99 protein-coding genes and 3 tRNA genes (1 of these 102 running past the window's edge) are annotated in these 114,034 nt (G+C 66.9%); 66 read left to right on the top strand and 36 right to left on the bottom strand.

The window, feature by feature from the left end; translation table 11 throughout:
- A protein-coding gene (locus AAN986_RS06380; RefSeq protein WP_016445761.1) for a hypothetical protein crosses the window boundary here: on the bottom strand, positions 1-195 show its 5' portion. The gene continues 174 nt to the left of window position 1, outside the view; only the first 195 of its 369 coding nucleotides appear in the window; its start codon is at positions 193-195; the stop codon falls past the left edge of the window.
- Positions 196-406: 211 nt separating this feature from the next.
- On the opposite strand from AAN986_RS06380, the gene AAN986_RS06385 reads away from it, so the two are divergent.
- Positions 407-1,891, top strand: a complete 1,485-nt coding sequence (locus AAN986_RS06385) for a PLP-dependent aminotransferase family protein (RefSeq protein WP_016451100.1) — start codon at positions 407-409, stop codon at positions 1,889-1,891.
- A 66-nt stretch (positions 1,892-1,957) separates the two neighbouring features.
- On the opposite strand, the gene rpmG is transcribed toward AAN986_RS06385, so the two are convergent.
- The 3 genes from rpmG to trxB all read right to left on the bottom strand — a co-directional run bounded on the left by rpmG (position 1,958) and on the right by trxB (position 3,604).
- Positions 1,958-2,128, bottom strand: coding sequence for a 50S ribosomal protein L33 (rpmG, locus tag AAN986_RS06390; RefSeq protein WP_012207164.1), 171 nt, complete (start codon positions 2,126-2,128; stop codon positions 1,958-1,960).
- Between the two features lie 20 nt (positions 2,129-2,148).
- Positions 2,149-2,382, bottom strand: coding sequence for a 50S ribosomal protein L28 (rpmB, locus tag AAN986_RS06395; protein ID WP_012207163.1), 234 nt, complete (start codon positions 2,380-2,382; stop codon positions 2,149-2,151).
- 268 nt (positions 2,383-2,650) lie between these two features.
- Positions 2,651-3,604, bottom strand: a complete 954-nt coding sequence (trxB, locus tag AAN986_RS06400; RefSeq protein WP_016445763.1) for a thioredoxin-disulfide reductase — start codon at positions 3,602-3,604, stop codon at positions 2,651-2,653.
- Between the two features lie 260 nt (positions 3,605-3,864).
- Here trxB and AAN986_RS06405 point away from each other — a divergent pair, with 260 nt between their 5' ends.
- From AAN986_RS06405 to AAN986_RS06415, 3 genes are all read left to right on the top strand, one after another.
- On the top strand, positions 3,865-6,228 hold the full coding sequence (locus AAN986_RS06405) for a DNA translocase FtsK (protein ID WP_016445764.1): 2,364 nt from the start codon (positions 3,865-3,867) through the stop codon (positions 6,226-6,228).
- 28 nt (positions 6,229-6,256) lie between these two features.
- Positions 6,257-6,892, top strand: coding sequence for an outer membrane lipoprotein chaperone LolA (gene lolA, locus AAN986_RS06410; RefSeq protein ID WP_047217411.1), 636 nt, complete (start codon positions 6,257-6,259; stop codon positions 6,890-6,892).
- A gap of 167 nt (positions 6,893-7,059) precedes the next feature.
- Positions 7,060-8,586, top strand: a complete 1,527-nt coding sequence (locus AAN986_RS06415) for a methyl-accepting chemotaxis protein (protein WP_349335601.1) — start codon at positions 7,060-7,062, stop codon at positions 8,584-8,586.
- Here the strand turns inward: AAN986_RS06415 and brnQ are convergent.
- Positions 8,573-9,886 carry a branched-chain amino acid transport system II carrier protein gene (brnQ, locus tag AAN986_RS06420; protein WP_016451105.1) on the bottom strand — a complete coding sequence of 438 codons (1,314 nt, stop codon included), beginning with the start codon at positions 9,884-9,886 and terminating at the stop codon, positions 8,573-8,575. The two genes, AAN986_RS06415 and brnQ, sit on opposite strands and share 14 nt — an antisense overlap.
- Positions 9,887-10,328: 442 nt before the next feature.
- Between brnQ and AAN986_RS06425 the strand changes: the two genes are divergently transcribed.
- A complete protein-coding gene (locus AAN986_RS06425; RefSeq protein ID WP_016445768.1) occupies positions 10,329-11,639 on the top strand; it encodes a replication-associated recombination protein A in 1,311 nt (436 codons plus the stop codon).
- Positions 11,640-11,677: 38 nt separating this feature from the next.
- Here the strand turns inward: AAN986_RS06425 and AAN986_RS06430 are convergent, their stop codons facing one another.
- Positions 11,678-12,127: a helix-turn-helix domain-containing protein gene (locus AAN986_RS06430; RefSeq protein WP_016445769.1), complete on the bottom strand. Its 450-nt coding sequence runs from the start codon at positions 12,125-12,127 to the stop codon at positions 11,678-11,680.
- A gap of 91 nt (positions 12,128-12,218) precedes the next feature.
- On the opposite strand from AAN986_RS06430, the gene AAN986_RS06435 reads away from it, so the two are divergent.
- Positions 12,219-12,947 (top strand): SDR family oxidoreductase, encoded by a 729-nt coding sequence (locus tag AAN986_RS06435; RefSeq protein ID WP_016445770.1) that lies wholly within the window; start codon positions 12,219-12,221, stop codon positions 12,945-12,947.
- A gap of 52 nt (positions 12,948-12,999) precedes the next feature.
- Positions 13,000-13,605: a 2-hydroxychromene-2-carboxylate isomerase gene (locus tag AAN986_RS06440; RefSeq protein WP_016445771.1), complete on the top strand. Its 606-nt coding sequence runs from the start codon at positions 13,000-13,002 to the stop codon at positions 13,603-13,605.
- 8 nt (positions 13,606-13,613) lie between these two features.
- Here AAN986_RS06440 and AAN986_RS06445 read toward each other — a convergent pair whose 3' ends face one another.
- A complete protein-coding gene (locus AAN986_RS06445; protein WP_016445772.1) occupies positions 13,614-13,961 on the bottom strand; it encodes a GFA family protein in 348 nt (115 codons plus the stop codon).
- Between the two features lie 305 nt (positions 13,962-14,266).
- Between AAN986_RS06445 and AAN986_RS06450 the strand changes: the two genes are divergently transcribed.
- From AAN986_RS06450 to AAN986_RS06480, 7 genes are all read left to right on the top strand, one after another.
- Entirely contained in the window at positions 14,267-15,196 is a 930-nt protein-coding gene (locus tag AAN986_RS06450) for a branched-chain amino acid ABC transporter permease (protein ID WP_016445773.1), read from the top strand.
- Positions 15,197-15,206: 10 nt separating this feature from the next.
- The gene (locus AAN986_RS06455; RefSeq protein WP_016445774.1) at positions 15,207-16,286 is read left to right on the top strand and encodes a branched-chain amino acid ABC transporter permease; all 1,080 of its coding nucleotides are present in this window, start codon (positions 15,207-15,209) and stop codon (positions 16,284-16,286) included.
- A 17-nt stretch (positions 16,287-16,303) separates the two neighbouring features.
- Positions 16,304-17,098: an ABC transporter ATP-binding protein gene (locus tag AAN986_RS06460; protein WP_016445775.1), complete on the top strand. Its 795-nt coding sequence runs from the start codon at positions 16,304-16,306 to the stop codon at positions 17,096-17,098.
- Positions 17,099-17,101: 3 nt separating this feature from the next.
- Positions 17,102-17,848 carry an ABC transporter ATP-binding protein gene (locus AAN986_RS06465; RefSeq protein WP_016445776.1) on the top strand — a complete coding sequence of 249 codons (747 nt, stop codon included), beginning with the start codon at positions 17,102-17,104 and terminating at the stop codon, positions 17,846-17,848.
- 252 nt (positions 17,849-18,100) lie between these two features.
- Positions 18,101-18,463: a DMT family protein gene (locus AAN986_RS06470; protein WP_016445777.1), complete on the top strand. Its 363-nt coding sequence runs from the start codon at positions 18,101-18,103 to the stop codon at positions 18,461-18,463.
- Positions 18,464-18,606: 143 nt separating this feature from the next.
- Complete coding sequence (locus tag AAN986_RS06475; protein ID WP_016445778.1) at positions 18,607-19,254, top strand: DUF47 domain-containing protein; 648 nt, start codon at positions 18,607-18,609, stop codon at positions 19,252-19,254.
- A gap of 22 nt (positions 19,255-19,276) precedes the next feature.
- Positions 19,277-20,287: an inorganic phosphate transporter gene (locus AAN986_RS06480; RefSeq protein WP_016445779.1), complete on the top strand. Its 1,011-nt coding sequence runs from the start codon at positions 19,277-19,279 to the stop codon at positions 20,285-20,287.
- 76 nt (positions 20,288-20,363) lie between these two features.
- Here the strand turns inward: AAN986_RS06480 and AAN986_RS06485 are convergent, their stop codons facing one another.
- Both AAN986_RS06485 and AAN986_RS06490 read right to left on the bottom strand, forming a co-directional pair.
- Positions 20,364-20,867 carry a TM2 domain-containing protein gene (locus AAN986_RS06485; RefSeq protein WP_047217410.1) on the bottom strand — a complete coding sequence of 168 codons (504 nt, stop codon included), beginning with the start codon at positions 20,865-20,867 and terminating at the stop codon, positions 20,364-20,366.
- A 7-nt stretch (positions 20,868-20,874) separates the two neighbouring features.
- Entirely contained in the window at positions 20,875-21,399 is a 525-nt protein-coding gene (locus AAN986_RS06490; protein ID WP_047217409.1) for a GNAT family N-acetyltransferase, read from the bottom strand.
- 145 nt (positions 21,400-21,544) lie between these two features.
- Here AAN986_RS06490 and rpsP point away from each other — a divergent pair, with 145 nt between their 5' ends.
- The 6 genes from rpsP (at position 21,545) to AAN986_RS06520 (ending at position 25,640) form a co-directional block, all read left to right on the top strand.
- Entirely contained in the window at positions 21,545-21,799 is a 255-nt protein-coding gene (rpsP, locus tag AAN986_RS06495; protein WP_012207143.1) for a 30S ribosomal protein S16, read from the top strand.
- Between the two features lie 123 nt (positions 21,800-21,922).
- Positions 21,923-22,492, top strand: a complete 570-nt coding sequence (rimM, locus tag AAN986_RS06500; protein WP_016445782.1) for a ribosome maturation factor RimM — start codon at positions 21,923-21,925, stop codon at positions 22,490-22,492.
- A gap of 12 nt (positions 22,493-22,504) precedes the next feature.
- Entirely contained in the window at positions 22,505-23,275 is a 771-nt protein-coding gene (trmD, locus tag AAN986_RS06505; RefSeq protein WP_047217407.1) for a tRNA (guanosine(37)-N1)-methyltransferase TrmD, read from the top strand.
- 110 nt (positions 23,276-23,385) lie between these two features.
- Positions 23,386-23,766, top strand: coding sequence for a 50S ribosomal protein L19 (gene rplS / locus AAN986_RS06510; protein ID WP_016445784.1), 381 nt, complete (start codon positions 23,386-23,388; stop codon positions 23,764-23,766).
- 87 nt (positions 23,767-23,853) lie between these two features.
- A complete protein-coding gene (locus tag AAN986_RS06515) occupies positions 23,854-24,582 on the top strand; it encodes a CoA pyrophosphatase (RefSeq protein WP_016445785.1) in 729 nt (242 codons plus the stop codon).
- Between the two features lie 68 nt (positions 24,583-24,650).
- Complete coding sequence (locus tag AAN986_RS06520) at positions 24,651-25,640, top strand: CobD/CbiB family protein (protein WP_026062341.1); 990 nt, start codon at positions 24,651-24,653, stop codon at positions 25,638-25,640.
- A gap of 91 nt (positions 25,641-25,731) precedes the next feature.
- Here the strand turns inward: AAN986_RS06520 and rsgA are convergent, their stop codons facing one another.
- Genes rsgA through AAN986_RS06535 form a run of 3 tightly spaced genes read right to left on the bottom strand, consistent with a single transcriptional unit; the run spans position 25,732 to position 28,369 of the window.
- Entirely contained in the window at positions 25,732-26,700 is a 969-nt protein-coding gene (gene rsgA / locus AAN986_RS06525; protein ID WP_016445787.1) for a ribosome small subunit-dependent GTPase A, read from the bottom strand.
- 18 nt (positions 26,701-26,718) lie between these two features.
- Positions 26,719-27,051, bottom strand: a complete 333-nt coding sequence (locus tag AAN986_RS06530; RefSeq protein ID WP_016445788.1) for a 4a-hydroxytetrahydrobiopterin dehydratase — start codon at positions 27,049-27,051, stop codon at positions 26,719-26,721.
- A 16-nt stretch (positions 27,052-27,067) separates the two neighbouring features.
- Positions 27,068-28,369, bottom strand: coding sequence for a M48 family metallopeptidase (locus AAN986_RS06535; protein ID WP_016445789.1), 1,302 nt, complete (start codon positions 28,367-28,369; stop codon positions 27,068-27,070).
- A 30-nt stretch (positions 28,370-28,399) separates the two neighbouring features.
- Here AAN986_RS06535 and orn point away from each other — a divergent pair, with 30 nt between their 5' ends.
- From orn to AAN986_RS06550, 3 genes are all read left to right on the top strand, one after another.
- Positions 28,400-29,005 carry an oligoribonuclease gene (orn, locus tag AAN986_RS06540; protein ID WP_016445790.1) on the top strand — a complete coding sequence of 202 codons (606 nt, stop codon included), beginning with the start codon at positions 28,400-28,402 and terminating at the stop codon, positions 29,003-29,005.
- Positions 29,006-29,336: 331 nt separating this feature from the next.
- Positions 29,337-31,388 carry a DEAD/DEAH box helicase gene (locus tag AAN986_RS06545; protein WP_047217406.1) on the top strand — a complete coding sequence of 684 codons (2,052 nt, stop codon included), beginning with the start codon at positions 29,337-29,339 and terminating at the stop codon, positions 31,386-31,388.
- A gap of 151 nt (positions 31,389-31,539) precedes the next feature.
- Complete coding sequence (locus AAN986_RS06550; protein ID WP_016451114.1) at positions 31,540-33,009, top strand: diguanylate cyclase; 1,470 nt, start codon at positions 31,540-31,542, stop codon at positions 33,007-33,009.
- 28 nt (positions 33,010-33,037) lie between these two features.
- Here the strand turns inward: AAN986_RS06550 and AAN986_RS06555 are convergent, their stop codons facing one another.
- Positions 33,038-34,270, bottom strand: a complete 1,233-nt coding sequence (locus AAN986_RS06555) for a multidrug effflux MFS transporter (protein WP_047217405.1) — start codon at positions 34,268-34,270, stop codon at positions 33,038-33,040.
- Between the two features lie 267 nt (positions 34,271-34,537).
- Between AAN986_RS06555 and AAN986_RS06560 the strand changes: the two genes are divergently transcribed.
- Entirely contained in the window at positions 34,538-35,536 is a 999-nt protein-coding gene (locus AAN986_RS06560; RefSeq protein ID WP_016451115.1) for a TRAP transporter substrate-binding protein DctP, read from the top strand.
- A gap of 36 nt (positions 35,537-35,572) precedes the next feature.
- Here AAN986_RS06560 and AAN986_RS06565 read toward each other — a convergent pair.
- From AAN986_RS06565 to AAN986_RS06580, 4 genes are all read right to left on the bottom strand, one after another.
- Positions 35,573-35,648: transfer RNA gene (locus tag AAN986_RS06565), tRNA-Lys, on the bottom strand.
- Between the two features lie 47 nt (positions 35,649-35,695).
- Positions 35,696-35,771 (bottom strand) — tRNA-Lys (locus AAN986_RS06570).
- Positions 35,772-35,826: 55 nt separating this feature from the next.
- Positions 35,827-35,902 (bottom strand) — tRNA-Lys (locus AAN986_RS06575).
- Between the two features lie 178 nt (positions 35,903-36,080).
- Positions 36,081-37,058, bottom strand: coding sequence for a GMP reductase (locus AAN986_RS06580; protein ID WP_016445795.1), 978 nt, complete (start codon positions 37,056-37,058; stop codon positions 36,081-36,083).
- Positions 37,059-37,376: 318 nt separating this feature from the next.
- Here AAN986_RS06580 and AAN986_RS06585 point away from each other — a divergent pair, with 318 nt between their 5' ends.
- Positions 37,377-39,845: a UvrD-helicase domain-containing protein gene (locus tag AAN986_RS06585; protein ID WP_017407381.1), complete on the top strand. Its 2,469-nt coding sequence runs from the start codon at positions 37,377-37,379 to the stop codon at positions 39,843-39,845.
- Positions 39,846-39,869: 24 nt separating this feature from the next.
- On the opposite strand, the gene AAN986_RS06590 is transcribed toward AAN986_RS06585, so the two are convergent.
- From AAN986_RS06590 to AAN986_RS06610, 5 genes are all read right to left on the bottom strand, one after another.
- The gene (locus AAN986_RS06590; RefSeq protein WP_047217404.1) at positions 39,870-40,505 is read right to left on the bottom strand and encodes a hypothetical protein; all 636 of its coding nucleotides are present in this window, start codon (positions 40,503-40,505) and stop codon (positions 39,870-39,872) included.
- Between the two features lie 259 nt (positions 40,506-40,764).
- The gene (locus tag AAN986_RS06595) at positions 40,765-42,717 is read right to left on the bottom strand and encodes an alkaline phosphatase PhoX (RefSeq protein ID WP_016445798.1); all 1,953 of its coding nucleotides are present in this window, start codon (positions 42,715-42,717) and stop codon (positions 40,765-40,767) included.
- Positions 42,718-42,963: 246 nt separating this feature from the next.
- Positions 42,964-43,797: a BPSS1780 family membrane protein gene (locus AAN986_RS06600; protein WP_016445799.1), complete on the bottom strand. Its 834-nt coding sequence runs from the start codon at positions 43,795-43,797 to the stop codon at positions 42,964-42,966.
- 146 nt (positions 43,798-43,943) lie between these two features.
- The gene (locus AAN986_RS06605) at positions 43,944-44,900 is read right to left on the bottom strand and encodes a homoserine kinase (protein ID WP_016445800.1); all 957 of its coding nucleotides are present in this window, start codon (positions 44,898-44,900) and stop codon (positions 43,944-43,946) included.
- A 126-nt stretch (positions 44,901-45,026) separates the two neighbouring features.
- Complete coding sequence (locus tag AAN986_RS06610; protein WP_016451118.1) at positions 45,027-45,401, bottom strand: hypothetical protein; 375 nt, start codon at positions 45,399-45,401, stop codon at positions 45,027-45,029.
- Positions 45,402-45,473: 72 nt separating this feature from the next.
- On the opposite strand from AAN986_RS06610, the gene polA reads away from it, so the two are divergent.
- The 3 genes from polA to AAN986_RS06625 all read left to right on the top strand — a co-directional run bounded on the left by polA (position 45,474) and on the right by AAN986_RS06625 (position 50,278).
- Positions 45,474-48,317, top strand: a complete 2,844-nt coding sequence (gene polA, locus AAN986_RS06615) for a DNA polymerase I (RefSeq protein ID WP_016451119.1) — start codon at positions 45,474-45,476, stop codon at positions 48,315-48,317.
- A 57-nt stretch (positions 48,318-48,374) separates the two neighbouring features.
- Positions 48,375-49,271: a dienelactone hydrolase family protein gene (locus tag AAN986_RS06620; RefSeq protein ID WP_047217403.1), complete on the top strand. Its 897-nt coding sequence runs from the start codon at positions 48,375-48,377 to the stop codon at positions 49,269-49,271.
- A gap of 173 nt (positions 49,272-49,444) precedes the next feature.
- A complete protein-coding gene (locus AAN986_RS06625; RefSeq protein WP_016445804.1) occupies positions 49,445-50,278 on the top strand; it encodes a ZIP family metal transporter in 834 nt (277 codons plus the stop codon).
- A gap of 17 nt (positions 50,279-50,295) precedes the next feature.
- On the opposite strand, the gene AAN986_RS06630 is transcribed toward AAN986_RS06625, so the two are convergent.
- On the bottom strand, positions 50,296-50,958 hold the full coding sequence (locus AAN986_RS06630; protein ID WP_047217402.1) for a response regulator transcription factor: 663 nt from the start codon (positions 50,956-50,958) through the stop codon (positions 50,296-50,298).
- Entirely contained in the window at positions 50,955-52,367 is a 1,413-nt protein-coding gene (locus tag AAN986_RS06635; RefSeq protein WP_016445806.1) for a cache domain-containing protein, read from the bottom strand. Before AAN986_RS06635 ends, AAN986_RS06630 begins: the two co-directional genes overlap by 4 nt.
- A gap of 638 nt (positions 52,368-53,005) precedes the next feature.
- Between AAN986_RS06635 and AAN986_RS06640 the strand changes: the two genes are divergently transcribed.
- Together AAN986_RS06640 and AAN986_RS06645 are read left to right on the top strand one after the other, a co-directional pair.
- Positions 53,006-53,476 (top strand): Rid family detoxifying hydrolase, encoded by a 471-nt coding sequence (locus tag AAN986_RS06640; protein WP_016445807.1) that lies wholly within the window; start codon positions 53,006-53,008, stop codon positions 53,474-53,476.
- 27 nt (positions 53,477-53,503) lie between these two features.
- Positions 53,504-54,991 (top strand): aminotransferase class V-fold PLP-dependent enzyme, encoded by a 1,488-nt coding sequence (locus AAN986_RS06645; protein ID WP_016451122.1) that lies wholly within the window; start codon positions 53,504-53,506, stop codon positions 54,989-54,991.
- 172 nt (positions 54,992-55,163) lie between these two features.
- Here AAN986_RS06645 and AAN986_RS06650 read toward each other — a convergent pair whose 3' ends face one another.
- Both AAN986_RS06650 and AAN986_RS06655 read right to left on the bottom strand, forming a co-directional pair.
- A complete protein-coding gene (locus AAN986_RS06650; RefSeq protein ID WP_047217424.1) occupies positions 55,164-55,925 on the bottom strand; it encodes a LytTR family DNA-binding domain-containing protein in 762 nt (253 codons plus the stop codon).
- On the bottom strand, positions 55,906-57,060 hold the full coding sequence (locus AAN986_RS06655; RefSeq protein ID WP_026062438.1) for a histidine kinase: 1,155 nt from the start codon (positions 57,058-57,060) through the stop codon (positions 55,906-55,908). Before AAN986_RS06655 ends, AAN986_RS06650 begins: the two co-directional genes overlap by 20 nt.
- A 191-nt stretch (positions 57,061-57,251) precedes the next feature.
- On the opposite strand from AAN986_RS06655, the gene argH reads away from it, so the two are divergent.
- From argH to pbpC, 15 genes are all read left to right on the top strand, one after another.
- Positions 57,252-58,733: an argininosuccinate lyase gene (gene argH, locus AAN986_RS06660; protein WP_016445811.1), complete on the top strand. Its 1,482-nt coding sequence runs from the start codon at positions 57,252-57,254 to the stop codon at positions 58,731-58,733.
- Between the two features lie 25 nt (positions 58,734-58,758).
- Entirely contained in the window at positions 58,759-59,757 is a 999-nt protein-coding gene (locus tag AAN986_RS06665; RefSeq protein ID WP_016451125.1) for a Bug family tripartite tricarboxylate transporter substrate binding protein, read from the top strand.
- Between the two features lie 450 nt (positions 59,758-60,207).
- Positions 60,208-66,270, top strand: a complete 6,063-nt coding sequence (locus AAN986_RS06670; protein WP_047217401.1) for an MG2 domain-containing protein — start codon at positions 60,208-60,210, stop codon at positions 66,268-66,270.
- 89 nt (positions 66,271-66,359) lie between these two features.
- On the top strand, positions 66,360-66,887 hold the full coding sequence (locus tag AAN986_RS06675) for a DUF2867 domain-containing protein (protein WP_047217423.1): 528 nt from the start codon (positions 66,360-66,362) through the stop codon (positions 66,885-66,887).
- A 206-nt stretch (positions 66,888-67,093) separates the two neighbouring features.
- Positions 67,094-69,181: a BCCT family transporter gene (locus AAN986_RS06680; RefSeq protein WP_047217400.1), complete on the top strand. Its 2,088-nt coding sequence runs from the start codon at positions 67,094-67,096 to the stop codon at positions 69,179-69,181.
- Between the two features lie 95 nt (positions 69,182-69,276).
- Complete coding sequence (locus AAN986_RS06685) at positions 69,277-70,221, top strand: helix-turn-helix domain-containing protein (protein ID WP_047217399.1); 945 nt, start codon at positions 69,277-69,279, stop codon at positions 70,219-70,221.
- Between the two features lie 131 nt (positions 70,222-70,352).
- Positions 70,353-71,753 (top strand): amidase, encoded by a 1,401-nt coding sequence (locus AAN986_RS06690; RefSeq protein ID WP_034396725.1) that lies wholly within the window; start codon positions 70,353-70,355, stop codon positions 71,751-71,753.
- 66 nt (positions 71,754-71,819) lie between these two features.
- Positions 71,820-72,887: an ABC transporter ATP-binding protein gene (locus AAN986_RS06695; protein ID WP_047217398.1), complete on the top strand. Its 1,068-nt coding sequence runs from the start codon at positions 71,820-71,822 to the stop codon at positions 72,885-72,887.
- Between the two features lie 91 nt (positions 72,888-72,978).
- Positions 72,979-74,274 (top strand): ABC transporter substrate-binding protein, encoded by a 1,296-nt coding sequence (locus tag AAN986_RS06700; RefSeq protein ID WP_047217397.1) that lies wholly within the window; start codon positions 72,979-72,981, stop codon positions 74,272-74,274.
- A 21-nt stretch (positions 74,275-74,295) separates the two neighbouring features.
- Positions 74,296-75,192, top strand: coding sequence for a sugar ABC transporter permease (locus tag AAN986_RS06705; RefSeq protein WP_047217396.1), 897 nt, complete (start codon positions 74,296-74,298; stop codon positions 75,190-75,192).
- A complete protein-coding gene (locus tag AAN986_RS06710) occupies positions 75,189-76,037 on the top strand; it encodes a carbohydrate ABC transporter permease (protein ID WP_016447843.1) in 849 nt (282 codons plus the stop codon). The genes AAN986_RS06705 and AAN986_RS06710 overlap by 4 nt, the downstream gene beginning before the upstream one ends.
- 48 nt (positions 76,038-76,085) lie before the next feature.
- On the top strand, positions 76,086-76,475 hold the full coding sequence (locus AAN986_RS06715; protein WP_047217395.1) for a glyoxalase/bleomycin resistance/dioxygenase family protein: 390 nt from the start codon (positions 76,086-76,088) through the stop codon (positions 76,473-76,475).
- Complete coding sequence (locus AAN986_RS06720) at positions 76,472-77,341, top strand: endonuclease/exonuclease/phosphatase family protein (protein WP_047217394.1); 870 nt, start codon at positions 76,472-76,474, stop codon at positions 77,339-77,341. Before AAN986_RS06715 ends, AAN986_RS06720 begins: the two co-directional genes overlap by 4 nt.
- 94 nt (positions 77,342-77,435) lie before the next feature.
- Positions 77,436-77,996, top strand: coding sequence for an HdeD family acid-resistance protein (locus AAN986_RS06725; RefSeq protein WP_012207099.1), 561 nt, complete (start codon positions 77,436-77,438; stop codon positions 77,994-77,996).
- Positions 77,997-78,059: 63 nt separating this feature from the next.
- Positions 78,060-80,354 carry a penicillin-binding protein 1C gene (pbpC, locus tag AAN986_RS06730; RefSeq protein WP_241150320.1) on the top strand — a complete coding sequence of 765 codons (2,295 nt, stop codon included), beginning with the start codon at positions 78,060-78,062 and terminating at the stop codon, positions 80,352-80,354.
- A 38-nt stretch (positions 80,355-80,392) separates the two neighbouring features.
- Here the strand turns inward: pbpC and AAN986_RS06735 are convergent, their stop codons facing one another.
- Both AAN986_RS06735 and AAN986_RS06740 read right to left on the bottom strand, forming a co-directional pair.
- Entirely contained in the window at positions 80,393-81,358 is a 966-nt protein-coding gene (locus AAN986_RS06735) for a bifunctional helix-turn-helix transcriptional regulator/GNAT family N-acetyltransferase (protein WP_047469248.1), read from the bottom strand.
- 155 nt (positions 81,359-81,513) lie between these two features.
- Positions 81,514-83,172, bottom strand: coding sequence for an L-lactate permease (locus AAN986_RS06740; RefSeq protein WP_047217391.1), 1,659 nt, complete (start codon positions 83,170-83,172; stop codon positions 81,514-81,516).
- 219 nt (positions 83,173-83,391) lie between these two features.
- On the opposite strand from AAN986_RS06740, the gene AAN986_RS06745 reads away from it, so the two are divergent.
- Entirely contained in the window at positions 83,392-84,567 is a 1,176-nt protein-coding gene (locus AAN986_RS06745) for an alpha-hydroxy acid oxidase (RefSeq protein WP_016447837.1), read from the top strand.
- Positions 84,568-84,631: 64 nt separating this feature from the next.
- On the opposite strand, the gene AAN986_RS06750 is transcribed toward AAN986_RS06745, so the two are convergent.
- The gene (locus AAN986_RS06750) at positions 84,632-86,332 is read right to left on the bottom strand and encodes a 2-isopropylmalate synthase (protein WP_047217390.1); all 1,701 of its coding nucleotides are present in this window, start codon (positions 86,330-86,332) and stop codon (positions 84,632-84,634) included.
- A 296-nt stretch (positions 86,333-86,628) separates the two neighbouring features.
- On the opposite strand from AAN986_RS06750, the gene AAN986_RS06755 reads away from it, so the two are divergent.
- The gene (locus AAN986_RS06755) at positions 86,629-87,486 is read left to right on the top strand and encodes a helix-turn-helix transcriptional regulator (RefSeq protein ID WP_034366348.1); all 858 of its coding nucleotides are present in this window, start codon (positions 86,629-86,631) and stop codon (positions 87,484-87,486) included.
- A gap of 19 nt (positions 87,487-87,505) precedes the next feature.
- On the opposite strand, the gene AAN986_RS06760 is transcribed toward AAN986_RS06755, so the two are convergent.
- Entirely contained in the window at positions 87,506-88,054 is a 549-nt protein-coding gene (locus AAN986_RS06760) for a DUF3455 domain-containing protein (RefSeq protein WP_016447834.1), read from the bottom strand.
- A gap of 304 nt (positions 88,055-88,358) precedes the next feature.
- On the opposite strand from AAN986_RS06760, the gene AAN986_RS06765 reads away from it, so the two are divergent.
- From AAN986_RS06765 to AAN986_RS06785, 5 genes are all read left to right on the top strand, one after another.
- A complete protein-coding gene (locus AAN986_RS06765) occupies positions 88,359-88,943 on the top strand; it encodes a sigma-70 family RNA polymerase sigma factor (protein ID WP_016447833.1) in 585 nt (194 codons plus the stop codon).
- Between the two features lie 37 nt (positions 88,944-88,980).
- Positions 88,981-89,808, top strand: coding sequence for an anti-sigma factor (locus tag AAN986_RS06770; RefSeq protein WP_016451141.1), 828 nt, complete (start codon positions 88,981-88,983; stop codon positions 89,806-89,808).
- Between the two features lie 232 nt (positions 89,809-90,040).
- Positions 90,041-90,979 (top strand): DMT family transporter, encoded by a 939-nt coding sequence (locus AAN986_RS06775; protein WP_017404187.1) that lies wholly within the window; start codon positions 90,041-90,043, stop codon positions 90,977-90,979.
- 42 nt (positions 90,980-91,021) lie between these two features.
- Complete coding sequence (locus tag AAN986_RS06780; RefSeq protein ID WP_016447830.1) at positions 91,022-92,335, top strand: DNA polymerase IV; 1,314 nt, start codon at positions 91,022-91,024, stop codon at positions 92,333-92,335.
- Between the two features lie 191 nt (positions 92,336-92,526).
- A complete protein-coding gene (locus tag AAN986_RS06785) occupies positions 92,527-94,086 on the top strand; it encodes a PAS domain-containing methyl-accepting chemotaxis protein (RefSeq protein ID WP_012207084.1) in 1,560 nt (519 codons plus the stop codon).
- 23 nt (positions 94,087-94,109) lie between these two features.
- Here the strand turns inward: AAN986_RS06785 and queF are convergent, their stop codons facing one another.
- The 4 genes from queF to AAN986_RS06805 form a co-directional block, all read right to left on the bottom strand.
- Positions 94,110-94,958 carry an NADPH-dependent 7-cyano-7-deazaguanine reductase QueF gene (gene queF / locus AAN986_RS06790; protein ID WP_043791423.1) on the bottom strand — a complete coding sequence of 283 codons (849 nt, stop codon included), beginning with the start codon at positions 94,956-94,958 and terminating at the stop codon, positions 94,110-94,112.
- Between the two features lie 156 nt (positions 94,959-95,114).
- Complete coding sequence (locus tag AAN986_RS06795) at positions 95,115-95,999, bottom strand: 2OG-Fe(II) oxygenase (protein ID WP_016447807.1); 885 nt, start codon at positions 95,997-95,999, stop codon at positions 95,115-95,117.
- Between the two features lie 78 nt (positions 96,000-96,077).
- Positions 96,078-96,863 (bottom strand): peroxide stress protein YaaA, encoded by a 786-nt coding sequence (yaaA, locus tag AAN986_RS06800; protein WP_016447806.1) that lies wholly within the window; start codon positions 96,861-96,863, stop codon positions 96,078-96,080.
- A gap of 107 nt (positions 96,864-96,970) precedes the next feature.
- Positions 96,971-100,093 (bottom strand): Rne/Rng family ribonuclease, encoded by a 3,123-nt coding sequence (locus AAN986_RS06805; RefSeq protein WP_047217389.1) that lies wholly within the window; start codon positions 100,091-100,093, stop codon positions 96,971-96,973.
- Between the two features lie 535 nt (positions 100,094-100,628).
- On the opposite strand from AAN986_RS06805, the gene AAN986_RS06810 reads away from it, so the two are divergent.
- Genes AAN986_RS06810 through AAN986_RS06825 form a run of 4 tightly spaced genes read left to right on the top strand, consistent with a single transcriptional unit; the run spans position 100,629 to position 103,867 of the window.
- Positions 100,629-101,690: an RluA family pseudouridine synthase gene (locus AAN986_RS06810; RefSeq protein ID WP_016447804.1), complete on the top strand. Its 1,062-nt coding sequence runs from the start codon at positions 100,629-100,631 to the stop codon at positions 101,688-101,690.
- A gap of 24 nt (positions 101,691-101,714) precedes the next feature.
- Positions 101,715-102,401: an HAD-IA family hydrolase gene (locus AAN986_RS06815; RefSeq protein ID WP_016451169.1), complete on the top strand. Its 687-nt coding sequence runs from the start codon at positions 101,715-101,717 to the stop codon at positions 102,399-102,401.
- 49 nt (positions 102,402-102,450) lie between these two features.
- Entirely contained in the window at positions 102,451-102,819 is a 369-nt protein-coding gene (locus tag AAN986_RS06820; protein ID WP_016451170.1) for a Rieske 2Fe-2S domain-containing protein, read from the top strand.
- Position 102,820: 1 nt separating this feature from the next.
- A complete protein-coding gene (locus tag AAN986_RS06825) occupies positions 102,821-103,867 on the top strand; it encodes a S49 family peptidase (RefSeq protein WP_016451171.1) in 1,047 nt (348 codons plus the stop codon).
- Positions 103,868-103,948: 81 nt separating this feature from the next.
- Here AAN986_RS06825 and AAN986_RS06830 read toward each other — a convergent pair whose 3' ends face one another.
- On the bottom strand, positions 103,949-104,740 hold the full coding sequence (locus tag AAN986_RS06830; RefSeq protein WP_047217388.1) for an SAM-dependent methyltransferase: 792 nt from the start codon (positions 104,738-104,740) through the stop codon (positions 103,949-103,951).
- Positions 104,737-105,357, bottom strand: a complete 621-nt coding sequence (locus AAN986_RS06835) for a Maf family nucleotide pyrophosphatase (RefSeq protein WP_047217387.1) — start codon at positions 105,355-105,357, stop codon at positions 104,737-104,739. Before AAN986_RS06835 ends, AAN986_RS06830 begins: the two co-directional genes overlap by 4 nt.
- Before the next feature lie 25 nt (positions 105,358-105,382).
- Here AAN986_RS06835 and AAN986_RS06840 point away from each other — a divergent pair, with 25 nt between their 5' ends.
- From AAN986_RS06840 to AAN986_RS06885, 10 genes are all read left to right on the top strand, one after another.
- Positions 105,383-105,940 (top strand): YceD family protein, encoded by a 558-nt coding sequence (locus tag AAN986_RS06840; RefSeq protein ID WP_047217386.1) that lies wholly within the window; start codon positions 105,383-105,385, stop codon positions 105,938-105,940.
- A gap of 137 nt (positions 105,941-106,077) precedes the next feature.
- On the top strand, positions 106,078-106,260 hold the full coding sequence (gene rpmF, locus AAN986_RS06845) for a 50S ribosomal protein L32 (RefSeq protein ID WP_012207072.1): 183 nt from the start codon (positions 106,078-106,080) through the stop codon (positions 106,258-106,260).
- Positions 106,261-106,373: 113 nt separating this feature from the next.
- The gene (gene plsX / locus AAN986_RS06850; protein WP_016451174.1) at positions 106,374-107,414 is read left to right on the top strand and encodes a phosphate acyltransferase PlsX; all 1,041 of its coding nucleotides are present in this window, start codon (positions 106,374-106,376) and stop codon (positions 107,412-107,414) included.
- A 5-nt stretch (positions 107,415-107,419) separates the two neighbouring features.
- Positions 107,420-108,397, top strand: a complete 978-nt coding sequence (locus AAN986_RS06855) for a beta-ketoacyl-ACP synthase III (protein WP_016447796.1) — start codon at positions 107,420-107,422, stop codon at positions 108,395-108,397.
- 57 nt (positions 108,398-108,454) lie between these two features.
- Positions 108,455-109,399 carry an ACP S-malonyltransferase gene (gene fabD / locus AAN986_RS06860; protein ID WP_026062373.1) on the top strand — a complete coding sequence of 315 codons (945 nt, stop codon included), beginning with the start codon at positions 108,455-108,457 and terminating at the stop codon, positions 109,397-109,399.
- The gene (gene fabG / locus AAN986_RS06865) at positions 109,396-110,142 is read left to right on the top strand and encodes a 3-oxoacyl-ACP reductase FabG (protein ID WP_016447794.1); all 747 of its coding nucleotides are present in this window, start codon (positions 109,396-109,398) and stop codon (positions 110,140-110,142) included. Before fabD ends, fabG begins: the two co-directional genes overlap by 4 nt.
- A gap of 149 nt (positions 110,143-110,291) precedes the next feature.
- The gene (gene acpP, locus AAN986_RS06870) at positions 110,292-110,531 is read left to right on the top strand and encodes an acyl carrier protein (protein ID WP_003058049.1); all 240 of its coding nucleotides are present in this window, start codon (positions 110,292-110,294) and stop codon (positions 110,529-110,531) included.
- Positions 110,532-110,570: 39 nt separating this feature from the next.
- Positions 110,571-111,815, top strand: a complete 1,245-nt coding sequence (fabF, locus tag AAN986_RS06875; RefSeq protein WP_016447793.1) for a beta-ketoacyl-ACP synthase II — start codon at positions 110,571-110,573, stop codon at positions 111,813-111,815.
- A 644-nt stretch (positions 111,816-112,459) separates the two neighbouring features.
- Positions 112,460-113,089, top strand: coding sequence for an RNA polymerase sigma factor RpoE (gene rpoE / locus AAN986_RS06880; RefSeq protein WP_016447792.1), 630 nt, complete (start codon positions 112,460-112,462; stop codon positions 113,087-113,089).
- Between the two features lie 73 nt (positions 113,090-113,162).
- Entirely contained in the window at positions 113,163-113,876 is a 714-nt protein-coding gene (locus tag AAN986_RS06885) for a sigma-E factor negative regulatory protein (RefSeq protein WP_016447791.1), read from the top strand.
- The last annotated feature ends 158 nt before the right edge of the window (positions 113,877-114,034 follow it).

A 114,034-nucleotide genomic window follows, 5' to 3' on the forward strand; every position in this document is an offset into this window, starting at 1 on the left:
TGCGCGCCAGCCCTGGCCCGGCTGCAGCCTGAGGGTCAGCCCCGGCGCTGCATCGGCCCAGGCCTGCTGCGGGACGCTGATTTCCAGGCTGCCCTGGCGGCAGAACAGCTCGCAGCCCTCCTGCATGGACAGATACAGGTCGTTTCCGGGGGCGAGATGGCGCAGTTCGAAAGAGCGGGTGTGGGCGTTGTGCATGGGTCGGTGTCCTGTAGTTCCAGGCCCCAAGCGTAGGCATTCGGCCCTCTTTGGCACAGGCACAGCCTATGGTTTGTTGCGCCGCAGCAGTGCAGGCAGTCCATGTTCTGTTCTGCTGCATGACCTGATGATCTGTATCTGTTGCGTAACAGCGCTTTGAGACAAGATCTCGGTCAAGCACTTCCATCCCCAGCCGTTTTCCATCCTGCCCATGACCGCCGCAAGCGCCGCCCCCACCCTGTACCGCCGCCTGGCGGCCGACTACAGCCTGGCCATGGAGATGGGCACGCTCAAGGCGGGCGAGCGCATGCCTTCCGTGCGCGAACTGATGCGCCGCCACGAGGTCAGCCTGTCCACGGCGCTGCAGACGCTGCGGCATCTGGAGGATCTGGGCCAGCTCGAGGCCCGCCCGCGCGTGGGCTACTTCGTGCGCGATGCCCGGCCTGCAGGGCTGGCGCCTGCCAGCGAACCGGATCTGAGCCAGCCCGTGCAGCCGTTGCCACAACAGCACTTTGCGGGCATCAATGAGCACATCTCGCTCATGCTGGAGCGCGGCCGCCAGGCCGATGTGCAGGTGGACCTGGGCGGTGCCACGCCGCCGCCGGAACTGTTCGATCGCGGCTACCTGAACCAGGCGGCTGCCCGGCTGCTGCGCGAGCAGCCCGATCTGCTGGTGCTGGGGCGTTCCATGATGGGCAGCCACCCTGATTTCCAGCGGGCCATGGCGCGGCGCGCGCTGGCGGCGGGCATCCATGTCGCACCGGCCGATGTGCTGGCGACCACGGGCAATTCCGAGGCCGTGAGCCTGGCGCTGGCCGCCGTGGCCTCGCCCGGCGATGTAGTGGCCGTGGAGTCGCCGACCTATTACGGCCTGCTGCAGGTGGTGGAGTCGCTGCAGATGCAGGCGCTGGAGATTCCCTGCAGCCCGCGCACCGGCCTGTCCCTCGAGGCACTGGAGCTGGCCCTGCAGACCCAGCCCCGGCTGAAGGCCGTGGTGGTCGTGCCCGAGCTGCAGATGCCGCTGGGCACGCGCATTCCCGATGAACACAAGGCCAGACTGGTCGAGCTGTGCGCCGCCCACGGCGTGGCGCTGATCGAGGACGACTCCTACGGCCTGTTCGTGGAAAGCAGCCAGCCCGTGCGCCCCATCAAGGCCTGGGACCGCCTGCCGGGACATGTGATCTATTGCGAGGCCTTCAACAAGAGCATGGCGCCAGGCCTGCGCCAGGGCTGGATGAACGCCGGCCAGTGGCATGGCCGTGTGCAGATGCTCAAGTTCGCGCGCAGCCGGGGGACCCAGACCCTGGCCCAGTTGCTGGCGGCCGCCTGCGTGGGCTCGCCCGCGCATCTGCGCAATCTGCAGCGCCTGAAGCAGCAGCTGCGGCGCCAGCGCGAGGGCATGGCGCAGCTGGTGGCGCGCTTTTTCCCGTTGGGAACGCGGCTGAGCCTGCCGCCCGGCGGGCTCAGCCTGTGGCTGGAGCTTCCGGCTGGCGTGTCCACGTCCGCGCTGTTCACGCAGGCGCTGGCGCGCGGCATACGCACGGCGCCGGGCAGCATGTTCTCCAACTCGGGCCGCTACGAGCACTGCATGCGCCTGGGCTGCACCCTGCCCGTGGATGGCGTGGTCGAGCAGGCCTGCCGCGATCTCGGCGCCATGGCCTGCGCGCAGCTGGGCCAGCCCGCGCGCCACGGGTGAGGGACGCAAAAAAACCGCCGGGCTTGCGCCGGGCGGTTTCTTTGTCGGTACCAGGGACAGGCTGAATTACTTCAGCTTGATTTCCTTGTACGTGACGTGCTTGCGAGCCTTGGGATCAAACTTCATGATCGCCATCTTCTCGGGCATTGTCTTCTTGTTCTTGGTCGTGGTGTAGAAGTGGCCGGTTCCTGCAGTGGATTCCAGCTTGATCTTTTCGCGTCCGCCTTTAGCAGCCATGGTGTTTCTCCTTGAGGGATTTAGGCTTGGCCACGGGCACGCAGGTCTGCGAGCACGGAGTCGATACCGTTCTTGTCGATCAGGCGCAGAGCAGCGCTGGAAACGCGCAGGCGCACCCAACGGTTTTCGCTCTCAACCCAGAAACGGCGGTATTGCAGGTTGGGCAGGAAACGACGCTTGGTCTTGTTGTTGGCGTGGGAAACGTTGTTTCCCACCATGGGCTTCTTGCCCGTTACTTCACATACGCGTGCCATGAGGACACTCCGATAGTTGTACAGCCGCCGACGCTGATGCCCTGCATTTGCTGCAGGGCCTGCCGGCAACCTCACCTCGCCATAAAGGGTGGCGGTAACCCCATCGCTGAAAGTGTCCTGGCCATGCAAGCAAGGCGCGCTTCAAATTCAGCAAAGCCACGGATTATAGCGTCTTCATGAGAAAAGCCCCTGGGCCAGCCAATCACGGCGGCAGCCAGGGGCTTTTGCCGCCCTGCACGAGGGCAGGGCGGGCGGGATGGCATCCCGCTTATTCCTGCTCGAGGAAGCGCTGGGCGTCCAGCGCGGCCATGCAGCCCGTGCCGGCGCTGGTGATGGCCTGGCGGTAGACATGGTCCTGCACGTCGCCGGCCGCGAACACGCCGGGCACGCTGGTCTGGGTGGCGAAGCCCTTGAGGCCGCCCTGGGTGATGATGTAGCCGGTCTCGTCCATCTCCAGGTGGCCCTTGAAGATCTCGGTGTTGGGCGCGTGGCCGATGGCGATGAAGCAGCCCTGCAGCTGGATGTCCTCGGCATGGCCATCCTGGGTGCTCTTGATGCGGATGCCGGTCACGCCGGACTGGTCGCCCAGCACCTCGTCGAGCACGAAGTGGGTCTTGAGTTCGATCTTGCCGGCACGGACCTTGTCCATGAGCTTGTCCACGAGGATGGGCTCGGCCTTGAACTTGTCGCGGCGGTGCACCAGGGTGACCTTGCTGGCGATGTTGGACAGGTACAGGGCTTCCTCGACGGCGGTGTTGCCGCCGCCGACCACGCACACGGGCTGCTCGCGGTAGAAGAAACCGTCGCAGGTGGCGCAGCCCGAGACGCCGCGGCCCATGAAGGCCTCTTCGGAGGGCAGGCCCAGGTACTTGGCCGAGGCGCCCGTGGCAATGATCAGGCTGTCGCAGGTGTAGGTGCCCGAGTCGCCGGTCAGCGTGAATGGACGCTTGGAGAAATCGACGCTGTGGATGTGGTCGAACACCACCTGGGTCTTGAAGCGCTCTGCGTGCTCCAAGAAGCGCTGCATCAGTTCGGGGCCCTGTACGCCGTTCACGTCCGCAGGCCAGTTGTCCACTTCCGTCGTCGTCATCAGCTGGCCACCCTGGGCCATGCCGGTCACCAGCAGCGGGTTGAGGTTGGCGCGCGCGGCGTAGATGGCGGCCGTGTAGCCGGCAGGGCCGGAGCCGAGGATCAGGACTTTGGCGTGTTGCGTAGAAGACATGGATGCAGTTCTTGAAAAAGGCGCACGCCGGCAGTCGGCGTGCAGAAAAAAGATACATCGGGCACAGCCATGGAGTATCGCTCCGCAGCCGGGTTCCCGTTGCCATGCGGATCAATGGCCCGGATTGTCAAAAATGATCGACATGGCGCCGTCATGCAGCGGCGTCATGTTCTGTTGCAAGTGCTTGCATTACGCTAGCAGGCCGTCCTGGCTGTTTTTGCGGCCAGCCCGAGGGGGCTGGGGTAAGCTCCCGCCTGCGTATGACCTACTCATTGAACGCTCTGAACGCTTCCACATCCGCCAAGGGCAAATCCAAGTCTGCGGCGCGCCCCGGCATGGTGGCGCGCTTCGGCCATGAAATGCTGCTGTTGGCGGGGCTGCTGGCCCTGGTGTTCTGGCTTGCCTCCATGCTCAGCTACTCGCCCCAGGATCCAGCGTGGTCCACCTCCGGGGCGGGACACGCGCGCCTGGTCGCCAACTGGATGGGCCGCGTCGGAGCCTGGCTGGCCGACGCCTGCTATTTCGGCTTCGGCATGTCGGTCTGGTGGCTGGTGCTGGCCTCGGTGCAGACCTGGATGTCTTCCTTCGCCCGCTGGCTGCGGGGCGGCGTGCCCCGCGATGGCGTGCAACTGCCGCCGCTGTGGCGCCGGCGCCTGCGTTTCTGGGGTGGCCTGCTGCTGCTGCTGGGCGCAAGCTGCGCGCTGGAATGGACGCGGCTGTACCGCTTCGAGAGCGTGCTGCCAGGCCCTGCCGGCGGCGTCTTTGGCTACATGCTGGGCTACCACAGCCTGCAATGGCTGGGCTTCATGGGTTCGGGCCTGATCGGCATCTGCGTGGCCGTGATCGGCCTGGCCATGGTGTTCCGCTTTTCCTGGGGGCATCTGGCCGAATCCATGGGCGCACGCCTGGATGGATGGGTGCATTTCCTCTTCGCGCGCCGCGAGAAGGCCCGGGACGAGGCCGCAGGCCGCCGTGCCGCGCGCGAGCGCGAAGAGGTGTTGCAGGAAGAGCGCACGGAAAGCGCCGTGCAGCACCCGCAGCCCGTGCAGATCATCGAGCCCGTGCTGCAGGAGGCGGCGGCCCCCAGCGTGCGCGTGGTCAAGGAGCGCCAGAAGCCGCTGTTCTCCGAATTGCCCGACAGTAAGCTGCCCCAGGTGGACCTGCTCGATGCGGCGCAGCAGCGCCAGGAAAGCGTCTCGCCCGAGACGCTGGAGATGACCAGCCGGCTGATCGAAAAGCGCCTCAAGGACTTTGGCGTGGAAGTGCATGTGGTGGCCGCCATGCCCGGCCCCGTGATCACGCGCTACGAGATCGAACCGGCCACGGGTGTCAAGGGTTCGCAGATCGTGAACCTGGCTAAGGATCTGGCGCGCTCGCTGTCCCTGGTGTCCATCCGCGTGATCGAGACGATCCCCGGCAAGAACTTCATGGCGCTGGAGCTGCCCAATGCCAAGCGCCAGTCCATCCGCCTGTCCGAGGTGCTGGGCTCGCAGGTCTACCACGATGCCAAGAGCATGCTGACCATGGGCCTGGGCAAGGACATCGTGGGCAACCCGGTGGTGGCCGATCTGGCCAAGATGCCGCACGTGCTGGTCGCCGGCACCACGGGCTCGGGCAAGTCGGTGGGGATCAACGCCATGATCCTGTCGCTGCTGTACAAGGCCGAGGCCCGCGATGTGCGCCTGCTGATGATCGACCCCAAGATGCTGGAAATGTCGGTCTACGAAGGCATTCCTCACCTGCTGTGCCCCGTGGTCACCGACATGAAGCAGGCCGCCAATGGCCTGAACTGGTGCGTGGCCGAGATGGAGCGCCGCTACAAGCTCATGAGCAAGCTGGGCGTGCGCAATCTGGCGGGCTACAACACCAAGATCGACGAGGCCAAGGCGCGTGAGGAATCGATTCCCAACCCCTTCAGCCTCACGCCCGAGGAGCCCGAGCCGCTGCAGCGCCTGCCGCACATCGTCATCGTCATCGACGAGCTGGCCGACCTGATGATGGTGGTCGGCAAGAAGATCGAGGAGCTGATCGCGCGCCTGGCCCAGAAGGCCCGCGCGGCCGGCATCCACCTGATCCTGGCCACCCAGCGCCCCAGCGTGGACGTGATCACCGGCCTGATCAAGGCCAACATTCCCACGCGCATCGCCTTCCAGGTCAGCAGCAAGATCGACAGCCGCACCGTGCTCGACCAGATGGGTGCCGAGTCCCTGCTGGGCATGGGCGACATGCTCTACATGGCCAGCGGCACGGGCCTGCCCGTGCGCGTGCACGGCGCCTTTGTGTCCGACGAGGAAGTGCACCGCGTCGTGGGCTACCTCAAGGAGCAGGGCGAGGCCGACTATATCGAGGGTGTGCTCGAAGGCGGCACGGCCGAGGGCGACAGCGAGTTCGGCGCGGAGTCCGGCGACGGCGGCAACGGCGAGAAGGATCCCATGTACGACCAGGCCGTGGAAGTGGTGCTCAAGGACCGCAAGGCCAGCATCTCGTATGTGCAGCGCAAGCTCAGGATTGGTTACAACCGCTCGGCCCGCCTGCTGGAAGATATGGAAAAGGCGGGCCTGGTCAGCGGTCTCACGGCCAGCGGGCAGCGCGAAGTGCTGGTGCCGGCGCGCGCCGGGGAATGAGCCCGCATTTCGCAATCATGGAGAAAGAATGAAACGTCTGTTGACTGCAGTTGTGATCGCGGCAAGCGCGACGGCCTCGTGGGCCGATGGCCTCAAGAGCCTGGAAGCCTTCATGAAGAATTCCCAGGCCGGCCGCGCCGAATTCACCCAGGCCGTCACGGCCCCGTCCAAGGATGGCCAGCCGCCGCGCACCAAGAACTCCAGCGGCCAATTCGAATTCCAGCGTCCCGGCAAGTTCAGGTTCGTCTACACCAAGCCGTTCGAGCAGACCATCGTGGCCGACGGCAAGACGCTGTGGCTCTATGACGCCGACCTCAACCAGGTCACGCAGCGCGCGCAGGCCCAGGCCCTGGGCAGCACGCCTGCCGCCATCCTGGCGTCGGCCAGCGATCTCAAGGCGTTGAGCGCCGACTTCGATCTGCAGTCCGCGCCCGAGCAGGATGGCCTGCAATGGGTCCAGGCCAGCCCCAAGGACAGGAACGGCCAGCTCAAGAGCGTGCGCGTGGGCTTTGCAGCCGATGGGCAGCTTTCGGCGCTGGACATCCTCGACAGCTTTGGCCAGCGTTCGCTGATCCGCTTCAGCAAGCTGCAGACCCAGGCATCCCTGCCGGCCTCGACCTTCGAGTTCAAGGTGCCTGCGGGCGCCGACGTGCTCAAGCAGTAATCCACCGCTGCACAGGGCGGCCCTTCAAGAACCTCACACGCTGCGGTGCGCAGTTTGTGAGGTTTTGTAATGGTTTTGCCTAATATCGCCGGGACAATAGCGGCCTGCGGCCAGCGACTGTTTCGACGTCCCTTCGAGGACATGCTGGCCGGCTCTCGCATGTCTTTATGAACCTCAGTCGCAAGTTGCCGCTCGCCATTGCCATGGCGCTGCTATTCACCCTGGCCGCCGGATTCTTCGGCCTCTGGTCGGCCCATCAATCCCTTGGCGTCTTTCACGGCGACGTACAGCGCCACATGGCCGCAGAGCGCCTTGCCGCAGAAGTGGAAGGTCACTTCAAGACCCAGGTCCAGGAATGGAAGAACGTGCTGCTGCGCGGCTCGGACAACGCGCTGCGCGAGCGGCACTGGAAGGGCTTTCTGTCCGATGAGCGCGCCGTGCAGGACAAGACCACCGCCTTGCTGGCCCTGGTGGAAGACGCCGCCCTGCGCGAGATGGCCCAGCGCTTTGTGGCACAGCACCGCAAGATGGCCGAGGGCTATCGCGTGGGCCTGGACAAGTTCGAGGCCACGGGCTTCGACCCCTCCGTGGGCGACATGGCCGTGCGCGGCGTGGACCGCGAGCCGGCCGAGCTGCTGTCCCAACTCAAGGCAGGCATCGCTGCCCAGAGCAAGTCCGTGGCCGACGATGCGTACAGCAGCGGCAGGCGCGCCACGGAATTGAGCCTGGCGCTGATGCTGGTGGCGGCCGTGGCCGGCGTGGCCATTGGCTGGCTCATCACCCGCGCCGTGGTGGCACCGCTGCGCAGCGCGGTCCGGCTGGCCGAGAACGTGGCCCGTGGCCATCTGACCAATGCCATAGCGAGCGGCGGCCGCGACGAGCTGGGCCAGCTGCTGCGGGCGCTGGGCGCCATGCAGGAACAGCTGCGCAGCATCGTCGTGGAAGTGCGCGGCAATGCGGAGCAGGTGGCATCCGCCAGCTCGCAGATCGCAGCGGGCAACAGCGACCTGGCCCAGCGCACCGAGCAGCAGGCGTCGGCCCTGCAGATGACGGCATCCTCCATGGACCAGCTCGACTCCACCGTGCGTGGCAATGCCGATCACGCAGAGAAGGCCAACCTGCTGGCTTCCTCCGCCAGCGACATTGCCACGCGCGGCGGCGATGCCATCTCGGCCGTCGTGGGCACCATGCGCAGCATCCAGGATGCGTCCGAACGCGTGGTCAGCATCATCGAGGTGATCGACGGCATTGCCTTCCAGACCAACATTCTTGCGCTCAACGCGGCCGTGGAGGCCGCACGGGCCGGCGAGCAGGGCCGGGGCTTTGCGGTGGTGGCCGCCGAGGTGCGCACGCTGGCCCAGCGCAGCTCGGGTGCGGCGCGGGAGATCCGCGACCTGATCCAGGCCAACGCCCAGCGCGTGGCCCTGGGCGCCCAGGAGGTGGACAGTGCGGGCGCGACCATGGCCTCGGTGCAGGAGGCGATTGCCAAGGTCTCGCGCATGATCGGCGCCATCAGCCATTCCAGCGGCGAACAGAGCGCGGGCGTGAGCCAAGTCAACAGCGCCATCGTCCGCATCGAGGAAGGCACCCAGCAGAACGCCGCGCTGGTGGAGCAGACCAGTTCGGCCGCCGAGAGCCTGCGCAAGCAGGCCCATCAGCTGGTCGAACTCATGTCGAGGTTCAGGACGGCTTGAACGCGGCGGCGGGCGCAGGGCGCAGCCGGTCGTGGAGGGCGGCCAGCACCAGGGTCGCGGCCACGGGCAGGGCCCAGCCCATGCCGTTGCCCGGCAGGCTGTTCAGGAACGCGGGCAGCCAGTCCTGCCAGCCGGCAGCCCTGGCTGCATCGATGAGACCAAACAACAGGGCCACGGCCAGCACCGGTGCGAACACCCGCTGCGCATTGCGCCACAGGCCAGACAGCAGGCTCAGCACCACCAGGGCTATGGCCAGCGGGTAGATGCCCACGAGCACGGGTCCGGATACGGCGATCAGCTGGGCCAGGCCCTGGTTGGACACCAGAATGCAGGCCAGGCCGATGGCCACCACCACTGCACGGTAGGGCAGGCGCAGCATTTGGCTGAAGTAGGCGCCGCAGGCACTGACCAGGCCCACGGCCGTGGTCAGGCAGGCCAGGGAGATCACCACGGCCAGCAGCAGGCTGCCGATGGGGCCGAAGGTGTGATCCACATAGCGCGTGAGGATGAGCACGCCGGTCTGTGCCTGCGGGGCGATGGACTGGCTGGTGGCGCCCAGATGGATCAGCGACAGATACACCATGCCCAGTCCGACGGCGGCGATCACGCCCGCGACGATGGCGTAGCGCGTCTGCAGGCCGGTATCGGAGATGCCGCGGTCACGGATGGCGTTGACGATGACGATGCCGAAGGCCAGCGCCCCCAGCGCGTCCATGGTCTGGTAGCCCTCCAGGAAACCTTCGGTCAGCGGCGACACCAGGTAGTCGCCACTGGCCCTGGTGGCCTCCCCGGCCGGCAGCAGCACGGCGGCGGCGCCCAGCACCACCAGCGCCAGGATCAACACGGGCGTGATCAGCTTGCCGATGTTGTCGATCAGCTTGCCCGGGAACAGGGACAGGCCCATGACCAGGGCGAAGTACACGGCAGAGTAGATGAACAGGGCTGTGCTGCTGTGGCCCATGAAGGGCGCAAAGCCCATCTCGAACGACACCGTCGCCGTGCGCGGCGTGGCGAACAGCGGCCCCAGGATGAGATAGATCAGCAGGCCCAGCACCATTCCGGCCTTGCGGCCCACGGGCGAGGTCAGTGCGTCCATGCCGCCGCCCACTCGCGCCAGTGCGACCACCGTGAGCAGGGGCAGGCCCACGCCCGTCAGCAGGAAGCCCGTGGCCGCGGCAGCCGCGTGTTCGCCGGCGCCCTGGCCGACCATGGGCGGAAAGATGATGTTGCCCGCGCCGAGGAACAGCGCAAAGGTCATGAAGCCTAGGGCGATCAGGTCCCTGGTCTTGAGTGTTTGCATGGATGCAGAAATGAAAAGGCCCCGCATTGCCGCATGGCAGGCGGTTCCGTAAACGGAGGGAGGCGCGGGGTTGGAAGGCTGCGATGACGCAGGCCCGAAGGTCGCGCGTGGATCGCGCGGCCGGCTCCGCAAAGGGCAGCATTTTAGGGCTGCGGCCCGAAGCAGGTGCGAAATGTCAGTGATTGCTCTTGATGGGGTGCATGCAAACAATCCATGTCGTTTCAGTGACATGCCTGGAGGCGATGGCCATATTCCCGTCTGAAGATCAGGAGTTTCAGTCCACGGCCGACATCAGGCATCAAGGCCTGGCGCACCTGCGCCAGCCATGGCGTGGACAATGGCGCCATGGTTCTGCAACTGCATCTGTTCCCTTTGGCGAAGAATCCGCAACACGGGCTGCCGCACCTCGCGTGCGGGGAGCGGCTTTCGAGAGAGCTGCCCCATGGCTGATCTGTTCACCCAGGAGCCCTCCGCACCACTGGCCGAAGCCCTGCGGCCCAAGACCCTGGACGAGGTCGTGGGCCAGTCCCACCTGCTGGGCGAAGGCAAGCCGCTGCGCCTGGCCTTCCAGTCGGGCAAGCCGCATTCCATGATCTTCTGGGGGCCACCCGGCGTGGGCAAGACCACGCTGGCCCGGCTCACGGCCACGGCCTTCAAGTGCGAGTTCATTGCGCTGTCGGCGGTGTTCTCCGGGGTCAAGGACATCCGCGCCGCCATGGAGCAGGCGCAGCAGAACCTGGCCATGGGCCGGCACACCATCCTGTTCGTGGACGAGATCCACCGCTTCAACAAATCCCAGCAGGATGCGCTGCTGCCCTATGCGGAAAGCGGCCTGGTGACCTTCATCGGCGCCACCACGGAGAATCCGTCCTTCGAGGTGAACTCGGCCCTGCTGTCGCGCGCACAGGTCTATGTGCTGCAGTCCCTGACCGACGAAGAGCTCAGGCAGCTGCTGCAGCGTGCGCAGGAAAAGGCCCTGGGCGGCCTGCAGTTCGACGACCTGGCGCGGGACACCATCATCGGCTATGCCGATGGCGACGCCCGGCGGTTCCTGAACCTGCTGGAGCAATGCCAGACTGCGGCGGGCGCTGCAGGCGTCACCCGGATCGATGCCGAATTCGTGCAGAACGCGCTGACCTTGAATGCCAGGCGCTTCGACAAGGGGGGCGACAACTTCTACGACCAGATCTCGGCCCTGCACAAGTCCGTGCGCGGCTCCCATCCCGATGCGGCGCTCTACTGGCTCACCCGAATGCTCGACGGCGGCGCCGATGCGCGCTACCTGTCGCGGCGCATCGTGCGCATGGCCTGGGAAGACATAGGCCTGGCCGATCCGCGCGCCATGCAGATCGCCAACGATGCGGCCCTGACCTACGAGCGCCTGGGCAGCCCCGAAGGCGAGCTGGCCCTGGGCCAGGCCGTCATCTATCTGGCCATGGCTCCCAAGAGCAACGCCGGCTACAACGCCTACAACAAGGCCCGGGCCTTCGTGAAGCAGGACAGGAGCCGCGAGGTGCCCGTGCACCTGCGCAACGCGCCCACCAAGCTCATGAAGGAGCTGGGCTACGGCCATGAATACCGCTACGCGCACGACGAGCCCAACGCCTACGCGGCCGGCGAGACCTATCTGCCCGAGGGCATTGCGGAGCCGGGCTGGTACCAGCCCGTGCCACGGGGCCTGGAGATCAAGATCGGCGAGAAGCTGGCCGTGCTGCGCAAGTGGGATGAAGAGGCTGGCGGCGGCGGCGCATAGCCGAATCCCGTGAGAGCAGGCCGGGGCTGGAGCCAGGGCTAGGCGCCCGGGCCGGGCTCCACCGTCACATCCCGCGCGTGCAAGGGAGCGTGGCAGTGCGAGCAGACGATCAGGGGATCGAACGTGTGGCCGCACACCGAATGCCGGTGCAGCAGGGGCCGGCCTTCCTCGCCGGACATGTGCACATCGCCCCAGTGCACGATGGCCATGACCACGGGATGCAGGTCCAGTCCCTTGGACGTGAGGCGGTACTCGTGCCGCACCGGCGCCTCCTGGTAGGCCACCTTCTTGAGCACGCCGGCCTCGACCAGCCTGGCCAGCCTGTCCGACAGCATAGGGCGTGAAATGCCCAGGCGCCCCAGGAATTCATCGAAGCGGCGCACTCCCAGAAAGCAGTCGCGCAGCACCAGCAGCGTCCAGCGGTCACCGATGACCGAGACCGTGCGTGCGATGGAGCAGCGCTCCTCTTCCAGTTCGTTCCATTTCATTGGGCAGTTCCCCGCTTGACGGGTTCAGATTTTAAACCTACCGTGCATAAAGTTCAAAAAATGAACTGACTTCTTCATCCACGGAGATTCCATGACCGACAAGAAAGCCATCCTCGTCATCGGTGCCGGTGACGCCACGGGCGGGGCGATTGCCCGGCGCTTTGCGCGCGAAGGCTATATCGCCTGCGTCACCCGCCGCGATGCCGACAAACTCCAGCCGCTGGTCGAGCAGATCCGCGCCGCAGGGGGTGAAGCCCATGGTTTTGGCAGCGACGCGCGCAAGGAAGAGGAAATGGTGGCCCTGGTGCAGAAGATCGAGGCCGAGATCGCACCCATCGAGGTCGCCGTCTTCAACATCGGCGCCAACGTGCGCTTCGGCATCACCGAAACCACGGCGCGCGTCTACTTCAAGGTCTGGGAGATGGCCTGCTTCGCCGGCTTTCTGATGGGGCGGGAGGCGGCCAGGGTGATGCTGCCGCGCGGCCGGGGCACCATCATCTTCACGGGCGCCACGGCCAGCCTGCGCGGGCGCGAGGGCTTTGCCGCGTTTGCCGGTGCCAAGCACGGCCTGCGCGCCCTGGCGCAGAGCATGGCGCGCGAACTCTGGCCCAAGGGCATCCATGTGGCCCATCCCGTGATCGACGGCGCCATAGACACCGAATTCATCCGCAGCAATTTCCCCGAGCGCTATGCCCTCAAGGAGCAGGGCGGCATCCTCAATCCCGAGCACATTGCCGACCTCTACTGGCAACTGCACCAGCAGCCGCGCGACGCCTGGACGCACGAGACCGAGATCCGTCCCTGGATGGAGCCGTGGTGAGCCGCCTTGCCTTATCGCATCGTCACTTCCTCCCACTCCCGCAGGCCACGCCATGAACACCAAGGTGCAATTTCTCTTCGACTTCGGCAGCCCCAACGCCTATCTCTGCCACCAGGTCATTCCCCGGATCGAGGCGCGCAGCGGCATCCGCTTCGAATATGTGCCTGTCCTGCTGGGAGGCCTGTTCAAGCTGGCCAACAACCGCTCCCCGGCCGAGGCCAATGCCGACATTCCCAACAAGCGCGCCTATGAGGCGCTGGAGCTGCAGCGCTTCGTGCACAGGCACAGCCTCACGCGCTTCCGGATGAATCCTCACTTTCCCGTGAACACCCTGCAGATCATGCGTGGGGCCGTGGCCGCCCAGGACATGGGCTGCTTCGAGCGCTATGTCGATGCGGTGTTCTCCAGCATGTGGGAGAAGGGCTGCAAGATGGACGATGCGCAGGTGATCGGCACCGAGCTGTCCGGGGCGGGTCTGGACGCCCCAGCCCTGATCGCCGCAAGCCAGACGCCCGAAGTCAAGGCCCGGCTGCTGGCAAATACCGAGCAGGCCTTCCACCGTGGCGCTTTCGGATCGCCCACCTTTTTTGTTGGCGACGAGATCTACTTCGGCAAGGACCGCCTGCGCGATGTGGAGGAAGAAGCGCTGCGGGCCTGAAGCCAGCCTCAGGCCGACCGTCCGTCGTAGCGCGTGATGCGCAAGGCTTCGGCATCCACGCCTTCCAGGCAGCGCACGTTGACGGCCGCCATGTGCCGGCCCTTGGGATCGGTGGCTTCGCCGAAAGGGTGGATGCCGCAGGTCGGGCAGAAGCGGTGCTGGATCAGATGCCGGTGGAAGGTGTAGGAGCGCATCTGCTCCTCGGGCGTGCTCAGCTGCAGCTGTTCGCGAGGCACGAACCACATGAGGGCGCCCTTGCGCGCGCAGATGGAGCAGTTGCAGGCCATGACCTGGGTGAGTTCGCCTTCCACATCGAAAGCGATGCCGCCGCAGTGGCAGCTGCCGTGGTATTTCATCGGGGTTCTCCGTGGCCGCCGCTTGCTGGCGGCACTGCCGTTGATGGTAGGAGTTCATGCTGGCTGCGGCAAATTGCTGCAGTGCTACATAAGAGCGCGTGGCTTGTAAAGCCTCGGGAAACCCCGCTGCAACAAGGCGTTGCAGGCCACCGGGGGGTGCCTAGAATCGCCCATCCCCTGCGGCTTCCTGATCACAAGCCGGGATGCGGCAGGAGAGCTTCCACCACCATGGCATTGCTGGCTCCGTTCGTTTGGATGCGAGGCACGCTGAATGTCTCCATCCTGAGCAAAAGGGGAGAGCGCATATGGACATACTGCTTCAGCAGGTCATCAACGGATTGGTCCTGGGCAGCATGTATGCCCTGATCGCCCTGGGCTACACCATGGTGTACGGCATCATCCAGCTCATCAACTTCGCCCATGGCGAGGTGCTCATGGTCGGGGCGCTGACCAGCTGGAGCTGCATAGGCCTGATGCAGGAGGCCATGCCGGGCGCACCGGGCTGGCTGATCCTGCTGCTGGCGACGGTGATCGCCTGCGTGGTGGCCGCCGCACTGAATTTCGTGATCGAGAAAGTGGCCTACCGGCGCCTGCGCAGCAGCCCGCGCCTGGCGCCCCTGATCACGGCCATCGGCGTCTCGCTGCTGCTGCAGACGCTGGCCATGATCATCTGGAAGCCCAACTACAAGGCCTATCCCACGCTGCTGCCGAGCACGCCCTTCGAGATCGGCACGGCGGTGATCACGCCCACCCAGATCCTGGTGCTGGTGGTCACGGCGATTGCGCTGGCTGCGCTGACCTACCTGGTCAACTACACCAAGCTCGGGCGCGCCATGCGGGCCACGGCCGAGAATCCGCGCGTGGCGGCCTTGATGGGCGTCAAGCCTGACATGGTGATCTCTGCCACCTTCATCATCGGCGCCGTGCTGGCGGCCATCGCGGGCATCATGTACGCCTCCAACTACGGCACGGCCCACCACACCATGGGCTTTCTGCCGGGGCTCAAGGCCTTCACGGCGGCCGTGTTCGGCGGCATCGGCAACCTGGCGGGCGCCGTGGTCGGCGCCATGCTGCTGGGGCTGATCGAGTCCATTGGCTCGGGCTACATCGGTGATCTCACGGGCGGCGTGCTGGGCAGCCACTACACCGACATCTTCGCCTTCATCGTGCTCATCATCATCCTGACGCTGCGCCCCTCGGGCCTGCTGGGTGAGCGTGTGGCCGACCGCGCCTGAGGAGAGACGCATGAACAGCAAGAAGACCGTGCAATGGATCCTGGGTGGCCTGGCGCTGCTGGTGCTGCCGCTGGTGCTGCAGTATTTCGGCAATGCCTGGGTGCGCATCGCCGACCTGGCGCTGCTCTATGTGCTGCTGGCATTGGGCCTGAACGTGGTGGTGGGCTACGCGGGCCTGCTGGACCTGGGCTATGTGGCGTTCTACGCCGTGGGCGCCTACATGTTCGCGCTGATGGCCTCGCCGCATCTGGCGGAGACCTTCGAGGGCTTTGCCGCCATGTTCCCGGACGGGCTGCATACCTCCATCTGGCTGGTGATACCGCTGGCGGCGCTGCTGGCGGCCATCACGGGGATTTTGCTGGGCATTCCGGTGCTCAAGCTGCGCGGGGACTACCTGGCCATCGTCACGCTGGGCTTCGGCGAGATCATCCGCATCTTCATGAACAACCTGGACCAGCCGGTCAACATCACCAATGGCCCCAAAGGCATAGGCCAGATCGACTCGGTCAAGATCCTGGGGCTGGACCTGGCCAAGCGCCAGGAGATCTTCGGCTACGACATCAGCTCGGTCACGCTGTACTACTACCTGTTCCTCTTCCTGGTGCTGGTCAGCATCGTGATCTGCTGGCGCCTGCAGGACTCGCGCATAGGCCGCGCCTGGATGGCCATCCGCGAGGATGAGATCGCCGCCAAGGCCATGGGCATCAACACGCGCAACATGAAGCTGCTGGCCTTCGGCATGGGCGCCTCTTTTGGCGGTGTCTCGGGCGCCATGTTCGCGGCCTTCCAGGGCTTCGTCTCTCCCGAGTCGTTCAGCCTCATGGAGTCCATCATGATCGTGGCCATGGTGGTGCTCGGCGGCCTGGGCCATCTGCCCGGCGTGATCCTGGGTGCGGTGCTGCTGTCGGCGTTGCCCGAGGTGCTGCGCTATGTGGCCGGTCCCCTGCAGCAGATGACCGATGGGCGGCTCGATGCCTCCATCCTGCGCCAGCTGCTGATCGCGCTGGCCATGATCGTCATCATGCTGATGCGTCCGCGCGGCCTGTGGCCGTCGCCCGAGCATGGCAAGAACCTGCCGCACCAGTCCTGAGCATGGAGAAACCGCAGATGGCGAATACGGCAGACAACAGCTCCAGCGCTCCGGTGCTCAGGGTTTCGGGCATTTCCAAACGCTTCGGCGGGCTGCAGGCGCTGTCCGATGTGGGCATGACCATTGGCCGGGGCCAGGTCTACGGACTGATCGGACCCAATGGCGCGGGCAAGACCACCTTCTTCAACGTGATCACGGGCCTGTACACGCCCGACAGCGGCAGTTTCGAGCTGGCCGGCAAGGCCTACGAGCCCACGGCCGTGCACAAGGTGGCCAAGGCCGGCATTGCGCGCACCTTCCAGAACATCCGGCTGTTTGCCGAGATGACGGCGCTGGAGAACGTGATGGTCGGGCGCCATGTGCGCACGCACTCGGGCCTGATCGGCGCGGTGCTGCGCACGCGCGGCTTCAAGGCCGAGGAGGCCGCCATCCGCGCGCGCGCCCGTGAATTGCTGGACTACGTGGGCATCTCCAAGTACGCGGACTTCAAGGCCCGCACGCTGAGCTACGGCGACCAGCGGCGCCTGGAAATCGCCCGCGCCCTGGCCACCGACCCGCAACTGATCGCGCTGGACGAGCCTGCCGCCGGCATGAATGCCACCGAGAAAGTGCAGCTGCGCGAGCTGATCGACCGCATCCGCCGCGACCAGCGCACCATCTTGCTGATCGAGCACGACGTGAAGCTGGTCATGGGCCTGTGCGACCGCGTCACCGTGCTCGACTATGGCAAGCCCATTGCCGAAGGCACGCCGGCCGAGGTGCAGAAGAACGACAAGGTGATCGAAGCCTATCTGGGCACGGGAGGACACTGAACCATGGGCGAGCAAGAGCAAGACAAGGGCGTGTCCCCTCCGGTGCTGCTGAAGGTCGAGGGCCTGAAGGTGGCCTATGGCGGCATTCAGGCCGTCAAGGGCGTGGACTTCGAGGTGCGCCAGGGCGAACTGGTCTCGCTGATCGGCTCCAACGGTGCCGGCAAGACCACCACCATGAAGGCCGTCACGCGCAGCCTGCAGATGGCGGACGGCGATGTCCACTACCTGGGCCGCAGCATCCGGGGCGTGGGCGCCTGGGATCTGGTGGCCCAGGGCCTGGTCATGGTGCCCGAAGGGCGCGGCGTGTTCGCGCGCATGACCATCACCGAGAACCTGCTCATGGGCGCCTACACGCGCAACGACAAGGCCGGCATTGCCGCCGACATCGAGCGCATGTTCGGCATCTTCCCGCGGCTGAAGGAGCGCCGCGACCAGCTGGCCGGCACCATGTCGGGTGGCGAGCAGCAGATGCTGGCCATGGCGCGCGCGCTGATGAGCCAGCCCAAGGTGCTGCTGCTGGACGAGCCCTCCATGGGCCTGTCGCCCATCATGGTGGACAAGATCTTCGAGGTGGTGAGCGACGTGCACGGCCTGGGCGTGACCCTTGTGCTGGTCGAGCAAAATGCCAGCCGTGCGCTGGCGCTGGCCGATCGCGGCTATGTGATGGAGTCCGGCCTGATCACCATGACGGGGCCCGGCCAGACCCTGCTCAGCGACCCGCGCGTGCGGGCTGCCTATCTGGGCGAGTGAGCGCCACGGCTGCCGTGAGCGCGGGGATGGATGGAATGCCCCGTGCCACTGACGGGATATGGCAAAAATATGACGATTTGATGAAGATTCATCAAGCGTCGATCGATGCGAAACTTTGCGTATTTGTGCGATGGAATGGGTTATTCGAGGAAATTCGCGCAAAAAGGCAATTTTTGGAAAGAAATCGAAAATCTGCCCTGCCCAGTGCCGGACGCGATAATTTGGGTTTCCCCGCGTCGGGCTGCACATCACATGAACTGGCTCCAACACATCCCCGTCGGGCTGCAGACCGTGGTCCTGCTGGCCATGAGCAATGTCTTCATGACCTTCGCCTGGTATGGCCACCTGAAGAACCACGCCTCGTCGCCCTGGTACGTGGCAGCCCTTGTCAGCTGGGGCATCGCGCTGTTCGAGTACCTGCTGCAGGTGCCCGCCAACCGCATAGGCCACACGCAGTTCAGCGTGGCGCAGCTCAAGATCATCCAGGAGGTGATCACGCTGGCGGTGTTCGCGCCCTTTGCCGTGCTCTACCTGAACCAGCCGCTCAAATGGGACTTCCTCTGGGCCGGGCTGTGCATGGTGGGCGCGGTGTACTTTATTTTTCGCAGCGGCTGACAGGGCGGCGCGCCGGCGCGCAAAAACGCGCCTGGGACTCAAGAGTACACTTCGCCCCGTTCAAGCCGGGAAGCCATGCCAAGCATCCGCAATGTGACGCAGTGAGTCGCCTGGTTCCCCCTGTTTCCCGGTAAGGAGCATTCATGCTTTTTGGCAAGTTATTGCCGCGCGAAGGCAATTTTTTCGAGATGTTCAACCAGCATGCCGATCGCATCGTCGAAGCCGCGCATGCCTTCTCGCAGCTTGTCGCCAACTACAACGATCCTCATCTTCGCGAGAAGTACAACGAGGACGTGAACAACGCCGAGCGTGCCGCAGACCGCGTGACGCACGACGTCACCAAGGCGCTGCACAAGACCTTCATCACGCCGCTGGACCGCGAGCACATCCACTCGCTGATCAACACCATGGACGACGTGGCCGACCTGATCCAGGACTCGGCCGAGACCATGGCGCTGTACGACGTGCGCCACATGACGGAAGAGATCACGCGCCTGACGGACCTGTGCGTGCGCTGCTGCGAGCGGCTGCGCGATGCGGTCAAGCTGCTGTCGCGCATCTCCGATCCCTCGGTGGTGGACGCGGCGATGAAGACCTGCGAGGAAATCGACCGTCTCGAATCGGACGCCGACCGCGTGATGCGCTCGGCCATGAGCAAGCTGTTCCGCGAAGAGCCCGATGTGCGCGAAGTCATCAAGCTCAAGGCCATCTACGAGCTGCTGGAGACGGTGACCGACCGCTGCGAGGACGTGGCCAACCTGATCGAGGGCATCGTCCTCGAAAATTCCTGAGCCCTCGCGGAGTCGTTTCTCTATGGAATCCGTACAAGCGGCCCTGTGGGTCGTGATCCTGCTGGTGGTGCTGGCCCTGCTGTTCGACTTCATGAACGGCTTCCACGATGCTGCCAACTCGATCGCCACCGTGGTCTCCACGGGCGTGCTCAAGCCCACGCAGGCCGTGGCCTTCGCGGCCTTCTTCAACGTGGTGGCGGTCTTTGTCTTTCACCTGAGCGTGGCAGCCACCGTGGGCAAGGGGATCGTGCAGCCCGGCATCGTCGACACGCATGTGGTCTTCGGTGCCCTGGTCGGTGCCATTGCCTGGAACGTGATCACCTGGCACTACGGCATCCCCAGCAGTTCCTCGCATGCGCTGATCGGCGGCATCGTGGGCGCGGTGATGGCCAAGGCCGGCGCAGGCGCGCTGATTGCCAGCGGCATCGGGAAGACCGTGGCCTTCATCTTCGTCTCGCCGCTGCTGGGCTACCTGCTGGGCTCGCTGATGATGGTGCTGGTGGCCTGGGTCTGCCGGCGCGCCGCGCCCAACAGGGTGGACCGCTGGTTCCGCAGGCTGCAGCTGGTCTCCGCCGGTGCCTATAGCCTGGGCCACGGCGGCAATGACGCGCAAAAGACCATCGGCATCATCTGGCTGCTGCTGATCGCCACCGGCTATGCCAATGCCGGCGACGCCGAGCCGCCGCTGTGGACCATCGTCAGCTGCTACCTGGCCATCGGCCTGGGAACCATGTTCGGCGGCTGGCGCATCGTCAAGACCATGGGCCAGAAGATCACCAAGCTCAAGCCCGTGGGCGGCTTCTGCGCCGAAAGCGGTGGTGCACTGACGCTGTTCTTTGCAACTTTCCTGGGCGTGCCGGTCTCGACCACGCACACCATCACCGGCGCCATCGTCGGCGTGGGCTCCACCCAGCGCGCCAGCGCCGTGCGCTGGGGAGTGGCAGGCAACATCGTCTGGGCCTGGGTGCTGACGATCCCTGCCAGCGCCTTCGTGGCATCGATTGCCTACTGGATCAGCCTGCAGCTGTATTGAGCCGGGGCTGCTGCCGCCAAAAAGAAAGACCGCCCATGGCGGTCTTTCTTTTTTCGGGGGAGGCGTTGGCTGCGCCTCACTGCGAAATCTTGCGCGCCTCCTCCACCTGGTGCTCGAAGTAGTGCTGGAAGCTGTAGGCAATGCTGGCCATGAGCACGGCGGCGCCCAGCATCAGCGACAGCGCAATGGCAAAGATGGCTGACCAGCCCGTGCGTCCGGCCTGCGCCTGCACGTCAATGCCGGGGTTGTGGCGCCGGTTCCAGGCTTCGGTATCGGTCAGCCCGTAGAGGATGGCGCGCAGCGCGCAGCCGGCGATGGTGAAGCCTAGCAGCGGAATCAGCAGCCAGCTGAGCTGGTCGTCCTGTCCCAGTTGCTGCACGCGTTCGATGCCGTACACGCCCAGCGCCGTGGGCACGGGCAGCAGCCAGCCCAGCCAGTCGCCGAGCCCATGCAGGTAAAAGCGATGCAGCCCCAGCGGCCCGCCCACAAAGGCCAGCCAGGCGGCCAGTGTCTTGTTCCTGGGGCGGGGAGCCCGGTCGGCGCCGGTGGTCTGGGGCAGGGGCGTGCTGGGTCGGTTCATGCGCCCATTATTCGGGCGAACTGCGGTCGCCGTCTCCCAGGGTCTTCTCCATGAGCACGATGTCCAGCCAGCGGCCGAACTTCCATCCCATGGAGCGCAGCGTGCCCGCAGGGGTGAAGCCTGCAGCGCGGTGCACCCCGATGGAGCCGGCATTGGCCGAGTCGCCGATCACCGCCAGCAGTTTGCGCACGCCGGCCGCCTCGCAGTCGTGCGACAGCGCATCGATCAACAGGCGGCCCACGCCCTGGCCGCGTACCGCGTCATGCACATAGATGGAATCCTCGGCAGAAAAACGATAGGCCGGGCGCGGCTTGAACCAGTTGGCGTAGGCAAAGCCCAGCACCTGGCCCTGTGCGTCCACGGCGACCAGATAGGGCAGGCCCTTGGCCAGCACATCCGCGCGGCGCGTGGCCATGTCGGCTTCGGAAGGGGGATCGGTCTCGAACGTTCCTGTGCCATGCAGCACGTGGTGGCGGTAGATGGCGGTGATGGCAGCGAGATCGCTGTCCTGGCTTGGGCGGATGGTAGGCATGAGAAAAGAAGTTCGATATAATCGCTGGTTTTACGGCGTGTCGCTGGCCGGGTGGCCATGTCGCGTGTCTCAAACGCCGCAAAACTCTGTGCAGCCATTTATTGTGTGTTAATTACGTGGTGGCTGCGCCACCCGAAGGAAAATCATGGTCGTCATTCGACTCTCTCGCGGCGGTTCCAAGGCCCGTCCGTTCTACAACATCGTTGCTGCTGACAAGCGCGTTCGCCGCGATGGTTCGTTCATCGAACGTCTGGGCTTCTACAACCCCAACGCCCGTGGTGGCGAAGAGGGTCTGCGCGTTGCTCTGGACCGCGTGAACTACTGGAAGGGCGTTGGCGCGCAGGCTTCCGAGACCGCAGAGCGCCTGATCAAGCAGGCCACCCAGAAGACTGCTGCCTAATTCAGCACCCCTTCTGAAATCGGGTTCCGTTGGCTTGTCTGACGGGGCCCGTTTTTGTTTTCCCCCTCCGGATCGCCTTGCACCGATCTGCATTGACCGTCCACCTACTGCCTACCGACTGCCATGAGCCACATGCCTGAACTCGAAGCCAGCGTCCTGCCTGCCGATGCCGTGGAGGTCGGGCGCATCGCCGATGCCTGGGGCATCAAGGGCTGGTTCAAGGTGGCGGCCTTCAGTTCCGACCCCGAGGCCCTGTTCACGGCCAAGCAGTGGTATCTGCAGCCCGCCGAAAAAGGCGCCCGGCAGTTCACCGGAACCGTGCTGCTGCCGGTCAAGCAGGCGCGCGTGCACTCCGACTCCGTCGTCGCCACCTCGCCCGCCGTGAACGACCGCAACGCTGCCGAGGCCCTGCGCGGTGCGCGCATCTTCGTGGCGCGCAGCGATTTTCCGCAGCCCGAGGATGGCGAGTATTACTGGGTCGACCTGCTGGGCCTGTCCGTGGTCAACCGCGAAGGCGTGGCCCTGGGCATCGTCCGAGACCTGCTGTCCACCGGCCCGCAGACCGTGCTGGTGCTGGCCTATGAAGAGGATGGCAAGGAGCGCGAGCGCATGATTCCCTTTGTCGACGCCTATGTGGACAAGGTGGATCTGCCGGGCAAGACCATCGTTGCCGACTGGCAGCCCGACTACTGATCGCCGACATCCATGCGCTTCGACATCCTCACGCTGTTTCCCGAGCTGTTCACGCCGTTTCTCGAAAGCGGCGTGACGCGCCGGGCCTATGCCTCGGGCCAGGTCGGCGTGCACCTGTGGAATCCGCGCGACCATGCCCAGGGCAACTACCGGCGCGTGGACGACCGGCCCTTCGGCGGCGGGCCGGGCATGGTGATGATGGCCGAGCCGCTGCAGCGCTGCCTGGAGGCGGCGCAGCAGGCCCGCCGCGACGCGGGCGAGACCGAGCCGGCGCCGGTGGTGCTGTTTTCGCCGATAGGCACGACGCTGCGCCACTGCGTGGTCGCCGACTGGGCGCAGGGGAAGGGTGCCATCTTGCTGTGCGGCCGCTACGAGGGGTTGGACCAGCGCTTCATCGATGCCCATGTCACGCACCAGCTGAGCCTGGGCGACTTCGTGCTCTCCGGCGGCGAGATTGCCGCCATGGCCTTGCTCGATGCCGTGGCCCGGTTGCAGCCCGGCGTGCTCAACGACGAGGGCAGCTTCCAGCAGGACAGCTTCAATCCCGCGCTCGACGGCCTGCTCGATTGCCCGCACTACACGCGCCCCGAAGTCTGGGAAGGGCGCGAAGTGCCGGCGCCGCTGTTGTCTGGGCACCACGCGCAGATCGAGCGCTGGCGCCGCGACCAGCGCCTGTCCATCACGGCCAGGCACCGGCCCGAGCTGATAGAGCAGGCGCGCGCCCAGGGCCTGCTCAATGCCAAGGACGAGGGGTTTTTGGCAAAAAACGCCGCCGGGCTATAATCCGCGATTCTTCGATCCTCTATCCGGCCGCTGCTACGAACAAAGCAGCCATGGCGCCAATCCCGGCGCTTGCCAATCCTGGCGCGGACAAGATCGATTGGATGTTGACCATGAATCTGATCCAGACCCTCGAGCAAGAGGAAATCGCCCGTCTGAACAAGACCATCCCCCAGTTCGCCCCCGGTGACACCGTCATCGTGAGCGTGAACGTGGTCGAAGGCAGCCGCAAGCGCGTGCAGGCCTACGAAGGCGTCGTGATCGCCAAGCGCAACCGTGGCCTGAACAGCGGCTTCACCGTGCGCAAGATCTCCAGTGGTGAAGGCGTGGAGCGTACGTTCCAGACCTACTCGCCCCTGATCGCCGGCATCGAAGTCAAGCGTCGCGGTGATGTGCGTCGTGCCAAGCTGTACTACCTGCGCGAGCGCAGCGGCAAGTCGGCCCGCATCAAGGAAAAGCTGCCGTCGCGTGTCAAGGTTTCTGCCGAAGCCTGAGCACCTGCGTTACAGCTGGAAAGCCGCTACAGTCGCCTGTAGCGGCTTTTTTGTTGCCCGCTCGTTTCTCACCACATTCCTTCATTCGTGTCCTCTCTGCCCGATACCGCCATACCCGTGCCGACCGGCGGCCCGACGCCAGCGGCCGTCGCCTCGGTCGCCGACCCGCGCATGGCGCAACTGGTGGGCAGGGACAGCCACCTGCCCGCCGTGCCTCTGGAGGCCCGCGCGCCGGATGCCCTGCGCCAGCGCTTTGCGCGGCCGCCCCGCTGGGCTCCCGAGGTGGTGCGCGAGAAACGCTTCAGTGATCGCCAGCCCACCGATGCCGCCGTGCTCGTGCCCATCGTGCTGCGCTCCGAGCCCACGGTGCTGCTGACCGAACGCACGGCCCATCTGTCCACCCATTCAGGCCAGGTGGCCTTTCCGGGTGGCAAGCGCGATCCTGAGGATGTGTCTGCCCAGGCCACGGCCCTGCGCGAGGCGCAGGAGGAAGTCGGGCTTGCTGCCGGCGATGTGGAAGTGTTGGGCACCCTGCCCATCTACACCACGGGCACGGCCTTTCTGATCACGCCGGTGGTGGCCCTGGTCGATCCCCGGGCGCGCCTGCATCCCAATCCCTACGAGGTGGCGGACGTGTTCGAGGTGCCGCTGTCCTTTTTGCTCGATCCTGCCAACCATGAGCGCCACGCCATGGTCTGGAACGGCGTGCCGCGCGAATGGTTTGCCATGCCCTACCAGGATGGAGACCGCCAGCGCTACATCTGGGGCGCCACGGCCGGCATGCTGCGCAATCTTTACCGATTCCTGTCGGCCTGATGCCCGGATGGGGTGCCGTGCCACCCCGGGGTCACGGGCCTGCCCGCATGCGCCAGTATGATGGCCGGATGAGTTTCTTTGCCATTCTGATCGCCTTGCTGATCGAGCAGGCGCGCCCCCTGACGCCGGCCAACCTGGTGCACACAGGCTACAGGGCCTGGACGGTTTCGGTGCGCCGCAACTTCGATGCCGGCCAGGCGCACCACGGCTGGCTGGCCTGGACCGTGGCGGTGGCGCTGCCCTGCGTGCTGGTGACAGGCATCTATCTGCTGCTGCTGTGGGGCGTGGGCTGGCCGCTGGCCATGGTTTGGAATGTGGCCGTGCTCTACGTCACGCTGGGCTTTCGCCAGTTCAGCCACCACTTCACGCGCATCCGCGATGCGCTGGATGCAGGTGACGAGTACGCGGCGCGCGAAGCCCTCGCCCACTGGCAGCAGGTGGACGCCAGCGAAGTGCCCCGCAGCGAGGTGGTGCGCCATGTGATCGAGTACTCGGTGCTGGCAGCGCATCGCCATGTGTTTGGCGTGCTGTTCTGGTTCTCTGCATTGGCAGCGCTGGGCCTGGGCCCGCTGGGCGCCGTGTTCTACCGCATGACCGAGCACCTGTCGCGCTCCTGGTCGCGCAAGGGCCTGCTGGGTGGCAGCCAGGTCAGTGTCCAGTTGCAGCACGCCTCACGGTTGGCCTGGACCGTGATCGACTGGCTGCCCGCACGGCTGACGGCTCTTTCCTTTGCCGTGGTCGGCAGTTTCGAGGAGGCCATCGAGGGCTGGCGCTTCCATGCCCAGCGCTTTCCCAACGACAACGACGGCGTGATCCTGGCCGCCACCTCGGGCGCCATCAACGTGCGCCTGGGCGGCGAGGCACTCAAGCGCCGCGAGGGCATCTCGGTGACCCGTGACGACGGCGAGGAGATCGACCTCGACGTGGACAGCGAAGCCACGCCGGGCCGTGAGCCCGAGATCGGCCACCTGCGCAGCGTGGTCGGCCTGGTCTGGCGCTCGGTCGTGGTCTGGCTGCTGCTGCTGGCCCTGCTGTCGCTGGCGCGCCTGTTGGGCTGAGTGCGGAGCCTGCGGGCGAGTCCTGGATGACGCCCCTTTGGAGGCGTCGTTTCCTCCCTCCCGGAGCGGCCCCGTGGCGTTTGGGGGAGGCTCAATACTTCGTGGCCTGACTCAACTCATCAAACAGCTCGGCATAGATGCAGTACCGGTTGGCACTGATGTCATGGTCGGCGTCCATGCCGTGTTCCTCATCCTCCACGCGCGGCATGACCGCGCATCCGGGCTCGTGCAGGTGGGTGCAGTTGTAGAACTTGCATTCCTGCGCATGGGCGCCGATGTCGGGCATGCAGCGGGGCAGGTCGGTGGGTTCGATGTGGCGCAGGCCGAACTCCTGGAAGCCCGGCGAGTCGATCAGGGCTGTCGTGCGCTCCTCGTCCATCCAGTACCAGCTGGTCGTGGTGGTCGTGTGCTTGCCGGAGTTCAGTGCCTGCGAGATCTCGTTGGTGGCCGCGCGTGCGCCGGGGACCAGCAGGTTGATCAGGGTGCTCTTTCCCGAGCCGGAAGGGCCCAGCACCAGCGTGGCCTTGCCCTTGAGGTGCTTCATCAGCAGCTGCCGATCGGCCTCGCCCTCATTGGCCAGCGACAGCGACAGCACCTCGTAGTGCGGCTTTTCCTGGCCCAGGTACATCTCGCGATAAGGCTCCAGGCGCTCCCAGGCGTCGGCAAAGGGCTCGGCCAGGTCACGCTTGTTGAGGGCAATCAGGGGCTTGATGTGGGTGGCTTCGGCAGTGATCAGGGCGCGGGCCAGCTGGCTTTCGGAGAAGACCGGCTCGGCGGCGATCAGGATCAGCACCTGGTCGATGTTGGCTGCAAAGGACTTGGTGCGTATCTCGTCCTGCCGGTAGAACAGGTTGCGCCGCTCCAGCACCTTTTCTATGGTGCCTTCCTCCCCCTGGCCTGGGGGCGGAAGTTGCCAGCGCACGCGGTCGCCCACCACGGTCTGGCTCTTCTTGCCGCGCGGGTGGCAGATGTGGCGCGAGCCGTCTTCGGTCTCGACCACGCAATGGCGGCCATGGCTGGAGACGACCAGGCCTTCGTGCAGTGCGGAGCGCTCAGCCATGGGTCAGCGGGGTGCGATTCATGGGCGCGCCAGCAACGCATCGATGCGGCGTGCGCACTCGATGTCGGTGGACGAGATGCCGTTCACGTCATGCGTGTTCAGGCGTACACCGCAGCGGCCGTAGCTGACGGTCAGGTCGGGATGGTGGTCCTGCTGGTGGGCGATCAGGGCCAGCGCATTCACGAAGGCCATGGTCTCGTAGTAGTTGGCGAAGGCGTAGCTCTTGGCGATGGCATCGCCATCGAGCTGCCAGCCCGGCAGGGCGGCCAGTGCGGTGTGCAGTTCGTCGGAAGTCAGCGCGCGGCGCTGCTGGTTGGACCAGTCCTGTTGTTGCAAGCGTTGTGTGCTCATGGTGAGTGCGTATGGTTCAGGTCGGAGAGGGCATGCGCGCCAGCCGGGCGAGGGCGGGCGGATGCGAGTAGTAAAAGCTCACGTACCAGGGATCGGGCGTGAGCGTTGAAGCATTGTCCTCGTACAGCTTGAGCAGTGCCGAGGCCAGGTGGGCGCCGCTGGCCTGTTGCATGGCGTAGGCATCGGCTTCGAACTCGTCGCGGCGCGACAGGGCCGAGAACAGCGGGGTGACAAAGAAGCTGAACACCGGCACGGCCAGCAGGAACAGCAGCAGCGCCACGGCCTCGTTGCCGGCGCCGATGCCGCTGTGTCCCAGCGCAAGGTCCAGACCCGGACGCACGCCCAGGCCAAGGTAGAACCACAGCTGCTGCGACAGCCAGCCCAGCAGCGCAAAGCCCGCCAGGCTGGCGGCAAACATCAGCAGCATGCGCTTGAGGATGTGGCGGTGCTTGAAATGGCCCAGCTCATGCGCGAGCACGGCCTCCACCTCGTCGGCGTCCAGCTGCTTGAGCAAGGTGTCGAAGAACACCACGCGCTTGGAGTGGCCGAAGCCCGTGAAATAGGCATTGGCATGTGCCGAGCGGCGGCTGCCGTCCATCACGAACAGGCCCTTGGCCGTGAAGCCGCAGCGCTGCATCAGTGCGCTCACGCGCTCCTTGAGCGGGCCGTCCTCCAGTGGATCGAACTTGTTGAACAGCGGTGCGATGAAGGTCGGGAAGATCCACATCAGCAGCAGGTTGAAGCCCGTCCAGACGGCCCATGCCCAGAGCCACCACAGGTCGCCGGCCGAACCCATGAGCCACAGGATCAGTGCCGCAATCGGAAGGCCGATGGCTGCGCCCATGGCCGTGGACTTGGCGGCATCGGCCAGCCACAGCCGCAGCGTCATCTGGTTGAAGCCGAAGCGCTGCTCCAGCACAAAGGTCTGGTAGAGCGACAGCGGCAGCTCCACCAGGCCGGAGATCAGTGCAAAGCTGGCCAGAAGCGCCAATTGCTGCCACAGGCCGGCGCCCATCCATTCCAGCAACTGCTGGTTGAGTGCATCCAGCCCGCCCAGCAGCGTCCATGCGAGCAGCACCACGGCGCCCAGCGTCATGTCGATCAGGGCAACGCGTGCCTTCGCCAGTGTGTAGTCGGCGGCCTTCTGGTGGGCGGCCAGGCTGATGCGCTGCGCAAAGGCCTCGGGCACCTGCGCTCTGTGGCCTGCCACATGGCGAACCTGGCGCGAGGCCAGCCAGGCGCGCAGCAGCCACTGGGCCAGCACGGCTGCGGCAAACAGCAGGGAAAGCGTCGAGGAAAAATCGGGGTTGAAGACCATGTGGCCGCAGTGTAGGCGACAATTTGGGCCATGTCCGAAGCCTCCAGCGCCTGCATTCCCGTCCCCGCCGAATCCGGCACGCCCGTCACCCTGAGCAAATCCGACCTCAATCTCGTCTGGCTCGACTGCGAGATGACCGGGCTGCAGCCCGACACCGATCGCATCATCGAGATCGCCGTGGTCGTCACCAGCCCGGACCTTGCCACGCGCATCGAGGGTCCTGTGTTCGCCATCCATCAAAGCGATGCCCTGCTCGACGGCATGGACGCCTGGAACAAGGGCACGCACGGCAGGAGCGGCCTGATCGAGCGCGTCAAGGCATCGACCACCACCGAGGCCGATGCGGAAGCCGCGCTGATCAAGTTCCTGGCGCAGTACGTTCCCAAGGGCAAGGCGCCGCTGTGCGGCAACAGCATTGGCCAGGACCGGCGCTTCATGGAGCGCTACATGCCCAAGCTCAACGACTTCTTTCACTACCGCAACGTTGATGTCAGCACCCTCAAGGAACTGGCCAGGCGCTGGAAGCCCGATGCCTACGCATCCTTCAAGAAGGCCCAGCGCCACACGGCGCTGGCCGATGTGCATGAATCCATCGATGAGCTGGCGCACTATCGCGCACGCCTGCTGAGCGTCTAGCGCCCGGAGCCGGGGCCCTCCGGCCATTTTTGTGCAAGGGGCTTGCGGGAAAACCCCAGGAGTGCGACAATCTACAGCTTGCCTCCATCAACAAGGGGCAATTTGCACATCTCCATCACACAAGGGCTCCTGCGCTGTGTGTCTGAGGTCGATGTCCACAGACCTCCATGAAGGCTTTCATGGATGGCGGGACCATCGGTTTCGGACCAGCCGAAAACGCCCATCCGCCCTTTTGCGAAGGGCCGGTCAAGTCTGACGGTGGATGTTGACCCAACCGTCGAGAAAAGCGTGGCAGATCGCTGACTGCGCGTGCTTTTCGTTAGAGCCATTCATGAACGACATCTCTCAAGAGCAGGGCATCATTGCCGCTGCCGATTCCTCTTTTGCTTGCGCTGCCCAAGCCTCTTCCGTGCTGGACGCCGCCGTTGCCGGTGCCGAGCAGGCCGCCGAGTCGCAGGCCGCTGCTGAAACCGTCGAGGGCGCCGAAGCCGCTCAGGCAGCTCCCGAACTCCCCAACGCCTTCGTCGAGCTGGGCCTGGCTGAAGAGCTGGTCCGCGCCGTTGCCGATCTGGGCTACACCCAGCCCACGGCCGTGCAGGCGCAAGCCATTCCCCTGGCCATGGGCAGTGGTGATCAGGCCTTCATCGACCTGATGGTTTCCAGCCAGACCGGCTCGGGCAAGACCGCCGCCTTCCTGCTGCCCGTGCTGCACACGCTGATCCAGCAAAAGGCTGACGAGGAAGCCGCCATCCGCGCCGAATATGACCGCCAGTGCGCCGAGGCCACTGCCAGCGGCCAGCCCACGCCCAAGCGCAACAAGCGCAAGGACCCCACCAATCCCCGCAACTTCAAGGCGGCCGTTCCCGGCGCCCTGATCCTGTGTCCCACGCGCGAGCTGGCTCAGCAGGTGGCGCATGACGCCATCGAACTGGTCAAGCACTGCCGTGGCATCCGCATTGCCAACGTGGTGGGCGGCATGCCCTACCAGCTGCAGATTGCCAAGCTGCAGAACGCCAACCTCGTGGTGGCCACGCCTGGCCGTCTGCTGGACCTGCAGCGCTCGATGCAGATCAAGCTCGACCAGGTGCAGTTCCTGGTGGTCGACGAGGCCGACCGCATGCTGGACCTGGGCTTCTCGGACGATCTGGCCGAAGTCAACGACCTGACGGCCCAGCGCAAGCAGACCATGATGTTCAGCGCCACCTTCGCGCCCCGCATCCAGCAGCTGGCCATGCGCGTGATGCATGACGGCGGATCGGGCGTGAAGAAGGTCACCATCGACACGCCCCAGGAAAAGCACGCCAACATCAAGCAAGTGCTGTTCTGGGCCGACAACTCCCAGCACAAGCGCAAGCTGCTGGACCACTGGCTGCGCGACACCACCATCAACCAGGCCATCGTCTTCGCATCGACCCAGGTCGAGTGCGACGGCCTGGCCAACGACCTGCAGCAGGACGGCTTCTCGGCCGTGGCGCTGCACGGCGCCCTGAGCCAGGGCCTGCGCAACCGCCGCCTGATGGCGCTGCGCAGCGGCCAGGTGCAGGTGCTGGTGGCGACCGATGTGGCGGCACGCGGCATTGACGTGCCCTCCATCACCCACGTCTTCAACTACGGCCTGCCCATGAAGGCCGAGGACTACACCCACCGCATCGGCCGCACGGGTCGTGCCGGTCGCGAAGGCGTGGCCGTGACGTTCGCGGAATTCCGTGACCGCCGCCGCATTTTCGATATCGAAGGCTACAGCCGTCAGCAATTCAAGGCCGAGGTGATTCCTGGTCTCGAGCCTGCACAGCGCGCACCCAGCGGCAACGAAGGCCGTGGCGGCCGTCGTGGCGGCGGCTTTGAAGGCCGTGGTGGTGATCGCCGAGGCTCCGCCGGCGGTGGTCGTGGTGGTTTCGGTGGCGACCGCGGCTTCGGCGGTGGTGACCGCGAGCGCAGCTTTGGTGATCGCGGTGGCGAACGTGGCTTCGGCCCCCGCCGTGATTCGGAAGGCTATGGCCGCAAGGCCGGCTTCGGCAGCTTCGGTGGCGGCCAGCGTGAAGGCGGCTTCGGCCAGGGTCAGCGCGAAGGCGGCTTTGGCCAGGGCCCGCGTGAAGGTGGCTACAGCCAGGCTCCGCGTGAAGGCGGCTTTGGCCGTGGCGGCGAAGGCCGTGGCTTTGGCGGCGACCGTGGCGCTGCGCGCGGCGGCGACCGTCGTGAGGGTGCTCCCCGCGATGGCGGCCACCGCGATGGCGGCTTCCGTGGTGCATCCGGTGAATCGCGTGGCTTCGGCGGTGAATCCCGCGGCGGCTTTGGCGGTGGTGAGCGCCGTCCGGCCTTTGGCAAGAGCGCTCCCAAGCCTTACTCGCCCCAGGGCGGCGATCGCAAGCGCGCCGTGCGCTGATCGATTCCGGCTTTGCATGCAGACCGGCCCTTTGGGGCCGGTTTTTTTTTGGGCAATCCGCCTGCCTGCCTGGCGCTGCCTGTGTTCGTGGCGCAGAACCTGCTGTCTGGCGGGCTCTGCGACTGCCATAATCGCGGCGCGGAGGTGCCCTGTGGAGTCTTTGATCGCGTCCAGTGTGGATTTTGAGCACATGTTCGAACTGGCCCCCGTCTCGTTATGGCTGGAGGACTACAGCGCGCTCAAGCGCCTGCTCGACCAGTGGCGAGCACAGGGCGTGACCGATCTGCAGGCGCATTTTTCTGCCCATCCGCAGGCACTGCAGCAGTGCAGTGCCGCGCTCAGGGTGGTTCGCGTCAACCAGCGCACGCTGGACCTGTTCGGCGCCGCGGACCAGCAGACCTTTCTCGACAGCCTGGGCCAGGTGTTCCGTGACGACATGCATGCCGGCCTGGCCTGCGAGCTGCAGGAGCTTTGGAAGGGCTCGCCGACTTTTGCCAACCGCACCGCCAACTACACGCTGGACGGGCGCCGGCTGGACGTGCAGATCCGTGGCCGCATCCTGCCCGGCCATGAGGAGCTTTGGGACTGCGTGCTGGTGTCGCTGGAAGACGTGACGGCCGAGATGCGCAGCACGCGGCAGCTGCACCGCAGCGAGCAGTACTCGCGCGACCTGTTCGAGTACTCGCCCGTGTCGCTGTGGGTCGAGGACTTCAGCTCCATCAAGCGCCTGCTCGACGATGTGCGCGCCCAGGGCATCAGCGATTTCGCCACCTTCCTCAAGGTGCATCCGGAATTCATCTCGCGCTGCATGCAGGAGATTCGCGTCATCGACGTGAACCGCCAGACGCTGCGCATGTTCGGTGCCACCGACAAGCTGCAGCTGCTGAGCCGGCTGGGCCGCATCTTCCGCGATGAAATGATCGACTCCTTTGCCGATCAACTCCAGGACCTGTGGAACGGCAAGCTCGTGCAGCACCGCGAAGTGGTGAACTACGCGCTGTCGGGCGACACGCTGCACATCCACATGCAGCTGGCCGTGCTGGACGGCCATGCGGACGACTGGGGGCTGGTGCTGCTGTCCCTGGTGGATATCACGGCACGCAAGAAGGCCGAGGCCTATCTGGAATACCTGGGCAAGCACGACGTGCTCACCCAACTGCGCAACCGCGCCTTCTATATCGAGGAATTGAACCGCCTGGCGCGCAAGGGGCCGTGGCCGCTGGCCGTGATCGCCATCGACATGAATGGTCTCAAGGAGGCCAATGACGAGCATGGCCATGCCGCAGGCGACGACATGCTTCGCCGCGTGGGCGAAGTGCTGACCAAGGCCGTGGATGCGCCCGCTTGTGCGGCACGCGTGGGCGGCGACGAATTCATGGTGCTGCTGCCAGCCTCGGACGAGCGCGGCGCCGAAGCCGTCAAGGAGCGCATCCTGTCCCTGCTGGAGCTAAACAACCAGTTCTATCCGGGTCAGCTGGTCAGCCTGTCCATGGGCGTGGCCTGTTGCAACGAGGGCAGCCAGCTGGAGGCCACCGTGTCACGCGCGGACCAGGCCATGTATGCCGAAAAGGCGCGCTACTACAAGGAAAAAATGCTGGACCGCCGCGCGGGCCGGGCATAGACGCCCGGGATCCCGGGAGCAGTGGCCTTCAGGCCTCCGAGGCATGCCGCCCGATTTCGGGCCAGCGGTGATGCAGGTAGATCCACGACGCCAGCCCGATCAGCATCATGCTGATCGAGCCCAGGGCCAGCAGCACCGTCGAATGCATCACCAGAGGCGCCAGCACGCCGGCCACGATGCCATTGGCCGTGGAGCCCACCACGGCCTGCAGCGATGAGGCCAGGCCGCGCCGCTCGGGATGGATGTCCAGCACCAGCAAGGTCACGACGGGCACCATCATGGCCCAGCCGAAGGCGAACACACCCACGGGAATCAACGCCCAGCTCACATGGGCAGGCCAGATCAGGTTGGCAACCAGGTTGACGATGGACACCACGAACATGATCAGAAAGCCGTGGCGGATCTGGTGCTTGGGTGGAATGCGCCCGGCCAGCCGGCCGCTCACCCAGGCGCCGCCCATGATGCCCGAGATCGAAATCACGAAGAACCAGAAGAACTGCTGCGGCTGCAGGTGCAGCAGGTCGCCCAGGAAGGCGGGGGCCGACAGCACGTACAAAAACATGCCGTTGAAGGGCACGCCGCTGGCAAAGGCCAGCAGCACAAAGCGCGGATCGCTGCACAGCGCCTTGTAGCCCTGCATCAGTGGCTTGAACCGGAAGGGCTGGCGCTGCGCCTGCGGCAGAGACTCGGGCAGAAAGCGCCAGTTGATGCTCCACAGCAGCACGCCCACCAGCGTCAGGAACCAGAATACGGCCGCCCAGCCCAGGTGCACGAACAGCCAGCCGCCCAGCACCGGCGCCAGCGCCGGGGCAATGCCGAAGAAGATGGTGATCTGGGCCATCACGCGCTGGGCCTGGGCAGGCGGAAACAGGTCGCGCACCACGGCGCGCGACACCACGATGCCAGCGCCCGTGGACAGTCCCTGCAGCGCCCGGAACAGCACCAGTTGCGTGATGTTCTGCGACAGCGCGCAGCCTGCCGAGGCCAGCGTGAACACGGCCAGTCCCCATAGCACCACGGGGCGGCGGCCAAAGCTGTCGGCCATGGCGCCATGGAAAAGGTTCATGAAGGCAAAGCCGAACAGATAGGCCGACAGCGTCTGCTGCATCTGCAGCGGCGTGGCGTTCAAGGCCTGGGCGATGCCCGAGAAGGCCGGGATGTAGGTATCGATCGAGAACGGCCCCAGCATGCCCAGGATGGCAAGCAGGACGGCCAGGGCCCAGCGCGGGCCCTGCCAGAGCGGGGAAACATTTTGTGGCATGCAGGCGAGGCGGTTGTGCGCTGCAGGCGGGCCACAGGCGCAGAAGAGGGCCGCACACTCATGCGTCTGCGGCAGGGTGACACTGTAGCGGCTTGGCTGGAATCCGGTGTGACGGATGGCTTGGCGAATGACCTGGGCGATGGAATGAGTCGATAGTTTGTATCTAAATGATATAAATGTCGATAGAATTTATCTTTTCCGCCCGCATACACAGGTCCGCCGTCGGGTGGATGGCATGGTTCTGGGCGCTTTCGCCAAGGATCTTTCATGACTGTTTCTCGCCGCACGTTGATATCAGGCCTGGCTCCGGCCGCGTTGCAACTGACCGCCGGCGCTGCCTGGTCCAAGGGCCACCGGCTGCAGCTGTCGGCGGCCTATGGCGATGGCATCTTCCACACGCAGAACCTGCGCAATTTCGCGGCACGCGTGGGTGCCGACACCCGGCAGTCGCTGGAGATCGAGGTGGTGTCCGGCTCGGCGCTCAAGCCCATGGCGCAGGTGCTGCCTGCGCTCAAGCGCAATGACCTCCAGTTCGGCGAAGTGCTCATGTCGTCCTGTGCGGATATCCACCCGCTGCTGGCCATGGACTCGCTGCCTTTCATGGTGCGTGGCTTTGACGAGGCCGCGCGCCTGTGGCAGTTGACCCGCCCCGTGCTGCAGGAGTTCTTGCTGGCCCAGCAGGGCGCGCGCCTGCTGTTTGCCGTGCCCTGGCCGGCGCAGGGTCTCCTGAGCCGGCGCCCGGTCCACAGCATCGCGGATCTCAAGGGCCTCAGGCTGCGTGTGCAAAGCGATGCGACCAAGCGGTTGGCCGAGCTCTGGGGGGCGCAGCCGGTGGTGATTGCCGCAGGCGATCTGGGTGCCGTTGTGGAGCAAGGTGGCATCGATGCCATGATTACCTCCAGCGCCACGGGCGCCGACATCCAGGCCTGGAAGGCCATGAAGGTGTTTCTGGATATCAAGGCCTGGATTCCCAAGAACATGCTTTGCGTCAGCGAACTTGCCTGGAGGGGCTTCACCGAGCCCGAGCGCCAGGCCATCGGCCGCGCTGCCGAGTCGGCTGAAAAAGAGGGCTGGGCGCTGGCCCAGCAGGCCGATGAGCTGGGCAAGAAGATCCTTGCCGACAACAAGGTGTCCGTGGCCGCGCCGTCGGCGGATCTGCGCCACATGCTGGATTTGGTGGGCGAGCGCTTTGGTCGCGAGTGGGTGGCCAAGGCCGGCAGCAGCAATATGTCGGTGCTGATGGAGTACAACAAGAAAAGGCACTGAGCGCCGGTGCGCTGAGTGCCTTTTTCGGGGTGTTGGTGGTGGGCCCTGAGTGATTCGAACACTCGACCAACGGATTAAGAGTCCGCTGCTCTACCAGCTGAGCTAAGAGCCCCACGTATTTCTGCGTGGCTGCCTGAAGAGATCAGGCAAAGGAATTCTTGGTGGGCCCTGAGTGATTCGAACACTCGACCAACGGATTAAGAGTCCGCTGCTCTACCAGCTGAGCTAAGAGCCCCCTCGGGTATTCCGAAGGAATCAGCCTGGATGAATCCAGGCTGAAAAGGAATTTTTGGTGGGCCCTGAGTGATTCGAACACTCGACCAACGGATTAAGAGTCCGCTGCTCTACCAGCTGAGCTAAGAGCCCCAAAAACAAGTCTGCGCTGCAAACGAGACCGCAATTATGCGGCATTTTTGGCGTGCTTGCAGGAAGACACGCCAATTTTTTGGTTCATGGCGCGATCTCGGCATGCGCGGCCTGCGTGACGTCGGGAACGCAGGCACAAAAAAAGGCGGCCGAAGCCGCCTTGCCTTGGTGTCTGCGCTTACATCAGCAGATGTTCGCCTGCGTTGTCACCGCCCAGAATCACGTAGTTGACCTTGCGGATGTCCATCAGCTTCTTGCCGCCCGAGTAGCTGATGGAGCTTTGCACATCCTGCTCCATCTCGATCAGGGTGTCGGCCAGAAGTCCCTTGACGGGCTCGAGGATGCGCTTGCCTTCGACGTGCTTGTACTCGCCCTTGTTGAAGTCCGAGGCCGAGCCGTAGTACTCCTTGAAGCGCTGGCCGTTTTCCTCGACCGTCTGGCCCGGCGATTCCTCATGGCCCGCGAACAGCGAGCCGATCATCACCATGGTGGCGCCAAAGCGCACGCTCTTGGCGATGTCGCCGTGGCTGCGGATGCCGCCGTCGGCAATGATGGGCTTGGTGGCCACGCGCGCGCACCACTTGAGCGCCGACAGCTGCCAGCCGCCCGTGCCAAAGCCCGTCTTGAGCTTGGTGATGCAGACCTTGCCGGGGCCGATGCCGACCTTGGTCGCGTCGGCGCCCCAGTTCTCCAGGTCGATCACGGCTTCGGGCGTGCCCACGTTGCCGGCGATCACGAAGGACTTGGGCAGCTTTTCCTTGAGGTAGCCGATCATGTTCTTCACGCTGTCGGCATGGCCGTGGGCGATGTCGATGGTGATGTATTCGGGGCACAGGCCTTCGGCGACGAAGCGGTCCACGGTGTCGTAGTCGGGCTTCTTGACACCCAGCGAGATGGAGGCGAAGCAGCCCTTGCCCTGCATCTCGCGCACGAACTGCACGTTGTCCAGGTCAAAGCGGTGCATCACGTAGAAGTAGCCGTTGCGGGCCAGCCAGGTGCAGATGCTTTCATCCACCACCGTCTTCATGTTGGCCGGCACGGCCGGGATGCGGAAGGACCGACCGCCCAGCTCCACGCTGGCATCACACTCCGAGCGGCTTTCCACGCGGCACTTGCGCGGCAGCAGCAGGATGTTGTCGTAGTCGAAGATTTCCATTTGATTCCAAGCTCCATGAAAGGTCGCGGCAGGAACATCCCTCCGCGATGGGGCGCTTGGCTTGGAGGCCGGTCTTGCGGGCGGCGCGGGCGGGCCGCGTCGCCAGGGCGGCTGTGGCCCGGGCACAAAAAACCGGACCGCAAGAAACTTGGGCCCGGTGATTGATTCTATACGTTGCCGGCGGCGGGCCCGGGCGCCCTGTCGATATAGCGGTTATAGCAATGGCGTTATGGACCGGGAAGATGCGCTGCATGTGTCGAATGCGGGAAATGCAGCATGGCTTTCCCCGCAGGCCGGGGCGCTTCCTACAATGCCGGGATGTTCCCGATCGATCTGCTCGACGGCGCCTCCGGTGCCGCACCCGCCTCCAACTCCCCTTTGCTGGCCAACCTCAACGAGGAGCAGCTCGCTGCCGTCACGCTGCCGGCCGGCCATGCGCTGATCCTGGCCGGCGCCGGCTCGGGCAAGACGCGGGTGCTGACCACGCGCATCGCCTGGCTGCTGCAGACGGGCCAGGCCACGCCGGGCTCCATCCTGGCCGTGACCTTCACCAACAAGGCGGCCAAGGAAATGCTGGCGCGCCTGTCGACCATGCTGCCCTACAACGTGCGCGGCATGTGGATTGGCACCTTCCACGGCCTGTGCAACCGGCTGCTGCGTGCCCACCACCAGGCGGCAGGGCTGTCGTCCACCTTCCAGATCCTGGACACGCAGGACCAGCTGTCGGCCGTCAAGCGCCTGTGCAAGCAGTTCAACGTGGACGACGAGCGCTTCCCGCCCAAGCAGCTGCAGTACTTCATTGCCGGCTGCAAGGAAGAGGGCATGCGCCCCGGCGACGTGGTGGCCAATGACCCGGACACGCGCAAGAAGGTCGAGATCTACCAGCTCTACGAGGAGCAGTGCCAGCGCGAGGGCGTGGTCGATTTTGGCGAGCTGATGCTGCGCTCCTTCGAGCTGCTGCGCGACGACGCCGCGCTGCGCGCCCACTATCAGCGGCGCTTTCGCCACATCATGGTCGATGAGTTCCAGGACACGAACAAGCTGCAATACCAGTGGCTCAAGCAATTGGCGGGCGACGTGGTGGATGGCCGCCTGCAGGCCCTGGGCAGCGTGATCGCCGTGGGCGACGACGACCAGAGCATCTACGCCTTTCGCGGTGCGCGCGTGGGCAACATGCAGGACTTCGTGCGCGAGTTCGATGTGCGCCAGCAGATCAAGCTGGAGCAGAACTACCGCTCCTACAGCAACATCCTGGACTGCGCCAACGCGCTCATCAGCCACAACAGCCAGCGCCTGGGCAAGAACTTGCGCACCACCCAGGGCCCGGGCGAGCCCGTGCGCATCTACGAGGCGCCCACCGACATGGCCGAGGCGCAGTGGATGGTCGAGGAAATCCAGCAGCTCGTGAAAAAGGACGGCTGGCAGCGCCAGGAAATCGCCGTGCTCTACCGCAGCAATGCGCAAAGCCGGGTGATCGAATCGCAGCTGTTCAATGCCGCCATTCCCTACCGCGTGTACGGCGGGCTGCGCTTTTTCGAGCGCGCCGAAATCAAGCATGCGCTGGCCTACCTGCGCCTGCTGGAGAACCCGCACGACGACACCAGCTTTTTGCGCGTGGTGAACTTCCCACCGCGCGGCATCGGCGCGCGCAGCGTGGAGACGCTGCAGGACGCGGCGCGCAGCGCGGGCTGCTCGCTGCACGATGCCGTCTCGGCGGTGCCGGGCGCGCCGGGCGCCAAGCTCGCAGGCTTTGTCGCCAAGATCGACGTGCTGCGCGAGCAGACCCAGGGCCGCACGCTGCGCGAGATCATCGAGGCCATCGAGGAAGAAAGCGGCCTGCTCGAGCACTACCGCAACGAAAAGGAAGGCGCCGACCGCATCGAGAACCTGCAGGAACTCGTGAACGCGGCCGAGAGCTTTGTCACCCAGGAAGGCTTTGGCCGCGATGCCGTGGCCCTGCCGCTGGACGAGCACGACGGCGCCAGGGCGCTGACGCAAAGCCCCGCCAGCCAGGGCCTGGACCCTGCGCTGCCGTTGCTGGACACGCCGCTCACGCCGCCGGCCGGCACCGTGGCCGGCATGGTCGATGCCGATACCGGCGAGACCCTGTCGCCGCTGGCCGCCTTCCTGACGCACGCGGCGCTGGAGGCTGGCGACAACCAGGCCCAGGCAGGCCAGGACGCCGTGCAGCTGATGACCGTGCATGCCTCCAAGGGCCTGGAGTTCGACGCCGTCTTCATCGGCGGCGTGGAGGAGGGCCTGTTCCCGCACGAGAACGCCATGATGGACCGAGGCGGCCTGGAGGAAGAACGCCGCCTGGCCTATGTGGCCATCACCCGCGCGCGCAAGCGCCTGTACCTGAGCCATTCGCAGACGCGCATGCTGCACGGGCAGACGCGCTACAACGTCAAGAGCCGCTTCTTCGACGAGCTGCCTGAAGAGGCGCTCAAGTGGATCACCCCCAAGCAGGGCGGCTTTGGCAGCTACGCGCCCCGCCCCGGTGGCGGCGGTGGTGGCGGCTATGGCTCACGCGATCGCGGCGGCTTCGGCAGCAAGGCCGAAGGCTGGCGCAGCGAGGTCTTCGCCAGCCCGCCCGTGCCGCCGCAAAAGGCCGACCCGGGCCACGGCCTGCGCGTGGGCCTGAACGTGTTCCACAACAAGTTCGGCGAAGGCAAGGTGCTGGCCCTGGAAGGCACGGGCGACGACGCGCGTGCCCAGGTCAGCTTTGGGCGCCACGGCACGAAGTGGCTGGCGCTGTCCATTGCCAAGCTCACGGTCGTGGAGTGAGGGCCGGGCCGTCGTGTCCGGCGGTCAGTGCTTGACTTCGAAGCTCAGCGTGGTGGTGTGGCGCACGTCGGTGTACTTCTTTCCGTCCAGCGTGACCGAGCCGTTGTCCACGCGCGCCGTCACCTCCAGCACGTACAGGCCCGGGAAGTAGGGCTTGAAGCTCACGGTGCCGTCCTGCGATGGCGTGAGCGTGCGGTACCAGCCCTCGCTGGTCTGCACATTGACCTGGCTGGCCGCGACCTTGCGGCCCTTGAACACCAGCTGGAACGTATCGCCGCCCGCCGTGGTGGGCACCAGCTCCAGGTCGTTCACGGCCTTGGTGTCGTTGCGGCCGAAACGGGCCTGGTAATAGGTCAGCACGCCATTGGCGCCGGGGCGCGTGGCGGCGATGCGCACATCGCCCTGGCCTGCGTCCGCGGTGAAATGATTGGCCTCGGCCTTCAGGGGAAGGCTCTTGCCGTCGGGCAGGACCTGCTTGGCGTCCTCCAGGGCCGGCAGCTGTTGCAGCGGCTTGCGCAGTTCTCCGGCATAGGCCCGGGCCTGTCCTGCGTCCTGCTGCAGCCAGAGATAGTCGGCATGTGCAGCCGGCACCGCCAGGGTGGCAGCGGCCGCCAGCCATGCGGAGGCCGTGCTGCGAAGGATGCGGGAAGCTGGGGTCATGGAGTCTCTCCTGTGGTGTGGCTCTGCGTGCGCCTGCCGGGCCTTGAGGGGCGTGATCCGGCGGGGCTGAAGATGGTGCGATGGCGGGCTAGCGACGCCGCAATGCATCAGAAATTATAGCGAGCAGGTGAGAATGACTCTTGTTTTGCACGCTAAGAGTCGGGTTCATGACATCCATGCAGTTGCGGCGCAGGCATGCAAAAAGGCCATGGAAATCCATGGCCTTCTTGTTGTGGCGCCACGCGCCGCAGGGCGGCGGTCAGGCCGACAGCTTGGGCTGGGAAGCGGTGCCGGTCAGGTAGCCGACGGCGGCGCCGAACTTGCCGCGATAGTTGGTGCTGATCAGCGGGTCCAGCGTGGACTTGACCACGTTGTGGATGCTGCCCCAGTCACCGGCGTGCTGGAAGTTGCTCATGATGTAGGTCCAGCCGTTGATCTCGTCCACGGCGTGCAGGCCCGTGGATTCGCCGCCTGCGGGAATCGACATCAGGCGCGACAGCTGCTTGGTGTCGATGTTGTAGGCCCACAGGAAGTTGTTGACGTGCTGGCCGCTGTCCTCGCCGATGAACAGGGTGCGCATCTTCTCCGAGAACTTGAGGTTGTCGGGGTTGCAGATCTTGTTCGGGTTGCCGGTGTTGCCCAGCGCGTCGGCGCTGATGTCCTCGCCGGCCAGCAGGGCCTTGGTGTCCACGGGCATCCACTCGCTGTTGATGGCGGCGCCGGCCGTGTCCTTCTGGCCACCGCGCAGGTTCAGTGCCATCACGGCGCCGGCCTTGAGCTGCTTGGGGATGGACACGCCATTGCCTGCCACGTTCAGCGCATCGCCGGCCACCATGGACTTTTCGCAGTTCTGCAGGGCCGAGTAGGCCACCTTGTCCTTGGCGTTGACGGTCGTGCCTTCCATCTTGGTGAAGCCCATGCTCGCGCCCTTGAAGGCGGCGTAGCGGTGGGTTTCCAGGAAGGCGGCGGCCTTTTCCATGCCGGGGTTGATCTTGATCCACTCCACCTTGCCGTTGGCGGTGATCTTGGTGTAGCTGGCGTCGCCCGGATCGGTCTTGGCCACGGTCATGATGTCCGTGGGCTTGAGCGTGTTGGCCAACTGCTCGATCTCGGCGCTGGTGGCCGAGCCCAGCTTGATCCAGGTCAGCGCGGCGGCGCTGCCCGATGCGGGGTCGATGGAGAAGCCTGCACCCACCTTGGCCACGTACAGCGAACCCGAGGACAGGTCCTTTTCCTTGTCGGCCACGAAGACGAAGTAGCCGCTGTTGGTGGCGTCGTCGCCCATCAGCGCCGTGCGCTGGTCGGGCATGACCTGGACCAGCTCGTGCGAGATGCGGCCCATGCAGAAATGCTTCTTGATGCTGGCCGTGCCGTCCACGTTGACAGTCACTTCGGGCATGTGGCCGTAGTGGTAGGGGTTGGCCTTGGTCTGGTCGCCATACAGGTTCTGGCTGAAGGCCTGCAACTGCGCATTGCCGGTGGCGAAGGCGTCGGGCTCGTACTCTTCGCTGGACAGATGGGTGCCCCAGGGCGACAGGCTGGCGCCGCAGGTGATCCACAGGCCGTGCACCTTGGAGGTGTCCACGTTGTGGTACTTGACCAGGCTGAGCTTGCCCGTGGTCTGGTCCTGGTCCAGCGTCAGCACGGCGATGGGCGAGGGCAGCTTGCCGTACATGTCGGTCTTGCCATCCTGCGCCCAGGTCGTGTATTCGAACTGCACCACGGCGAACACGGGCTTGCCCTTGACGCCATCCACCTTGGCATTGGGCACGGTCAGCAGCGAGGTGCCGTCGGGCGCATCGGAGAAGAAGTGGCGCTCGCTGCCGGCCACGGTGCGGTCGATGATCTTGTTGTTGTTGATGTCGTAGTAGCCGCCGGCCAGGATCTTGCCGCCCTTGCCGTCCGGCACTTCGTCGCCGGTCACGAAGAAGGGCTGGTAGCCCAGGTCGAAGCTCTGCTCGCTGTTGTCGCTGTACTGCACCTTGAGCTGCGAGGCCACGGTCATCCGGGCCATGGCCTGGGGGGTGGCCAGCGTGGGCGCGGCCATGGAGGTGAAGCTGGCCGCCACATAGTTCTTCGCGGGACCGTCATCGCCACCGCCGCAGGCGGTCAGCAGGCCGGCGGCGGACACGGCGGAGCCGAGCGGCAGCAGGGGGGCGCCGGTCAGGAATTGCAGCGCCTTGCGGCGGGAGAGCATCGTGGATTGGGACATGGGGCTTCCGTTGTGGGGTTGTCTGCATCAGCCCATCGGGGGCGGGATGGGCCGGGATGCCGCTGCGCACTCGCTGGCTATGCATCCGCACGGCATGCTAGGCAGGCACTGTGACAAAGCGATGGCATCCGTATGACACAACAGTGACTGCGTCATGTGGACGCCCGGGTGGCCGCTGGCACGACAGAGAAACGGCAAAGAAAAAGCCCCTCGAAAGGGGCCTGGTGATCTGGTGCCGTGCAGGCGTCAGCCGGACAGTCCGGGCGGCTGCGGCGGTTCGGTGCCGATGGCGTCGCTGCCATCGCTTTCATCGGGCGCCGCAAAGCAGTCACGGAAGGTGAAGACGATGGAGGTGAAGAACATGGCGGCCAGCAGCATGGCCGTGGCAATCATCAGGCCGTTGGCAATGCCGCCCAGCACCTGGGCCAGCACGGCCGAGATCAGTGCCATCACGATGCCGGCCACGATGAACACGCCCATCCAGCTCAGGCCGAAGACCACCAGTGCGCCGATGTTGCGCACGCACGCCACCAGGCTGAAGAACACGGCCTTGACCGGCGGTACGTTGTGCCAGTGCACCAGGCCCGGCGCATGCCAGAACAGCAGCGAAAGCGGCAGGTACAGGCCCATGCTCAGCCACATGGCGGCCTGGAAGTCGGGCGATTCGGCGATCTCGCGCGTCAGCGGTTCGCCGCCCAGGTAGACGTTGGCGAACTGGCCATCGTCCACCAGCATGGACAGGCCCATGATCAGCAAGAAGCCTGCCGCATACATGGCGCCCAGCGTGAGCATGGAATTCAGGCGCTGGCGCCCGGTGCGAAAGGCCACCAGCAGCAGGGCCGGCGTGGGCGCGCGCCCGTGCGATGCCTCGGCCGCCGCCACCATCATGGCCAGCGATGTGGCCGGCAGCAGGCCCAGCGCGATCACGGGGCCGATCAGCGGCAGCACCGTGACCAGCGACATGGCCGCCATCGACAGAAAGAACAGTGCCGCCAGCGCCAGCGGCTGCTGGCGGAAGGTGCGGATGCCCTGCTGCACCCATTGCAGGCCGGTACGGGCGGGAACGATGAGAAGTTTCATGGGGTGAGGAAGTCGGGGCGCCTGGATGGGGCATGGCCTCTGGCATGGGCCGCGCCGCTGGCGCCCGAACGGGGACTGTACCCGAGGAAGCGCGGCCCGTGGACCGCAAAGCCCTCCGGCTGCCGCGTCGTGGCCGGCCTGGGACGTCAGTCCAGCGCCACGGGGCGGGCCAGGCGCTGGCGCAGCACGCGCTCGAAATGCGTGGGATCGTGGGGAACGAGCATGGAGGCCTCGCGCGGCAGGTGGAAATCCCACAGGCGGGAGATCCAAAAGCGCAGCGCGCCCGCGCGCAGCATGGGGTTGAACAGTTCTCGCTCGGCGGCGGTCAGGGGGCGCACGGACTGGTAGGCATCGATCATGGCCTTGGCCTTGGCCGCGTCATGGGCGCCTGTGGCGTGTTCGATGCACCAGTCGTTGAGGCACACCGCCAGGTCGAACAGCCAGCTGTCCACGCCTGCGAAGTAGAAATCGAAGAAGCCGGTCAGGCGCTCGCCATCGAACATCACGTTGTCGCGGAACAGGTCGGCATGCACGGGGCCGCGCGGCAGCGCCGCATAGGCGGGCGAGGCGGCCACATGGTTCTGGAAGGCCAGTTCGGAGCGCAGCAGGTCGGCGGTGGGTGCGTCGATGTGCGGGATCACCGTGGGCACGGTCTCGTTCCACCAGGGCAGGCCGCGCAGATTGGGCTGCTGGCGATCGTAGTCTCGGCCGGCCAGGTGCATGCGCGCCAGCATCTCGCCCACGGCGGCGCAGTGTGCGGGCTGGGGGGTCAGCTCGCTCCTGCCGGGCAGGCGGTTGACGATGGAGGCGGGCTTGCCGCACACGCGCAGCAGGATGTCGCCGCTGCGTGTCTCGGCCTGCGGGTCGGGCACGGGAATGCCGGCCTGCGCCAGATGCTTCATCAGGTACAGGTAGAAGGGCAGTTGCTCGGCCGTCAGGCGCTCGAACAGCGTCAGCACCCACTCGCCCTGCTCGGTGGTGAGAAAGTAGTTGGTGTTCTCTATGCCGCCCTGGATGCCGCGCAGCTCCTTGAAGGAACCCAGGGACATGCGGCGCAGCAGCTCGCGCGCATCTTTGTCGGAGACTTCGGTGAAAACGGCCATGTTTGCATTGCCGGCCAGCGCGGCTCGGCGGAAATCGTTGTCGTCAGATATGGAAAGAGGGCAGCGCCGTCAGGTGCTGCCCCCTGGGATGCCGCCGGGCCCGGGGCCCGGACAGTCCGGTGAGGATCAGAACTTCTTGAGGTTCCAGACGCGCGTGCCGTTGGTGCCGTCGCCATCGCCGCGGTTGCGGGAGGAGCGGGCGCCGTCGTTGGACTGCACCTCATAGGAGGGCATGTCGCCGACCTTGGGCTGCACGGTGATGCTTCGGGTCTGGCCGCCCACGCGCAGTTCGTCAACGCGGCTGCCTTCGTCTTCCACATGGATGCGTTCCACGCGCTGGTTGCTTCGGTCGCGGGCCTCGGGCCTGGCCGTGTCCGGCGCGGTCTGCCCGGCGGTCGCCGCCGCGGGGGCGGTGGAGGCAGCCGGGGCAGGCGTGGGGTTCTGGGCCAGCACGGGGCTGGCGGCCAGGCTCAGGAGGATGAGAAGTGGAGCGGCGCGCATGGGCTCCATTGTAGGTCTTGCGGCGGGCCCTGTCCCGCCCTGTCCCCCTGCCGGCGCGTGCACAATCGGCGCATGAGCAATTCCAAGACCCTGGTGCTGATCGACGGCTCCAGCTACCTCTACCGCGCCTACCACGCCATGCCGGATCTGCGCGCCGAGCCCGGCAACCCGGAAAGCCCCGCCACGGGCGCCATCCGCGGCATGATCAACATGCTCCAGGCGATCCGCAAGGAAGTGGCGGCCGACTACGCGGTCTGCGTGTTCGACGCCAGCGGCCCCACCTTCCGCGATGCGCTCTATCCCGAATACAAGGCGCACCGCTCGCCCATGCCCGACGATCTGCGCTCGCAGATCGAGCCCATCCACGAAGTGGTCCGCCTGATGGGCTGGCCCGTGCTGGCCATCCAGGGCGTGGAGGCCGACGACGTGATCGGCACCCTGGCCAAGACGGCCGCCGCCCAGGGCGTGAACGTGGTCATCTCCAGTGGAGACAAGGACCTGTCCCAGCTGGTGGATCCCCACATCATGGTGATGGACACCATGAGCGGCAAGCGCCGCGACGTGGCCGGCGTGACGGCCGAGTTCGGCGTGCCGCCTGCGCAGATGATCGACTACCAGGCGCTGGTCGGCGATGCCGTGGACAACGTGCCCGGCGTTGCCAAGGTCGGCCCCAAGACGGCCGTCAAGTGGCTGGCCGAGCACGGCTCGCTCGACGGCCTGATCGCTGCGGCCGACGGCATCAAGGGCGTGGCTGGCCAGAACCTGCGCGATGCCATCGCCTCGGGCCAGCTGGCGCTGAGCCGCCAGCTGGTCACCATGAAGACCGACTGCGACCTGAGCGCCGAAGTGCCCACCCTGCCCGTGCTCGACGCGCTGGCGCCGCGCGAGCCCGATACCGCGCCGCTGCGCGAGTTCTATGAGCGCTACGGCTTCAAGGGGCTGGCACGCATGCTCGGCGGTGCCGCGCCCGAGCCCGATGCGCTGCAAGCCGTCAAGGCCGGCCGCAAGCCCGCGGCCAAGCCGCGTGCCGACCAGTCCACGGGCGACATGTTTGCCCAGGAGCAGGCCGAATCCGACGACGCCACCGCCGAGGCCGAGACCGCCCAGCAGCGTGCGCTGGACTACGACGTGGTGCTGACCTGGGAAGCGTTCGACCAGTGGCTGGCCAAGATCAACGCCGCCGAACTCACGGCCCTGGATACCGAAACCACCTCGCTGGACGAGATGCGTGCCGAGATCGTCGGCATCTCGCTGAGCGTGGAGCCCGGCGCCGCTGCCTACATCCCCCTGCGCCATGCCGGCCCCGACGCGCCCGAGCAACTGCCGGCCGACGAGGTGCTGCAGCGCCTCAAGCCCTGGCTGGAGGATGCCGCCCGGCCCAAGCTGGGCCAGCACGTCAAGTACGACCGCCATGTCTTCGCCAATGCCGGCATCGAGGTGCACGGTTATGTGCACGACACCATGCTGCAAAGCTATGTGCTGGAAGTGCACCGCCCGCACGGCCTGGCCAGCCTGGCGCTGCGCCACACCAACCGCACGGGCATCAGCTATGAAGACCTGTGCGGCAAGGGCGCCCACCAGATCCCGTTCGCCCAGGTGCCCGTGGACAAGGCTGCCGCCTATGCCTGCGAGGATGCCGACCAGACCCTGGACGTGCACCGCGTGCTGTGGCCGCAGCTGCAGGCGCACGACGGCCTGCGCGGCATCTACGAGCTGGAGATCGCCACCAGCGAGGCCCTGTTCCGCATAGAGCGCAACGGCGTGCTCATCGATGCCGCCACGCTGGCCAGGCAGAGCAACGATCTGGGCCAGCGCATCGTGCAGCTGGAGCAGGAGGCCTACGACATCGCGGGCCAGCCCTTCAACCTGGCCAGCCCCAAGCAGCTCGGCGAAATCTTCTTCGACAAGCTGGGCATGCCCGTGGTCAAGAAGACGGCCACCGGCGCACGCAGCACCGACGAAGAGGTGCTGGAGAAGCTGGCCGAGGACTATCCGCTGCCCGCCAAGCTGCTGGAGCACCGCAGCCTGTCCAAGCTCAAGGGCACCTATACCGACAAGCTGGCCCAGCTGGCGCTGCCGCGCACGGGCCGGGTGCACACGCACTACGCCCAGGCCGTGGCCGTGACGGGGCGCCTGTCCAGCAACGACCCCAACCTGCAGAACATCCCCATCCGCACGCCCGAAGGCCGGCGCGTGCGCGAGGCCTTCATTGCCGCGCCCGGCCATGTGATCGCCAGCGCCGACTACTCGCAGATCGAGCTGCGCATCATGGCCCACCTGTCGGGCGACGAGTCGCTGCTGCGCGCCTTCCACGAAGGCCGCGACGTGCACCGGGCCACGGCATCGGAAGTCTTCAACGTGGAGCTGGAGCAGGTCAGCAGCGAGCAGCGCCGCTATGCCAAGGTCATCAACTTCGGGCTGATCTACGGCATGAGCAGCTTTGGCCTGGCCAAGAACCTGGGCATAGAGACCAAGGCTGCTGCCGCCTACATCGACCGCTATTTCCAGCGCTATCCAGGCGTCAAGCGCTACATGGACGAGACGGTGGAATTCGCGCGCGACCACGGCTACGTGGAAACCGTCTTCGGCCGCCGCCTGTACCTGGTGGACATCAACGGCGGCAGCGGCCCGCGCAAGAAGGCGGCCGAGCGCCAGGCCATCAACGCGCCCATGCAGGGCACGGCGGCCGACCTGATCAAGAAGGCCATGGTGGCGGTGCAGGCCGAGCTCGATGCCAGGCAGTCCGAGGTCCGCGTCATCATGCAGGTGCACGACGAACTGGTGTTCGAGCTGCCCGAAGGCGAGTCGGACTGGGTGCGCACCGAGATCCCGCGCCTGATGGCCGGCGTGGCGGAACTGAAGGTTCCCTTGCTCGCCGAAGTGGGCGTCGGCCCCAACTGGGACAAGGCACATTGAGCATCACGCGCGCATCGTAGACTTGGCCGGTTCTCAACCACCACCAAGGAGAGATGCATGCGTGACGATCAGCAGCAAGACCTGAAGGCCCTGGTTCCGGGGCGCAGCAGCGAAGAGGGGCCCACGCGGCGCCTGGCATTGCAGACGGCCCTGGGCCTGGGCTATGCCGCCGCGGCCACGCCGCTGATGGCGCAGACCGCCATCTCCACGCCGGCCGACGGCCTGACGGCCGGCGAGGTGCATTTCACCGTGAACGGCTTCAAGGTGCCGGCCTACCGCGCCGCACCCGCCGGCAAGAAGAATGTGCCCGTGGTGCTGGTGATCTCCGAGATCTTCGGCGTGCACGAATACATTGCCGACACCTGCCGCCGCCTGGCGCGTGCCGGCTACCTGGCCATCGCCCCCGATCTGTATGCGCGCCAGGGCGATCCCAAGACCTATACCGAGATCGCCAAGCTCATGAGCGAGCTGGTCTCCAAGGTGCCCGACGAACAGGTCATGGCCGACCTGGACGGCGCCGTGCAATGGGCGGGCACGCAGGGCGGCGATACGGCGCGCGTGGCCATCACGGGCTTTTGCTGGGGCGGGCGCATCACCTGGCTGTATGCGGCCCATGGCCCGGTCAAGGCCGGCGTGGCCTGGTACGGCCGGCTGGAAGGCGCCAAGACCGCGCTGCAGCCACGCCATCCGCTGGAGCTGGTCTCCAGCCTCAAGGCGCCGGTGCTGGGCCTGTATGGCGGGCAGGACACGGGCATTCCGCTGGAATCCGTGGAGCGCATGCGCGAGGCGCTCAAGCAGGGCTCGGCAGCGGCCAAGGCCTCGGAGTTCGTGATCTACCCGGAGGCGCCACACGCCTTCCATGCCGACTACCGGCCCAGCTACCGCGAGCAGGCTGCGCGCGACGGTTGGCAAAAAATGCTGGCCTGGTTCAACAAGAACGGCGTCGCGCCCTGAGCTTTTTTGCGCTGGGGGGGCTTGACAGCTTCTGTAGGCTGAAACCGAGGGCACCCGACACCGTGGCCTGCTTCCTTCATGGGATCGCAGGCCACGGCTGCGATGGGGCCGGTCTTTCTGCGAGAATTCGCGGGTTTCGCCTGCAAGGGCATACGGTTGAAGCACAAATCGCTATGACATTGGTAGCAATCATTCTGGCCACCCTGGCCGCCGGTATTGGCAGCGTCTGGGTGGCCGCGTTGTTGATGGGGCTGGGAGGCAACCGCTCGCCGGGCATGATGCCGCAGCGGCTGTTGAGCCTGGCGGCGGGCGCGCTGCTGGCCACGGCCTTCATGCACCTCTTGCCCGAAGCCTTCGAGAGCGAGGCCGGCGCGCACGACCTGTTCGTCACGCTGCTGGTGGGCCTGGTGTTCTTTTTCCTGCTGTCCAAGGCCGAGCTGTGGCACCACGGGCATGAGCACGGCGCGCCGCCGGCCCATGAGCACGATCACCACGAGCATCACGATCACCAGGGCCACGCCCATGACCATTCCCATGGCCACCATCATGGCCACCGCCACGGCGGCTGGGCGGTGCTGACCGGCGACAGCGTGCACTGCTTCGGCGATGGCGTGCTGATCGCCTCCGCCTTCATGGCCGACATGCGCCTGGGGCTGATCGCGGCGGTGTCGGTGCTGGCCCACGAGGTGCCGCACCACATGGGCGACATCGTGGTGCTGCGCCAGTCCAGCTCCAACCGGCGCGTGGCCCTGATCAAGGTGTCCATGGCCGGGGCCGTGACCACGCTGGGCGGCATTGGCGGCTATTTCCTGGTCGGCCAGCTGCAGGAGCTGCTGCCGTACTTCCTGGCCGTGGCCTCCAGCAGCTTCATCTACGTGGCGCTGGCCGACCTGATTCCCCAGCTGCAAAAGCGCCTGAGCGCGCGCGAGACCGTGGCCCAGGTGGGCTGGCTGATGCTGGGCATCGTGCTGGTCACCGTGGTCAGCCGCGCGGCCCACGCGCACTGAGCGGGCGGCGTTTCAGGCTATCCCGCACCGGCCTGCACGGGCGTGCTGCCAAGCAGGTCGGCATAGTCCACGGCGTACTTGATGAAGGCCGCATGGCCGTCAATGCGCAGCTTGCGGCGCAGGTGCAGCCGGTGGGTTTCCACGGTACGCACCGAGGTGCCCATCAGTGCCGCAATCTCCTTGTTGGAGCGGCCCTCCGAGATCCACTGCAGCACGCTGGCCTCGCGCGGCGTGAGGGCGCGCCGGGGGGCGGCACCGGCGCCGTCGTCCTCGACCACGGGCTGCAGGCCGGGGCTGAAATACAGGCCGCCGGCGTAGACCCGGTCTATGGCCTCGATGAGCTGCTGCGCAGGCGCGTCCTTGAGCACATAGCCGCGCGCGCCCAGCGCCACGGCGCGGCGCACGTATTCGGGGTCCTCGTGCATGGACAGCACCAGCACGCGCACCAGCGGGAACTGATCGCGGAACAGCGCGGCCAGGTCGATGCCGCTGGCGCCCGGCATGCGGATGTCGGTCACCACCAGGTCGGGCGACAGCTCGCGGGCCAGCGGCAGGGCCTGGTCCACGCTGGCGGCCTCGCCCACGACACGGATATGGTCCGTGGCCTGCAGGCGCATGGACACGCCGTCGCGCACGAGAGGGTGGTCGTCCACCAGGAGGATGCGGATCATGGGGTTCATGCAGCGGCCTGTGGGAGTTCGAATTCCGGTGAGGGAGACAGCGGCATGCCGCCGCTGCGGTAGAGCACGGCGACCAGCCGGGTGCCCCGGGCGCCCGAGCTGATGCTCAGATGGCCGCCCAGGCCCTCGATGCGCTCGCGCATGTTGCGCAGGCCGATGCCGCCCTGGCGGTCGCGCTGCACGCGGCGCATGTCGAAGCCCTGGCCGTCGTCGCTGACCTGCAGCACCACGCGGCGGCGCTGAAAGTGCAGGCTGACGTCGATGCGCGTGGCCTGCGCATGGTTTTGCGCATTCGTCACGGCCTCCTGGGCCACGCGGAACAGGGCCGTGGCGTGGCTGGGCGGCAGAAAGCGGGTCTCGCCCCGGCAGCCGAACTGCATGCGCAGGCCGTCCTCGGCCTGCATCTGCTGGCTCATCAGTGCCAGGGCCGGGGCCAGTCCCAGGTCGTCCAGCAGGGCGGGGCGCAGGCCGTGGGAGACGCGCCGTATCTCCACCAGCGCGTGGTTGAGCTGCTCCAGTCCCTGGTCCACCATGCGCTGGGCCGTGGCCGGGTCCTGTGCGGCCAGGCGCCTGAGCTGGGCCTGGGCCGTCTCCAGCAGGAACTTGGACGAGACCAGCACCTGGACCACGCCGTCATGCAGGTCGCGCGCCACGCGCGTGCGTTCTTCCTCCTGCGAATGCACCACGCGCTGGGCCAGGCGCTGCAGCTTGGTGCTGGACACGCGGTGGTCGCTGAGATTGAACGCCAGCCCCGCCACGCCGATGAGCACGATGCACAGCGCCGCAATGCCGAAGATGCGCCAGCGCGTGGCCGCGATATTGGCCTGGGCGCTTTCGTCGATCTGGCGCAGCGCCTGCTCCACATCGTCCAGGTACAGGCCCGTGCCCAGCGACCAGCCCCATTCGGGGACCGTGGCCACGTAGGCGAGCTTGGCCTCGGTACGCAGCGAGGACGGCTTTTGCCACTGGTAGCGCACCAGGCCGCCGCCGCTGCGCGCGGCATCCAGGATGATCCTGGCGGGCCCTGCGCCGCCCGGGCTGTTGGGATCGCACAGGTCCACGCCCGACAGGCCCATCTGCCGCGCATCCAGCAGCACGTTGCCGTGTTCGTCGTAGACAAAGAAGTAGCCGTCCTCGCCGAACTGCATGCGCGCCAGCGTATCCAGCGCCTGGCGCCGCTGCACGGATGGCTCCTCGCCGCTGGACTGGATGCGCGCCAGCGCCGTGGTCGCCAGCTGCACGTAGTGCCGCAGCTCGGTCTCCTTGCTGTGCAGGTAGGCGGTCTCGACCAGCTCTCGTTCCTGGCGGGCCAGCTCCAGTGTCTGGTGTTGCACGGTCACCGCGACCAGGCCCAGGGCCAGCGCGATGGCGGCAATCGACAGAAGCGCAAGTTTCAGCGGAAGTTGCATGGGAGCCTGTGTGGGGTGCACCGACGATCTTTTCCGCCCAGTGCACGGACCTTGTCAACAGGGCTTGCGCGCATGGCGCCGGGGCCCGGCAGCGGACCTTGAATGGCGGGCGTCGTATCTGCCAATAGCCTGTGCGCGCTGCATATCCACGCGCGCAGGAAAAGGAATTTGAATATCCCAAGGAAAATGCCATGGATAATATATTTCGCGCACGAAAGAATATCCCATTGACATAGGGAATCCGATATGCATTTTCTTGGTGCGTTGTCCCCTTTTTGGGGTCTTGAATAATGGTTTTGCCGTATTGTGGTGCGCCGTCCCTCATCTGTCTGACATGCCTGGCTACGGTTGAGCAGGTTCCGTGCCAAGCCGTTGTTTCAGAAGAGAGTTATCCTGCTGCGTAGCACTGCGCAAGCGGTCCTGCGTAGTGGTGCGTAGGGGAAAATTCATTATCGAATGCTCCAGATCCCTGCCTAGAATTTCTCCGTGAAATCACTGATTCGAATCATTTTGTGTCAATGATTCATGTCGCCTTCGATGACCCAATTAAATGGTGACGAAGTGTTTCCGGGGCGCCGTTGCAGTAATGCGCGGCACGGCAGTGGCAGTTTGTATTCTTGTTTCAGAAAGGCAATACCATGGATATTCGATCGAACCTGCGGCGCGTGGCGCTGGCATGCGGTGTGGCGGCGGCGGTAGCGACGCTGGCGGGCTGCGCCGCGCCCCACAAGCGCGAGGTGCTGTCCACCACGCAGATCTATCCGGCCATCGGCCCGTATTCGCAGATGGTGGCGCATGGCAACACGATCTACTTCTCGGGCGTGCTGCCGCTGAACGCGCAGGGCACGGCCATCCAGGGCACGACCATCGAGGAGCAGACGCGCGCCGTGCTGGACCACATCGGCGCCAAGCTCAAGTCCCAGGGACTGGGCTATGAGGATGTGCTGTCCACCTCGGTCTTCATGAAGGACCTCAACGAGTTCGCCGCCATGAACAAGGTCTATGGCGAGTACTTCAAGACCGGCGCCCCCGCTCGGGCCACGGTGGAGGTGGCGCGCCTGCCGCGCGATGTGAAGATCGAAATCTCGGCCATCGTCGGCCGCCGCTGACCGCTTGCGCAACGACAGGAGGACCGCATGAACGCACGACACCCCCAGATCGCGGCCGAGCAGGCCACATCCCTGACCGCCACTGCGGCCGCCGGCGAATCCGGCTATCCCGCGCGCTGGACTTCCAAGCGCCGCGACTTCCTGCGCATGCTGGGCTACGGCACCGGCGCAGCCACGCTGGGGCCGCTGCTGGCTGCCTGCGGCAGCGGCAATGCCCAGACCTCGGCCGCTGCGCTGCGCGAGCAGCTCATGCGTGACGAGGCCTTCTGGACCGACGTGCAGAGCATGTTCATCCTCAAGCCCGAGAAGACCTACATGAACATCGGCACGGCGGGCTCCATGCCCAAGCTGGTGCTCGATGTGTTCGATACCGAAAACCGCAAGAAGGCCGCCGACTCGGGCAACGGCTACAGCAACCTGCTGGACCTGCGCAAGCAGGTGGCGCCGGGCTTTGGCGTGGATGCCGACGAGCTGGCCTTCTCGGCCAACACCTCCTCGGGCATGTGCCACGCCATCCTGGGCATCGACTGGCAGCGTGGCGACGTGGTGGTGACCACCAACCACGAGCACGGCGGCGGCGACACGCCGCTGAAGATCGCCCAGGACCGCTACGGCATCGAGGTCTCGCGCATTGCGCTGCCCGTGGGCAACAACCAGACGGCCGCCACCTACGTGAACCTGTTCGACGAGCGCATCCGCGCGCTCAAGGCCCAGGGCAAGCGCGTGCGCGCCATGATGTGGTCCTCTCCCACCTACAAGACCGGCACCATGCTGCCCATTGCCGACCTGATGGGCGTGGTCAAGGCGCACGGCCTGATCAGCATCGTGGACGGCGCCCACCTGCCGGGCATGATGGCCTACAACTATGCGGAGCTGGGCATGGACTTCATGTCGGGCGCGGGCCACAAGTGGCAGTGCGGCCCGGGCTCCACGGGCATCCTCATCATCCGCAACAAGATCCGCGCCTCCAACCCGCTGCCCCTGCCCAAGTGGTACCCGGTGCACACCAGCGCCTACCCGGCGCTGGAGCGCACGACCACGGCCAAGGAGACCTACGACATCGCCGCCTCGGTCACTTCCTGCGGCAGCGTGCACACGCCCATGTTCATGGCGCTGGCCCAGGCCTGCGCGCAGTGGGACAGCATCGGCCGCAAGAAGATCGAGACCTATGACCTGACGCTGTCGTCCTACCTCAAGGAAAAGATCGTCGAGCGCTGGGGCGTGGACTCGCTGTACTCGCCCAAGGACGATCCCAAGCTGCTGTCGGCGCTGACCTGCTTCAACCCGTTCCAGAACAAGGACGACGTGATGAACGGGACCAAGTCCTCGACCTTCGTGGCGCGCATGCTCAGCGACTATCCGCAGGGCTTCGTGATCCGCAACTCCAACTTCCCCGTGATCGGCGCGGCGGCAGACCACTACGGCGTGCGCGTGTCCACGCACCTGTGGCATGACGCGCGGGACATCGATCTGCTGGTGGATGCGATGTGGGATCTGTCTAGAAAGATGGCTTGACCCCCTGAGCCGCTTCGCGGCTTCCCCCTTCTCGCTTCGCGGAGGGGGACGACACCCTCGCTGCGGGGCGGCGCGGCCGGCATAGGCCCTTGCTCGGTGTCCCTCGCGTTGGGCCATGCTTGTGTTGGGGGCGCGCTTTTAGGCGCAGAGCGCTGTCCTCCGCCTTTCATCGTCAGCCGGGCTGTCCTTCGTCGCGGATGGCGGCGCGGACCTGGGGGAGCTGGCGGCGTGAGACCATGAGCAGTTCGGGGATGCCGTGCAGGCGCAGGGCCCAGCCTTCGCCTTCGGTGGGGTCGTCGTGGCGTTCCAGGGCGCGCAGGGCGCTGCGGGCCACCAGCGCGTTGCGGTGCACGCGCAGCAGGTGATCGGCGTGGCGGGCCTCCAGGTCGGCCAGTGCACCGTCGAGGATGTAGCTGCGGCCCACGGTGCGCACGGTCACGTATTTCTGTTCGGCCTTGAGGTAGAGCACCTCCGACAGGGGCAGGCGCACGGTGGCGCCCCGGTCCTGTATCAGCAGCACGGGGCCGCCGTCGCGTTCGGCCGTCTGGTGCGCGGCCGTGCGCGCGGCCTTGGCCAGGGCCTGCTGCAGGCGTTCGCGGCGCACGGGCTTGGTCAGGTAGTCGGCAGCATCCAGGTCGAAGGCCTCGACCGCGTGGCCGGCATGGGCGGTGACGAAGACCACGGCAGGCGGCAGCGGCAGGCGGCGCAGCATATGGGCCAGGGCCAGGCCGTCCTGGCCGGGCATGTGGATGTCCAGCAGTGCCAGCTCCACGGGGCGCGGGCCCGGTGCCTGCAGCACGGCCATGGCCTGGCGGGCGTCCGCCGCCTCGCTGACCTGGTGCGGGCCGCTGCCCGTGCATGCCTGCACGTCGGCCAGCAGGGTGCGCAGCCGCGCGCGGGCCAGGGCTTCGTCGTCAACGATCAGGATGTGCATGGTGCTTCTTCTTCGATAAAGCCTTCGTGGGTTGGCTGGCAGGCGGTGCCAGCGGCAGGCTGATGCGCACCACGAAATGCCCGTTGAGCGTGCGCGCCGTGAGGTGGGCCTGCAGGTCGTGCAGCAGCGACAGCCGGGCGCGCACATTGGCCAGCGCAATGCCGTTGCCGCGCGTGCCGGCTGCGCTGGCGGAATCGATCTCGGAGGGCAGGGTGTTGGTGATGCGCACCTCCACCAGATCGCCACGGCGCTCGGTGCGCACCTGCAGCTTGCCGCCGCGTGCGCTGGGCTCCACGCCATGGCGTATGGCGTTTTCCACCAGCGGCTGCAGCAGCAGCGGCGGCAGCAGGGCGCCGTGGGCGGCAGGGTCCAGTTGCCAGCGCACCTGCAGCCGTTCGCCAAAGCGCACCTGCTCGATGGCCAGGTAGCGCTGGGCCAGCTCGATCTCCTCGGCCAGCGTGGTCGTGCTGTGCGGCTCGGCCAGCGCATAGCGGAACAGGTCGCTGAGGTCCTCCAGCAGGGCCTCGGCCTTGGCGGGCTCGGCGCGCACCAGGGCGATGGCGCTGTTGAGCGTGTTGAACAGGAAATGCGGGCGTATGCGCGACTGCAGCTCGGCCAGCCGCGCCTGCGTGTCGGCGGGTGCGTGGCCGCGTGCGCGCAGCACCAGGGCTGCGACCAGCAGGGCTGCCAACAGTCCGCCGGACACGGCGCTGGCCAGCCAGGGGGCGCTGGTGCCGCCGGCCAGGTGCAGCATGGCGCAGGCATACAGCCCGGCCGCCATGCCCAGCAGCACGCCGGCCGCGTACTGGCCGGAGGCGGGCAGCCGCTGCAGCGGGTGCTTGAGCAGGCAGGCGGCCACCAGCCAGACCAGCGTGCCGGGCAGGCAGGCGCCGGTCAGCAGGGCCATGCCCTGCAGCCACTGCAGGGGCGAGTCGGCACCGAACATCGAGGCCGTTGCCACCACGGCCTGCACAAACAGCACGGCGCGCAGCACCACGCCTACGTTGCAGGCGTCAAAGACCAGCGCCGCAGGCAGGGGCGGGGGGGCAGTGGTGGGGGTCGGCTGGGTCGGCAAGGGGCGGCAGGTAGTGTTTCGGCGGGTGGGGTTCGCGCCGCATGCCCGGATTATGGTCATGCCGGGCGGGCCTGCACAGCGGTCACACCGCCCATGCACACCCATGCACGCCCATGCAGGCCCGTGTAGGCCCCTGCACGGGCGTGGCGCCGCCCAGGTCGATAGAATCTTCGCTTCCTGCCTGCGCCGGGGGGCGATGCCGCCCGCCGCCTGCGCTGCCTGCACAGCCCCATCGAAGATCGCGTCCTCACATGTCTGCCAATCAACCAACGTCCGCCTCGCACAACCAGCTCGATACCAAGGCCCAGGCCTGGTCCGCTCTCTTCGAAGAGCCGATGAGCGATCTGGTCAAGCGCTATACCTCCAGCGTGTTCTTCGACAAGCGCCTGTGGCAGGCCGACATCACGGGCAGCCTGGCGCATGCCGAGATGCTGGCGGCCCAGGGCATCATCGCCGCCGCCGACCATGAAGCCATCCGCAAGGGCATGGCGCAGATCACGCAGGAGATCGAGTCCGGCCAGTTCGAGTGGAAGCTCGACCTGGAAGACGTGCACCTGAACATCGAGGCCCGCCTGACCCAGCTGGTCGGCGACGCCGGCAAGCGCCTGCACACGGGCCGCAGCCGCAACGACCAGGTGGCCACCGACGTGCGCCTGTGGCTGCGCGGCGAGATCGACCTGATCGAAGGACTGCTGGGCGAGCTGCAGCTGTCCCTGGTCGAAGTGGCCGAGAAGAATGTGGACGTGATCCTGCCCGGCTTCACCCACCTGCAGGTGGCCCAGCCCGTGAGCTTTGCCCACCACCTGCTGGCCTATGTGGAAATGTTCAAGCGCGACGCCGAGCGCATGCTGGACCTGCGCCGCCGCGTCAACGTGCTGCCGCTGGGCAGCGCCGCCCTGGCCGGCACCACCTACCCGCTGGACCGCGAGCGCGTGGCCCGCACGCTGGGCATGGAAGGCGTCTGCCAGAACTCGCTGGACGGCGTCAGCGACCGCGACTTCGCCATCGAATTCACCTCGGCCGCCAGCCTGTGCATGGTGCACGTGAGCCGCCTGTCCGAAGAGCTGATCATCTGGATGAGCCAGAACTTCGGCTTCATCCGCATCGCCGACCGCTTCACCACGGGCTCGTCGATCATGCCGCAGAAGAAGAACCCCGACGTGCCCGAGCTGGCACGCGGCAAGACCGGCCGCGTGGTCGGCCACCTGATGGGCCTGATCACCCTGATGAAGGGCCAGCCCCTGGCCTACAACAAGGACAACCAGGAAGACAAGGAGCCGCTGTTCGACACGGTGGACACCCTGAAGGACACGCTGCGCATCTTCGCCGAGATGATCGGCGGCCAGGCCGATCCGGCCACGGGCGGCAAGAAGGGCGGCATCACCGTCAACGCCGAAGCCATGCGCGCCGCCGCTCTCAAGGGCTACGCCACGGCCACCGACCTGGCCGACTACCTGGTCAAGAAGGGCCTGCCCTTCCGCGACGCGCACGAGACCGTGGCCCATGCCGTCAAGCTGGCCTCGCAAAAGGGCGTGGACCTGACCGAGCTGCCGCTGGCCGAACTGCAGGCCTTCAATCCCGGCATCGAGGCCGACGTCTTCGAGGCGCTCAGCCTGGAAGGCTCGCTCAATGCGCGCAACACCCTGGGCGGCACGGCGCCGGCCCAGGTGCGCAAGCAGCTGGCAGGCCACCAGGCGCGCTTGAACGCACGCCTGAACGCGCGCCTGGGCTGATCCCCCCGTTCGCCGGAGCCACGCCATGACATCCTCCCGCCGCCAACTGCTGACGGGGGCGCTGCGCGCCGCCGGCGCAGTGACCGCCGTTGCCGCCTCGTCCGCCCTGGCCCCGCTGGCCTGGGCCCAGCCGGGGCAGGCCATTCGCATCCTCGTGGGCTTTCCGCCGGGCGGCGGCACCGATGCCATCGCGCGCCTGCTGGCCGACCGGCTCAAGGACGTGCTGGGCACCACGGTGCTGGTGGACAACCGCCCCGGCGCGGGCGGCCAGATCGCGGCGCAGCAGCTCAAGGCGGCTGCGGCCGATGGCCACACGCTGTTCCTCACGCATGACCACACCATCTCCATCCTGCCCCAGGTGGTGAAGAAGCCGGGCTTCGACCCGGCCCATGACTTCGTTCCCGTGGCCGGCTTTGCCACCTTCGTGAACGCGCTGGCGGTCTCCGCCAGCACGCCGGCGCGCAACCTTGCCGAGTATGTGGAGTGGGTGCGCCAGGGCGCAAAGCGCGGCAGCATAGGCATACCCGCGCCCGCGTCCACGCCGGAATTCCTGGTCAGGCTGCTGGGCGAGCACTACAGGCTGGACCTGGTGGCCGCGCCCTACCGGGGCAGCGCGCCCATGCTGGCCGACATGCTGGGCAACCAGATCCCGGCCGGCATCGCCTCGGTGCAGGACTTCATGGAAAACCACAAGGCCGGCAAGCTGCGCGTGATCGGCGTGCTGGGCACGCGCCGCCAGGCCACCATGCCCGAAGTGCCCACGCTGGCCGAGCAGGGCGTCAAGGGCTTCGAGGACACGCCCTACTACGGCATCTACGCGCCGCGCGGCACGCCCCAGGCCTTCATCGACCGCTTCTCCGCCGCCGTGGCCACCGTGCTCAAGCAGCCCGATGTGCACGAGCAGCTCACCGCCCTGGGCCTGACCGTGGGCCACATGCCGCCCGCCCAGCTGGCCGAGCGCGAGCAGGCCTATACCCAGGTCTGGAAACGCATCATCCAGACCAGCGGCTTCCAGCCGCAGTAAGACAGGCGGACTGCGGGGCGACAGCCTCCGCGGCCGGCAGGCGCTGTGAACCGGCAAGCGCTGTGTCTTGGTGCTGCCATCGCCGGGGTTGGCAGCGCAGCGTGTGGCGCGAATCCTTGTGATCAGACATATATGACGCCCTTGTGCGCCGATGTCTTACAGATGGATACACCGCAGACCCGGTTCCGGGCACCCGCAGCAGGGCCTGCAGCGGATGCGGGCCGGTATCATCCCGCGCAGTGGTTTTCAGCCGCAGCGGATGCGGCCCTGCATTCGGCGCATGCGGGCGGCGGGCATCTGCCTCGTTGCAGCCCTTGCCGCCGAGCCCTGCCGCAGCGCAGGGCTTTTCATTTGCAGCCTGTGCACCGTGCACGGCGCGCGCCGCAGCGCTGAAAGCCTGCTCATTCCAAGAAAACACCGGGCCATCTGAGCCCGACAGAAGGGATTGCCATGGGGGTGCTTCGCACGACAGCGATCAAGGGGTTCCAGAGTCCGCCGGCGCACGGCCGGCCCTGGGGCCGGTGGGGTTTGGGCCTGCTGCTGGGATCGGCGGCGCTGGCGGCGCAGGCCGTGGGCGTGCGCCAGTTCAGCCCGCAGGGAGAGGTGGCCAAGGTCGAGCAGGTGGTGGTGCAGTTCGATGGCACGGCCGTGCGCTTTGGCGACCCCAAGGCGGCCGCGCCGGTCACGCTCAGCTGCAGCGATGCGGCGGCTACCCAGGGCACGGGCCGCTGGAACAGCGACCGCGAATGGGTGTTCGACTTCAAGCAGGCCCTGCCGCCCGGTGTGCGCTGCACGGCCCAGCTGGTGGCCGGCTACAAGTCGCCTGCGGGCACGGCCGTGACGGGCGCTGCCAGCTACCAGTTCCAGACCGGCGGCCCGGCCGTGCTGGACATGGCTCCCGACACCTATGAACAGATCGACGAGGAGCAGTACTTCGCGCTGCGCCTGTCGGGCCCGGCCACCGTGCAAAGCCTGCAGCAGCACATGTGGTGCACGGCCGAAGGCGTGGGCGAGCGCATTCCCGTGCGCCTGATCGAAGGCAAGGAGCGCGACGAGCTGCTCAAGCACCGCGGCTGGGACAAGGCCGCTGCCAAGAACCCGCTGCAGTACGCCACGCTGGCCTGCAACCGCCGCCTGACGGCGGGCACGACCATGAAGCTGGTCTTCGGCGCCGGCATTGCCACGCCCAACGGCGTGGCCAGCCGCCAGGACAAGCGCTTCGAGTACCGCGTGCGCGAGCCCTTCGCCGCCGAGTTCAGCTGCGAGCGCGAGAACGCCCAGGCCGCCTGCCTGCCGATCCGTCCCATGCGCCTGCGCTTCAATGCCCCCGTGCCGCGCAAGCTGGCCGAGGGCATCCGCCTGAGCAGCGGCGCCTCCAAGGTGGCGCCCGTGATCGACAGCGAATACGGCGAAAAGCTCAGCGAGGATTCGCTGGTGCAGAACCTGAGCTTCCCGGCCACCATGCAGGCCCAGGCGCGCTACACGGTGGAGCTGCCTCCGCAGTTCAAGGACGCGGCAGGCCGCAGCCTGAGCAATGCCGACATGTTCCCGCTGCAGGTGGCCACGGGCGCGCTGCCGCCGCTGGCCAAGTTCGCGGCCTCGCCCTTCGGCATCGTCGAGCGCTACGCCGAAGGCCCGGACGGCCCGGCCCTGCTGCCCGTGACGCTGCGCAATGTGGAGTCCGAGCTGGCCACCAGGTCCCTGGATGCCAGCCGCGTGAGCACCAAGCAGCCCGGCAGCGATGCCGAGATCATCGCCTGGATGCGCCGCGTGGCCGACTACGAGTCCTCCGACATGGACCGCAAGCGCGCCTCGCGCGACATCAAGGGCCCGCTGCCGCCCGTGATCGACAACGAAAACCGCGACTATGTGCAGACGCGCATGCTGTCGCTGCTGGCCGGCCAGGGCGACGTCAAGACGCTGGAGTTGCCCAAGCCCGTCAAGGGCGATCCGCGCCCCTTCGAGGTGGTGGGCATTCCGCTCACGCCGGGCTTTCATGTGGTCGAGATCGCCTCGCCGCTGCTGGGGCAGTCGCTGCTCGACGAGCGCTACGGCTCGGCGCGCAGCATGTATGTGCGCACCTCGGCCCTGGTGACCAACCTGTCCGTGCACTTCAAGCTCGGCCGCGAGAACGCGGCCGCCTGGGTCACCACGCTGGACAAGGGCCAGGCCGTGGCCAATGCCAGGGTCCAGGTCTCCGACTGCAATGGCAAGGTGCTGACCTCGGCCACCACCGATGCCAGCGGCGTGGCCCGCCTGGACGGCCTGTCGCCCGAGCCGCCCCAGTGCACGGGCGGTGTCGGCTACCGCTCGCCGGCCTACTTCGTCAGCGCGCGCGCCCAGGGCAAGGACGGCCAGCAGGAGCTGGCCTTCACCTGGAGCGACTGGCAGCGCGGCATCGAGTCCTGGCGCTTCAACGTGCCCACCAGCCGCAGCGCCCAGCGCGACGAAGTGGCCCACACCATCTTCGACCGCACGCTGCTGCGCGCCGGCGAGACCGTGTCCATGAAGCACCTGATGCGCACCCAGACCGGCATCGGCCAGGGGCAGGGCGGCTTTGCGCTGCCCGAGCAGCGGCCCACGCAACTGGTCATCACCCACGAAGGCAGCGGCCAGCAGTACACGCAGCCGCTGCAGTGGCGTTCCACGGGCACCGGCGGCCTGAGTGCGGAAAACAGCTTCTCCGTGCCCAAGGGCGCCAAGCTGGGTTCGTACTCCGTGGAGCTGCGCGGCGAGGGCAACGGCTCGCGCGGGCGCAGCAACCGCTTCGGCACGGGCAGCTTCCGTGTCGAGGAATTCCGCCTGCCCGTGCTCGAAGGCCGCGTGGGCCCCGAGGGCAAGCAGGCCCTGGTCGGCGTCTCCAGCCTGCCGGTGCAGGTGCAGGTGAACTACGTCTCCGGCGGGCCGGCCGCCAACCTGCCGGTGCGCGTGTCCGCCCTGGTGCGCTCCACCTGGATGGACCGCAGCGACTGGCAGGGCTTCAGCTTCTCGGCACCGCGCAGCGCCCAGGACACGGGCCAGAGCGATGACGAGGAGGCCACAGCCTCCCAGGACAGCAAGGTGGTGGCCGACAAGCTGCCCGTGACGCTGGACCGTGAAGGACTGGGCAAGCTCAAGATCGAGAACCTGCCCAAGCTGCGCGAGCCGCGCGAGCTGCTGATCGAGGCCACCTATGCCGACCCCAATGGCGAGGTGCAGACCCTGCGCAGCACGCAGATGCTGTGGCCCGCGGCCATCGTGGCCGGCGTGCGCGCCGAAAGCTGGATCACCACGGGCCGCAAGCTGCAGTTCCAGGCGCTGGCGCTGGGCGTGGACGGCAAGCCCCAGGCCGGCGTGCCGGTCAAGGTGGAGGCCATCTCCCGCGTCACCACCAGCAGCCGCAAGCGCCTGGTGGGGGGCTTTTACAGCTACGACAACCAGACCGCGCTCCAATCCATGGGCACGGTGTGCACGGGCAACAGCGATGCCCAGGGCATGGTGCAGTGCGAGGCCCAGCTGTCGCAGCCCGGCGAGGTGGAGCTGATCGTCACCGCCTCCGACAAGGACGGCCGGCCCGCCCAGGCCGCCTCCAGCGTCTGGGTCACGCGCCAGGGCGAACTGTGGTTCGGCGGCGAGGACCATGACCGCATGGACGTGCTGCCCGAAAAGCGCAGCTACGAGCCCGGCGAGACCGCGCGCTTCCAGGTGCGCATGCCCTTCCGCTATGCGACGGCCCTGGTCGCCGTGGAGCGCGAAGGCATCGTCAGCACCCAGGTCATGCAGCTCAATGGCCAGAACCCCACCGTGGAGCTGAAGGTCCAGCCCGACTGGGGGCCCAACGTCTACGTGAGCGTGCTGGCCCTGCGCGGGCGGCTGCGCGAGGTGCCCTGGTACAGCTTCTTCACCTGGGGCTTCAAGGCGCCGCGCGAATGGTGGAACGCCTTCTGGCACGAGGGCAAGGAATACATCGCGCCCACGGCCCTGGTCGATCTGTCCAAGCCCGCCTACCGCCTGGGCATGGCCGAGATCCGCGTGGGCACCAAGGCCCATCGCATCGACGTCAAGGTCACGGCCGACCAGGCCAGCTACCAGGTGCGCGGCACCGCCAAGGTCACCATCAGCGCCACGCTGCCCGACGGCAAGCCCGCCGCTGGCGCCGAGGTGGCCCTGGCGGTCGTGGACCAGGCCCTGCTGGAGCTCATGCCCAACACCAGCTGGCAGCTGGCCGACGCCATGCTGCGCCGCCGCGAGTGGGGCGTGCAGACCTCGACCGCGCAGATGGAGGTGATCGGCAGGCGCCACTACGGCCGCAAGGCCGTGGCCGCTGGCGGCGGCGGTGGCCGCAGCCAGACGCGCGAGCTGTTCGAGACGCTGCTGCTGTGGAATCCGAGCGTGGTGTTGGACGCCCAGGGCAAGGCCCAGGTCAGCGTGCCGCTCAACGACTCGCTGACCACCTTCCAGGTGGTGGCGGTGGCCGACCATGGCGTGTCGATGTTCGGCACGGGCCAGGCGCCCATCCGCACGGCCCAGGACCTGCAGATCATCAGCGGCCTGCCGCCGCTGGTGCGCGAGGAGGACCAGTTCCGTGCCATGGTCACGCTGCGCAACACCTCGGCCAAGGCCATGAAGGTGCAGGTCACGCCGCGTGCCACGCTGCTGGAGCTGGCAGCGCAGACCGTGGAGATTCCCGCGGGCGAGGCGCGCGAGGTCGCCTGGAACGTCACGGCCCCGGCCCAGCTGGGCCAGACGCGCGCCGAGGCGCTGATCTGGGAGATCGAGGCCCGCGACACCGCAGGCGGCGACAAGCCGGCCAGCGACAGGCTGAAGGTCAGCCAGCGCATCATCCCGGCCGTGCCGCTGACGGTGCAGCAGGGCACGCTGATGCAGGTCGATGGCAGCGTCAACCTGCCCGTGCAGCTGCCGGCCGACGCGCTGGCCGGCCGCGGCGGCCTGCGCATGTCGCTGGCGCCCAAGCTGGCCGAAGGCCTGCCGGGCGTGCGCGACTGGTGGGCGCGCTATCCCTACAGCTGCCTGGAGCAGGTCACCAGCAAGGCCGTGGGCATGAGCGACGCCACGCTGTGGCAGTCCACCATGGGACAGCTGCCCAGCTACCTGGACAGCGACGGCCTGGCCAGCTACTTCCCGCTGGCCGGCGACGGCTCGGGCCGTGCGGCCCGCGGCAGCGATACGCTGACGGCCCACCTGCTCAACCTCTCGGCACTGGCACAGGGCGTGGACAAGCGCTTCGTGCTGCCGGCGGCCGAGCGCGAGCGCATGGAAAACGGCCTGATCGCCTTCGTCGAAGGCCGCATCCAGCGCAGCTTCTGGAGCCCTCGCAAGGACCTGGACATGCGCAAGCTGGCCGCCATCCAGGCGCTGGCGCTGACGGGCCGCGCCAATCCGCGCATGCTCGACAGCATCACCATCGCGCCCAACGACTGGCCCACGCATGCCGTCATCGACTGGGTGGCCCTGCTCAAGCACATGCGCGAGCTGCCCCAGCGCGAACAGCAGCTGGCCCAGGCCCAGCAGATCCTGCGCGCCCGCCTGAGCTACCAGGGCACGCGCGTGGCCTTCAGCAACGAGCAGGACGACCAGTGGTGGTGGCTGATGCAGGGCCCCGAGGTCAACCTGGCCCGCCTGATGCTGGTCAACATGGACGACCCGACGTGGAAGGAAGAGCTGCCGCGCCTGGCCAACGGCTTCATCTCGCGCCAGAGCAACGGTGCCTGGGGCACGACCACGGCCAACCTGTGGGGGGCGCTGGCACTGCAGCGCTTCTCGCAGCAGTTCGAGGCCACGCCCGTGACGGGCGCCACCCAGGCGGCTTTGGGCGCGTCCCAGGCCCGCGTGGAGTGGAGCCAGGTCACGCGCATGCGCGCCAGCGACAGCGAGGGCGCGGCGCACCAGGCGTCCAGCTTCGGCGCGACCACGGTGGTCGGCGGCCTGCGCAACAACACCATGTTCCTGCCCTGGAGCGCGGTGGGCGAGGCCCGCAAGGGCCAGCTGACGGTGACCCAGCAGGGCACCGGCAAGCCCTGGCTCACGCTGCAGTCTGTGGCGGCCGTGCAGCTGAAGGCGCCGTTCAGCGCCGGCTACACCGTCACGCGCACGGTCAAGCCCGTGGAGCAGGCCGACAAGAGCCTGCCCGCAGGCCAGTACTCGCGCGGCGACGTGCTGCGCGTCACGCTGGAGGTGCAGGCCCGCACCGACATGACCTGGGTGGCCATCACCGACCCCGTGCCCACGGGCGCCACCATCCTGGGCGGCGGTCTGGGGCGCGACTCGGAGATCGCCTCGGGCGGCGAGCGCGCAGAAGGCGCGGGCTGGCTGGCTTATGAAGAGCGCAGCTTCGAGGCCTACCGTGCCTACTACCAGTACCTGCCCAAGGGCAATACGCGCGTGGAGTACACCGTGCGGCTGAACAATGCCGGCGACTTCGCGCTGCCGCCCACGCGGGTGGAGGCACTGTATGCGCCCGAGATGTTCGGCGAGGCTCCCAACGCCCGCATCAAGGTGGGCGACAAGCGCTGATGCAGCGTTGATGGCGCCCTGACAAGGGGGCGGCCCTGCGGCCTATGATGGCTGCAGGACCGCCCCCTTTTTTCATCACCCTCCGCTCCATGGCACAAGTCATCCTCTCCCCGGTTCCCGCGGGCAGCGCCCTGCAGGACCGCCTCAAGACCGCCTATTTCCACGACAGCTACCAACTGCAATTGCCGGACGACGGCAGCAGCCCCATGGCGCTGTACCTGCGCTGCGTGGGCCGCACGCCGGGCTGGATCGACTTTCTGATGCGCCTGCGCAACCGCGTGGTGGCGCCCTTCGGCATCAAGGACCTGGGCACGCTCAGCGGCGTGGACGCGCAGCGCGCCGCGTCCAGCTACCGCGTGGGCGACCGCGCCGGCATCTTCCGCATCCATGCGCTGAGCGACAGCGAGGTGGTGCTGGGCGACAGCGACCGGCACCTGGACGTGCAGGTCTCCCTCATGCGGCTGCCCGGCCCCGAGGGCACGCCGTCCGCCACCTTCACCGCCGCCATGTCCACCGTGGTCCATGTGCACAATGCCTTGGGCCGTATCTACATGCTGGGCGTGGCGCCGGCGCACCGCGTCATCGCCCCGGCCGTGGTGGCCAAGCTGGCCGGCTGACCTGGCCTGAAGGCATCACGTCAGCAAAACGGAAGCCTTCAGGGCCTGCGTCCGACGCGGGCAGACGCGAAGAGTCACGATACTTGCGGCCTTTGCCCGGCGGACATACCCCGAGCAGGGAACGCGGCCCGCCCCACAAGGGCAAGGCCGCCACCATTGCGAATCGGTTCCCGGGCACACCATTGATCACAAGAGAGAGAGGGTCTATGCCAGACATGAACACCGATCCCCGCACGGCGCCACCGGCAGCTCCGCCACCGGATGCGCCGCAGGCGGCCACGCCATCGCCTGCAGAGCCTGCACCGCGCATCACGTTCTCGGGCCCCGTCGTCATTCCTTCCCTGCTGGTGCTGGGCCTGCTGCTGCTGTACTGCGGCTTCATGCCCGACAGTGCCGACCGGCTGTTCTCCAGCGCCCAGGCCTGGGTGGTGGGGCACATGGACTGGTTCTATGCCGTCTCGGTCACGCTGTTCCTGGTCTTTCTGATCTTCGTCGCGTCCAGCCGTTTCGGTGATATCCGCCTGGGTCCCGATGATGCGGAGCCCGAGTTCAGCTTCATCTCCTGGACCGCCATGCTGTTCGCCGCCGGCATGGGCATCGGCCTGATGTACTTCGGCGTGGGCGAGCCGCTGCAGCATTTCCTCAAGCCGCCCACGGCCGTGCCTTCCACGCCGGCCGCCGCGCGCGAGGCCCTGCAGTCCACCTTCTTCCACTGGGGCTTCCATGCCTGGGCCGTCTACGGGACCATGGGCCTGGTGCTGGCCTACTTCGGCTTTCGCTACAACCTGCCGCTGACCATGCGCTCGGGCCTGTACCCGCTGCTGGGCAAGCGCATCAACGGCCCCATCGGCCACAGCGTGGATGCCTTCGCGCTGGTGGGCACCATCGCGGGTATCGCCACCACGCTGGGCTACGGCGCGCTGCAGCTGGCCGCCGGCCTGCACACCCTCACGGGCTGGGACACCTCTGCGGCGGCTTTCCGCATCGCGGTCATCGTCATCGTGGTCTGCCTGGCCGGGCTGTCGGCCGTCTCGGGCCTGGACAAAGGGGTGCGGCGCCTGAGCGAGTTCAACCTCATGCTGGCCTTCATCCTGCTGGCCTTCGTCATCGTCGCCGGGCCCACGGTCTTCCTGTTCGAGGCGCTGAGCGAGAACATCGGCAACTACGTGTCTGGCCTGGTGCAGCTGTCGTTCCGCACCTTTGCCTACGAGCCGCCCAGCCAGGAAGGCTGGTTCGGCGGCTGGACCATCCTCTACTGGGCCTGGTGGATCTCCTGGTCGCCCTTCGTGGGCATGTTCATCGCACGCATCTCGCGCGGGCGCACCATCCGCCAGTTCGTGACCGGCGTGCTGCTGGTGCCCACGGCCTTCAACCTGCTGTGGATGACGGCCTTCGGCAACAGCGCCATCTGGATAGACACCCACGTGGCCATGGGCGCGTTGGGGCAGACGGCCTCGAACGTGGATGCGCTGCTGTTCCGCTTCTTCGAGTACCTGCCCTGGTTCAAGCCCGTGGCCTGGCTCACCATCGTGCTCATCGCGGTGTTCTTCGTCACCTCGGCGGACTCCGGGGCCTTCGTGGTGGACAACATCGCCTCGCGCGGCCATGCGCGTTCGCCGGTCTGGCAGCGGCTGTTCTGGGCTGCCGTGCTGGGCGCGACGGCCATGGTGCTGATGCTGGCCGGCGGCCTCAAGGCACTGCAGGCCATGACCCTGGTGGCGGCCCTGCCGGTGGCCGTCATCATGCTGGCGCTGTGCTACGGGCTGTGGCGCGGCCTGCTGGCCGACCGCGCGCACTTCTCGCCCGACCTGGCTCCGGCCACCAGCTTCTGGAGCGGCCAGCACTGGCGCAAGCGCCTGGAGCAGATCGTGCACCAGCCCTCGCGCACCGATGTGCGCAGGTTCCTGGCCGGCGTGGTGCTGCCCGCCATGAACGAGGTGGCAGCCGAAATGCACAAGCGCGGCGTCGAGGCGGTGGTCACCGAGGACCTGGACGGCGAGGGCGCCGTGCGCCTGACCGTGCCCGATCCCTCGCTGCGCGACTTCGTCTACGGCGTGCGCGCCACGCGCCGCACGGTGCCCACCTTCCTGGTGAGCGAGGCGGCCAACGAGCAGGAGCGCCGCCATGTCTACGAGCCCATCACGTTCTTCGAGGACGGCCGCCTGGGCCACGACATCCAGTACCTGCGCAGCGAGGAAGTCATCGCCGACATCCTGCGCCACTACGAGCGCTACCTGTCGCTGAGCGCCGACCAGCGCACGCATCTGCTGAACCGGGCGCCGGGCCACAGCTGAGCCGTGCCTGGCAGCGCCGCCGTCGCGGCACCCCGGGCCTTTGGGTAAACACCGGGGTGCCAGCCGGCGGCCGCCTGCGGATACTGGGCGCTGCCATGCAGCTCGAATACTCTACCCATTCGCAGGAGCCACGCCATCGTTTCGACTACTGGCACGAGGTGGTCTGCCGCCACTGCATCCCGGCCGACAGCCACCGCGCGCAGGGGGATGGTGCCGGTCCCGGCGGCTTCGGGGCCACGCTGTCCGTGCGGTCCCTGGGACTGCTGGAGATCAGTGCCATGTCGGCGCCCAGCCACCGCTGGGTGCGCAACGCAGCCCACCTGCGCCTGCATGCCCGCGACGAGCTGTGGCTGGGCTATCTGCTCCAGGGCCAGGCCGAGGTGCGCCAGGGCGGGCAAGTGGCCCGGCTGAGTGCGGGCAATCTGGTGCTTTATGACGCTGCGCAGCCTTTCGAATTCTCGGTGGCGCCCCGCGATATCCTGCTGATGCGCATTCCGCGCAGCGAATTGTTGAATCGCTTTGCCCGTGCACCCTTGCACGCGGGCCGGGCGCTGCATGGCCATGCCCCGGCCGTGGCGCCGCTGCGGGCCATGCTCGGCGAGGCCATGGCCATGCCGCCTGCGCCGCACGGTGATGCCTTGGCGCAGCGCTTCGGCATGGCGCTGCTCGACGTGCTGGCCCTGGCGCTGGAGATGCAGGAAATGGCCGTGCAGCCCCGCTCGGAACGGGACCTGCATGGCCGCATCCAGGCGTTCATCCAGGACAACCTGGGCTCGCCCGAGCTGTCGCTGCAATGGCTGGCGCAGCAGCACAACGTCTCGCCCCGTACCGTGACGCGGGCCTTTGCGCGGCACAACCAGACGCCCATGGGCCTGGTATGGCAGCTGCGGTTGCAGGCCAGCCGCCAGGCCCTGATGCAGGGGCGCTGCTCCAGCGTGACCGAGGCGGCCTTCGCGCATGGGTTCTCCGATGCGGCGCACTTCAGCCGAGCCTTTCGCAAGGCGTTCGGCTGCACGCCCCGCAGCCTGCTGGCCGCCTGAGCAAGGTCGCTGACCCTCCCGAACAAGCGTCGGTGCCGCCGGCTCCCTAGCATGGGCCTGCCGTGCGTCCCGTGCGGCTTTTCCAGTGCAACAACGGTGGCGCCCCGGAGCCGGGCGCCGGGAGACATGCCATGAACGACAGCGAACTGCACCATCTCGAACTGCTGGAGGTGGGGCGCGAGATCCAGTCCCGCCGCATTTCCTCGGAAGAGGTGACCCGCCACATGCTGGCGCGCATCGAGGCCGTGGACGCGCGGCTGCACAGCTACGTGACGGTGATGGCGCAGCAGGCGCTGGAGGACGCCCGCCGCGCCGACGCCGAGATCGCGCAGGGCCGCCGCCGCGGTGCGCTGCACGGCGTGCCGCTGGCGCTCAAGGACCTGCTGTGGACCCGGGGCGTCCCCACCACGCATGGAATGACGCTGCACCGCGACCATCGCCCCACGGAAGATGCCACCGTGGTGCGCAGGCTGCGCGAGGCCGGCGCCGTCATCCTGGGCAAGCTGCAGCAGACCGAAGGCGCCTTCGCCGACCACCATCCCGAGATCACTGCCCCTGTCAACCCCTGGGGCGCCCAGCTATGGCCCGGGGCCTCGTCCAGCGGCTCGGGCGTGGCCACGGCGGCGGGGCTGTGCTTCGGATCGCTGGGCACGGACACCGGGGGCTCCATCCGCTTTCCATCGGCCGCCAACGGCATCACGGGGCTCAAGCCCACCTGGGGCAGGGTGAGCCGCCACGGCGCCTTCGAACTGGCCGCGTCCCTGGACCACATAGGCCCGATGGCGCGCAGTGCCGCCGATGCCGCAGCCATGCTCGCGGCCATCGCCGGGGCGGACCCGCTGGACCCTACGGCCAGCCAGTGCAGCGTGCCCGACTATCTGGCCATGATGACGCGCGGATTCTCCGGCCTGCGCCTGGGCATGGACCGGCAATGGGCCCTGGACGGCGTGGATGCCCCCTCCCGCCAGGCGGTGGAGCAGGCCCTGGCGGTGGCGCAGCGCCTGGGTGCCAGCGTGCAGGAGGTCCGCTTTCCTGATGCCACCCAGGCGGTGGAGGACTGGCCGGCGCTGTGCGCGGTGGAGACCGCCGTGGCGCACGGCGCCACGTTCCCTGCACGGCGCGAGGCCTATGGCCCCGGGCTCGCCGGGCTGATCGACCTGGGGCTGGGCCTGTCCGCCACCGACTACCAGCGGCTGCTGCTGCGCCGCGCGGACTTCACGGGCCGGGTGCGTGCACTCTTCGCGCAGGTGGACCTGCTGCTGGTCCCCGCCACGGCCTTTGCGGCCCCCACGCTGCAGCGCATGGCGCATTTCGGCTCCGATGCCGAGCTGTTCTCGGGCATGCTGCGCTACACCTGCCCCTTCGACCTCACGGGCAGCCCCACGATCACGCTGCCCGGCGGACGCACTCCCGAGGGCGCGCCCGTGGCCTTCCAGTTCGTGGCCCCCGACTTCCGCGAAGACCTGCTGGTGCGCGCGGGCTGGGCGTTCCAGCAGGCCACGGACTGGCACAGACGGCACCCTGCTGCCTGAGCTGCGCGGGGCGCCAGTCCGGTGGCGCGACACGGGCCTGTCACACAGCCTTCCTAGACTGGCGTGATGTCCTTGATCGAGATGGAAGGTGTCGCCAAGTCCTGGGGCGGCACCACGGCACTGCAGGCGCTGGATCTGCGCATTGAACCCGGATCCTTTTGCGTGCTGCTCGGTCCCTCGGGCTGCGGCAAGTCCACTACGCTGCGCATCATCGCGGGCCTGGAAAGCGCCACCTCGGGCCGTGTGCGCATCGATGGGCAGGATGTCACCCAACTGCCGCCCGCTCGGCGCGGCATTGCCATGGTGTTCCAGAACTACGCGCTGTTCCCGCACCTGACGGTGGCGCAGAACATCGGCTTCGGCCTGTCCGTGCGCAAGGTCCCGGCGGCCGAGGCACGCCGGCGCATCGACGAGGCCGCTGCGCTGCTGGGCCTGGACGCGCTGCTGGCGCGCCGGCCCGGCCAGCTGTCGGGCGGCCAGCAGCAGCGCGTGGCGCTGGGCCGCGCCCTGGTGGCCCGCGCCCGGGTCTGCCTGATGGATGAGCCCCTGTCCAACCTCGACGCCCAGCTGCGCCAGGAAATGCGCACCGAGCTGCGCGAGCTGCAGCGGCGCCTGGGCCTGACCGTGGTCTATGTCACGCACGACCAGGCCGAGGCCATGGGCATGGCCGACCAGGTGGTGCTGCTCAGCCAGGGGCGCGTGGAGCAGTGCGCCGCGCCCCAGGAGATCTACCGCCGGCCCGCCACCACCTTTGCCGCGCGCTTCATCGGCACGCCGGCCATGAACATCGCGCGCCTCGACGGCCTGCACATCGCGGGCAGCCATGCCAGCGCCGCGCCCGCCGGCCTGCAGCAGCCGGGCCAGGCGCGCTGGCTGGGCGTCAGGCCCGAGGACATGCGCCTGTCGCTCCATGGCGATGTCGGCAGCGGCCCCGTGGTGGCTGCCGACATCGAGAGCCTCGAATACCTGGGCGCCGACCTGGTGCTGCGCTGCCGTGTGGGCAGCGAACAACTGATGGTGCGCACCGCTGGCAGCCAGCTCGGCGGCCTGCAGCCGGGCCAGCTCGTGGGCCTGCGCTGGGCGCGCGAGGCCACGCATTTCTTTGACGAACAGGGGCGGCGCTGCACGGCCTGAGGCCGTGGCACCGCTCCTATCTTCCTCCGCAGTTCCACCGTTTCAGCCGTTCCGGCTTTCGCACCCGAAGCACCTTCCAGGAGAGTCCGCCATGCAACGCCATGCCTTCCTCAAAACCCTCGCAGCCGCTGCCGCCCTGGCCGCCACGGGCCTGCTGCACACCGCCAGCGCGCAGACGCCGCTGGAGGTGCCGTTCTACTTTCCCGTGGCCGTGGGTGGCCCCATCACCAAGGTGATCGACGGCTATGCGGCTGAGTTCAACAAGGCCCATCCGCAGTACCGGATCACGCCCGTCTATGCGGGCACCTACCAGGAGACCATCGTCAAGGCGCTGACGGCCCACAAGTCGGGCAAGCCGCCGGCCACCTCGGTGCTGCTGTCCACCGACATGTTCACGCTGATCGACGAGGACGCCATCGCCCCCATCGACGACTTCGTGAAGACCGATGCCGACCGGGCCTGGCTCAAGGGCTTCTACCCGGCCTTCATGGCCAACAGCCAGGCGGGCGGCAAGACCTGGGGCGTGCCCTTCCAGCGTTCCACCGTGGTCATGTACTACAACAAGGAAGCCTTCAAGGAAGCCGGCCTGGACCCGAACAAGGCGCCTCAGAACTGGAAGGAACTCAAGGACGCCGCCCACAGGCTGACGAAGAAGGACGCCAGCGGCAAGGTCGTGCAGTACGGCATACAGATCCCGTCCACGGGCTTTGCCTACTGGATGCTGCAGACGCTGACCACGCCCAACGACGTGCTGCTGGCCAACGAGGCCGGCACCCAGGTCACGCTGGACAGCCCCAAGGTAGTGGAGGCGCTGGACTTCTGGGTGGGCCTGGTCAGGGAAGGCGTGCACCCTGCCGGCGTGGTGGAGTGGGGCACGACGCCCAAGGACTTCATGGAAAAGAAGGCCGCCATCATCGTCACCACCACGGGCAACCTGACCAATATCCGTGCCAATGCCAAATTCGACTTCGGCGTGGGCCAGATCGCAGGCAATGTGCGCAAGGGCTCGCCCACGGGCGGGGGCAACTTCTACCTGTTCAAGAAGGCGCCCAGGGAGCAGCAGGAGGCGGCCTTCCAGTTCATGAAGTGGGTCACCCAGCCCCCGCTGGCCGCGCAGTGGAGCATGGACAGCGGCTACGTGGCCGTCTCGCCCGCCGCCTATGACACGCCCGCGCTCAAGAAGTACGGCCAGGACTTCCCGCAGGCCCTGGTGGCGCGCGACCAGCTGCCCGTGTCGGTGGCCGAGTTCTCCACGCATGAGAACCAGCGCGTGACCAAGGTGCTCAACGACGCCGTGCAGGCCGCCCTCAACGGCAGCAAGACCTCGGCCCAGGCCCTGCAGGATGCGCAAAGGGAGGCCGACCGCATCCTGCGCCGCTACAAGTGATGGCCTCGCGCCGTTGACCGCATGAGCCACGCTTCCTCCTCTTTTGCGAGCGGCCGCCAGGCCGTCCATGCCTGGCTGATGCTGCTGCCGGCGCTGGTGCTGCTGGTGGCCTTCACGCACTGGCCGGCCGTGGCCACGCTGATCGACAGCCTGCATGCCACGCCGCGCGGCGGCCAGCCGGGGCCATGGGTGGGGCTGGAGAACTACGCCGTCATGGTGGACGACCCGGTGTTCTGGCAGGCCGTGCGCAACAACCTGTGGTTTGCGGCGGCCACGATTCCGCTGTCCATGGCGCTGGCGCTGGCCATGGCGCTGTGGGTCAACGAGAGGCTGGCCGGCCGCGCCTTCGTGCGCATGGCGTATTTCACGCCCACGGTGCTGCCCATGATTGCCGTGGCCAACATCTGGCTGTTCTTCTACACGCCGCAGTACGGTCTGCTGGAGCAGCTGCGCGGCGCACTGGGCCTTCCCGCGCACAACTGGCTGGGCGACCCGTCCACGGCGCTGGCCTGCGTGACCGTGGTGGCGGTGTGGAAGGAGGCGGGCTTTTTCATGATCTTCTACCTGGCCGCGCTGCAGACGCTCAATCCCAGCCTCAGGGAAGCTGCGGCCATCGAAGGCGCCTCGCGCTGGTACTTCCTGCGCCGCGTGCAGTGGCCGCTGCTGATGCCGACCACGCTGTTCGTGCTGGTCAATGCGGTGATCAATGCCTTCCGCCTGGTGGACCATCTCTTCATCCTCACGCGCGGCGGGCCGGACAACGCCTCCACGCTGCTGCTCTATCACCTGTACGAAGTGGGCTTCAAGTTCTGGGACACGGGCTATGCGGCGGCCATCACCGTGGTGCTGGTCGTGGTGCTTGCGGCCGTGGCGCTGCTGCAGTTCTTCGTGCTCGACAAGAAGGTGCACTACCAATGAGCGCCGCACCCATTGCCCCGCGCCATGCGCCGCCCGCGCTGTACGGCGCCACCTGGCTGGATACGCTGGCCGCCTGGCTGCTGGCCCTGCTGTGGATACTGCCGCTGGCCTATGCGTTCTGGACGGCCTTCCATCCGCCCGAATACTCGGCACGCTTCGACCTGGCCGCGCCCTGGACGCTGGAGAACTTTCGCCGTGCCTGGCAGGCCGCGCCCTTTGCGCGCTATTTCCTGAACACGGCCGTGCTGGTGGTCATGATTTTGGCGGCCCAGCTGGTGCTGGGCACGCTGGCGGCCTATGCCTTTGCACGCTACCGCTTTCGCGGCCAGGGCCTGGCCTTTGCGCTGGTGCTGGTGCAGCTGATGATCATGCCGGACATCCTGCTGGTGGCGAACTACCAGACCGTGTCGCGACTGGGCGCCGTCGATACGCTGCTGGGCATAGGCCTGCCGTACTTCGCATCGGCCTTCGCGATCTTTTTGCTGCGCCAGACCTTCCTGGGCATTCCCCGGGAACTGGACGAGGCCGCGCGGGTGGAGGGTGCCAGCACCCTGCAGATCCTGTGGCGCGTCTACGTGCCGCTGGCGCGGCCCGTGTACCTGGCGTTTGCGCTGGTGTCGGTGAGCTTTCACTGGAACAACTTCCTGTGGCCGCTGATCATCACCAACAGCGTGCAGGCGCGGCCGCTTACCGTGGGGCTGCAGGTGTTCTCCAGCGTGGAGTCTGGCGTGGAATGGGCCACCATCACGGCCGCCACGCTGATGAGCTCGGGCCCGCTGCTGGTGGCCTTCGTGCTGTTCCAGCGCCAGTTCGTGCAGAGCTTCATGCGTGCGGGGATCAAGTGACGGCGGTGCTAAAGTCACTCTTCCCTGCTTTCAATGCCGAGGTTCACCATGTCCGGACCCGCTAGCGCCGGCCTGTTCATCTACGCCAAGCAGCCCGACAGGCTGGCGCTGTTCTACATGGAGGTGCTGGCCATGCGCATGCTGCACCACACGAGCGAGCTCATGGTGCTGCAGTCGCCGGACCTGCAACTGGTGCTGCACGCCATTCCCGAGGCGATTGCGCGGCACATCACCATCACCGAGCCACCCCAGCCGCGCGAGAACGTGGCCATCAAGTTCTTTGCCACCGTGAAAAGCTTTGCGGCCGTGCGCCCCCTGGTCATCGCCCATGGCGGCCAGCTGTGGGAGCAGTCCTGGCAGGGCCCGGGCTTTCGCGTGTGCAACGCCATGGATCCCGAAGGCAACCTGTTCCAGCTGCGCGAGCCGCTGCCCGCATGATGCAGATCCTCACCTGGAACACCCAATGGTGCCTGGGCCTGGACGGCCGCATGGACCCGGAGCGCATCGTGGCGCATGCGCTGTCCATGGCCGATATCGACGTGCTGTGCCTGCAGGAAATCGCCATCCACTATCCGGGCCTGCAGGGCGCGCCCGGCGACCAGGTGGAGCAGGTGCGCGCGGCCCTGCCCGAAGGCTGGAAGGTCTTCTTCGGCGCGGCCGTGGACGAATTCACGGCCGTGGGCCGGCAGCGCTTCGGCAACCTGGTGGCCACGCGCCTGCCTGCTCTGCAGGTGGCCCATCACCGCCTGCCGTATCCGCACGATGGCGGCGTGCGCAGCATGCCGCGCTGCTGCACGGCAGTGACCGTGATGGATGCCGCACTGGGCCCCGTGCGCGTGATGAGCACCCACCTCGAATATTTCTCGCGCCGCCAGCGCATGGCCCAGGCGCTGGCGCTGCGTTCCCTGCAGATCGAGGCCCTGGGCCAGGCCGAGGCGCCGCCCCAGCCCGCCAGCGACGGCTCGCCCCAGCAGACCAAGCCCCACACGACGCATGCCGTGCTCTGCGGCGACTTCAACTTCGAGCCGCACGAGGACGAATACGCCGGCCTGTCCGCCCCCTGGGTGGCCGGCGAGCAGGGCGCCCTGAGCGCCGGCCAGTGGCACAACAGCTGGAGCGTGCTGCACCCGGACCAGCCCCAGCCGCCCACCTTCCGGTTGTTCGACCGCCAGTGGGGCCCCGAGCCCGGCGCCTGCGATTTCGCCTGGGTCAGCGACAGCCTGCGCGGCCATGTGCGCGGCTGGGCCGTGGACAGCGACACAAGGCTCTCCGACCACCAGCCCGTGCTGCTGCAGCTGGATTGATCCAGGTCAGGGACCGCCGCCAAGCCGGCCTTGGCCTACAGACAGTGCCGCAGGCCTGCTCCAAGGTCATGGGGACTGTTTTGAAGGAGCATCCATGAGCCCCAATCCGCTGTCCACGATTCTTCACCGCACCTGGTGGGTGCTGCTGCTGCGCGGCCTGGTCGCCATCGCCTTCGGCGTGCTGACCTGGGCGCAGCCGGCGGTATCGCTGGCGGCGCTGGTGCTGACCTTCGGTGCCTTCACCTTCGTCGATGGCCTGCTGGGCGTGTATTCGGCCATCCAGGGGCGCGACCAGATGCGCCATTGGTGGGTGCTGCTGCTGTGGGGTCTGGCCGGCGTGGTGGTGGGCGTGCTAACGGTGGTCGCGCCCGGCGTCACGGCCCTGGTCATGACGCTGTACATCGGCGCCTGGGCCCTGGTCACGGGCCTGCTGCAGATCGTGGCGGCCGTGCGGCTGCGCAAGGAGATCACGGGCGAGTGGCTGCTGATCCTGGGCGGGGTGCTGTCCGTGCTGTTCGGCGCCTTCGTGCTGGCCCAGCCGGGCGCGGGCATGATGGCCATGCTCTGGGTGCTGGCCACGTATGCGGTGGTCTTCGGCGTGCTCATGGTGCTGCTGTCCTTCAAGCTCAAGAAGGGCATACGCCATTCTTCCTGAGCCGCTGGCCCAAAGGCGGACAATGCCGGCTCCATGATCGAATCCCGGCGACCTTCCCCCTTCATGCGTCTTCCCCGCGCGGCCCTGGCGGCCGCGCTGCTGTTCGCGGCGGCCGGTGCCGCCCAGGCGCTGCCCAGCTTTTCCGAAGTCCGCGAAGGCCACCGCTCCTCCGAGACCGAACTGCTCTCGCGCGAGGGCGAGGTGCTGCAGCGCCAGCGCACAGACGCCAGCGTGCGCCGTGGCGACTGGGTGGCCCTGGCCGACATCTCGCCCGCGCTGCGCACGGCCCTGGTGCTCAGCGAGGACAAGCGCTTCTACGAGCACAGCGGCGTGGACTGGGCGGCCGTGTCCGCCGCCGCCTGGGGCAACCTCTGGAACCAGCGCACGCGCGGCGCCAGCACCATCACCATGCAGTTGGCGGGCCTGCTGGACGGCGACTGGCGCCAGGGCCCGGGCGGGCGCAGCGTGGTGCAGAAACTGGGCCAGACCGTGTCGGCCCAGGTGCTGGACCGGCGCTGGCGCAAGGACCAGATCCTGGAGGCCTACCTGAACCTGGTGCCCTTCCGGGGCGAGATCGTGGGCATCGATGCGCTGTCGCGCACCCTGTTCGGCAAGGCCGCGCACGGGCTGGACGCGCGAGAGGCCGCCATTGCCGCCGCCCTGGTGCGTGCCCCCAACGCCTCGCCCGAGCGCGTGGGCCGGCGCGCCTGCGGCGTGCTGCAGTCGCTGGCGCCCGAGGATGCGGCGGCGCGCGACTGCACGGCCATGGAACTGCTCACCGCCAGCGTGCTGCTGCGCCGGCAATGGGCGGCCAGCGAAGGCCAGGCCCCCCACCTGGCGCGCCGCCTGCTGGCCGAGCCGCAGTCCAAAGGCCAGGCCCGCGTGCGCTCCACGCTGAGCGCGCCCGTGCAGCGCTTTGCCGTGCAAAGCCTGCAGCAGCAACTGCGCGAGCTGCAGGGCCGCAACGTGGAGGACGGCGCCATCGTCGTGCTGGACAACGCCACGGGCGAGGTGCTGGCCTGGGTGGGCTCGTCGGGCGAATTGAGCCAGGCGGCCGAGGTGGATGGCGTCACGGCCATGCGCCAGCCCGGCTCCACCCTCAAGCCCTTTCTCTATGCCCAGGCGATTGCCGAGCGGCGGCTGACGGCGGCCTCGCTGATCGAGGATTCATCGGCCCACATTCCCACGCAGAACGGGCTCTACATCCCGCAGAACTACGACCGGCGCTTCAAGGGCTGGGTCTCGGCGCGCACGGCGCTGGCGTCGTCGCTCAACGTGCCGGCCGTGCGCACCCTGGTCATGGTCACGCCCGATGCCTTCTTCTCGCAACTGCAGCGCCTGGGCCTGCCGCTGCGCGAAAGCGGCGGCTACCACGGCTTCAGCCTGGCGCTGGGCAGTGCCGAGGTGCCGCTGCTGCAGCTCACCAACGCCTACCGCGCCCTGGCCAACGGCGGGCAGCTGACGCCCGTGCGCTGGGCGGCGCAGCCCACGGGCGCGGGGTCCGCAGCGCAAAAGCCGGCTGCGCCCGTGCAGGCCATCGACGCACGCGCGGCCTTCATCGTGGGCGACATCCTGTCCGATCCCATGGCGCGCGCGCCCACCTTCGGCACCGACAGCGTGCTGGCCACGCGCTTCTGGACGGCCGTCAAGACCGGCACCAGCAAGGACATGCGCGACAACTGGGCCGTGGGCTGGTCGCAGCGCTACACCGTGGGCGTGTGGGTGGGCAATGCGCGCGGCGAGGCCATGCACTCGGTCAGCGGCACCAGCGGCGCGGCACCTGTCTGGGCCGCCGTGATGGGCTTCCTGCACGCCCACACGCCCAGCCGCGCGCCCAAGGCGCCGGCGGGCGTGCTGCAGCAGGCCGTGCGCTTCGGTCCCGATGCGTCGGGCCTGCCGCTGGAGAGCGCGCGCAGCGAGTGGTTCGTGGCGGGCACGCAGCAGAGCCTGTTCGCCATGGCGGGCAGCGGCCTGCCTGCCGCATCCGCATCAACACGCGGGACTTCGGCCGCCTCGCCCGTGCGCATTGCGCGCCCGGCCAACGGCACCATCCTCGCGCTGGACCCCGACATTCCGCCAGACCGCCAGCGCGTGCAGCTGTCGGCCCGCCCGGCAGGCACGGCCGCCACGCAGGAATGGCAGGACGCCAGCCTGCGCTGGCGCATGGTCAGTACTGCCGCGCCCGGCGCGGCCGAGCCGCCGCCCAAGGAGATCGGCCGGGGTGCTGCCGCCGCCTGGATGCCCTGGCCCGGCCGCCACCGGCTGGAACTGGTCGATGCCAAGGGGCAGGTGCTGGACAGCGTGCAGGTGGAGGTGCGCGGCGCCGGCGTGGTGGCTTCGCGCGCGGGCGGGCGCTGAACGCCGCAGTGCGGCCCCAGGGCAGCCTCAGGGCAGCATCAGGGCCGAGCCCGTACGAAGCGCTGCTCGGTCACGGTCTCGCCCCATTGCTGGCCCGGCCATTCCTCGGCCAGGGTGAAGCCTGACGATTCGTAGAGCCGGCGTGCCGCATCCAGGCCGCTGAACGTCCACAGCTGGGTGGCCTCGAAGGCCTGCTGGTCGCAGAACGCCAGGGCCTGCTGCAGCAGCTGGCGCCCCGTGCCGGCGCCGCGCAGGCCGTCGTCCAGGATGAACCAGCGCAGGTGCGCCTGGCGGTCCTCGGGGTGCTTGGCCAGGTCTTCGCCATCGATGGCCACGGAGCCCACGACGCGGTCGCCGTCCAGCGCCGTCCACAGCTGGTTGCAGGGCTTGTCCAGCCGGCTAGCGAACTCGGCCAGGCCGCTGGCCACGCGGCTTTCGAAGAAGACGCCGAAACCTGCGTGGCGTGCATAGAAGCGCGCATGCATTTCCACGATGCGGCCGATGCAGCCGGGCCGGTATCCGGGCAGGACCTGTATCTGCGCGGGTGCGGGCAGGGGCTCCTCCTGCCGATGCGCCTGCAGTGCCTGGGCGTAGAGGGCCAGCCCGCGCGAGACCGCCTGTTGTTGCGGCGGCTGCATGCGGTCCAGCGCGGCCGTCACCTGCTGGCGCCCGAAGGCCTCGATGGCGGCCAGCGTGCGCCGGCCCTTGGCGGTGAGGGCCAGCCGCTTGACGCGGCCGTCCTCGCCATCGGCGGTTTCCTTCAGCTCGCCGGCCTCCACCAGCTTGCGCACCATGCGGCTGACGCTGGATTTCTCCAGCCCCAGCGCCTGGGCCAGCTGCGAGGCCGCCATGGACCCCTGCGCGCCGATCTCCAGGATGGCGTGCACGGCCGAGGGCGGATAGTCCGTGGCCGCCAGCGTGGCCTGCATGAAGCCCAGCTCGCGCACCATCAGGCGCGAGGCGGCGCGGATGTCGTCCACCAGGGAAAGATCGTGCTGCGGCATGGGTGCTCCTTGGGGCCGTGCAGGGTTTGAATATGGTTGCATGGTACAACCATAAATGCCGCTGCGCATCTGTTGATGCAGCGATGCGTACCCCAGGCGCAAAAAAGCCGCCCGGCGCATGCGGGCGGCTGGGGCCTGGCGCAGATGCGCAAGGCTCAATTGACCATCAGGCGGAACGGCCAGACATAGGCCTGCAGCGTCACGAAGATGCCCATCAGGCAGGCCAGGGCGACGGAGTGGAAGAACACGTAGCGCAGGATCTCGCCCTCGTGGTTGAACCAGCGCGTGGCCGTGGAGGCGACGACGATGGACTGCGCATCGATCATCTTGCCCATCACGCCACCCGAGCTGTTGGCCGCGCCCATGAGGTTGGGCGACAGGCCGAGCTGCTCGGCCGCCACCTTCTGCATGCCGCCGAACAGCACGTTCGATGCCGTGTCCGAACCCGTGAGCGCCACGCCCAGCCAGCCCATCAGCGTGCCGAAGAAGGGGTAGAACACGCCGGTGTTGGCGAAGGCCAGGCCCAGCGTGGTGTCGGTGCCCGAGTAGCGCGTCAGCGTGCCCAGCGCCAGCATCAGCACGATGGTGATGAGCGAATAACGCACCAGCCAGAGGGTGCGCACGAACTGGCTGACCAGTTGCACGGGGTTGTACTTCATGACCAGGCCGCCCACGATGGCCGACAGCAGGATGCCCGTGCCCGTGGCCGACAGCAGGTTCAGCGTGTAGATGGCGCCTTCCTTGGTGGGCTGGCGCACCACGGGCGGCACCTTCTCGACCATGTTGTGCAGGCCTTCCATGGGAAAGGCCGGTGCGAACAGGCCATTGAGCGCCGCCTTGACCGAGGGCAGGCCCCAGATGAAGACGAAGACCGTGAGGATGGCCCAGGGCGTCCAGGCGCGGATCACGTCGGCGCGCGGGTGCTGGGTCACGGCGCGGGGCGCCTGGGCCTCGCCGCCGCTGCTCTCATGGCCCTTGAGCGAGGTCGAGCGCCAGATGGTCCTGGGCTGCCATATGCGCAGGAAGCCGACCGTGCAGACCATGGAGACGATGGCCGCGATGATGTCCACCAGCTCGGGTCCGATGAAGTTGGACACCAGGTACTGCGGAATGGCGAAGGACACGCCGGTCACCAGGATGATGGGCCAGATCTCCATCATGGCCTTGCGCCCGGCAAAGGCCCAGATCAGCCAGAACGGCACCAGCACCGAGAAGAACGGCAGCTGGCGGCCGACCATGGCCGTGACCTCCATCAGGTCGTAGCCATGGACCTTGGCCAGCGTGATCACCGGCGTGCCCAGCGCGCCGAAGGCCACGGGCGCGGTATTGGCGATCAGCGACAGGCCCGAGGCGGCCAGCGGCGAAAAGCCCAGGCCGATGAGGATGGCCGCCGTCACGGCCACGGGCGTGCCGAAGCCGGCCGCGCCCTCGAAGAAGGCGCCGAAGGCGAAGGCGATCAGCAGCAGCTGGATGCGCCTGTCCTCGGTGATGCCGGCAATGGAGTCCTGCAGGATCTTGAAGCTGCCGTTCTTCTCTGTCAGCTGGTGCAGGAAGATGATGTTCAGGACGATCCAGCCGATGGGCAGCAGCCCCGTGAAGCCGCCGAACAGCGCCGCGCGCCCGGCCATGCCGGCCGGCATGTTGTAGACGAAGACCGCGATCACCAGCGCGGCAACCAGCCCGGCGCCGGCCGCCAGATGGGCCTTCATGTGCAAAAAGCCCAGTCCCACCAGCATGACCACGACCGGAATGGCCGCAAGCAGTGTGGACAGCCACATGTTGGAAAGAGGGTCGTAGACCTGTTGCCAAACCATAGGAGCTTCTCCTGAAGAGTTTTTAGGATGTTGTGCGGGGCGGATCGTTACTCCCATGGCGGTTTGGCGCACTAGCGTTAGCCCTGGGTTGGGCTGCGAGAGAGAAAATTTCAATCGGCGCACAAATCACTTCAAACCCGAACGGGTGGCCGGAGCCCGCGCACGGCACTACCATGCTCGGCAGTCCCGCGGCATGCGGGTTCCAGAAAGCCAGCAAACGTGTCCACCGACCTTTCCAAAATCACCTGCATCGAAGACCTGCGCGTCGTGGCCCAGCGCCGCGTGCCGCGCATGTTCTATGACTACGCCGATTCGGGCTCCTACACCCAGGGCACCTACCGCGCCAACGAGGACGACTTCCACCGGATCAAGCTGCGCCAGCGCGTGGCCGTGAACATGGAGGGGCGCAGCACGCGCACCACCATGATCGGCGAGCAGGTCGCCATGCCCGTGGCCATCGCGCCCACGGGCCTGACCGGCATGCAGCATGCCGACGGCGAGATCCTGGGCGCGCGCGCGGCCAAGGCCTTCGGCATTCCGTTCACGCTGTCCACCATGAGCATCTGCTCCATCGAGGACATTGCCGAGCACACGGGCCGCCATCCGTTCTGGTTCCAGCTCTATGTGATGCGCGACCGCCGGTTCATGGAGCGCCTGATCGAGCGTGCCCGCGCGGCCAACTGCTCGGCCCTGGTGCTGACGCTGGACCTGCAGATCCTGGGCCAGCGCCACAAGGACATCAAGAACGGCCTGTCCACGCCACCGAAGCCCACGCTGCGCAACCTGGCCAACCTGGCGACCAAACCGCACTGGTGCCTGGGCATGCTGGGCACCAAGCGCCGCACCTTCGGCAACATCGTCGGACATGTGGATGGCGTGGCCGACATGAGTTCGCTGTCGTCGTGGACCGCCAGCCAGTTCGATCCCAGCCTGAACTGGGGCGACGTGGAGCGCATCAAGAAGCTCTGGGGCGGCAAGCTCATCCTCAAGGGCATCATGGACGCCGAGGACGCGCGCCTGGCGGCCGACAGCGGCGCCGACGCGCTCGTCGTCAGCAACCACGGCGGGCGCCAGCTCGACGGCGCACCCTCGTCCATCGAGGCCCTGCCGGGCATTGCCGAGGCGGCGGGCAAGGACATCGAGGTCTGGATGGACGGCGGCATCCGCAGCGGGCAGGACGTGCTCAAGGCGCGTGCCCTGGGCGCCCAGGGCACCATGATCGGCCGCAGCTTCCTCTACGGCCTGGGTGCCTACGGCGAGCATGGCGTGACGCGCGCCCTGCAGATCATCCAGAAGGAGCTGGAGACCACCATGGCCTTCTGCGGCCACACGCAGATCGATACCGTGGACCGCAGCATCCTGCTGCCCGGAACCTATCCGGGCGCCGTGCGCTGAACCGGCAAAAGCTGCACGAGAAAAGGACCGCCTCGGCGGTCCTTTTTTCCTTTCAGGCTGCGCCTCAGGCTTGGGCAGGTACGCGCCGGTTTTCCGGCTGCGCCGCCACCAGCCGGCCCGCCGCATGCAGCACCGCCAGGATGGAGGCGGTCACGATGTTGGCATGGCGCCCCGCACCGAAGCGCGTGCCCGCCACGCCGGGCAGGGCGGCCTCGACGATGGCCAGCGCCGTGGCGCCGGCGCCCTGGCCCAGGCTGCGCTCCTCGTAGTGGTCTATGCGCAGCGCCACGCCCAGGTGCTGGCCGATGGCAGCGGCCACGGCGTCGATGGGACCGCTGCCATCGCCATGCAGCTGCATTCGAAGCCCGTCCGTCCGCACCACTTCCAGCGCAATGCCCTGGCCCTTGGCGCTGTCGAACAGATGGTGGTTGTGGTAGCGCCAGGGAAGTTGCCGGGGTGCGAGGTAGGTGGACTCGAACAGCTCCCACAGGTCTTCACTGGCCAGCTCGGCCTCGCTGGCGTCGGCCTGGCGCTGCACCACGGCGCTGAATTCCACCTGCATGCGCCGGGGCATGGTCACGCCATGGTCGCGCTGCAGCAGGAAGGCGATGCCGCCCTTGCCTGACTGGCTGTTGACGCGCACGATGCTGTCGTAGGTGCGGCCCAGGTCCTGCGGGTCGATGGGCAGGTAGGGGACGCGCCAGGGCGCATCGGGCCGTTGCGCCGCAAAGCCCTTGGCGATGGCGTCCTGGTGCGAGCCCGAGAACGCCGTGAACACCAGGTCGCCCACATAGGGGTGGCGCGGGTGGATGGGCAGGGCCGTGCATTCCTCCGCAATGCGCGCCACGGCGGCGATGTCCGAGAAGTCCAGTCCCGGCGCGATGCCCTGCGTGTACAGGTTGAGCGCCAGCGTCACCACATCGAGGTTGCCGCTGCGCTCGCCATTGCCGAACAGGCAGCCTTCCACGCGCTGGGCGCCGGCCAGCAGCGCCTGCTCGGCGCAGGCCACGCCCGTGCCCCGGTCGTTGTGCGGGTGCACGGACAGCACGATGTGCTCGCGCCGCTCCAGGCGGCGGTGCATCCACTCGATCTGGTCGGCGAAGACATTGGCCGTGCTCACCTCCACCGTGGTCGGCAGGTTGATGATCATGGGCCGCGCGGGGCCTGCATCCCAGGCGCGGATGGCCGCGTTGCACACGGCCAGCGATACCTCCAGCTCGGCCATGCAGAACGTCTCGGGCGAGTACTGCAGAACCCATTCGGTCTCGGGGTGGGCATCGGTCAGTTCGCGCAGCAGGGCGATGTGCCGCTCCACCATGGCGATGATCTCGGGCACCTGCATGCCGAAGACGATCTCGCGCCAGGCCGGTGCCACGGCGTTGTAGAAGTGCACGATGGCGCGCCGCGCGCCGGCCACGCTGTCCACCGTGGCGCGGATCAGGTCCTCGCGCAGCTGGGTGATGACCATGGGCGTCACATCGGCGGGGATCAGCCCTTCGTCGATCAGGTGGCGCACGATGGCGTAGTCGGTCTGCGAGGCAGAGGGAAAGCCCACCTCGATCTCCTTGAAGCCTATGCGCACCAGCTCGTGGAACAGGCGCAGCTTGCGCTCGCGGTTCATGGGCTCGAACAGGGCCTGGTTGCCGTCGCGCAGGTCGGTGGACAGCCACACGGGCGCCTGGCTCAGCTGGCGCGAAGGCCATTGGCGGTCGGGCAGGTCGACGGCGGGGAAGGGAAGGTATCTGGACGCGGGATTCTTCAGCATGCGGGCCTCGCAGGAAACGCTGGGTATGCAGCCACCGGATCGGCCGGCAGCCCCGCTCTCCTGGCTTCCCGGTGTGGGGAAGCTGCGCCAGGCCGGGATCAGGGAGAGTCGGTGCGAAATGCGGCGCCTGCGCAGGCGCCCGGACCCCGGCCATGGGCCAGGGATGGTAGGGAGGGCGAGGGCAGGCGGTGCATGGTGCGATGGCGGTGAATCACAGGGAACGGGTGCCAGTTTGCGGGCAGGGCATTTGTCTGTCTTTATAGAATTTCTCATTTTCTCCATGGATCTGGACAAACATGCGCACTGCCGCTGAACTTCCCGCCGTGCCCTGTGGCCATGCCGGCCTGCCTGAGCTGCAGGCTGCCGCGCCCTTGCCCGTCACGGGCGTGGCCGGTGACTATCCGGCCGGGATGGAAGTGCAGGAGCACTCCCACGAATGCTGCCAACTGCTCTATGCCGTGCAGGGCGTGCTGGAGGTGCGCGCGCGCAGCGGGCGCTGGGTGGTGCCGCCCACGCGCGGCGTCTGGCTGTGCTCGGGCGTGCCGCACAGCCTGCGCATGCGTGGTGCCGTGCAGGTGCGCAGCCTGTTCGTGGATGCCCAGGCGGCGCAGGGGCTGCCGGTGGCGGACTGCGTGATCGAGGTCTCGCCGCTATTGCGCGAGCTGATCAGCGAGGTCGCGCGCTGGCCGGCGGCGCCGCAGCGTGGACAGGATGAAACGAGGAACCGGCTGGTCGTCGAACTGCTGCTGCAGGAATTGCGCCAGCCGCCTGTCGTGCCATTTCACCTGCCCTGGCCGCAGGATGCGCGCATGGCGGCTGTCTGCCGCGCGCTGGCCGAAGGCGGCCAGGCCGTGGGCCAGGGCGGTGAACGGGCTGAAAACCTGGCCGCCACGGCCGCCGACTGGGCCGCACGGCTGGCCATGGGCGAGAAGACTTTCCACCGCCATTTCCTGCAGGCCACCGGCCTGAGTTTCGGCCGCTGGCGGCAGCGCGCGCGGCTGCTGTCGTCCATGCAGGCCCTGCTGGCCGGCCGGCCCATCGTGCAGGTGGCGCTGGAGGCCGGCTATGAAAGCCACAGCGCCTATTCGCTGGCCTTCAGGCGCCAGTTCGGCATGCCGCCCTCGGCCTTCGGGGCAGGGGGCGGGCAGCCGTAGCGGCACCGGTGGCGGCGGATCAGGAAGCCTTCCAGATGATGTAGTCGGCCTGGTACTGCACCACCTGCTTTTGGCCCAGCGTGGAGCTGTTGCAGGCCATGGCCGGCGCCACGCCGCCGCGCGTGGCCACGCGCTGGATATAGGTCACGCCCTGCATGGCGCCCATGCCGGTGGCAGGTTCGGCCTTGACCAGTTGCAGGGGGATGTTGCCTGCGCTGGACGGCGCCACCGCGACCTGGGTGGCCGTGACCTTGGAGCCGTCCTGGTGCGCCCAGGTGGCGGGCGGGCCGAAGTAGCGGCCGATGACGCGGCCCTGGCGGTCCGTCAGGCGGGCATCGGGGCCGACGAAGGCCCACTCCTGCTCCATCGCCTGGTCCTTCTTGGCGCGGCACTCGTAGGTGATCTGACCGATGCCGACGGTTTCCATGGCGACCTTGTGGCCTGCGGGCACCTGCACGGCGGCCGGCAGGCCGGACTGGGAATAGCTCTTGCTCATGTCCATGGAGGAGCAGGCGCCAAGCGTCAGTGCAGCCATGGTGGCCAGGCCGAGGGGGAGGATGTAGCTCATGAGGTTCTCCAGGTCGAGGGGTTGAGGGATGTCGCCTTGGACCGCTGTCCGGGGCGCGACACACGGAATACGCAGCATGGGTGAGGTTGGATTCACCTGGGTGCAAAAAAAATTTATCCGCATCCGGTTCGCAATGTGCTGCGTATTGCCCAGTGAGAGCCGGCGCAGGCCGGCAGACCGGTACCAGACCCCCTGCAGGCCACCGATATGACCCCTGCAGCCGATTGAAGGACACGACAAGCCCCCCGGGGCGGCGACGCAACAGTGCGGGCCACGGGGCCGCCCGCTCGCCCACAATGCGTGCATGGGCACTACACCAACCGACCAAGAGCTGATGGACCTTCTGGACCGCATCGCAGCGCAGGACGAGCCCGCGCTCCGCAGCCTGTACGAGGCCACCTCGTCCCGGCTGTACGGGCTTGCGCTGCGCATCCTGCGGCACAAGGACTGGGCCGAAGACGTGCTGCAGGACAGCTACCTGCACATCTGGCGCAGCGCCTCGGGCTACCGGGGCTCGCTGAGCCCGCCGCTGGCCTGGATGGGCCTGGTGGTGCGCAGCAGGGCGCTGGACTTCCTGCGCCGGCGCCGCGCCGAACGCCTGCACCTGAACGAGGAGTTCGATGAGGCGCAACTGGCGGCCCATGGCGGCGGTAGCGATGAAAGCCAGGGCCCGCTGCAACTGGCCGAGGCCAGCGAGCAGGCGGTGGCGCTGTACCAGTGCCTGGAGCGGCTGGAAGGCCGCCAGCGCGAGGTGGTCAGCCTGGCCTACCTGCGTGACCTCAGCCACGGCGAACTGGCCGGCCAGCTGCAGTTGCCGCTGGGCACGGTCAAAACCTGGATCCGGCGCGGCCTGGAGCAGTTGCGCCGCTGCCTCTCGCGCCATGCGTGATGCAGATGACATGCTCTGAGCGGCCCAAGGATTTGCCATGAATATTTCCCGACACCCCGAACTGCTGGACCGGCTGGCCGCCGCATACGCCCTGGGCACGCTGCGCGGTGCGGCACGCCGCCGCTTCGAGCAACTGGCCCGTGACCAGGCCCCGGTGCGCGCCGCCGCCCTGCTGTGGCAGGGCCGCTGGTCGGCCCTGTCCGAAATGCAGGCTCCCGTGCGCCCCGACGATGCGGTCTGGGTCCGCATCGACAACCTGCTGCAGGCCGAAAAAGCCCGCGCCGCCCAGCCGCACCGGCGGCGCGCCGTTGATGGGCAAGGCCTGGACGAACGCGCGAAATCCGGCGTGGGCCGTGCCCTGGCCTGGTGGCGCGGCGCGGCCCTGCTGGGCGCCTGCGCCACCGTGGCGGCCGTGGCCGTGGGGCTGTGGTCGCACCAGGACCTGCGCCAAAGCGGTGAGCGCCAGCTGGCCGTGCTGCGCAACCAGCTGCAGGCCGCCCAGGTCGCGCTGCAGGCAACGCCCCAGATCCAGTACGTGGCCGTGCTGGCCGACGACAAGGCCGATGCCTCCATGCTCGTGACCTTCGACCCCGGCAAGAACAGCCTGGTGCTGCAGCGCGTGGGCGACTTCCACGAGGCCGCAGACAAATCGCTGCAGCTGTGGGCCCTGCCGCCCCAGGGCGGCCCGCAATCGCTGGGCGTGCTGGGACGCGACAAGCTCGTGAAGCTGACGGCAGCGGCCGCCGAAGTCCAGGGCGTGCCTGCCCTGGCCATCAGCCTGGAGCCCAAGGGCGGCGTGCCCAGCCAGACCGGGCCCACGGGACCGGTGCTGTTCAAGGGCGCGCTGATCCGGCGCGACCTGTAGCGCGCCGCGCAGGCCCGCTCGCCATTGGCGACGGCCGTGCTGCTGCACAACGCAGCCTGCTTGCCCTGGCCAGAGCAGGGCGCGCGTGCAGCGTTGGCTGGCCGGCCTCTGTTTCGCTGCCGGGCGCGGCAGCCTTCTCCAAGTGCGTGCGCCTGGTGCCCGACCGGCGGCTATGCTGGCCGGCACTCAGTCGCCCGCGCCATGCCGGCGGTGCCTTCCCTTTTTTGCCGACATGCTTTCTTCCCTCCAAGACCTGACCTGGCTGTGGGTGCCCGTGGTGCTGTTCGCCGCAGCCGCCCAGACTGTGCGCAATACGGCCCAGCGCTCGCTGACCTCCGAACTCGGCACCCTGCCGGCCACCCTGGTGCGCTTTCTCTACGGCCTGCCGTTTGCCGGCATCTACCTGCTGGCGCTGTACCTGGGAGGGGACGGGGCCTGGGCGCTGCCCCGGTTCTCCTGGGCCTACCTGGGCTGGATCGCGCTGGGCGCCTTCTTCCAGGTAGCGGCCACGGCGGCCTTGCTGCTGGCCATGAAGGAGCGCAACTTCGCCGTGGCCGTCACCCTGTCCAAGACCGAGGTGCTGCAGGTCGCCCTGTTCGCAGGCCTCTTCCTGCACGAGCTGCCCACGGCCGTGGCCCTGCTGGCCATGGCGCTGGCCACCTTGGGCGTGCTCATCCTGTCGCTGCCGCCGCGCGGCCAGATGCTGTCGCTGTCGGCCTGGGCCAGCCGCTCGGCGCTCTACGGCCTGGCCTGCGGTGCCTGCTTTGCCATCGCCACCGTGGGCTACCGGGGCGGCGCCGTGGAACTGGCGCGCCTGGGCGAGATATCTCCCTGGCTGTCGGGCGCCTGGGGCGTGCTGATTGCCCAGCTCATGCAGACCCTGGGCCTGGGCGCTTGGATTGCGCGCACCCACGCGCAGGGCCTGCGCCCCATCTTCCGCGCCTGGCGCGTGTCGCTGCTGGCCGGCGGCATGGGCGCGGCCGCCTCGCTGGCCTGGTTCACCGCCTACGCCCTGCAAGGCGCCGCGCCCGTGCGCACGCTGGGCATGGTCGAGGTGGTGTTCAGCTACATCGTCTCGCGCCGCGTGCTCAGCGAAAGCCTGAGCCGCCAGGAGAAGATCGGCATGGCTCTGATGGTGCTGGGACTGGTCCTCATCTGCCTGCAGGGATGAATGGTCCAGGGCCTGTGGGAACAAGCCCTGCAGGCTGTATGAATGCACAGTTGCCGCAATAATGGCGGCGTGCCTGAAACGACACCCACGACACCCGCAAGCCCTGCCGATGCTGCGCCTGCGCGCCGCATCGCCCACCTGGACATGGACGCCTTCTATGCCTCGGTGGAGCTGCTGCGCTATCCGCAGCTCAAGGGACTGCCCGTGGTCATCGGCGGCGGGCGCCGCGCGCATGACGAGGCGCTGGATGCGCGCTACGCCGGGCGGCTGCACGAGATTCCGGTGGACGAGTTCTCGCGCCTCAAGGACTACGTCGGCCGGGGCGTGATCACCACGGCCACCTACCCGGCGCGCCAGTTCGGCGTGGGGTCGGCCATGGGCATGATGAAGGCCGCGCGCCTGTGCCCCCAGGCCATCATGCTGCCCGTGGACTTTGCCGAGGTGCGGCGCTTCTCGCGCATGTTCAAGGAGATCATCGTCTCCATCGCCCCGCTGATGGAGGACCGCGGCGTGGACGAGGTCTACATCGACTTCACCGACGTGCCTGGCGGCCAGCGCGAAGGCGGGCGCGTGCTGGCTCGGCTGATCCAGAAAACCATCACCGACGCCACGGGCCTGACCTGCTCCATCGGCGTGGCCCCCAACAAGCTGCTGGCCAAGATGGCCAGCGAATTCAACAAGCCCAACGGCATCTCCATCGTCCAGCCCGAGGACCTGCAGACCGTCATCTGGCCGCTGGCCTGCCGCAAGATCAATGGCATAGGCCCCAAGGCCGACGCCAAGCTGCAGGCGCTGGGCATACGGACCATCGGCGAGCTGGCCGCGCAAAGCCTGCCCCAGCTCGTGCAATGGTTTGGCCGCGCCTACGGCAACTGGCTGCATGGTGCCTCCTGGGGCCGTGACGACCGGCCCGTGGTCACGCACAGCGAGCCCGTCTCCATGAGCCGCGAGACCACCTTCGAGCGCGACCTGCACGCCGTGCGCGACCGGGCCGAACTGAGCGCCATCTTCACCGACCTGTGCGAACGCCTGGCCCAGGACCTGCAGCGCAAGGGCTACATGGGCCGCACCGTGGGCATCAAGCTGCGCTACGACGACTTCAAGACCGCCACGCGCGACCACACGCTGGAGCTGCCCATGGCCGATGCCGCCACCCTGCGCCGCGCCGCAGGCCAATGCCTCAAGCGCGTGCCCCTGGCCAAGCGGCTGCGCCTGCTGGGCGTGCGCGTGGGCAACCTCGTTCGCACGGCCGACTGGAACGCCACCGCCCACGACCCGCTGGCGCGCGAGCAACTGCTCAGGGGACCGGCCCAGCCCGCGCCGGACAGCGATCCCTTTACACCTCAACTGTTCTGAATCATCACCACAAATCTGGCGCACACGCTGTAAAACCATGCACCAGTTCCGAGCATGGGACTGAGGTTGCCGTGCTGTGAGATGATTTGGAAATGTGAATTTGTGTTTCCGTTTGATGGATTCCGGTGGCTTCAGAGCGCTTCGCCTTGCCATTTCACAAGAACAAGAGACATCCCAAAGGAGTGGTACCCATGCGCGTGAATTTGCCCGTCAGCCAGCTCAACTACGACTTTCCGGGCGATGAGCTGCTGGTATCCGTCACCAACACCAAGGGCGAGATCACCCATTGCAACCCTGCCTTCGTGCGGGTCAGCGGCTATTCCTACGAGGAACTGATCGAGCAGCCGCACAACCTGATCCGCCACCCGGACATGCCGGCCGCCGCCTTCAAGGACATGTGGCGCACCATCGCCCACGGCTACCCGTGGACTGCCCTGGTCAAGAACCGGCGCAAGAACGGCGACCACTACTGGGTGCGCGCCAACGTCACGCCCATCATGGAAGGCGGCCGTCCGCGCGGCTACCTTTCGGTGCGCACCAAGCCCCGGCCGGACGAGATCGAGGCCGCCGAAGCCCTCTATGCCCGCATGCGCGCCGAAGCCGATGCCGGCCAGGAAACCCTGCGACTGCGCGGCGGCGAACTGCGCCGCCTGGGCCTGGCAGGCCTGTGGGACCGCCGCAGCGACCTGGGCCTGACAGCCCGCATGGCGCTGATGCTGGGCGGCGTGGGCCTGGCCGCCATGCTGCCCGACCTGCTGGGCTGGCAGGGCGCCGCAGCTTGGGGCACGCGCCTGGCCGCCTTGCTGGCGGGGGGCAGCTTTGTGCTGTGGCGCTTCCAGCAGCGCTGCGTGGCGGGCCTGGAACAGGCCAGCGGCTTTGCCGCCGACATTGCCAGCTGCCAGTTGGGCACCAACATGCAGCACGACTACAGCGGCCCCATGGGTGCCCTGATGCAGCGGCTGCAGCAGATCCAGATCAACCTGCGCGCCGTGGTCGGCGACGTGCGCACCGAAATGCGCGGCTTTGCCACGACGGCCCACGAGATCGCCCAGGGCAGCTTCGACCTCGCGCAGCGCACAGAATCCCAGGCCACCAGCCTGCAGCAGACGGCGGCCTCGATGGAAGAGATATCGGGCACCGTCGCACAGACCGCCGACACGGCCCAGCTCATGGCCCATGAAAGCGACCAGAGCCGCCAGGTCGCCGGCAAGAGCGGCGCCGCCATCCAGGAAGTGGGCGCTGCCATGGAGCACATCCGCGGCTCCTCGCGCCGCATGGGCGAGATCATCGGCGTGATCGAAAGCATTGCCTTCCAGACCAACCTGCTGGCCCTGAATGCCGCCGTCGAAGCGGCACGCGCAGGCGAGCAGGGCCGCGGCTTTGCCGTCGTGGCCGGCGAAGTGCGGGCCCTCGCCCAGCGCAGCGCCTCGGCCGCCAAGGAAATCAGCGGCCTCATCAACCGCACCGTGGACGGCATCAACGATGGCAACGCCCGCATGGACGCCGCAGGCCGCACCATCGACGGCATGGTCGACGCCGTGGGCCGCGTCAGCGACCTGGTCCACCAGATCAGCATCGCCACGCGCGAACAATCCGTAGGCATCGCCCAGGTCAACGACGCCGTGGCCCAGCTCGACTCCGTCACCCAGCAAAACGCCGCCCTGGTCGAGCAATCGGCCGGCGCGGCGGGCTCGCTGCGTGCCAGCGCCCAGTCGCTGGAGCGGTCGCTGGAGGTGTTTACGTTGAGGTGAGGGGAAGGGGGCGGCCGCGTCTTTTACTGCCGTGCAGAGCGCACGTTGGCCGGCAGCGCGCCAGGATGGCTGGTGCGGAATGGGTTGATGTCCAGGCCGCCACGGCGCGTGTAGCGTGCGTACACCGAGAGCTTGATGGGGCGGCAGCGGGTCCAGATGTCCATGAAGATGCGTTCCACGCATTGCTCATGGAATTCGTTGTGGTTGCGGAAGCTCACCAGGTATTGCAGCAGGCCTTCCTGGTCGATCTGCGCGCCGCTGTAGCGGATCTGCACGCTGCCCCAGTCGGGCTGGCCCGTGACCAGGCAGTTGCTCTTGAGCAGGTGGCTGACGAGGGTCTCGGTGACGGGCGCTTCCTCGTGGTTGGCGTGCAGCAGCTCTGGGGCGGGCTGGTATTGCGTGCATTCCACGTCCAGGCGGTCCAGCAGCAGGCCGTCCAGTTCCTGCACCATTTCCTGGTCGAAGCGGTCCAGGCCGATGATCTTCACGCCGATGCTGCCCTTTTGCTCGCTGCCTCGCCATAGCGCTTCGGCCAGGTCGGTGCGAAGGCGTGCCTGGACTTCGGCAGCGTCGGACAGGCGGGTGTTGTTGAAGCTGTTGAGGTAGAGCTTGAACGACTTGCTTTCGATGAGATTGGGGGTCTCGCAGGGGATCGTGAAATGCACGAGAGCCACCTGCGGCTTGCCGCGCAGGTTGAGCCAGGACAGTTCGAACGCCGTCCACAGGTCGGCGCCGAAGAAGGGCATCTGGCTTCCCTGAATGCCGATTTCCTCGCGCTTGGGCGCGCGGGGCAGGGGGAACAGCAGCGAGGGGGCGTACTGGTCGATGTAGGCAGAGCTTTTGCCTAGCTGGGATTGTTCGGGAGTGTTCATGGAAAAAGGGCCGGCCGTGCCGGCGCTGGTCAGGCCTGGACGGTCCGCGCGGAGCGCGTGGACCCAGGCTTTGAAGCTAACTGAATTTCCATGCCCGCAGGCATGGGCGGCCATATAAGGTCAATAAGGGTGGGTACGCCCGGGTTCGCTGGCTCTTCAGTGGAATTCGCGCTCGCGCAGCCATTTGGTGGCGATCCATTTTTCGCCGGCCAGCACGGGCGCGCCGCCGTGCAAGGTGCGCGTGGAGGGGTCGGGGCGCTCATAGCTGAAGAAGACGGCGTTGCCCCGGCGCGGAACCACTTGCAGTGGCACTTCGGGAAAGATGGTGGCGCCGCCGCGCTCGGGCTCGTTCAGGTAGATGACCAGGGTGCCCACGCGCTGGCCGCCGCGCTTGAGGATGGTAGGCGTGCCGGGTTCGCCGGGCGCGAAGTAGTCGTGGTGGGGCTTGTACTCGGCGCCCGGGCCGTAGTGCAGCACCTGCAGGCCTTCGCCGTGGTCCAGCGGCCAGCGCAGCAGGCGGGCGATGCGTTCTTCCAGCTGGCGGACGATGCCGGTTTCCCCGCGCTGGAAGAACATGCCGTTGCTGGTGCGGTCGTCATTGATCTCTTCACCGCCGCTTTGCGTGGCCACGGTGAGCGAGCGCGCCATGCGCGGACGCGCGGCGGCGATGATGGCGTCGCACTCCTCATGCGAGAGCAGGTTGCCGAAGACCACGATGCGCGGGTTGCGCATGCTGACCAGTACCTGGACCTTGCGGTCGCCGACATCGATGCTGGTGGGGTCCTGGGAGAGGTCCGGCTCGGGCAGCGAGGAGGCCGAGACGACGACGGCCGGTGGCGCCGCTTCGCCTTGGTGGGGCAGGTCCAACGCCCGCCGGGCCAGTTCTTCGCTCCAGCCCACGTCGCGCATGGAGCGCAGCAGGGCCGCAGGCCCTATGCCGGATGCGCGCTGGTCGCGTACCCATTGCATGAGTTCAGGCGTGAGACCCGCCGGCAGGTCCTGCGCGGTGCTCGGGGAATCTGGTGAGGATTTGAGGCTCATGGCGTGCAGTGCGGCCCTTGCCGCAGTGAATGGACTCCAAAGGCATCGAGGCCGGGGCCGGCCGGTGGCTGGCGAGGCTCAGTCAGCGGTCTTGCGGCGGAACACCAGGCGCGCAGGCGTCGAGGAAGCTGGCGCCAGTGCGTAGCCTTCCAGATCGAAGGCTTCGAGTTCAGCCGCGCTGCGAGCGCGTTGCTGTATGGCAAATCGTGCCATCAGCCCGCGCGCGCGTTTGGCATGGAAGCTGATGATCTTGTAGGCGCCGTTCTTGTAATCCTCGAACGCGCATTCCACCACCGGGGGCTTGAGGTGCTTCAAGTCTACCGATTTGAAGTATTCCTGCGAAGCCAGGTTGACGACGACGCGCTCGCCCGCCGGCTGCCGGGCCGCGCGCTGGTTCAGGTACTCGGCAATGCGGCTGCCCCAGAACTGGTAGAGGTTGCTGCCATGCGCGGTCTCCAGCCGGGTGCCCATTTCCAGGCGGTAGGGCTGCATGCGGTCCAGCGGACGCAGCACGCCGTACAGGCCGCTGAGGATGGCGATGTGCTGCTGCGCCCAGTCCAGGTCTTCGGCGTCCAGGCTGCGCGCCTGCAGGCCTTCATAGACATCACCGTTGAAGGCCAGCAGCGCCTGGCGGGCATTGGTGGCCGTGAAGCGAGGGCTGAAGGCCTCGTAGCGCGCCACGTTGAGCGCAGCCAGCTTGTCGCTGATGCCCATGAGTTCCGACAGTTGCTGCGGCGATTGGCGGCGCAGCACTTCGATCAGCTCCAGCGGCTGTTCGGAGAAGACGGGAAGCGTGTGTGGCAGCTTCGGCGGCAGCGGTGTGTCGTAGTCCAGCGATTTGGCGGGGGAGAGCAGCAACAGCATGGCGGGACGCAAGCTCCAGGATAGAGAGGGAGGAAAGATAGATGGACGGTGGTGGCGGCAGAAACAAACAGGGGCCGCGAGGGCCCCTGTGTCGTCACTGTCTGTGGTCAGACATGGGCCACGCCCTGCGGTTGCTGCTCGAATGGCAGCTGCAGGTCGCTCAGGTCCTTGCGTGTTTCCACGAGGATGAGAGGACCGTCATCCAGCACGACCATGGGCGGGCGCTCGCGCACGACGCGCTCGGGCTGCGGTTCGGCCGCGATGGCTGCCTGCGCAGCGGCCACCTTGTCGGCATCGGAGCCCACCCATTGCAGGCCCGAGGCGGCGGCCAGCGCCTGCAGCTCGGACACGGGCAACTGGTAGGCCTGGACCTTGGGCAGGCCGCGTTCTGCGGTTGCCTCAGCGGCCTTGGCTGCAGCGGGCTCGGCTGCGGCAGAAGCAGCAGAAGCGGCAGGTGCAGCAGGTGCAGCAGGTGCTGGCACGTCTGCCATCACGGCAGGGGCCGCCACAGGGGCCGGTGCGACCGGCGCGAAGGCCGCGCTCTGCTGCTCGGGCACCGCGACGGGTTGCTGCACTTCCACAACTGCCGCAGGCTGTGCGGCCACTGTGGCTTCGGCCACGGCTTCGGGGGCCTGGACTTCGGCAGCAGAGTTGGCGGCGTTGAAGTAGCTGCGACGGGCTGGCTGCTGGTCCTGCTCGGGCACGGAGGCCTCGAAGGACTGCACGGCTTCGCCTTCGGCTTCACGCGGCGCGCGCTCTGCACGGTCACCGCGATCGCCACGCTCGCGGCGGTCACGGCCGTAGCGGTCGCGCGAACGACGCTGGCGCGGCTGCTCTTCGCCGGAGGCGGGAGCAGCGTTGTCCAGGGACTGGTCCTGCTGCTGGGCCTGGTTGTCCAGCTTTTCTTCGGACTCGGGCGCGACTTCGAACTGACGGGGCTGGCGCTCGCTGCGTTCACCGCGTTCGGCGCGATCTCCACGCTCGCCTCGTTCACCGCGCTCGCGGCGGCCTTCGCCGCGTTCCTGGCGGTCGCCACGCGGCGCGCGCTCGGGACGCTGCTCGAGGGTGCTGCCATCTGCCGCCAGGGCTGCGGAGGCGTTCACGGCCTCCAGCGGCTGGCGGTTTTCGCCGTCGCGGCTGCGCTCGCCACGGCCGCGGCGTTCGCCGCGGTCGGTGCGTTCACCGCGCTCGCCACGATCCGGGCGCTCACCACGTTCACCGCGTTCCGTGCGCTCGCCACGCTCGGCATTGCGGCGGTTGCGATCGCCACCGCCAGCCTGGCGCTCGGCGTTGGGGGCGCCGGCGCGCTCACCGCTGCGCTCGGTGCGCTCACCACCACGCTCGCCATTGCGTTCGTTGCGGCGGCCACGGCTGTCGTTGCGGCCGTCACGGCGACCTTCGCGTGCGGGGGCTTCGGCAGCCGGCACGGGCGCTGCGACCGGCGCAGGTGCCGCGCCAAAGCCGAACAGGCTCTTGAGCCAGGCAAAGAAGCCTTGTTCGCGGACCACGACGGGGGCGGCGGCCGGTGCGGGCGCTGCCGCCGTGGCTGCAGGCTTGGCGTCGCGCTGCTGGCCGTTGGCCGGGCGGTTGCGGCTGCCTTCGGGACGGGGCTCGGCAATGGGAGCCGGCATGTCCGGCAGCACACCCTTGATCATGGGTGTCTGCTTGTTGGTGGGCTCCTGCGAGCGGCGTGTCACCGTGGTTTCGGTGTCCAGCTCTTCGGCCAGCTTGTAGCTGGCTTCCATGCTTTCCAGGCGCGCATCGTCATGCTTGAGGCGCTCGAGCTTGTAGTGCGGCGTGTCCATGGACTTGTTGGGGACCATGATCACGTTGACGCGCTGCTTGAGTTCGATCTTGGTGATCTCGCCGCGCTTTTCGTTGAGCAGGAAGCTGGCCACTTCCACGGGCACCTGGCAGTGCACGGCGGCCGTGTTGTCCTTCATGGACTCTTCCTGGATGATGCGCAGGATCTGCAGCGCAGAGCTTTCCGTATCGCGGATATGACCGGAGCCGCCGCAGCGCGGGCAGTTGATGTGCGCGCCTTCGGACAGGGCGGGCTTGAGGCGCTGGCGGCTCATTTCCATGAGGCCAAACTTGCTGATGGTGCCGAACTGCACGCGCGCACGGTCCTGGCGCAGCGCGTCGCGCAGGCGATTCTCGACTTCGCGGCGGTTCTTGCTCTCCTCCATGTCGATGAAGTCGATGACGATCAGGCCGCCCAGGTCGCGCAGGCGCATCTGGCGCGCGACTTCGTCGGCGGCTTCCAGATTGGTGCGGGTGGCGGTTTCCTCGATGTCGCCGCCCTTGATGGCGCGGGCCGAGTTCACGTCGATGGAGACCAGGGCCTCGGTGTGATCGATGACGATGGCGCCGCCCGAGGGCAGGGTCACGGTGCGCGCGTAGGCCGATTCGATCTGGTGCTCGATCTGGAAACGGCTGAACAGGGGGGCATCGTCGCGGTAGCGTTTGACGCGGGCGGCATGCTCGGGCATGACGTGCTGCATGAACTGCTGCGCCTGCTCGTAGATGTCGTCGGTGTCGATGAGGATGTCGCCGATGTCGCCGTTGAAGTAGTCGCGGATGGCGCGGATCACCAGGCTCGATTCCTGGTAGATCAGGAAGGCGCCCTTGGCCGACTTGGCTGCGCCGTCGATGGCGTTCCACAGCTTGAGCAGGTAGTTCAGGTCCCACTGCAGCTCGGGCGCGGTGCGGCCGATGCCGGCGGTGCGCGCAATGATGGACATGCCCTTGGGGTACTCGAGCTGGTCCATCGCCTCCTTGAGTTCGGCGCGGTCCTCGCCCTCGATGCGGCGCGAGACGCCACCGCCGCGCGGGTTGTTGGGCATCAGCACCACATAGCGGCCGGCCAGCGAGATGAAGGTGGTCAGGGCCGCGCCCTTGTTGCCGCGCTCTTCCTTCTCGACCTGGACGATCAGTTCCTGGCCTTCACGGATGACTTCGTTGATGCGGGCCTGGCTGGGCGAGACGCCTTCGGCGAAATACTGCTTGGAGATTTCCTTGAAGGGCAGGAAGCCGTGGCGGTCTTCGCCGTAGTCGACGAAGCAGGCCTCAAGGCTGGGCTCCACGCGCGTGACCACGGCCTTGTAGATGTTGCCCTTGCGCTGCTCGCGTCCTTCGATCTCGATCTCGTAGTCGAGGAGCTTTTGTCCATCGACGATGGCAAGGCGCCGCTCTTCCGACTGCGTGGCGTTGATGAGCATCCGTTTCATGATGCGTTTCCTTTATTCGTTTTCTCTGGGGCGCGCCGGGGTGCAGCCTCTGCTGCCAGACCGTCACGCCTTTGACTTGTAATCAAAGACAGGCTCGCGAGGGAGCCGAGATGCCGGACTGACGCATTGAAACGAAAGGAATCGCCGAATGCCTTGCTTCTTGAGACCTGGCTCAAGTCAGCAATGGGGGCAAGGGCAGGGGGACGAGAGCGATGAGAGAGGCACGCCGTCCAGCTTCAAGCGAAGCTGCTGCACGTGCGGGGCAGGCGGGAGGCTTGGGGGCGGCAATGATCCTGGGCGCAGGCGTTTTCCTGCTCCACAGCGTGACCATCCATGCCCAAAAGATCCACATGCTCGCTTTTGATCCGCTGGCAGCGGCGGACGCCGGGTCCGACCCCTTCTGCCAGCTTGAGATTCCGTATCAGTGTTTCAATTCGTCAGCCACAACCGATGCAACGACGAACTTCGCAGGCCATCTTTTCCTGCTGTTTCGCGTGCATGACACCGGATGGCATCGACCTGCCTGTGCGGGGAAATGGTTGTTTGGACTAAACTCCATGAGAATCAACCACTTATAAATAGTTCGGCACAGGTGAAACACATTATAGAGGGCAAACCGGCAGACGACCGTTCCCTGAACGCAGCCACTGCCGCAGTGCGGCTGATCGAAGTCGATGACGATTCGGCCGGACAGCGGTTGGACAACTTTCTCATACGCCATCTCAAGGGCGTTCCCAAAACCCATGTCTATCGCATCATCCGCAGTGGAGAAGTGCGCATCAACAAGGGGCGCGTCAGTGCGGAAACCCGCGTCTCGACTGGCGATGTCGTTCGCGTGCCGCCCGTGCGCATTTCCGAAAAAGTCGCCGAAAAGGCCGAGCGGCCTGCGCCCGCCAGGGATTTCCCCAGTCTGCTGGAAGACGAACATCTGATTGCCATCGACAAGCCTGCCGGTGTGGCCGTGCACGGGGGCTCGGGCGTGAGTTTTGGCGTCATCGAGCAATTGCGCCAGGCGCGGCCGCAAAGCCGCTTTCTGGAGCTGGTGCATCGGCTCGACCGCGAGACATCCGGCATCTTGCTGGTGGCCAAGAAGCGCTCGGCGCTGACGCATCTGCAGGACCAGTTCCGCGAGCGCGAAACCGGCAAGACCTATCTGGCGCTGGTCCAGGGCACCTGGCCTGCCAACCGCAAGGTGATTGATCTGCCGCTGCACAAATACCTGCAGGCCGACGGCGAGCGCCGCGTGCGGGTGACCACGGCCGATGATCCTGACGGCATGCGCTCCGTCACGCTGGTGCGCGTTCGCAGCACGCTGGCGCCCCAGCCCCTGCTGGGTCTGCCGGCCATGAGCCTGCTGGAGGTGACCATCAAGACCGGGCGCACGCACCAGATCCGCGTGCACCTGTCCAGCCAGGGGCACCCGATTGCGGGGGATGACAAGTACGGGGATTTCGACCTGAACCGCCGGTTGCAGAAACAGGGGCTCAAACGCATGTTCCTGCACGCATGGCGGCTACAGTTCACACACCCGTCCAGTGGTGAGCGGGTGGAATTGCGCGCCGAGCTTCCCGAGGAGCTGGCCCGTTTCGCCGGCTGACGCCGGATTTGACTCCTTGCAGACATGACAACTCCTGGTTCTTCCGAGATATACCGTGCGCGCCGCTTCGACCTCATCGCCTTCGACTGGGATGGGACGCTGTCGGATTCCACCGCGGTGATCGTCAAGTGCATTCAGGCGGCCGTGGCCGATGTGGGAGGCACGCCCCCCAGCAATGAGGCGGCCTCCTATGTGATCGGCATGGCGCTGATGCCGGCATTGGCGCGTGCGGCGCCCGATGTGTCGCCCGAGAAATACCCCGAGCTGGGCAACCGCTATCGCCACCATTTCATCAAGCACCAGGACGACATCAGCCTGTTCGCCGGCGTGCTGCCCATGCTGGCGGCGCTGCGCGAGCGCGGCCACCTGCTGGCCGTGGCCACGGGCAAAAGCCGGCGCGGTCTGAACGATGCGCTGCAGGACCCGCAACTGCGCGGCATGTTCGACAGCTCGCGCACGGCGGACGAAACCGCCGGCAAGCCCAACCCGCTGATGCTGCAGGAGCTGATGGCCGAATTCGGCGTGGAGCCTGGCCGCGTGCTGATGATCGGCGACACCACGCACGACCTGGAACTGGCCCGCAATGCTGGCTGTGCCAGCGTGGGCGTGGGCTATGGCGCGCATCCCACCGACGGCTTTGGCGTGCTGCAGCCGTTGCATGTGGCGCAGAGTGTTGCGGATTTGCATCAGTGGCTGCTGGCCCATGGTTGAGTCGTCATGGCTGCGTCAGCGCGGGAATCCATGCTTGTGAGGTGCGCTGGTGACCGTTGATCGCATCGTTTTGTGTGCCAGCGAGGCCTTGCAGGAAGGTGCGAATGCCGTGCCTTTCGACGTGGTCTACGCGGGGCATGCCTGCCGCGCATTCGCCATCCGCTTCGAGGGACAGGCGCATGCCTATCTGAACCGCTGCACGCACGTGGCCATGGAGATGGACTACCAGCCAGACCGCTTTTTCGATGATTCCGGGCGTTGGTTGCTGTGCGCAACCCATGGTGCGGTCTATGCGCCGGACAGCGGCGCCTGCGCTGGCGGCCCCTGCCGTGGCGGCCTGGTGAAAATCTCCCTGAGCGAAAGCGCGGGGGTGGTGCACTGGCATACTGCCGATAACCTGAAACCCGTCGAGTTCTGACATGACTTCCCCCATACCCCCGGAAAATCCTGGCTCCGCATCGCACCCTTCCCCGGGTGCGGACCTGTGGGCCCGGGCCACGCCCGCCGCGGCGGCTGCCGATGCGCGAACGGCGGCATCGAGCGGCTGGGAGCGGGACGTGCTGGAAAAGCTGGTCTTCGCCACCATCAATGAGCAGCGCGCCTCGCGCCGCTGGCGCCTCTTCGGCCGCCTGCTGTGGACGGCACTCATCCTGGTGGTCCTGTGGGTGCTGTTTGCCAAGGACACGGCGACCACGACCAGCTCCTCTCCGCATACCGCAGTGGTCGAGGTCAAGGGCGAGATCGCTGCAGGCGCCGACGCCAGCGCGGAATTCGTGGTGGCCGCCATGCGCAGCGCCTTCGAGGACTCGGGCTCGCGTGCCGTCGTGCTGCTGATCAACTCGCCAGGCGGCAGCCCGGTGCAGGCCGGCATCATCAATGACGAAATCGTGCGGCTCAAGGGCAAGTACGACAAGCCCCTGTATGCCGTGGTGGAGGAGACCTGCGCTTCGGCTGCTTATTACATTGCTGCGGCGGCCGACGAGATCTTTGTCGACAAGGCCAGCATCGTGGGCAGCATCGGTGTGCTCATGGATGGCTTCGGCTTCACGGGCGCCATGGAAAAGCTGGGCGTGGAGCGCCGCCTGCTGACGGCTGGCGAGAACAAGGGCTTCCTGGACCCGTTCAGTCCCATGTCCGAAGCACAGCGCGCCCATGCCCATCAGATGCTGGGCCAGATCCACTCGCAGTTCATCAATGTGGTCAAGGCCGGCCGTGGCGATCGCCTGCATGAGACGCCCGAGACGTTCAGCGGCCTGTTCTGGACGGGTCAGCAGGCCGTGGAGATGGGCCTGGCCGACAAGCTGGGCAGTCTTGACTATGTGGCCCGTGAAGTGGTCAAGGCGGAAGAGGTGGTGGATTACACGCGCCGCGACAACGTGGCCGAGCGCCTGGCCAAGCGTTTTGGCGCGGCCTTCGGTGGAGGTGCCGTTCAGGCGCTGCGCTCCAGCCTTCCGTCTCTGCGCTGATTTCCCTGGCGTCTGCCAAGATGCAAAAAGCCCGCCTTCTTGTGGAAGGCGGGCTTTTTTTGCTCATCGAGGAAGACAGTCTCAGCGACCGATGGAAAACACCACCGGCGTGCGGCTGTCCGGCACTTCCTTGTGCTGGCGCCATTCGCGCACCAGACGGCTTTCGATGCGGGCGCTCTCCAGTGTCAGGCCGCAGGCCAGCGCCAGGCGCGTATGGGGTTGGAGCGTCTGCAGCAAGGCCTGCCACAGCGCGGCGTTGCGGTAGGGCGTCTCTATGAACTGCTGGGTCTGGCCTTGGCGCAATGCCAGGGTTTCAAGCTCCTTGATGCGCTGAACCCGCCCGCCAGCGTCCTGCGGCAGGTACCCCACAAAAGCATAGTTCTGTCCGTTGAGTCCGCTGGCGGCCAGAGCCAGCAGCAACGACACCGGACCGATCAGGGGCACGACCCGTATGCCCAGATCATGCGCGGCGCGCACGATGGAGCTGCCGGGGTCGGCCACGGCAGGCATGCCGGCTTCGCTGACCAGTCCCATGTCGTGGCCCAGCAGCAAGGGGGCGAGCAGTGGCTTGGCATCGAAGACCGCCGCGCCCTTGTCGCCGTGGTCGCCCTTCTTGTGGGCCTCGCGCGGCAGTTCTGTGATCTGCTGGGCTTGCAAGGGCTGGGCCAGGGCGTGCAGTGCGTCAATGCGCTTCAGGTAGGCGCGCGTGCTTTTGGCGTTTTCGCAGATCCAGTGGGTCAGGCGTGCAGCGGTGCGCAGTGTTCCATCGGGCAGGACCTGCGTCAGCGGCGTTTGCTCGTCGCAGCCGAAGTCCAGCGGCGCGGGCACCAGATAGAGCGTTCCTTTGGTGGGTTGGGTTGCAGCATCGTTCATGGCAGCACGGCTCCTGCGGCGCGCAGCAGCTGGCAGGTGCGGATCAGCGGCAGGCCGATCAGCGCCGTGGGGTCGTCGCTGACGATGGCATCCAGCAGCGCGATGCCCAGTCCTTCGCTCTTGGCGCTGCCTGCGCAGTCATAGGGCTGTTCGGCGCGCAGGTAGCGTTCGATCTCCGCGTCGTTGAGATCACGAAACCGGACCTGGACGGTGACCACATCGGTCTCGGCAAAGCCGCTTTCCCGGCAGACCACGCTCACGGCGGTGTGGAAATTCATCTGGCGCCCGCTCATCTGGCGCAGTTGTTCGGTGGCGCGCTCGTGGGTGCCGGGCTTGGACAGCGGCATGCCATCCAGCTCGGGTACCTGGTCGGAGCCGATGACGACGGCGCCCGGGTGCAGCGTCGCCACGGCCTGTGCCTTGGCCAGGGCCAGTCGCAACGAAAGTGCATGCGGTGTTTCGCCGGTCAGCGGTGTCTCATCGACTTCCGGGGACACGGTCTGGAATGGTAGTTGCAGCCGCTCCAGAAGTTCGCGGCGGTAGCGTGAGGTGGAACCAAGGATCAGGGGGCGTGCCAGGCCGGGAGCCTGGGCTAAGGCGAGGTGGGAAGCTTGCATGCCCGGATTCTCTTACACTGCCCGCATGAGCAAGGAATTTTCTGCGGCCCGTCTCGATGTTCGCGCTTTTGCGCAATCGGCGGGCCATCTCCAGGGTCAGTCGGCGCTTTCGGCCTTTCCTCGTCTGGCCGAGGATGCGCAGCCGGATGCCGCTGATGGGCACGGCGAGGTGCACTGGCAGGCTGACGGCGAACTGGTCGAGCAAACCGGCGGTTCGGGCCAGGTCTGGCTGCATCTGCAGGCCGATGCTGTCGTTCCGATGGTGTGCCAACGCTGCCTCACTGTGGCACCCATCTCCCTCCAGGTCGATAGGTCTTTCCGCTTTGTTGCGGATGAGACCACGGCCGAGTCCGAGGATGACGAGAGCGACGAGGACCTGCTGGTGCTCAGCCGCGAATTCAACCTGCTTGAACTCATAGAGGATGAGCTGCTCATGGAGTTGCCCGTGGTGCCACGCCACGACAGCTGCCCCGAGCCGGTGAGCATGCAGTCCAGCGACGCAGACTTCGAGCAGGCCAGCGAGGACAAGCCCAATCCATTTGCCGTGCTGCGCGGGCTGGATGTGGGCAAGTCAGCCGACTGATTGCGATGTCCGGAAAAAAGGCCGAGGCCGGGAAAAGCGATTGCGCTATAATCAAGGGCTTCGCGCGAAACCCCCTCGTGTCTTTAATGGGCTGATCGCGTTTTTTACCAACCCTTTTCAGATACACAGGAGCCATCATGGCTGTTCAGCAGAACAAGAAGTCCCCCTCCAAGCGCGGTATGCACCGTTCGCACAACGCACTGAATGTGCCTGGCATTGCCGTGGAACCCACCACCGGTGAAACCCATCTGCGTCACCACATCAGCCCCAACGGCGTGTACCGCGGCCGTCAAGTGCTGAAGAACAAGTCCGAAGCCTGATCTTCGACCGTTCCCGCAGGGCCCGCGGCTACAGTTTTCGTAGCGCGGGCTTTTGTTTTTTCTGATGGTTGCTCCTATCTTTCCAGGCCTTGCAACAGGCTTGCCAGTCGCACATGATCACTTTGGCCGTTGACTGCATGGGGGGTGATCACGGCCCCCGCGTCACGCTTGCGGCGTGCCGCCAGTTCCTCGATTCCCACCCCGATGCCCGGCTGCTGCTGGTCGGCCAGCCCGATGCGCTGGCTGGCTTTGCGCATGAGCGCGCCAGTGTGGTGCCGGCCTCGGAAGTGGTCGGCATGGATGATCCGATCGAGATGGCGCTGCGCAGGAAGAAGGATTCCTCCATGCGCATCGCCATCCAGCAAGTCAAGGATGGCGCGGCTGCCGCTGCTGTGTCGGCTGGAAACACGGGTGCGCTGATGGCCATCTCGCGCTACCTGCTCAAGACACTCGATGGCATTGATCGCCCTGCCATCGCGCCCCAGTTGCCCAATGCCAAGGGCGAGGCCACCACGGTGCTGGACCTGGGTGCCAATGTGGACTGCTCGGCCGAGCATCTGCTGCAGTTCGCCGTCATGGGCTCGGCCCTGGTGTCTGCCCTGAACAACGAAGAGGCGCCCTCGGTGGGTCTGCTCAACATTGGCGAGGAGCAGATCAAGGGCAGCGAGGTCATCAAGCGCGCTGGCGAACTGCTGCGCGCGGCCGGCAAGGCCGGTCATCTGAATTTCTACGGCAACGTCGAAGGCAACGACATCTTCAAGGGCACGACCCAGGTCGTGGTCTGTGATGGCTTTGTGGGCAACGTGGCTCTCAAGTCTTCCGAGGGCGTGGCGTCCATGATCTCCAATGCCCTCAAGCAGGAGTTCAAGCGCAACATCTTCACCAAAATGGCGGCCATCGTTGCCTATCCGGTGCTAACTGCTTTGATGAGGCGCGTGGATCATCGCCGCTACAACGGCGCGGCGCTGCTGGGCCTTCGCGGGCTGGTCTTCAAAAGCCATGGATCGGCCGATGCCTTGGCTTTCGAGCACGCGCTGAAGCGCGCGTATGATGCGGCCCGCAACAACCTGCTCGACCGTGTCCGTACCCGTATCTCCGCAGCCCTGCCTCTGTTGCTGGCTGCGCAGTCGGAATCGGGACCGTCGGCGCCCTAATACAGATGAGACGCTACGCACGCATCACCGGCACGGGCAGTTACCTGCCACCCCGCCGACTCACCAATCACGATCTGGCAGCCGAACTGGCCCAGCGCGGCATCGAGACCTCGGACGAGTGGATCGTCGAGCGCACCGGCATCCATGCCCGACACTTTGCCGCGCCAGAAGTGGCCAGCAGCGATCTGGCCTTGGAGGCATCGAAGAAGGCGCTGGAAGCCGCCGGCTGCCAGCCGCAGGATATCGATCTGATCATCGTCGCCACATCGACGCCGGACATGGTCTTCCCGTCCACGGCATGCATCCTGCAAAACAAGCTCGGCGCCAATGGCTGTGCGGCCTTTGATGTGCAAGCCGTATGCAGCGGCTTTGTCTACGCCCTCACCGTGGCCGACGCCATGATCCAGTCCGGCGCTGCGAGCCGCGCGCTGGTGGTGGGCTCCGAAGTATTCAGCCGCATCCTGGACTTCAACGACCGGACGACCTGCGTGCTGTTCGGTGACGGTGCCGGAGCCGTGGTGCTGGAGGCGTCCGAGCAGCCAGGCATCCTGGCTTCCGACCTGCATGCCGACGGCAAGCATGTCGGCATCCTGTGCGTGCCAGGCAATGTCTCCGGTGGCCAGATCCTCGGTGATCCGCTGCTGAAGATGGATGGGCAGGCCGTGTTCAAGCTGGCGGTCGGCGTGCTGGAGAAGGCCGCTCGCGCCACGCTGGACAAGGCAGGGCTCACCGATGCCGACATCGACTGGCTGATCCCCCATCAGGCCAACATCCGCATCATGCAAAGCACGGCGCGCAAGCTCAAGCTGTCCATGGACAAGGTGGTGGTGACGGTGGACCAGCATGGCAACACGTCGGCTGCCTCGATCCCCCTGGCGCTGGACCACGGCGTGCGCAGTGGCCAGGTCAAGCCCGGTCAGACCGTGCTGCTGGAAGGTGTTGGCGGCGGCTTCACCTGGGGCGCGGTACTTCTCAAGATGTGATGCGGGATGCCTGCCTGAGGGCAGGCGCCCATGGCGCGGCCTTTATTTTTGAAAATCATGAAGAAGTTTGCATTCGTTTTTCCTGGTCAGGGTTCGCAATCGGTAGGCATGCTCGACGGATGGGGTGACCATCCCGTCGTGGCCCAGACCTTGGTCGAAGCCTCCGATGCCCTCGGCGAAAACATCGGCCAGCTGATCCAGCAGGGGCCGAAGGAAGCTCTGGCGCTCACCACCAATACCCAGCCCGTGATGCTGGTGGCCGGTGTGGCTGCCTGGCGCGTCTGGCAGGCCGAAGGCGGCGCGCTGCCCGACGTTGTGGCGGGCCACTCGCTGGGTGAGTACTCGGCCCTGGTCGCGTCAGGTGTGCTGACCCTGGCCCAGGCTGCGCCGCTGGTGCGGCTGCGCGCGGCTGCCATGCAGGAGGCCGTTCCCGTGGGAACCGGTGCCATGGCTGCCATCCTGGGGCTGGATGCCGACAAGGTGCGCGCAGGCTGCGCAGAAGTCACGGCGGCATTGGGTGGTGCGGAAGTCGTCGAGGCCGTGAATTTCAACGACCCCTCGCAGACCGTGATTGCCGGCAGCAAGGCGGCTGTCGAGAAGGCCTGCGAGGCCCTCAAGGCCGCAGGCGCCAAACGTGCGCTGCCGCTGCCGGTGTCGGCGCCTTTCCATTCCAGCCTGATGAAGCCTGCGGCCGAAAAGCTCAAGGCGGCGCTGGCTGCCACCGTGCTGGCTGCACCGCGCATCCCAGTGCTCAACAACATCGACGTGACTGTGCAGCAGGATGCCGATGCCATTCGCGATGCGCTGTATCGCCAGGCCTTCGGCCCGGTGCGCTGGGTGGAATGCGTTCAGGCCATGAAGGCCCGCGGCGTCGTCCACCTCGTCGAGTGCGGTCCCGGCAAGGTGCTGATGGGCCTGACCAAGCGGATTGACGCGGACCTGACGGCCGCTGCCCTCTATGACCCGGCCACGCTGGCCGACGTGAAAGAATCCCTCGCATGACTGACAACCAGAACAAGCCCCAGGTTGCCCTGGTGACGGGTGCCTCGCGCGGCATCGGTGCCGCCATTGCCCAGGAGCTGGCAGCACGCGGCTACCGCGTGATCGGCACGGCCACCACCGATGGTGGTGCCGAGAAGATCAGCCAGGCCCTGTCGGCCCATGAAGGCTGCCGTGGCGTGAACCTCAATGTCACGGACGTGACCGCCGTCGATGCCCTGATCGACAGCATCGTCAAGAATGACGGTGGCCTGCATGTGCTGGTCAACAATGCCGGCATCACACGCGACACCCTGGCCATGCGCATGAAAGACGATGACTGGGATGCGGTGATCGACACCAATCTCAAGGCGGTTTTCCGAGTCAGCCGTACGGCCATTCGACCCATGATGAAGCAGCGCTTCGGACGCATCATCAACATCACCAGCGTCGTTGGTGCCTCCGGAAACCCCGGTCAAGCCAACTATGCAGCTGCCAAGGCCGGCGTTGCCGGCATGACGCGTGCGCTGGCCCGTGAACTGGGCAGCCGCGGCATCACGGTCAATTGCGTGGCTCCGGGCTTCATCGCCACCGACATGACGGCGGAGCTGCCTGAAGAGCAGAAAAATGCCCTGAAATCGCAGATCGCCATGGGTGATCTGGGCCAGCCCAGCGACATCGCCCATGCCGTGGCCTATCTCGCATCGGCGGGCGCAGGCTACGTCACCGGCCAGGAATTGCACGTCAACGGCGGCATGTACATGTAAGCGCTGCGGCGGCTGCGGGCAGATCCCTGCCAGAAGCCGCCGTTGCTTGCAACCGAAGAGGCCGTTTCCTCGCGACGGCCGGCTGAAGAGGGCGTTAGGTCCGAAACGGCTAGAATCGCGGGTTCATTCACAACCCCCAGAGGGAAACCATGAGCGATATCGAAGCACGTGTCAAAAAAATCATTGCCGAACAACTCGGCGTTGAAGAGTCTCAAGTCACCAACGAAAAGGCCTTCGTGGCTGATCTGGGTGCTGACTCCCTGGACACGGTGGAGCTGGTGATGGCCCTGGAAGATGAATTCGGCATCGAGATCCCCGACGAAGACGCGGAAAAGATCACGACGGTGCAAAACGCCATCGACTACGCCAACACCCACCAGAAGGCCTGACAGGGCCCTGACCCGAGCGATCAGCAGAAGGTTTTACGCATGAGCCGTCGTCGCGTTGTCGTGACCGGCCTGGGTTGCATCTCCCCCGTGGGTAACACGGTGGGCGACGCCTGGGCCAATCTTTTGGCCGGCCAGTCCGGCATTGACCTCATCACCAAGTTCGATGCCTCGAACTTTGCCTGCAAGATTGCGGGCGAGGTCAAGGGATTCGATGTGGAGTCGTACATGAGCGCCAAGGATGCGCGCTCCATGGACACCTTCATCCATTACGGCATCGCTGCTGCGGCGCAAGCCGTGCAGGACTCAGGTCTGCCCACGGGCGAGGCCTTGTCGGATGATCTGGCTACGCGCATCGGCTGTGTGATCGGTTCGGGCATCGGCGGCTTGCCGCTGATCGAGAACACCCACGCAGAACTGGCTGCGCGCGGACCGCGCCGCATCACGCCGTTCTTCGTGCCTGCCTCCATCATCAACATGGTGGCTGGCCATGTGTCCATGCGGTTTGGCTTCAAGGGGCCGAATCTCGCCGTGGTGACTGCCTGCACGACCGGGCTGCACTGCATAGGCGAAGCAGGACGCATGATCGAATACGGCGATGCCGATGTGGTGGTGGCTGGCGGCACGGAAGCCACGGTCTCCCCGCTGGGCGTCGGCGGCTTTGCCGCCATGCGCGCACTGTCCACGCGCAATGATGATCCCAAGGCCGCCTCGCGTCCCTGGGACAAGGACCGCGACGGCTTTGTGCTGGGTGAAGGTGCAGGCGTGCTGGTGCTGGAAGAGTACGAGCATGCCAAGGCCCGCGGTGCCAAGATCTATGCTGAACTGTGCGGCTACGGCATGAGTGCCGATGCCGGCCACATGACGGCGCCCAACATGGACGGCCCGCGCCGCGCCATGCTGTCAGCTCTGCGCAACGCCGGCATCAACGCCGACCAGATCGATTATCTGAATGCGCACGGCACATCCACGCCGCTGGGCGACCTCAACGAGACCAATGCCATCAAGGCGGCTCTGGGCGATCACGCCAAGAAAATCGTTGTCAGCTCGACCAAGTCCATGACCGGTCACCTGCTGGGTGGCGCTGGCGGCATCGAGAGCGTCTTCACCGTGCTGGCACTGCACGAGCAGAAGATTCCCCCGACCATCAATCTGGACAACCAGGATCCCGAGTGCGATCTCGACTACTGCGCCAACACGGCACGGGATGCGAAGATCGAAGTGGCAGTGAAAAACAACTTCGGGTTCGGCGGCACCAACGGAACGCTGGTGTTCAAGCGAATCTGAGGCCTGCACGCCTCACCATGAAAAGCCCGCCCCGCAAGGGAGCGGGCTTTTTTATTTCTCCCATGGGTCAGGGCGCGTCCGGCAGGGGTGGGATGCATGTCAGACATGCTGCGGTTTTGCGACACTGCAGGCATGACGTCACGCCATGCCCCGCCCGCAGTCCGCCATCCGCTGAATCCACCACGGGGGTCGGTCGCATGCCTGTGCGCGCTTTGGCTGCTGGCGGCCATGCTTTTGCTGGCGTGGGCGCTTGATCTACAGTCCGGATGGGGGCCTGCCGTCGTGGCTGTCACGGGCTCTCTGGTTGCAGCTGCAGGCATGTGGCATGGATGGCGCGCCCTGGGCAGAGGCTTTGTTGCATGGGATGGCGCGCAGTGGTGGCTTGGTGAGGCAGCCGCTGCCCACGATGCGCAGCCGGTGCTGCTGCAGGTGCGCGCTGACGGTGGTCAATGGCTATGGGCGCAGGCCAGACCCGTTACGACGGGGTCTTTGCGCTGGCGAAGCTCCCGCTGGCTGCTGCTGTCTTACAGGCAGAGTCCTGAAACCTGGGGTGATTTGCGGCGTGCTGTATATTTCCCGCCCAGACCTACAGAACGCGCGCAGTGACTGCGCCAGGGCCGCCACGGCCCGTCTTCACCGATTTCATGACGCCTCCCGAATTCCCGCCTTCTTCTGCCGACAGCGACCTGGCTCTGGTCGAGCGCACCAACGCAGGAGACATGCGGGCCTTCGAGCTGCTGGTCATCAAGTACCAGCGCCGCATCGAGCGCCTCATTGGCCGCATGGTGCGCGACGTGGACCTGGTGCCTGACATTGCGCAGGAAACCTTCATCCGGGCCTATCGGGCGCTGCACCAGTTCCGGGGTGATGCCCAGTTCTACACCTGGCTGTATCGCATCGCCGTGAATACCGCCAAGAAGGCGCTGCTGGACATGAAGCGCTCGCCGCTGATCACCGAAAGCGCGTTACACAACGGGGATGACGATGATGAAACTTCCCGGCTCAGCCAGGAACTAACCACCGAAGAAACACCCGAAACGATCCTGGCGGCCCAGGAAATTGCCCAGGCAGTCAACGCCGCCATGGAGGCCTTGCCCGAAGATCTCCGTCAAGCCGTCACGTTGCGGGAAATCGAAGGCCTGAGCTACGAGGAAATCTCGAACGCCATGGGTTGTCCCATAGGCACCGTGCGTTCACGCATCTTCCGTGCACGCGAAGCGATTTCAGCGAGAGTCAAGCCTTTGCTGGAGCGCCAGTCTGGCAAGCGGTGGTAGCAACGGGTGATGGCCATCGGGTGGCGCATTTTTTGGGTACAGGGTCTCAGAGCAGACAGGCAGGTGATTGATCATGAATGACGATCTGACGAAGCGCGAACAATTGTCGGCATTGGCTGATGGCGAACTCTCTGCCGCGGAGCTGCAGGCCGCGCTGGCCTATGCGCAAAGCGATGCAGGCCAGCAGGAATGGCGCATGTACCACCTGGTGGGCGATGTGCTGCGCTCTCCTGAGCTGGCGCACCACAGCCGGCACGATCTGCTTTCCGGAATCCGCTCCCAGTTGGCCAACGAGCCGCGCCGCCCACTGGTTCCCGTCGCCGCAGACGAGCTGGAGCAGGTCGCGCGCCCGGCGCACGGCAGGGCCGTCGTCAATGGCGCGCCGCTGCACGATGCAGCCAATGCGTCGGTATTCCGCTGGAAGATGGCTGCGGGTTTTGCGTCCGTGGCGGCCGTGGCTGCCATTGGCTGGAGCGTGATGCTCGGCGCGCCTGCAGGCCCCGGCGCGGCGCCGGGCCGGGCATTGGCCGCCCTTGAAACGGGGGCGCCTGCAGCGGCTGCTGTCGCTGGAAATGCCCAGGACTTCCCTCTCGGAGATACGGCCCAATCCTCTTCGGTGGTGGCTGTGGCAGGCCCTTACGGCCAAAGCGTCATGCTGCGTGATCCGCGCCTGGATGCGCTGCTGGCCTCCCATCCGCAATACAGTGGTCCGGCCACGTTGCAGATGCCGGCCAGCTTCCTGCGCAATGCCAACTTCGCCTCGGCACCGCGCGCGAACCAGCGCTGAATCCCGCAGGAGAGCATGGCTCTCCTGCCTTCTTTTGCACCCGCGTCCAGCCGTTCGGCATTGAAATGGACGCGGGTGCAGTCATTTGTGGCCCATGCACGGCGGTTCGCGCCGCATGCATGCTGCCGATTCGGGAACTAACAGCGTCTTTCAGGCTT

This window comes from Delftia sp. DS1230 (genome assembly GCF_040112715.1).
Lineage (GTDB): Bacteria > Pseudomonadota > Gammaproteobacteria > Burkholderiales > Burkholderiaceae_C > Comamonas > Comamonas tsuruhatensis.

Coding starts and splice junctions, on each gene's coding strand:
- AAN986_RS06690 (WP_034396725.1), top strand. CDS start 70,353: ATGAACGACAGCGAACTGCACCATCTCGAACTGCTGGAGGTGGGGCGC.
- AAN986_RS06740 (WP_047217391.1), bottom strand. CDS start 83,172: ATGGTTTGGCAACAGGTCTACGACCCTCTTTCCAACATGTGGCTGTCC.
- argH (WP_016445811.1), top strand. CDS start 57,252: ATGTCTGCCAATCAACCAACGTCCGCCTCGCACAACCAGCTCGATACC.
- AAN986_RS06520 (WP_026062341.1), top strand. CDS start 24,651: ATGAGTTTCTTTGCCATTCTGATCGCCTTGCTGATCGAGCAGGCGCGC.
- rpsP (WP_012207143.1), top strand. CDS start 21,545: ATGGTCGTCATTCGACTCTCTCGCGGCGGTTCCAAGGCCCGTCCGTTC.
- AAN986_RS06595 (WP_016445798.1), bottom strand. CDS start 42,717: ATGTCCCAATCCACGATGCTCTCCCGCCGCAAGGCGCTGCAATTCCTG.
- AAN986_RS06780 (WP_016447830.1), top strand. CDS start 91,022: ATGCACAGTTGCCGCAATAATGGCGGCGTGCCTGAAACGACACCCACG.
- AAN986_RS06580 (WP_016445795.1), bottom strand. CDS start 37,058: ATGGAAATCTTCGACTACGACAACATCCTGCTGCTGCCGCGCAAGTGC.
- AAN986_RS06805 (WP_047217389.1), bottom strand. CDS start 100,093: ATGAAACGGATGCTCATCAACGCCACGCAGTCGGAAGAGCGGCGCCTT.
- AAN986_RS06640 (WP_016445807.1), top strand. CDS start 53,006: ATGGATATTCGATCGAACCTGCGGCGCGTGGCGCTGGCATGCGGTGTG.
- AAN986_RS06465 (WP_016445776.1), top strand. CDS start 17,102: ATGGGCGAGCAAGAGCAAGACAAGGGCGTGTCCCCTCCGGTGCTGCTG.
- rpmG (WP_012207164.1), bottom strand. CDS start 2,128: ATGGCTGCTAAAGGCGGACGCGAAAAGATCAAGCTGGAATCCACTGCA.
- AAN986_RS06665 (WP_016451125.1), top strand. CDS start 58,759: ATGACATCCTCCCGCCGCCAACTGCTGACGGGGGCGCTGCGCGCCGCC.
- pbpC (WP_241150320.1), top strand. CDS start 78,060: ATGCGTCTTCCCCGCGCGGCCCTGGCGGCCGCGCTGCTGTTCGCGGCG.
- orn (WP_016445790.1), top strand. CDS start 28,400: ATGTCCGAAGCCTCCAGCGCCTGCATTCCCGTCCCCGCCGAATCCGGC.
- fabF (WP_016447793.1), top strand. CDS start 110,571: ATGAGCCGTCGTCGCGTTGTCGTGACCGGCCTGGGTTGCATCTCCCCC.
- AAN986_RS06450 (WP_016445773.1), top strand. CDS start 14,267: ATGGACATACTGCTTCAGCAGGTCATCAACGGATTGGTCCTGGGCAGC.
- plsX (WP_016451174.1), top strand. CDS start 106,374: ATGATCACTTTGGCCGTTGACTGCATGGGGGGTGATCACGGCCCCCGC.
- AAN986_RS06590 (WP_047217404.1), bottom strand. CDS start 40,505: ATGACCCCAGCTTCCCGCATCCTTCGCAGCACGGCCTCCGCATGGCTG.
- AAN986_RS06770 (WP_016451141.1), top strand. CDS start 88,981: ATGAATATTTCCCGACACCCCGAACTGCTGGACCGGCTGGCCGCCGCA.
- AAN986_RS06650 (WP_047217424.1), bottom strand. CDS start 55,925: ATGCACATCCTGATCGTTGACGACGAAGCCCTGGCCCGCGCGCGGCTG.
- rpmB (WP_012207163.1), bottom strand. CDS start 2,382: ATGGCACGCGTATGTGAAGTAACGGGCAAGAAGCCCATGGTGGGAAAC.
- AAN986_RS06635 (WP_016445806.1), bottom strand. CDS start 52,367: ATGCAACTTCCGCTGAAACTTGCGCTTCTGTCGATTGCCGCCATCGCG.
- AAN986_RS06695 (WP_047217398.1), top strand. CDS start 71,820: ATGTCCTTGATCGAGATGGAAGGTGTCGCCAAGTCCTGGGGCGGCACC.
- AAN986_RS06705 (WP_047217396.1), top strand. CDS start 74,296: ATGAGCCACGCTTCCTCCTCTTTTGCGAGCGGCCGCCAGGCCGTCCAT.
- AAN986_RS06480 (WP_016445779.1), top strand. CDS start 19,277: ATGGAATCCGTACAAGCGGCCCTGTGGGTCGTGATCCTGCTGGTGGTG.
- lolA (WP_047217411.1), top strand. CDS start 6,257: ATGAAACGTCTGTTGACTGCAGTTGTGATCGCGGCAAGCGCGACGGCC.
- AAN986_RS06475 (WP_016445778.1), top strand. CDS start 18,607: ATGCTTTTTGGCAAGTTATTGCCGCGCGAAGGCAATTTTTTCGAGATG.
- AAN986_RS06405 (WP_016445764.1), top strand. CDS start 3,865: ATGACCTACTCATTGAACGCTCTGAACGCTTCCACATCCGCCAAGGGC.
- AAN986_RS06825 (WP_016451171.1), top strand. CDS start 102,821: ATGACTTCCCCCATACCCCCGGAAAATCCTGGCTCCGCATCGCACCCT.
- AAN986_RS06725 (WP_012207099.1), top strand. CDS start 77,436: ATGAGCCCCAATCCGCTGTCCACGATTCTTCACCGCACCTGGTGGGTG.
- AAN986_RS06785 (WP_012207084.1), top strand. CDS start 92,527: ATGCGCGTGAATTTGCCCGTCAGCCAGCTCAACTACGACTTTCCGGGC.
- AAN986_RS06815 (WP_016451169.1), top strand. CDS start 101,715: ATGACAACTCCTGGTTCTTCCGAGATATACCGTGCGCGCCGCTTCGAC.
- AAN986_RS06435 (WP_016445770.1), top strand. CDS start 12,219: ATGACCGACAAGAAAGCCATCCTCGTCATCGGTGCCGGTGACGCCACG.
- AAN986_RS06610 (WP_016451118.1), bottom strand. CDS start 45,401: ATGCGCGCCGCTCCACTTCTCATCCTCCTGAGCCTGGCCGCCAGCCCC.
- AAN986_RS06470 (WP_016445777.1), top strand. CDS start 18,101: ATGAACTGGCTCCAACACATCCCCGTCGGGCTGCAGACCGTGGTCCTG.
- AAN986_RS06530 (WP_016445788.1), bottom strand. CDS start 27,051: ATGAGCACACAACGCTTGCAACAACAGGACTGGTCCAACCAGCAGCGC.
- AAN986_RS06440 (WP_016445771.1), top strand. CDS start 13,000: ATGAACACCAAGGTGCAATTTCTCTTCGACTTCGGCAGCCCCAACGCC.
- AAN986_RS06795 (WP_016447807.1), bottom strand. CDS start 95,999: ATGAGCCTCAAATCCTCACCAGATTCCCCGAGCACCGCGCAGGACCTG.
- AAN986_RS06490 (WP_047217409.1), bottom strand. CDS start 21,399: ATGCCTACCATCCGCCCAAGCCAGGACAGCGATCTCGCTGCCATCACC.
- rimM (WP_016445782.1), top strand. CDS start 21,923: ATGAGCCACATGCCTGAACTCGAAGCCAGCGTCCTGCCTGCCGATGCC.
- AAN986_RS06855 (WP_016447796.1), top strand. CDS start 107,420: ATGAGACGCTACGCACGCATCACCGGCACGGGCAGTTACCTGCCACCC.
- AAN986_RS06775 (WP_017404187.1), top strand. CDS start 90,041: ATGCTTTCTTCCCTCCAAGACCTGACCTGGCTGTGGGTGCCCGTGGTG.
- brnQ (WP_016451105.1), bottom strand. CDS start 9,886: ATGCAAACACTCAAGACCAGGGACCTGATCGCCCTAGGCTTCATGACC.
- AAN986_RS06840 (WP_047217386.1), top strand. CDS start 105,383: ATGAGCAAGGAATTTTCTGCGGCCCGTCTCGATGTTCGCGCTTTTGCG.
- AAN986_RS06605 (WP_016445800.1), bottom strand. CDS start 44,900: ATGGCCGTTTTCACCGAAGTCTCCGACAAAGATGCGCGCGAGCTGCTG.
- AAN986_RS06735 (WP_047469248.1), bottom strand. CDS start 81,358: ATGCCGCAGCACGATCTTTCCCTGGTGGACGACATCCGCGCCGCCTCG.
- AAN986_RS06675 (WP_047217423.1), top strand. CDS start 66,360: ATGGCACAAGTCATCCTCTCCCCGGTTCCCGCGGGCAGCGCCCTGCAG.
- trmD (WP_047217407.1), top strand. CDS start 22,505: ATGCGCTTCGACATCCTCACGCTGTTTCCCGAGCTGTTCACGCCGTTT.
- rpoE (WP_016447792.1), top strand. CDS start 112,460: ATGACGCCTCCCGAATTCCCGCCTTCTTCTGCCGACAGCGACCTGGCT.
- AAN986_RS06455 (WP_016445774.1), top strand. CDS start 15,207: ATGAACAGCAAGAAGACCGTGCAATGGATCCTGGGTGGCCTGGCGCTG.
- AAN986_RS06685 (WP_047217399.1), top strand. CDS start 69,277: ATGCAGCTCGAATACTCTACCCATTCGCAGGAGCCACGCCATCGTTTC.
- trxB (WP_016445763.1), bottom strand. CDS start 3,604: ATGTCTTCTACGCAACACGCCAAAGTCCTGATCCTCGGCTCCGGCCCT.
- fabG (WP_016447794.1), top strand. CDS start 109,396: ATGACTGACAACCAGAACAAGCCCCAGGTTGCCCTGGTGACGGGTGCC.
- AAN986_RS06670 (WP_047217401.1), top strand. CDS start 60,208: ATGGGGGTGCTTCGCACGACAGCGATCAAGGGGTTCCAGAGTCCGCCG.
- AAN986_RS06885 (WP_016447791.1), top strand. CDS start 113,163: ATGAATGACGATCTGACGAAGCGCGAACAATTGTCGGCATTGGCTGAT.
- fabD (WP_026062373.1), top strand. CDS start 108,455: ATGAAGAAGTTTGCATTCGTTTTTCCTGGTCAGGGTTCGCAATCGGTA.
- AAN986_RS06755 (WP_034366348.1), top strand. CDS start 86,629: ATGCGCACTGCCGCTGAACTTCCCGCCGTGCCCTGTGGCCATGCCGGC.
- AAN986_RS06555 (WP_047217405.1), bottom strand. CDS start 34,270: ATGCCACAAAATGTTTCCCCGCTCTGGCAGGGCCCGCGCTGGGCCCTG.
- rpmF (WP_012207072.1), top strand. CDS start 106,078: ATGGCTGTTCAGCAGAACAAGAAGTCCCCCTCCAAGCGCGGTATGCAC.
- AAN986_RS06655 (WP_026062438.1), bottom strand. CDS start 57,060: ATGACCATAATCCGGGCATGCGGCGCGAACCCCACCCGCCGAAACACT.
- polA (WP_016451119.1), top strand. CDS start 45,474: ATGAGCAATTCCAAGACCCTGGTGCTGATCGACGGCTCCAGCTACCTC.
- AAN986_RS06830 (WP_047217388.1), bottom strand. CDS start 104,740: ATGAACGATGCTGCAACCCAACCCACCAAAGGAACGCTCTATCTGGTG.
- AAN986_RS06750 (WP_047217390.1), bottom strand. CDS start 86,332: ATGCTGAAGAATCCCGCGTCCAGATACCTTCCCTTCCCCGCCGTCGAC.
- AAN986_RS06810 (WP_016447804.1), top strand. CDS start 100,629: ATGGTTGTTTGGACTAAACTCCATGAGAATCAACCACTTATAAATAGT.
- AAN986_RS06430 (WP_016445769.1), bottom strand. CDS start 12,127: ATGAAATGGAACGAACTGGAAGAGGAGCGCTGCTCCATCGCACGCACG.
- queF (WP_043791423.1), bottom strand. CDS start 94,958: ATGAACACTCCCGAACAATCCCAGCTAGGCAAAAGCTCTGCCTACATC.
- yaaA (WP_016447806.1), bottom strand. CDS start 96,863: ATGCTGTTGCTGCTCTCCCCCGCCAAATCGCTGGACTACGACACACCG.
- AAN986_RS06600 (WP_016445799.1), bottom strand. CDS start 43,797: ATGAAACTTCTCATCGTTCCCGCCCGTACCGGCCTGCAATGGGTGCAG.
- AAN986_RS06485 (WP_047217410.1), bottom strand. CDS start 20,867: ATGAACCGACCCAGCACGCCCCTGCCCCAGACCACCGGCGCCGACCGG.
- AAN986_RS06720 (WP_047217394.1), top strand. CDS start 76,472: ATGATGCAGATCCTCACCTGGAACACCCAATGGTGCCTGGGCCTGGAC.
- AAN986_RS06385 (WP_016451100.1), top strand. CDS start 407: ATGACCGCCGCAAGCGCCGCCCCCACCCTGTACCGCCGCCTGGCGGCC.
- rplS (WP_016445784.1), top strand. CDS start 23,386: ATGAATCTGATCCAGACCCTCGAGCAAGAGGAAATCGCCCGTCTGAAC.
- AAN986_RS06680 (WP_047217400.1), top strand. CDS start 67,094: ATGCCAGACATGAACACCGATCCCCGCACGGCGCCACCGGCAGCTCCG.
- AAN986_RS06765 (WP_016447833.1), top strand. CDS start 88,359: ATGGGCACTACACCAACCGACCAAGAGCTGATGGACCTTCTGGACCGC.
- acpP (WP_003058049.1), top strand. CDS start 110,292: ATGAGCGATATCGAAGCACGTGTCAAAAAAATCATTGCCGAACAACTC.
- AAN986_RS06715 (WP_047217395.1), top strand. CDS start 76,086: ATGTCCGGACCCGCTAGCGCCGGCCTGTTCATCTACGCCAAGCAGCCC.
- AAN986_RS06630 (WP_047217402.1), bottom strand. CDS start 50,958: ATGAACCCCATGATCCGCATCCTCCTGGTGGACGACCACCCTCTCGTG.
- AAN986_RS06645 (WP_016451122.1), top strand. CDS start 53,504: ATGAACGCACGACACCCCCAGATCGCGGCCGAGCAGGCCACATCCCTG.
- AAN986_RS06700 (WP_047217397.1), top strand. CDS start 72,979: ATGCAACGCCATGCCTTCCTCAAAACCCTCGCAGCCGCTGCCGCCCTG.
- AAN986_RS06585 (WP_017407381.1), top strand. CDS start 37,377: ATGTTCCCGATCGATCTGCTCGACGGCGCCTCCGGTGCCGCACCCGCC.
- rsgA (WP_016445787.1), bottom strand. CDS start 26,700: ATGGCTGAGCGCTCCGCACTGCACGAAGGCCTGGTCGTCTCCAGCCAT.
- AAN986_RS06625 (WP_016445804.1), top strand. CDS start 49,445: ATGACATTGGTAGCAATCATTCTGGCCACCCTGGCCGCCGGTATTGGC.
- AAN986_RS06460 (WP_016445775.1), top strand. CDS start 16,304: ATGGCGAATACGGCAGACAACAGCTCCAGCGCTCCGGTGCTCAGGGTT.
- AAN986_RS06445 (WP_016445772.1), bottom strand. CDS start 13,961: ATGAAATACCACGGCAGCTGCCACTGCGGCGGCATCGCTTTCGATGTG.
- AAN986_RS06620 (WP_047217403.1), top strand. CDS start 48,375: ATGCGTGACGATCAGCAGCAAGACCTGAAGGCCCTGGTTCCGGGGCGC.
- AAN986_RS06425 (WP_016445768.1), top strand. CDS start 10,329: ATGGCTGATCTGTTCACCCAGGAGCCCTCCGCACCACTGGCCGAAGCC.
- AAN986_RS06535 (WP_016445789.1), bottom strand. CDS start 28,369: ATGGTCTTCAACCCCGATTTTTCCTCGACGCTTTCCCTGCTGTTTGCC.
- AAN986_RS06545 (WP_047217406.1), top strand. CDS start 29,337: ATGAACGACATCTCTCAAGAGCAGGGCATCATTGCCGCTGCCGATTCC.
- AAN986_RS06415 (WP_349335601.1), top strand. CDS start 7,060: ATGAACCTCAGTCGCAAGTTGCCGCTCGCCATTGCCATGGCGCTGCTA.
- AAN986_RS06710 (WP_016447843.1), top strand. CDS start 75,189: ATGAGCGCCGCACCCATTGCCCCGCGCCATGCGCCGCCCGCGCTGTAC.
- AAN986_RS06835 (WP_047217387.1), bottom strand. CDS start 105,357: ATGCAAGCTTCCCACCTCGCCTTAGCCCAGGCTCCCGGCCTGGCACGC.
- AAN986_RS06560 (WP_016451115.1), top strand. CDS start 34,538: ATGACTGTTTCTCGCCGCACGTTGATATCAGGCCTGGCTCCGGCCGCG.
- AAN986_RS06760 (WP_016447834.1), bottom strand. CDS start 88,054: ATGAGCTACATCCTCCCCCTCGGCCTGGCCACCATGGCTGCACTGACG.